Genomic DNA, 111,991 nt, shown 5'->3' on the forward strand with positions numbered 1-111,991 from the left:
CTCAGCGCGACCGAGGCTGCGATCGGGCTGCCCGCCTGCGCTCCGCCATTCACCCGGTCGAGTGCGCCGCTGCCGCGACTGCTGGCCGCGCAGGCATCGCCGGTCCGCCACGCCACGGTCCCGGGGCAACGCACGGTCCGGCAGGCCGGCTTCCGGTGGCGCACCAGCCGGACGCCGCGGGACCTGTGCGTCAACGCGGTCACCCTCCTGCTGCCGCCGGCCAGCACGGCCGCGATCGCCGAGCGGGATCCCGTAAAGGCGATCGCCCTCGCCGCCCAGCGCCGCGTGCGCGAGGTCGCGTGGAAGCTGTCCGGGTGGAGGACCGAGGTGCCGTGATCAGCCGTCTCAAGGACCACCTCCGGGCCATCACCGACGCGTGCGGCCGGTGGGCCGTGCTGCGTCTCCAGGCACTGCAGCTGCTGTCGGCCGTGCTCGAGGCGGCGATGCTCGGCCTGCTCGTGCCGTTCGTCGAGATCCTGGCCGGCGCCGACGACGTCGGCCTGCCGCTGGTCGGGACTGAGGTCGACGCACCAGCGCTCTACACGGCGGTCGCCGTCGTCGTGCTCCTCCGTGCCGCGACCGGTTGGCTGATCGCCATCCTCGCCAGCGACCTCCGGGTCCGGACGACGGACGCCCTCCGGCTCCAGGCCCTGCAAGGGATCCTCGACGCGAAGTGGTCCTACGTCGTCCGCCAGCGCCGCAGTGACGTCGTCCAGGCCACCACCACCGAGATCGAGCGCGCCGAGGGAGCGGTGGCGATGCTGGCCGAGAGCGGCGTGCAGGCCGCGATCCTCCTCGCGACGGCCGCTGTCGCAGTCGCCATCTCCCCGGTCGTCGGAGGGCTCGCCGTCCTCTCGCTGGTGCTGGTCGCAGCCGTCGGACGCATCAGTGTCCGCCGCAGCATCACCCTCGGCGTGGAGTGGAGCGAACGCAACGCGCTCTTCGGGGCCACGGTCACCGACTCTCTCGCCTCGCTGCGCCTGATCCGCGCCCACGACGCCGCCGCGGAGTGGACCGGTCTGTTGCGGACCAGCGCCGCCAAGGGCCGGGCCGCCCAGCACCGGTTCGTCGAGATCACCGCCGGGCTGTCGGCCGTGCTGAGCGCGCTGAGCGTCGCGGCGGCCGTGGTGCTCGTCGTCATCGGCCGGGAGATCGGCCTCGGGATCGCGGAGGTCATCGCGCTGGCGGTGGTCGCGACCCGGCTCTCGGGCTCGGCCCGGTCGCTCCTCGAGACGCTGCAGCACTTCGCCCACTACTCACCAGCGCTCGACGAGGTGCAGCGACTGGTGGCCGAGACGGCGGCGCACCGCGAGTCCGAGGCCGCTGCTGTCGGCCGGACGCCGGAGCCGCCCGGGCAGCCGGTGGCCGGCGCGCCGGTGCTCGAGCTGCGCGGGATCACGGTGGCGTACGACGAGACCCCCGTTCTCAGCGACCTCTGGTTGACGGTCGGCTCCTCCGACCTGGTCGCCGTCACCGGCCCGAGCGGCGCCGGGAAGTCCACGCTGCTCGACGTGGTGCTGGGGCTGCTCGAGCCCGCGGCCGGTGTCGTCCTCGTTGACGGCCGGCCGCGGAGCGAGCTGGCCGGGTGGCGGGCACGGGTCGGCTACGTGCCGCAGGAGACGATCCTGATCCCGGGCTCGGTGCGCACCAACCTGACCTGGTCGGCCAACCGGCCGACGACCGACGAGGAGCTGTGGAGCGCCCTCGAGACCGCGTGCGTCGCCGACGTCGTCCGCCGGCTACCGGACGGCCTCGAGACGCCGCTGGGCGACTTCACCCGACTGTCCGGGGGCGAGCAGCAGCGGCTGTGCCTGGCGCGTGCCCTCGTCCGCGCCCCGGCGGTGCTGGTGCTGGACGAGGCGACCAGCGCCCTCGACGCCGCCACGGAAGCACAGGTCGTGGACCGGCTGGTCGCCCGCGGTGGCGCGATCGTGCTGGCCACCCACCGACCCGCGCTCGTCGAGCGCGCGAACATCGAGGTCGCCCTCGAGAACGCTACGAAAGCCTGACCAGCTTGTGCTCGACGAGCGCCTCGACGTACCGGGTGACGTCGCGGGTGCAGTCGGCCTCGCTGACGTCGTAGTCCTCGACCAGCTCCGCGACCAGCGACGCCAGCGTCCGCGGCGACTCGATCAGGTCCCAGATCTGCTGCCCCACCTCGTTGAGGCCGAGGTAGGCGAGGTCCTCGTTGAGGACGACGCGGGTCTCGTCGAACTGCGCCTCGACCACTCCGTCGTTGCGTGCGACCGTGCTCCCCGGATCAATCATGCGGTCGATGTTAGGTCGAACGCCCGAACTGGCTCACCGGGACGTACTGGTCCATCATCTCGCCGCCGACGACGACCCGCCCCGAGGTGCCGACCAGCCAGGCATGAGGAGCCGCGGCCGGATCGGTCCGGTCGAGCCCGATCACGACCACCCCGCGCCGGCGACGTAGGCGGAGCATCACGCTGGCCGCGAACGCCTGCTCCAGGCAGTTCCCGCCGCCCCGGCGCGCCGCGGACGCGACCGCAGTGGCGACGGCCGCCTCCGCACCGTCCGGCAGGTCGGGTCGCGCGGTCGCGGTGGGCGGCAGGGTCGGCCCCAGCACCCGCGACCACCTCTTCATCGGCACCCAGCGCCGGAGGGCGCGGCCCACCAGGAGCAGCGCCAGCGCCTCGACGACGCGCAGCCGACGCCGAAGGGTCCTCATCCGAACAGTCTGGCCTAGGCGCACTAGGCGCGGCGCACCCGTGCGCCGAGCAGGTAGAGCTCGCAGCCGAGGCAGAACGCGAAGACGGCGTTGAGCAGGGCGGCAGCGAGCGCGAGGCCGACCGCGATCTGGGCGACCAGCACCGCGCCGGTGAGGTAGCCGATCAGCGCGACCGCGGCGAAGGCGAGACCGACGCCCTGCGCGAACCGCGGCGGGCCCGGGTCCTCGAGCTCGGCCGGTGGCGTGAGCCGGGGACGGATCAGGCTGCGGAACACCAGCCCGGTCGGGGTGCGCTGGACACCGAGGGCGACGCCGAGCGCGAAGAGCACCGCTTGCACCGCGATCAGGGTGGCCGCGACCGGATCGGGCACGACCAGCGCCACCGCGAGGAGCACGGCGGTCACGGATGCCGTGAAGCGCGGACCGCGGGGATCGATCCCAATGAATGGAGCGGTCTTCGTGGTCTGGGTCATCGGGTCAGCCAATCTGCGCGATCGCCGCGAGCACCTGGCGCTTCTGCGGCGCACCGGCGGCGCGGAGCACCTCGTGCCCGCCCGGGTCGAGGATCAGGGTGGTCGGCGTGCGTCGTACGTCGAGGGTCCGGACCAGGTCGAGGTGCTGCTCGGCGTCGATCTCGACGTGGTGGACGCCGTCCTCGTGGGCGGCCACGTCGCTGAGCACCACCCGCGCGGTGCGGCACGGTGCGCAGAACGCCGACGAGAACTGCACGAGCGTCGCGCGCTCGCCCCGGGCCGTGCCCGACGCGGCCGCGGCCACGTGGTCCCACGCGGTGGGCGTCGCGTCGGCATGCGCGACGAACCGGCCGTCGACGTGGCGGCGGTAGAGACCGAAGGCGACCGCCACGACAGCAGCCGCGGCGAGGATCGCGAGTCCGGTCATGTCGGTCCAACCACGACGGCGGCCCCCGGCATTCCAGGAGCCGCCGTCAGGATGGTCATGTCATCAGACCGCGATGTCGACCTCGGCGATGCTGCCTACGGCAGCCTGCACCGTGCGGTCGACGGGGTCGACGCCCGGAACCAGGGTGCGGAGGGTCCAGTCGCCGTCGCCGGCGAAGAACCGGAAGTGACCGGTGGCGGACACCGGCACCTCCGCGGTGAACTCGCCGGTCCGGTCGAGCAGCCGGACGTAGCCGGTGCTGACGGGCTCGCCGCCCTTGGTCACCTGACCCTGGACGATCGCCTCGGTCTTGGTGTTGATCCCGTCGAGCGACAGGCCACCCTCAGTTGCTCCGCACATCGGTTCAGGCCTCCCCGGGCTCGTCGCCGAGGGCGATCGGGACGCCGACCAGCGAGCCGTACTCGGTCCAGGAGCCGTCGTAGTTCTTGACGTTGTCCTGGCCGAGGATCTCCTTGAGCACGAACCAGGTGTGGCTCGAGCGCTCGCCGATCCGGCAGTAGGCGATCGTGTCCTTGGACCAGTCGACGCCGGCCTCGGTGTAGATCTCCTTCAGCTCGTCGTCGGAGCGGAAGGTGCCGTCGTCGTTGGCTGCCTTGCTCCACGGGACGTTGGCCGCGGTGGGGATGTGGCCCGCGCGCTGCGCCTGCTCCTGAGGGAGGTGGGCGGGAGCGAGGAGGCGACCGGCGAACTCGTCGGGCGACCGGACGTCGACCAGGTTCTGGGTGCCGATGGCGGCCACGGTCTCGTCGCGGAACGCCCGGATCGAGAGGTCCTGCTCCTGAGCGGTGTAGGACGTCGGCTCCCGGCTCGGGAGCTCGCTGACCAGCTCGCGGGAGTCGAGCTCCCACTTCTTCCGGCCGCCGTCGAGCAGCTTGACGTCCTGGTGGCCGTAGAGCTTGAAGTACCAGTAGGCGTAGGCCGCGAACCAGTTGTTGTTGCCGCCGTAGAGGACGACGGTGTCGTCATTGGCGACCCCGCGCTCGGACAGCAGCGCCTCGAACTGTTGCTTGTTGACGAAGTCGCGGCGCACCTGGTCCTGCAGGTCGGTGGTCCAGTCGAGCTTGATGGCGCCCTTGATGTGGCCCTTGTCGTAGGCGGTGGTGTCCTCGTCGACCTCGATCAGCACCACCTTGGGGTTGTCGAGGTTCTCCTCCACCCAGGCGGCGGAGACGAGGGAGTTCTCGCGGCTCATGTGATGTGCTTCCTTCTCGATCGGTTCTTCGGGGAGACAAAGCGAAAGGGCTGACCCAGCACGACGCGGGAAGTCGCGGGCGCACGCGGCAACCGAGCTGGGGCTGGGTGCCAGAGACGTACGCCGGGTGTCAGCCATGACGGGAGGAGCCCGTCGGGATCAGACCCCGCTCAGCGCATTCGACACAGCGCCGAGCTGACGCGGCAGTTGTCCACTGCGCGCCGCTTGGTGAGCCAGGTCGTCGACATGCCCGCAACAGTACGGCGGCAGCCGCGCCGGATCCGAGGGGCGTCCCGGTGGTCGAGACGGCTGTCCGGATACCGAGACGCGATCAGCAGGCGCTCTGCAGACGGGTCGCCGACGACCCGGGGAAGGCGCCGGGGGTCACGTCGAGCTCCACCGGTCCGGTCTGCCCGTCGCCCGTGCTCATCACGAACTCGATCTCCTGCGTGGTTCCGGGATCGATGACGGTCACGACCTGAGCCACCGGCCGGCCGGCGTACTCCTGCGTTGCGATCGGTTGGAACGGGCGCTGGTCGAGGGACAGCTCGTCGATGCTGCCCCCGCGGGGCCCGATCACGAAGATCGCCACCCGCTGCTGTCCCGGCTCGACCACTTCGTAGAAGCGCGCCTCCGGCACGATCCCCGAGACCGTCGGGGGGAGGTCGAGGTCGTCGGACGCGGTGTTCGCGAGGTGGATCGATCCCGCCACCTGCTGGTGGTAGCCGGTGCACGACCTCGTCACGGCGTTCACACGGTGGTCGAGGTAGTAGGTCATCTTCGACTCCAGTGCGTCGTTGACGTAGACCCCGATCCGGCTGTCGTCGCCCGTCACCAGCTCGCCGGCGATCTCGGTGCCGGTGATCTCCTGCTGCTCCTCCTCGACGAAGCTGTGCATCCGCACCCGTCCCTCGGAGACTCCCGTCGCGAGCGTCCGGATCACCTCGACGGGGTCACCGCGACCGTCGGCGAACGCGTTGAAGACCGCCTTCGCGACGGCGTTCTGGAAGTCCTCCTGCGCGTCGCGGTCGGGTTCGTCGAGGTAGATCAGGTTCTCGACCTTCGCCACGACGTCCGCCGAGCTCACCGTGCCGTACCCGGGCACGGCGACCGGACCGGTCGCCGTCAGCAGGTACGAGACCGCGACCGGGTCGACGAAGAACACCGCGTCCACGCCACCGCCGACCTCGTCCTGCCAGCGGGTCCCGGCCAGCACCGAGGCCCGCGGCACGTCCGGACTCATGGTGGCGTTGATCAGCCACTGGCCGAGGGTGGGGCCGAAGACGTCATCCTCGCCGCGGGTCAGCGGGACCGGCGGGCGGTCGACGGCGCCGTACTTGGAGGTGCCCTCCTGGCGGACGATGTGGACCTCACCTCTGTCCGCGCTGATGAGGGACATCGAACCGGCCAGGCCTCCGAGGCTCCTCAGCTCGGCGTTGTTCTGGAACACCAGCAGGAGCTCCCGCTCGCCGTCCGCCCCGAGGAGGCTCGGCATCAGCTCGGCAGCCCGATAGGCAGAGCCGAGTGTGGAACGGGCGCTCACGACGATCCGGCGCAGCTCCTGGAACCGAGTGCCGACCGGCCCTTCCAGCTCGTCGGTGTCGATCCCCTCGAGCGTGTTCGCCGCCTTGTCGAACGCGCGCTCGCTGCTACGCGCGGTCTCGCCGACCGACTCGATGGTGCCGAGCGGGAACCGGTGGTTCGTCGGGTTGAAGGACCGCGCGGTCACGAGCGCGGCCGCGTCGACCAGCTCGGGGATGCCGGTCTCCCCCAGGTCCTCCAGCACGGTCGCCGCAGTCGCCACTGCCGCCGCGTCGTTCCCGAGGACGGGCAGCCTCTCGAGGGCCCACCAGGTCGGACCGTGGGTCCGGTCGTGGGCAGAGCTCGCCGCATCCTGGTAGCGCGCCAGTGCCCGCTCCGCGCCGGCCGCATCACCGTCCTCCAGCTCCTGGCGGAGCAGCAGGGCGCTGCGCTCGACATCCTTGAGGTCCTGGGCTGCGGTCCAGGCCGTCCACCCCGCCCAGAGCGCCCACAAGACGGCCACCCCGACCAGGCCCAGCAGGACCGCCCGGACGGGGTGGTCGCGGGCCCAGGCGCGCGGATCCCGCCAGTTGCGCCGACGTCGACGACGGCGCACAACGGGGGACACGCGGCACAGCATGCCACGCGTCGAGCGTCGCGCGGCTGGCCGAAGGATCGGGTCGTAGGATGCGCTGCGCGGGAGGTTCCCATGACCGATGCATGGTGACTGCGTACTCTCCTGCGTAGCCAAACCGCCCGTACCAGGTTATGAGGTTCCGTGGATTTCAAGCAGTTCCTGCTGGTCCTCCGACGTCGGTGGCGCAGCGCGGTCGCAGTGTTCCTCTTGGCAGTCGGGATCAGCACGGGCATCTCGTTGGCGATCACGCCGCAGTACGAATCGACGGCGAAGGTCTTCCTCGCCGTCGACGTGCGCAACGCTACCGACGCCTATGCGGCGACACTCTTCCTCAGCACCCGGGCGGAGTCGTACGCCGACCTGGCCGGCAGCTCCGAGCTGGCCGAACGGGTCATCGACGTCCTCGATCTGGACATGACGGCGGCCGAGCTGTCGGGACGGATCTCCTCGGAGGTGATCGAGGAGACGTCGCTGATCACCATCACGGTGACGGACCCTGATGCACGTCAGGCGCAGAAGATCGCCGATGTCGTGACCAGCGAGTTCCAGACCTACACCGAGGAGCTCGAGACACCGGGCGACGGCGGGGAGTCGCAGATCGACGTGCGCCTCACCGACGCACCCGAGTACAACCCTGACCCGGTCAAGCCCAACCTCGTCCTCAACATCGTCGCCGGCGCGCTGATCGGACTCCTGCTCGGCATCGCCCTGGCAGTCGCGCGTGAGGTGCTCGACCGGACCGTCCGCACTGCCGAGAACATTGCCGAGGTCACCGACGCGCCGGTCCTCGCCAGCGTGGGGTTCGACAACCAGATCAAGTCCTCGCCGTTGCTGACGGACCTCGGCACGTTCGCCGCCCGCACAGAGGCCTTCCGGCTGCTTCGCACCAACCTGCAGTTCATCGACCTCGACCAGAAGGCCCGGGTCCTGGTGGTGACCAGTGCCGTCCCCGGCGAGGGCAAGACGATGACCGCGACCAACCTCGCGATCGCGCTCGCCCAGACCGGTCGCACGGTGCTCATCGTCGACGCCGACCTCCGCCGCCCGCGGGTGGCGTCGGCCCTGGGCGTCGACCCCGCGGTCGGTCTCACCACCGCACTGGTGGGCAAGACCCAGATCGAGGACGCGATCCAGGTGCACGAGGCCAGCGGTCTGCACGTGCTGGCGAGCGGCGCCAAGCCGCCGAACCCGACGGAGATCCTCCAGTCGCGCGTGACGCACGACCTGATCCGTCGCCTGCGCCAGTCCTACGACATGATCATCATCGACGCTCCGCCGTTGCTGCCGGTGGCGGACGCGTCGGTGCTCTCCACGCTCGCCGATGGCGCCATCCTCGTGGTCCGGCACGGGCAGACCACCCGCGACCAGGTCGTCGACGCGGTCAACCGGGTGACGCAGGTCGGCGGACGCCTCTACGGGGTGGTCGTCAACATGGTGGCCAAGCGCGCGATCGGCTCGTACTACTACTACTACTACGAGGAGACGAAGCCGGTCGAGCAACAGCGTCGTCAGGGCTCACGGAAGAAGTGAGCGCCCGCTCGACACTGCTCGGCCTCGTCGTCACGGCGGCCCTCGCCGGCTGCTCCGCCGACGAGCCGGCGGCCGAGCCCCGCGACGACCCGACGACGGAGCGTCCGTCGGCGACGGCCGTCGTCCGGGCTGGGGACGAGTACGTCGCGCTCGGCGACTCCTACACGGCGGCACCCGGGATCGGCGAGAGCGACGGCCGCGACGGCTGCGTCCGGTCGCGCAACAACTACCCGCACCTGGTCGCCGAGCAGCTCGACCTCGAGCTGACCGACGTGAGCTGCGGCGGCGCCTCCACGACGTCGCTGACCGGCTCCCAGCGGACGCTCACGGGCGAGGAGGTCGACCCACAATTCGACGCCCTGGGCCCTGCGACGGACCTGGTGACGATCCGGATCGGCGGCAACGACTTCGCGCTCTACCAGCTGATCTCGCGGATCTGCCCGGCGCTGGCCGCCCGCGACCCGGAGGGTCACCCGTGCCGGGACGAGGCAGACAAGGCGGAGCAGGACCTCGACGACCTGCTGGACGAGCTCGAGGACCGCGTGGTCAGCGCGGTGCGCACGGTCGTCCGCATGGCGCCGGACGCGACCGTCCTGGTGGTCGGCTATCCGTCCGTCGTACCCGAGGACGGGACGTGCTCGGAGCTGCCGCTCGCGGACGGCGACTACCCGTTCGCCCTGCAGGTCAATCGTGGTCTCAACGCGGCGCTGAAGACCGCCGCCCGGTCGGCTGACGTCCGCTACGTCGACCTGTACGAGGCCACCCGCGGGCACGACATCTGCGGCGAGGACCCGTGGGTCGCGGGTCGGACGACCATCGGGGGCAAGGGGGTCGCGTGGCATCCCTTCGCCAGCGAGCAGAAGGCGACGGCGGCGGCGATCGTCGCGGCGCTCCAGGGCCCTTGATCTGTCCGCTGCTCACCCCAGCAGTTCGTCGACCGCGCGCAGGACTCTGTCGGGTGGGATGGAGACGTCGTCGGAGATCCCCGCGTTGTGCCGACCCGGGCGCGCCGGACGCGTCGCGACGAGGTAGCGGTAGTCGGCGCCGATCGCCTGACAGATCGCCCACAGCCCGCGGTGCACGTAGGTGGAAGGGAACAGCTCCAGCACCCGTACGCCGGACGGGCTGAACGTCACGTTCGTCAGCCCGGCGCCGTGCGGCGCCACGACCACCTCGGCGGCGTGGAAGGTGTCGATCTGCTGCTGAACGCTCAGCGTGCCCGGGTCGAGCCGGACGAAGCCGCGGCGCTCCAGCTCGGGCATGAGCTCCTCCTCCTCGAGGTAGCGCCGGGTCTGCGGCGCGCTGCCCCGCGTGAGGTAGAGCCGCTGTGGAGTGGTCGGCGGCTCCTTGGCCGGGAGCCGGTCCCGCAGCCACGAGACGGTCGACGGCGGTGCCTGGAGGGCCCAGTTGGGGTTGCTCGGCACGAGCAGCCGATCGGCCCGGACGGTCCGGTCGGCCTGCGGCTGGATGTAGGGACCGGGGATGCCAGCGAGCTCGAGGAGCTCGCGCTGGTACCGCGTGCCGTGCGGTACGACGACGGCGTCGACCTGCTCCCCCGGCATCGACTCCTCGAAGACGCCGTAGCGGGCAATGGCGTCGTAGAGGAAGTGGTAGTAGTTCCCGGACGCGCCGCGGGCCGCGAGGCTCAGCACCGAGCCCTCGACCCGCTCGATCCGGCCGAGGGTCGGGCGCAGGTAGAGCGGGTGCTCCCGCCAGTCGAAGACCCCGAAGTAGGTGCTCGTCTCGTGGTCCAGGATGCCGCCGGGCGTGATCGTGGCGCCGAAGTCGCCGGCCAGCCTGCCGTTCGTCACCTCGAGCGTGAACGTCGCGGGGACGACCGCCGTACGTTCCTCCTCGAAGACCGGGTGCCCGGCCGGGTCCCCCGGCGTGGGACGGCGCGGCACGGCGACGGGCGGTCCCCCGGCGTGCAGCGCGACCGTGCCGGGCTCGCGGGCAACGGTGTCGATCGATCGCCCGGTCGCGGTCCGCGCGACACCCCGGCTGCCCAGCACCGGCGCGACCGTGCGGAACAGGGTGCCGCTCATCAGCGTCAGGAACCGGTGCACGCGCTTGAGCTGGGGCCACCAGCGGCGGACTGCAGGCGGGAGAGTCACGGCAGGGACGTTACAGTCTGTCCTCGTGGCTGCGATGACGACCAAGACCCTGATCGCCCGGGCGAAGCGGGCGAACCCCGAGCTGGTACGGCACTGGCTCCTGCGACGGGCCCGGATGGGTGCCGCGCGAGCCGGGATCATGGTCTCCCGGATCGACGAGGAGAGCCGTCGCTACGTCGACGTCACGCACAACGACGCGGTGCCGCTGCCCCCGGGCGCGGACGACTACCTGCGCGCGGACAACCCGGCGTTGACCGAGCTCGAGGCGGCGTACGACGCGCTCGACATCCCGGCCGCCGCCCACACCCAGTGGCAGCAGGGCTTCCTCAAGAAGAACCTCTCGATGGCCTGGTTCCGCGGCGACAACGCCTACGTGTGGCAGTTCCGCCAGCTCGGCAAGGCAGCGCGGATCCGGATGTACCTCGCGATGCTCGACGTCGAGTCGCGCGACGACCTCGGCCTGTTCGACAAGGTCGACGAGGACGGCCTCTTCGGCGCGTGGACGTTCGAGTTCGGCGACCGCCCGCCGATCAGCCGCGACCTCCTGGACAGCATCAACGAGATCAACTACCTCGACGACCAGATGGGCCTGACCGGCGTCGAGGAGCTGAAGGTCCTCGACATCGGCGCCGGCTACGGGCGCCTCGCGCACCGGATGTCGGCGGCGCTGCCCAACCTCGCGGCCTACGACTGCATCGACGGGGTCGCCACCTCGACGTTCCTGTGCGACTACTACACCAGGTTCCGGGGGTGCCCCGACTCGGTGCGCGTCGTCCGCCTCGACGAGCACCAGAAGCTGCAGGACTCCTACGACGTCGCGGTCAACATCCACAGCTTCTCGGAGTGCTCGCTCGACGCGATCCGCTGGTGGCTCGACCGGATCGCCGAGCGCGACATCGAGTGGCTGCTGATCGTGCCCAACACGCCCGACGAGCTGCGGAGCACCGAGCTCGACGGCAGCATGCAGCCGTTCCGGCAGGACGTGCTCGACCGAGGCTACGAGCTCGTCGACAGCCGGCCGATCCACGACAACGACGAGCTGCTGCCGCTCATCGACCTCCACGACCGCTTCTACCTTTTCAGGCGGACGACCGCGAGCTCCTAGGCTCTCCTGGGCTCTCCTAGGCGTCGCGCCGCATCTCCTGTGGCGTGGCCATCCACGGGTGCAGCGTCGCGAGATCCTTGCGGATAGTCGCGGCGAAGATGTTGCCCTGCCGCGACGCCACCTTGTTGAGCGCGCGCTGGCCGTTGGTGAAGACCCGGTTGGCGGTCTCGTCGCTGAGCCGCAGCTTCCGCTTGAGGACCTCCGACGCGACCCGGCCGGTGCCGAGGTTCCACTCGGTGTGCACCTCGATCGGGATGTCGTAGGCGGGGTCGAACGCGGCGACCGCCTTGTAGAGGTCGCGCCGCGTCCAGCGGTAGACGAAGTTGGGCACGCCCGTGCCGTCGACACCGCCGGTGTCGTAGCCGTCCGCGACCACGGCCGCCAGCTCGTACCACCCGACGACACCCGCCTTGGTGGCTGCCCGCATGAACGCGGAGTCCTGGTTCTCGACGAACAGCACCGTGTTGCGGGCGATCCGGTACATCTCGTGGAGCGCCTCGTGCGGCCGCGAGCAGTGGTGGAGGCCGGAGTGGCCCATCACGTGGTCGAAGCTGGCCGTCTCGTAGGGCATGTGATGGGCGTCGATCACCTGACCGCCCAGCTCGCTGCTCGGACTGTCCGGCGCGATGTTGTTGAACGTGACGTTGGTGAGCCCGACCTCCTTGCACACGAGCTCGTCGAAGGTCCCCGCGAACTGCACGAGCACCGAGTCGCCGGGACGGACCACTCCCCGGTCCAGGTGGCCCTTCAGCAGTCGCGCGAAGGTGGTCGCGCCGGGCTCGGTCATCGGGTTCTCCATGGGGTCACGGTTGTGGATCGTAGCGACCTCTATCCTTTCTCCCGCCATGACCACACTGTCCCGGAGCTCCGTCGAGCCGGACCTGCTGACCGTGCAGTGCGACGTCTGCTTCCCGCAGCACATCGCCACCACGACGCTCGAGGTCTTCGCGGAGCGCCGATGGCTGCTGCGCGAGCGCGGCGACGACGTCGACATGTGCCACCACTGCCGGTTCGAGCCGCAGCAGGGACAGACTCCCCGCGTCGAACGCGCCCGCGGCGTCGAGAGCACCGGGTCCCTCCCGAACTTCTTCATCATCGGCGCGGCCAAGGCCGGCACGACCAGCCTGCACTTCTACCTCGACCAGCACCCCGACGTGTTCATGGCCGAGGCCAAGGAGCTCCACTACTTCTGCGATCCCGACTGTGCCGACTGGCTGGCGTTGTACCGCGAGCAGTTCCCCGCCGACGCGAAGATCCGTGGCGAGGCGTCCACGCTCTACACCCGCTCACCGGCGATCCCCGGGGTGCCTGCTCGGATGGCGGCGCTCGTGCCGGACGCGCGACTCGTCTACCTCGTCCGCGATCCGGTCGAGCGGGCGATGGCGTCGTGGCGCGAGGAGCGCTTCCACGTCACCGAGCGCCGACCGGCCGAGGAGGCGTTTCGCCATCCCGAGGACCCGCACAACCCCTACGTCGCCGCCAGCCGCTACGCGCAGCAGTTGGAGGGCTTCCTGGAGCACTACCCGGCCGAGCGGGTCCTGGTGCTCGACCAGCGCGAGCTCGCGACGGCGACGGGAGAGGTGGTCGAGCAGGTCGTCGGGTTCCTCGGCCTGCCCCAGCACCCCATCGACACAGAAACCCGCCACAACGAGGGCGGCACCAAGCTCGAGTACAGCAGCCTCGGGCACCGGCTCCGGTTCAGCGCGCCCGCGCGGGCGGTCCGCCGGATGCCGCTGCCGGCGCGCCGCGCGCTGACCGCGCCGGCGCGGCGGCTGCTGCGCCGTCCGATCGAGGCGCCGGAGCTGCCCGCCGACCTGATGACCCGGCTCCGGGAGACGCTGGCACCCGACGCTGCGCGGCTCCGGGAGCTGACCGGGCTCCCGCTCAGCCATTGGACCGTCTGAGCCTGGGTCCGGGCTGCGGGTCGCTCAGCCGGCCTCGGCGCCGGCCGGGGTGCGCCGGAGGTGCCAGAGGAACCCGGTCCACCAGCAGCCAGAGGTGATGACCTGGCCGACGAACAGCGCCCATACGGCGCCCTCGGGACCGCCGACGATCGCACCGACCACCACGCTGCCGACGCTGAGCACCCCGCCGATGATCTGGACGATCATCGCGATGTGGAACTCGTGCCTCCCGACCAGTGCTGAGGCGACGCCGCTCTGGGACGCGGCGGCGATCAGCCACAGCGAGATCGGCAGGATCAGCGGATCCAGCACCGGCCACACGTTGCCGAGGACCGCGCGGCCGACCGAGTCGGGGACGACCGAGAGCACGACCAGGTTCACCAGGGCCACGACGGCGGCGACCGTCATCGTCCGACGCTGGTAACGCAGGAGCCCGCGGTTGTCGGGCTGGTCCCGGGCGATGTCGGCCGCCGCCGACGACGCGACAGCCATCTGCACCGCGGTGGTCGGCCGCCCGAGCAGGATCGAGCCGCGGACCGCGGCGACCGCGAGCGGGCTGCTCACGAACGCGATGAGGACGCCGCCGACGAGCGCGCTCCCGGAAGCAGTCACGTTGCCCACCAGCAGGCGCCAGGACCCCTCCCAGTGCTTGCGCAGCCAGCCCAGGGAGATCTCCTTGGGGCGGAACATCCCGTAGGTGATCGGGACCCAGAGCGCAGCGAGCGCACCCGAGCACGTCCACGCCAAGGTCAGGGTCACAAGGCCGGCCTGGTCCGACAGCTCGAGCGCCAGCAACGACGCCGCGAGCACGGCCAGCCAGGTGCCGTCCAGGACGACCGCACCGACCGGCTTGCTCCGGGCGATCGCGACCCAGCGTCCGACGTCGTGCACGGTCATCGCGGGGAGGGTGAGCCCGAGCACGAGGATCGCCGGTCCGATCGACCAGCCGGCGAGCATCTGCAGCGCACCGACGACGGCGCAGACGAGGCCGCTGCCGAGGCCCAGCACCAGCGCGCTCCCGAGCACCTCGCGCGGCCGGTCGTCCGCGTCCTCGGGGGCGACGACGACCCGCATGCTGATGAGCGCGTGCACCGCGCCCACCACGAACGTGTAGACGAGGATCAACAGGGCGAAGGAGCCGAAGTCCACCGCCGACACGGCGTGGGCGACCCAGAGGACCGCGAGCAGGTTGGTGATGCTCGACAGCCCCTGGTCGATGGTGACCAGGGTCGCGCGGCCGCCGGCAGTACCGCGAGGTGTGGCGGCTGCGGCGTCGTCGGTCTCGCTCCGCGCCGGCTCGGTCACCGGGTCTGCGCCCGCGGCACCAGTCGGTCGAGCACGCCGCGGGCCCGGTCGTCGTCCTCGTGCGCGAGGGCGACGTCCCAGTAGGACCGGCTGCCCGGCCGCTTGGCGGGGAAGTCGTCCAGCTCGGGCGAGCGCTCCGCGAGCTCGGCGGTGGTCATCTGCCCGACCGGGAGCCCCGCGTGGTTCCACACCGCGGCCTCGCGGTAACCGAGCTCCTCGAGCCGCGGCCACACCGAGAGCGGGTCGTATCCGGCGATCCGGGTCAGGTAGGGGTCGTACTCGAAGAACAGGACCGGCCGGGAGTCGGCCCAGGCCTCCGCGACCGCCGGCACGAGGGCGACGTCGTAGCCGTCGGTGTCGGACTTGACCAGTCGCAGCTCGCTGAAGTCGGGCTCGGCGGCGCGGAGCGCGCCGGGCGCGATCGACGGCATCGCGTCGGGGTCCTCGCCCTTGACGAAGCGCGTCGTGCCGCCGGTGCGCACCGCTGTCGTCGCCGCGGCGGCGTCGTCCACCGCCAGCAGCGACTCGACGACGGTGATCCGGTCGTCGGCGTCGACGTTGCGGTGCAGGAAGTCGAGGTAGAACGTGTCCGCCTCGACGCAGAGCACCCGGCCGTCGGTGGCGTTGAGGATCTGCAGCGCGGAGTCGCCGACATTGGCGCCGACGTCGAGCACGGTCAGTGGGGGCGCGGCCTCGGCGAGCGCGTGCGCCAGCTCCACGAGGTTCTGCCCGTACGGCGAGCCGGGGCCCGCGTAGTCGGGAAGGCGGTGCGACCAGGGGAGCACCAGGCGGACGCCCTGGACGTCGCGCACCACCTTGCGGTTGGGGAAGCGGTCGCGCACGAGCCAGCTCAGGCGCCGCCGAGCGGTGCTGACGATCTCTCCGAGAGGAGTCACGCCCCGGATGCTAGTCGTCGGCGATCCGGCATCCGGGGTCATGCGGGGACGGAAGTCCCCGACTGGTCACCCGACACGTAGAAGCTCACGATCTCCCCCACCGTGTCCGGAATCCGCCCCTCACTGAACGGATCCGTCCCGAACTCATCCTCCAACATCGCCGACAGCTCAGCTGTCTGCAACGAGTCCAGGCCAAGGCCCTCGTCACCATGCAACGCCACGTCCAACGTGACGTCGACATCACCCTTGTTCGCGGCCGCGAGCAGGGACTCGACGATCCTCACGATCGAGCCTTGTACATCGTTCACAGAAAAGCCTCCATCTCAGACTGCGCCGGACACTATCAGCGCTCTAGCCGGTGTATCGCCGTAAGTCGTAGACCCGTTCCGCGATCTTCAGCGGCGAGAGACGACGCGCCGGGACGCCGCCGTGCAGGCTCCCCGCCGCGAGCTCCTGCCGGGTCCACGCCGTGGACCCTGCCGCGAGCAGCGCGCCCTCGCCCAGGACGGAGCCGGGCAGCATCGTGCAGGATGTCGCGACGAGCGAGCCCTTCTCGAGCGTGATCGGCTCGACGATGATCGCGCCGTCCTGGGGATCGAAGGCGTGCGTGAGCACCGTGCTCCGGACGCCGGTGATCCAGCAGTCGTCGGCGATCACCAGACCGCCGCTGCAGTCCAGGACGTGGAGCGTGACGATGTGTGCGTTGTCGCCCATCTGGAGCCTCTTGTAGTACTCGCCCCGCTCCTCACCGGGCCCCACTGTGTAGCCCGCCATGAAGTAGTTGAGCAGGAGGATGCGCGACCCGCGGCCGAGTCGGATCTCGTCGAGGCCGTCGAAGACGTTGAAGTGTCCGATCTGTGCGCCCTCGGCCAACTCGAACCGAGCGACGTTGCGGACCAGGCAGATCCCGACGAAAGCGGTCGGGTGGATGTCATGGCCGAGCCGGTTGAGCAGGCGGATCTTCAGGCTCCGGAACGGCAGCAGGAACGCGAACGTCGTCAGGAGGCTTCGCACCGCCGGAGACTATCAACCACCGATCACACGCCGAGGGCGGCCAGTGCTTTCGCCATCTCGTCGGCGACCTTCACCCGGCCGCTGTAGGAGTAGTGCTCGATGCCGTTGCGGTGGTCCTGGAAGTCCGCGTCCTCGAGGACCGGCTTGAGCAGCCCGTCGAGCCGGGTCGACCCCTGGCACAGCGCCTGCTCGACGAGGCCGAGGTCGTGCTCGATCGCAGTCTCGAACTCACCGGGGAACAGCCGCTCGCCGTGAGCCACCGGGACCTGCGACCAGCACACGACCGCCGGCACGCCGTACTCGTCCAGCCGACGCCCGAACGCCGTCAGGTCGGCCAGTCCCGGGTTGTCGTCATGGACCGGCTGGCCGTGGAAGTAGTCGAAACGCATCTGCTCGACCTCCGTCGGCCAGGGCGGCGGACCCAGGCCCTCGACCTTGGCGAGGCGCTCCCCGAGGGTCGCCGTCCCGCCCCAACGGGTCGTGACGGTGCGCGCCCGGAACTCCGCGACCTCGCGTTTCGGCGCCGCGCTGCCGCCGTTGGCGAAGGCCCGCACCCTGCGCAGCGGGGGCGAGATCCTCGCGAGCGCCGCCCGGGTGCGCCCGTGCCCGTGCAGCGGATGCTCCCGGACGTGGGTCGCGGTGTTGGGGCGGATGGCGAGGCAGGCCAGCACGGCGCGCGGACGGTTGTCGGCCATGCCGAGCACGCGGAGGAGGGCGTCGTGCATGCGCGCGTCGTAACCGCCGCCGGCGACCGTGACGATCGATGCCCCGGTCCGCTCGGCGAGCAGCTCGGGGATCAGCGTGCGGTCGGTGTCCGCGTGGGCCCAGTAGAGGCATGAGCTGTCCCCGAGAAGCAGGATGTCGCCTTCGCCCTGCTCCAGCTGGCGCCGCGCCTGCTCGAGGTGCAGCAGGGTCTGGTCGATCCACCGATTGCGCACCTGGCGCATGCGGTCGCGTACTGCAGGCATGCGGCGGATCGTAACGTCTCGCTGCGTCACTCGCGCGGGTTCGGCCCAGCTGCTGACACCTCGATCGTCGCCGGAAACCCCGCTCGCGACGCCGCCGAATAAGGAGACGCGCCCTAGTCGCCGGTGGCCGCCTCGATGCCGCGGAGGGTCTTTCCCTGCTTCGTGGCGAGCTCCTCGACCACCCTGACGCTCTTCGGCTGCCACGGCCGCGGAAGGTCGGCGCACGCGGCCCGGACCGCGGCTTTCAGGTCCTGCTCGTCGACCTCTCCGTCGGGGACGACGTCGACCGCGACCACGGCACCGACCAGCGCGTTCGGTCGCCCGTAGACACGGGCCGCGAACACGCCGGCGACGGTCGCCACCCGTTCCTCGACCGGGAGGGGGTGCACCTTGACCCCGCCGACGTTGATGACGTCGGACTTGCGGCCTTGGAACTCGATCCGGTCACCGACGACCTCGACCAGGTCGCCGGTCGGCCACCAGTCGGCCTCGGGCCGGTCGTCCTCGCCGTAGTAGCCGAGCATCGCGGCGGTGGACCGCACCCACAGCTCGCCGTCGACGATCCTCAGGTCCACCTCGCCGTCCTCGCCGCGCTCGAGCAGCGACGCCGGCAGGCCGTCGCGGCGGTCGCTGACCGAGCCGGTCGAGCCGAACTCCGAGCCGGCGTAGATGTGCGAGATCCGGGCGTCGGGGAAGGTTGCGGTCAGCTCGTCGAGCAAGGAAGCGGGTGCCGCCTCGCCGCCGAGGGTGATCTGCCGGAGCACGGGGACCGGCCGCGTGTCGGCGCGGAGCTCCGCGAGGAGGAACCGCCAGAAGGTCGGCGTCGCGGAGATGTGGTCCACGCGCTCGCGATGGATCCAGTCCATGACGGCCTGCGGCCGCCGTACGGGCGGGGCGACCAGGGTGGCGCCGGTGCCGAGTACGTGGATGAGCACCTGGAGCCCGGCGAACTGCTGCGGGCCGTAGGCGAGCAGCCAGCGCTGACCGGCGCCGTCGCGCGCGGCGCCGGTGCGGGAGAGCTGGCGCGTCCAGTCGTGGCGCACACCGCGGGGCTTGCCGGTGGTGCCGGTGGTCAGCACCAGGAGGGGACGACGCGCGGGAAGCTCACCCGGTTCGCCGTCCTCGGCGCGGTCGGCCCGCAGTCGCGCGGGCGGCACCAGGTCGGACGGCGGCTCGCCCAGGTCGTGGCGGTCGGTGACGATCACCTTGTGGTCGAACGCGGCCGCCTGACGGGCGAGCTCCTCCGGCGCGATGTCGGGCGCGTAGACGCATGCCTCGGCGCCGACGAGCGACGACGCCGCCAGGAGCGCGACGATGAGCGGCATGTCGTTGGAGACGATCGCGAGCCGTTCGATGCCCGCGGCGCGAAGGCCGGCGGCGAGGAGATCGGCCTCGTCGGCCAGCTGGCCGTAGCTCCACTCGCCGTCCACGGCGACCACGGCGAGGCGGTCGGCGTCGGACGCGGCGACCCTGCGGAGCAGCTCGATCACGGGTGGTCCTCTCAGGTCGGCTTGGACGCCGCGGCCATGCCGTAGCCGAACGTGCCCTCGCGCCACAGCGACTCCAAGATGTCGCAGGACCGCACGAACTCCTCCAGGCTGGACTCCCCTATCAGGTCGATCACCTGGTCGCGGTGCTGCTCGGCGTTGGTCCGCCACGCCTCGAACGTGGGCAGCGTCGCCTCGGTGAGGTCCTCGGCCACCTCAACGGTCAGACCGGCGTCCTCGAACCAGGACACGTAGCTGGCCAACGGTTCCATCCGCGCATCACCGAACGCGGCCCGCAGCGTCGCGAACTCCTCACGCCTGTCCCGCAGCTCCAGGAACGGGATCTCGCGGTGCCGCACGATGTCACACCACACCACGCGACCCCCCGGCGCCAGCACCCGCGCCGCCTCCGACACCAACCGGTCACGGTGCGGCATCAGGTGCGAGGACTCCAGAATCCAGACCCGGTCGAAGCTCGCGTCGGGGAACTCGTTGTCCGTTCCGTCACGCACCTCGAAGCCCACCCGGTCATCCAGTCCCGCTTCCGCGGTGCGCTCGCGGGCAATGTCGACGCCCACGCTGCTCGTGGTGATGCCGGTGACCCGCACCCCCTGTTCGGTCGCGAGGTAGCGCGCCTGCGCACCGGTGCCGCAGCCGACGTCGAGCACCCGCAGGTCCGGCTCGAACCGGGCCGCCGCGGCCATCCGCTCGGTCAGTCGGTGGGTCGCCTCGTCGAGCGGCTCGTCGGCACCCTCGAAGACCCCGTAGTGCAGCTCGGCGCCCAGCAACAAACCCCACGCCCGGGTGACCCGGTCGTAATGGTCGGCCGGCTGGTAAGAGTGCTCGGTCATGGGGCCACCTCGCGGTCGTTGCTTGTGGGTGCGGTCAGCACGTGAGCCCGCCGTCGACCACGAGGACCTGCCCGGTGATCCAGTCGTTGCGCTCGTCGACGAGGAACTGCACGGCGCGGGCGATGTCGTCGGGCTCACCGAGCCTGCCGGCGGGGGTGCGCCGGACGATCTGGTTGAGCTGGCCGTCGTCGAGCCCGTGGCTCATCTCGGTCCTCAGGTAGCCCGAGGCGATGCTGTTGACCGTGATGTTGCGCGACCCGACCTCGCGGGCCAGTCCCCGGGTGAAGCCGTCGAGCGCGGCCTTGGTCGCGCCGTAGACCGTCAGCCCGCGGTAGCCGGTCTGCCCGGTGATCGAGGAGATGTTGACGATCCGCCCGCCATCGCGGGCGAGCATGTTGCGCACGATCTGGCGGGTGAGGTGGATAGTCGCCTTCAGGTTCAGATCGATGACGGTGTCGGAGTCCTCGTCGGAGAACAGCGCGAGGATCCCGTCGCGGGCGACGCCCGCGTTGTTCACCAGAACGTCGACCGAGCCCCACTGGTCGAGGGTCGCCTTGGCGAAGAGGGTCGACTGCTCCCGATCAGCAAGATCAGCCTCCACGAAGAGGAACCGGTCGGCGTACTGAGCGCGCCACTCGCGTACGGCATCGGTCTCCGAGCGCGAGCAGGTGGCGACGCGATCGCCGGAGTCCAGGAAGGACTGGACGATCCCGGCGCCGAGGCCCCGGCTGCCGCCGGTGACGATCACGGTCCGCGGCTGCCCCGTCATGCGGGGGCCGTCGAACGCGACGCGTAGAAGCCCGCGATCTCCCCCACCGTGTCGGGGACGACGCCCTCGCTGAACGGGTCGGTTCCGAACTCGTCCTCCAGGATCGCCGACAGCTCGGCGGTCTGCAGCGAGTCGAGGCCCAGGCCTTCGTCACCGTGCAGCGGCGCGTCCAGCGTGACGACCACGTCACCCCGGTTCGCGGACTCGAGCAGGGACTCGACGATCTTCACGACCGAGTCTTGTACATCGTTCACAGCGGAAGCCTCCATCTCGGACTGGGCGCACGGACCTTATCAGCGCACCGGCCGACGGGAGGGCTGTATCCAACCGGTCGTCCGCAGAGCTCGGCCAGGCGGGCGTCTGCCATCGAGCGAGGTCAGCGCGCGACCAGCTTCCTGGCCACCTTCCAGACCGGCGGGAACGTCACGATCCTGCGCACGACCTTGCGGAGCCACAGCGGCCGGATGATCCGCTTGGCGAGCCTCGAGACCCGGCCGTCGATCCGCAGCAGGACCAGCTCCAGCTCGAGCTCGACCTCGCGGTCGAGCGCCACCTCGGGCGGGTGGACCAGGGGGAGCTGCATCTGCTGGGCCGGCCGCGGTGTGCGGGAGGCGCGGGTGTGGGTCGCGTCCGGCCCGAAGCCGTCGTTCTCGACGAGGTAGAGCGACGGGGTGGCGCACAACCCGCCCTCCGAGATGATCGTGACCCAGAAGTGGTGGTCCCACCCGTAGTGGTCGCCGTTGGTGGTTTGCGAGACGTTGAGGAAGTGCCGTTGCCCGGCAGGCGTCGCCAGTGCGCCGTCCGCCGGCGGTGCCGGCTTGACGCGTACGGCGTCGGCGGTGCGGGGTGTGGCGTGGGCCCGCTCGGACGCGCCTTCGTGCGTCCGCGGGAAGAGCTCGCGGTGGCGGCGCCAGCGGTCGCCCCAGGTCGCCCACCCCCAGACGCTCGCCCAGCTGCTGAAGGCGTAGCTGCGGCCGTGGAAGCGGGACTGCGGGACGCCCTTCTTGTCGCCGGAGATCAACCAGACCCGCTCGTCGTCCTGGTAGCGGTCGAGGAGCTCGGTGCAGAAGTCGAAGAACGACGGGTCGGGGATGCAGTCGTCCTCGAACACGATGGCGCGGTCCACCTGGTCGAAGACCCAGTCCAGTCCGAGCTCGACGTTCGCCTCGAGACCGAGGTTGGTGTCGGCATACCGCTTGTGGACCTTGCAGTCCCAGTCGATCTGGTCGATGAGCGCCCGGACCGCGGCGCAGGTCTCCTCGTCGGTGGCGTGGCCGGGGCGCGGACCGTCCGCGACGACGAAGACCTGGGAGGGCTCGACGCTGCGCAGAGCTCGGATCACGCGCTCGGTGACCCTTGGGCGGTTGAAGGCGATGAGGACGATCGGGACGTCAACGGCCACGTGCGGCTCCGGTTCGGCGGTCGGTGAGGCGGGAGATCACGCGCGACGCGGTCGCGGCCGCCCGGCTGTGGAGAGCCGATCGACCGATCCTGCGAAGTTGGGGGTTGGTCACGATGCCGCGCGCCCGCTGGGCCATCCCGCCACCGACCCGGCTGAGGAGCAGCTCGAGCTCGCGCTCGACCTCGACGTCCAGGGCCACCCGCTGGGGGTGGCGCAGCGGCATCGCCATCGGTGCCGGAGGCTCCAACCGGTGCTCGTAGACACCGTGGGTGGCGCCGGCGCCGAACCCGATGTTCTCGACCATGTTGACGGCGGGGGTGGCCGCGAGGCCACCCTCGTGCAGCATCGAGAGCCACCACTGCTTGTCCCAGCCGTGCCGGACCACGTCGCCGGACGTCGCTGCCTCGGCGAAGTGCCGTCGACCACCGCGGGTGACGAGCAGGTCCTCCCGCGGTACGACGGGCGCGGTCCGGACCGGCGCGAGTCCGTCCGGGCCCGCGTGGGACCTCGGGAAGAGCGCGCGGTGGCGGTGCCACCGATCGGCCCACGTCGCCCATCCCCAGACGCTCGCCCATGCGGCGAACCGGTAGCTGTCGCTGTCGAACAGGCGGGACGGCACCAGGAGGGAGTTCCCGGCGATCTGCCACACCCGGGTGTCGTCGCGGTAGCGGTCGAGGAGCTGGGTGGCGTACTCGAAGAAAGTGGGATCGGCGACGCAGTCGTCCTCGAGGACGATCGCTTCGGAGACCTGGCTGAAGACCCAGTCGAGGCCGGTCTCGACAGTGCCCTCGCACCCGACGTTCCGCTCGCTGTAGCGGCGGTGCACCTCGCACGGCCAGTCGACGCCATCCATCACCTGCCTCACCTCGGCACACAAGGCGGCGTCCGCGGGGTGGTCGTCGCGCGGCCCGTCGGCGATGAGGAAGAGAGTCTCGGGCCGGCTCGCCCGGACGGCCTCGAGGGTGCGCCGGGTCAGCTGAGGGCGGTTGAAGCCCACCAGTGCGACAGAGGTCATGGGAGGTCGTCCTTCAGTCGCCAGGCCGGGTCAGGTCGCTCTGGGCGATCAGGTCGAGCTCCTCCTCGGTCAGCTTCCGCACGACTCGCGCGGGTGAGCCCATGGCGACGCAGCGCGGCGGGACATCCTTCACGACGAACGACTGGGCACCGATGAACGCTTCGTCGCCGATCGTGAGTGCCCCCAGGACGATGCTGTCCAGCGCGATCGTGACGTTGTTGCCGATGGTCGGCCAGCCCGCCATGGAGAGTGGGCCGCCGCGGCCGGTGTCGCCGCCGATGCTGACGCCATGGCTGATCCGGGCGTTCCGACCGATCCGGACTCCCTCGGCGATGAGGATCTTCTGGCTGTGGACGAGACACAGGCCGGGCCCGATCTCGGCGGCGGGGTGGATCTCGGTGCCGCCCCACACGACGGCCGCGCTGCGCAGGAGGAACGAGAACGGCCGCGTCAGCCGGTTCCGGTAGAGCACGTGGCTGATCCGGTACATGACCACGACCTGCACGGCCGGGGAGGCGAGCGCCTTGCCGATCACCTTGGCCCAGTAGCTCAGCTTCGGCTGCCGAGGGTCGACGTGCACACGCATGTCAGCGAGCATCAAGCTCAGCACCGGGCACTTCCTTTCTCGTTGCGACGGGGTCGCCGCCTGTCGTCGGACTGGCCCGTCGTTGGCGCGCCACCGTCACTGCCGGGAGGATCGCCAGCGCCATCGGCACCACGATGGTGCGGTCGGTGAGGCCCGGCACCGCCGGGCCGATGACGATGAGGACCCACGCGATGTAGGAGAGCCGGCGCAGCGGATGGGTGCCGAGCACGGGACGCGCGAACACGAACAGGACGGCGAGGTAGGCGACCAGGCCGAACACCCCGACGCCCACCGCGACCTCGAGGAAGAGGTTGTGGACCAGGCCCACGTTGGCGTCGAAGCCCGTGCCGAAGAGCGGGTTCTGCGCGAAGCGCTCGAGGCCGTAGTCGAGGCCCTCGGACCGTTCACTGTCAGCGCTGCGCGCTGTCGCGTCGCCGACCAGACGGGTCAGCGAGCTGCCCTCGCCGGTGGCACTCACGGCGTACGGCAGGAAGGCGACGCTGACGCAGGCGGCCACGGCGAGGCCGACCGCCGCGAGCGCGGACCGCTCGACGACCGGCACCAGCAGGATGATCGCGGCCACGACGACGGTCGCCGCACGGCTGCCGCTCATGATCACCGCAGCGATGCCGCCCAGAGCGATGACGACCAGCACCGCGCGCACCCGCCAGTCCCGGTAGTGCGGCAGGAGATAGAGGATGATCGCCACCGCGACCACGCCGCCCATGCCGAACGCGTTGGCGTGGTGGGCGAGACCGTCGTAGCGGTCGTTGACGAGCGGGCCCTCGGCCAGCGCCTTGAGGAGACTCGCCGTCTGACCGGCCAGGTAGCACCAGAGCAGGAAGTCGATCGTGGCGCGGGCCGGCTGCCACCACGCGATGAAGATCGGGAAGAACCCGAGGTAGAAGATCAGGACGGCCATGAAGAGCAGGGCCCCGATCGGCTCCACGTTCACGACGGCGCTCCGCAGACCGAAGACCGCGAGGGCACCGAGGCCGACCAGGTAGAGCATCGGCACCCGGAGCTCGTGCGTGAGGACCGAGGGCAGGAGGAGCAGCACACCGAGGAGGACCAGCAGGTCGGTGGGGTTGGCGCCCTGGGTGTCGATGATCCCGCGATACATCGGCGCGGTCGCGAAGGCCCCGCCGAGCACGAGGACCGCCGTGCGCTCCCTGCCCAGGATCGCGAACAGGAACGCCATGACGGCGACGGCCAGCCCGAGGGCCGCATACCGGAGGCCGAGGGTCGCGCCGGCCGCGAGCGCACCCGCCAGCAGCACCAGTACGGCGGTGACCACCCGACTGTCCATGGTCGTCACCTCCCGAGGAGTCGACTCATCTGCTCGATGTCGGCGTCGACCATGAGCCGGGCGAGTCCCTCGGCCTCGGTCTCCGGCTTCCAGCCGAGCACCTCGCGGGCCTTGCTGGCGTCGCCGACCAGGGCGTCGACCTCGGTGGGTCGCTCGTAGGCCTGGTTGTGGCGGACGTGGTCCTGCCAGTCCAGTCCGGCGTGCGAGAACGCGTAGTCGAGGAACTCCCGCACGGTGGTGCCGATCCCGGTCGCGAGCACGTAGTCCTGCGGCTGGTCGTGCTGCAGCATCCGCCACATGCCCTCGACGTACTCCTTGGCATAGCCCCAGTCGCGGACCGCGTCGAGGTTGCCGAGGGTCAGGTGGTCGGTGACGCCGAGCTTGATCGCCGCCACACCCAGGGTGATCTTGCGCGTCACGAAGCTCTCACCGCGCCGCGGCGACTCGTGGTTGAAGAGGATGCCGGAGACGGCGAAGAGGTCGTAGGCCTCGCGGTAGTTGACCGTCACCCAGTGCGCGTAGAGCTTGGCCGCACCGTACGGCGAACGCGGGTAGAAGGTCGTGTTCTCGTGCTGGGGCGGCGGCGTCCCGCCGAACATCTCCGACGTCGAGGCCTGGTAGAAGCGGCAGTCGATCTTCGCCGCGCGGATCGCCTCGAGCAGCCGCAGGGTGCCGGTCGCGTCGGTCGAGGCGGTGTACTCCGGCATCTCGAACGAGACCTTCACGTGGCTCTGCGCACCCAGGTTGTAGACCTCGTGCGGCGTGATCTCGCGGATCAGGTTGACCAGGCTGACGCCGTCGGTCAGGTCGCCGTAGTGGAGGTGGAGCATCGACTCCTCGTGGAGGTGGTCGATCCGGCTGCGGTTGAGCGTCGACGCGCGCCGCACCAGTCCGTGCACCTCGTAGCCCTTGCCGAGCAGGAGCTCGGCGAGGTAGGAGCCGTCCTGGCCGGTGATCCCGGTGATCAGCGCGCGCTTCGTCACGCGGGTCACCGTATACGGCGGATAAGGTGCACGCGCTTCGAGTCCGCAACAAAGGAGGGTCCGCCCGCATGCACCTGGTCGTGGACGCGGTCGCCGTCCGTCCCGGCAGCGCCGCGATCGTGATCGAGCACCTGCTCCGCGGGTGGCGGGAGGCGGCCCCCGACGACCGGGTGACGGTCCTTGCCGACGGGGCCGGCCCGGCGTTCGCCGTGCCCGACCCCTACGACGTCGTCACGGTGCGCTCCCCCGCCGTCGGCCCGGTCGGCGCGGCGTGGCTGCGCTCCTGGGGCGTACGACGCGCGGCCCGTGCGCTGCGGCCGGACGCCGTCCTGTCGGCGGTGCCGGCCACCGGCCTGGCGGGGTACGGGGCCCGGCGCGGACTCATCCTCTACGACTTGCGGCACGAGCTGCGACCGCACCAGTTCTCGTGGCGTACCCGGCTCTCGCGCCGGTTGTCGTGGGGCTGGACGATGAGCCGGTCCGACGGCATCTACACGATCTCCGAGCGCACCCTGACCGACCTCCGGGACCGTCACCCACGGCTCGCGCGGCTCGGAGTCGCCGCACAGCTGGGCGCGGACCACGTCGATGACTGGCCGACGGTCGCGACGGTCCAGGAGGCGCCGTACGCACTGGCATTCGGGCACTTCGCGAACAAGAACGTCGACGCCGTGATCGAGGGGTGGGCGCAGTACTGCCGGACCGCCGACCCTTCTCCAGGCTCAGGGCGAGCCTGGCGGCTCCGCCTTGTGGGCATGGGGTCGGCCGACCGCGCCGCCGCCCGTGAGCGGGTGGCCGCGCTCGGCGTGGCCGACCGGGTCGAGCTGATGCCGTGGCTCGACGACGCCGCATTCCAGGAGTGCTTCGCCGGCGCCGGGCTGGTGATCTTCCCGTCCGACTTCGAGGGGTTCGGCCTCCCCGCCATCGAGGCGATGCGACTCGGCATCCCGGTCGTCGTGTCCGACGACCCGGCGCTGGCGGAGGTCACCGGTGGACATGCTGCCGTCGCCCGGTCGACCGCGCCCGCGGACCTCGCGGCGGCGGTCACCACGGCGCTGCAGCACACCCCGGAGCAGCTCGATGCCGGCCGCCGGTTCACCGACGGCTTCTCCTGGCGCCGCACGGCGGGCGTCGTGCGTGCGTCACTCCTGGAGGGCTGACGCCTCCAGGTACCTCGCGTCGTGGTCGACGCCGGTGCGGACGCGCTCGCGGTCGACCGCGACCATGTGGCGCACCAGGTCCGCGAACGTCGTCGTCGCCCGCCAGCCGAGCGCGGCAGCCGCGGGCTCCGGGTCGGCCACGAGGACGGCGGTGTCGGCCGGACGGAGCAGGTCGGGGTCGGAGACGACGAAGCGCGCCGGGTCGTCGACACCGGCTGCCTCGAACGCGGTGGCGAGCAGGTCGGCGAGCCGGTGCGCCCGGCCGGTGCCGATGGGCAGGTCCTGGGGCTCGTCCGCCGCGACCATCCGGTGCATGGCCTCGACGTAGTCGCCGGCGAAGCCCCAGTCGCGGCTGACGTCGAGGTTGCCGAGCCGCAGCTCGGAGCGCACGCCGGCCGCGATCTCCGCGACCGCCCTGGTGATCTTGCCGGTGACGAACGCCGTCGTCCGCAACGGGCTCTCGTGGTTGTAGAGGCGTGCCGAGCTCGCGTGGAGGCCCTTCCGCTCCCGCGCCTCCCGGACCACGTCCTCGGCCGCGGCCTTGGCCCGCGCATAGGGGCTGTGCGCGGCCGAGCCCAGGACCTCGGCCGACGACGCCTGGAAGAACCTCGACTCGTGTCCGGTGTCGGCGCGCAGCGAGACCAGCGCGTCCACCAGGGTCTCGACCGCTTCGTGGTTGACCGCTCGGGTGATCTCCGGCTCGTCCCAGCTGCGCGCCACCGAGCTCACGGCAGCGAGGTTGTAGACCTCGTCCGGCCGGGTGGCGGTGACCAGGCTGCGCACCCCCTCGCGATCACAGATGTCCAGCGTCGCCAGCTCCACGTCGGCGAGGTAGGCGGAGCAGAGTTCGGGGAGCGCCGCTCCCGCCGGCGCGACACCGACCACACGGGCGCCGCGGCGCCGGAGGAGGCGGGCCAGGTAGATCCCGTCCTGGCCGGTCACTCCGGTGATGAGGACGGTCGGCCCCGGCTGGTCGCGCACGGGCGGCAGCCTAGTGACACGGTCCGAGCGGGACTCACAATGTGTCGTTTTGTCACATCGGCCAGAGCCAGATGACAGAGTTGGGCCCGATTCTTGGGGGCCGGACGATGAGAGTGGGTTTATCTAGATGTCTAGTCGATCTGTCGACGTTGTCGTAGCCGGTGGTGGCGGGTTCATCGGCGGCCACCTGGTGGCCAACCTGCTGGCGCAGGGCAAGTCCGTCCGCTCGGTGGACGTCAAGCCGAGCGCCGAGTGGTACCAGGTGCACCCCGACGCCGACAACGTCCAGAGCGACCTGTCGCTGCGCGAGAACGCCTTCGCGGCGACCGAGGGCGCGGGCGAGGTCTACATGCTCGCGGCCGACATGGGCGGCATGGGCTTCATCGAGAACAACAAGGCCCTCTGCATGCTCTCGGTGCTGACCAGCACCCACATGCTGCAGGCCGCGCAGGAGCACGACGTCGAGCGGTTCTTCTACTCCTCGTCCGCGTGCGTCTACGCCGCCGACAAGCAGACCGACACGGACGTCACCGCGCTCAGCGAGGCGGACGCCTACCCCGCCATGCCCGAGGACGGGTACGGCTGGGAGAAGCTGTTCACCGAGCGGATGTGTCGGCACTTCCGCGAGGACTTCGGGCTCGAGACCCGCGTGGCCCGCTACCACAACGTCTACGGCCCGGAGGGCACGTGGACCGGTGGCCGCGAGAAGGCGCCGGCCGCGGTGTGCCGCAAGATCGCCACGGCTGCCCTCACCGGCGACCACAGCATCGAGATCTGGGGCGACGGCGAGCAGACCCGCAGCTTCATGTACATCGACGACTGCCTGCGCGGCTCCCAGATGATCCTCGCCTCCGACCACCTCGAGCCGATCAACCTCGGCAGCTCCGAGCTGGTCTCGATCAACCAGCTCGTCGACATCGTCGAGGGCATCGCGGGCATCAGGTGCGAGCGCAACTACAAGCTCGACGCACCCCAGGGCGTGCGCGGCCGCAACTCCGACAACACGGTGATCAACGAGGTCTTCGGCTGGGAGCCGTCGATCAGCCTGGCCGACGGCCTTGCCCGGACCTACGCGTGGGTCTACGACCAGGTCAAGCGCGACTTGGGTTGAGCGCCCGTCGCACGGCCTCACGGCCGGCGTCGTTGGTGTGGCAGCCGTCGTCGGTGAGGTCGCTGCGCAGCTGACCGTCGGTGCCGGCGAGTTGAGCGGTCAGGTCGGTGACGCGCATCCCGGGCCGGGCTGCGGTGACCTCCTGGTGGAGGGCGTCGCAGATCGCGCGGTGCGCGACCAGCCGCTCCTCGATCGTGCCGACCACCGGGAAGGCGACGTGATCGGTGACGTCCACGCTCGGCGGGACCGGCGTGACGACGACTGCGGTCTCCGCGCCGGCGCGCTTGCGGAGCTCGTCGATCCGGTCGACGTAGGTCGCGACGAACCCGGTGTCGAGCCTCCCGTCGACCAGCCGGTTCGCCAGGTGGCACCGCACGTCGATCTCCCCGAAGCTGAACGTCAGGACGCCAGGGGGGTTCGGCAGCCGGCCGAGGACCGCCGTCACCACGCGAACGGAGGTCGGCCACCCACCCCGGGCGATCGAGAACATCAGTCGCGGACCGAGGTGCCACACGAACCGGTTGGCACCGATCCGTCCGAGGCGGTCGAACGCGAACGAGGGGGCGTTGAGGAGAACGGCGTGCGAGTCGCCGATCCACAGCTCGTCGACGCGCCCCCGGGCCGCCGCGCCGCACAGCCGGACGGTGCCGACCAGCTGCTGCAACCACGCGCGGAACGCCCACAGCCGCAGTCCGATCCGCTTCACCAAACGCTGCACGATCCGTGCGTCCTCTCTCGCGCGTGAACCACTTCCCGCTGCTCGACGGCACAACCTAACCGACCGTCAGGCGGTGCGGCGGATACTTCGCGGAGCCGGCCGGTCAGCCACCCGCGAACGGCGGCAGGAACTCGACCGTCGAGCCCGGCGGCACGACGACCACCGCGGGATCGCGGCTCCCGACCGGCTGGTCGCCGACCAGCACCGAGCAGACCGCGATCACGTCGGCGAACCGGGAGGCGGGGTGGCGTCGTACGACGTCGGAGGTCAGGTCGGCCAACGTCACCGGTCCCGATACGGACACGGCGTCCTCGGCGGTGCCGGCGGCCGATCGTGCTGCCGCCCAGTACCGCACCCGGATGACCTGCGTCTCACTCACCGTCGCTTCCCTTCCGCGTGACGCCGTGGTTTCTGTATCGTCCCCCACAAGAAAACCGGCCGAGGCTCAGTGTTGCGTTTCGGTCTCTCTACGGCACTCCGTGCCAGCCAGGAGACCCCGGCATGAGCACTCTTCTCCTTCTGACCAGCGCCTTGCAGCCCTCGGCCGAGGTGCTGCCCGGCCTCGCGCTCCTCGGCCACCAGGTCAAGATCCTGCCTGCCGAGGGCAGCGCTCTGCTCGAGGCGCCCGAGTCCGACCTGGTGCTCGTCGACGGTCGCCAGGACCTGGCCGGGTCCCGTGACCTGTGCCGGCTCATCCGCACCACCGGCACCGACGTGCCGGTGATCCTGGTGGCCACCGAGGGCGGACTCGCCGTCGTGTCCCACGACTGGGGCATGGACGACGTCGTCCTCCACACCTGCGGCCCTGCCGAGCTCGAGGCGCGGATCAAGCTCGCGATCGGCCGGCTCGCAGCCGCGCGCGAGGCCGCCGACCCCGAGGCCCACGTCATCCGGTCCGGTGAGGTCGTGGTCGATGACGCGACCTACACGGCCAAGGTGGGCGGCCGGGTGCTCGACCTGACGTTCAAGGAGTTCGAGCTGCTCAAGTTCCTGGCGCAGCACCCCGGTCGCGTGTTCTCCCGCCAGCAGCTGCTCCAGGAGGTGTGGGGCTACGACTACTTCGGCGGCACCCGCACCGTCGACGTCCACGTACGGCGGCTCCGGGCCAAGCTCGGTCCCGAGAACGAGACCCTCATCGGCACCGTCCGCAACGTCGGCTACCGCTTCGTGCTGCCGACCAAGGACGGCCAGAAGGACAACCAGAGCGACCGGGCCACCGCCGACCGGGCCGACACCGCCAGCGTCGACGCCTGACCCTGCCCTGTCCCGGCACGTCCGCTGCGTGTCCTCGTCTCGTCTAGGGTCGCTGAGGTGACCGTCCCGGACCCGCTCGCGGCCATCGTCGAGGTACGACGCGCCTGCCTGGCGGTCGACGGGCACGACCCGGTCGACGAGTCGGTGCACCTACGGCTCAAGCACCACGGGCTCGCGGACACCTCTGCCTGGGTCGAGGACGGGGCGTTCGCGCTACGGCACCAGCGCGCTCTCGACCTGGCCGTCGCGCCGGCCGGCCGCGGGCAGGGACGAGGCGGCCGACTGGCGGCGCTGGCGGCAGCCGAGCCCGGCGAGCTGACCGCGTGGTCGCACGGCGACCATCCGGCGGCCCGGGCGATCGCCGAGCGGCTCGGGTTCGTCCCGGCCCGTGAGCTGTGGGTGATGCGGCGGCCGTCCGCCATACCCCTGCCGCCGGAGGCGCCGCCGGCCGGGGTCACGATCCGCGACTTCGGGGTCGCGACCGACGCCGAGGCGGTGCTCGCCGTCAACGCCGCTGCGTTCGCAGCCCACCCCGAGCAGGGTGGGATGTCGGCGGCCGACCTCGCCGAGCGGATGGCCGAGCCGTGGTTCGACCCGGCGGGGCTGCTGCTCGCGTTCGGACCCGACGGTGAGCTGCTCGGGTTCCACTGGACCAAGCGGCACGACGCGGACCACGGGGAGGTCTACGTCATCGGGGTCTCTCCTGAGGCGCACGGCCGCGGACTGGGCCGGGTGCTCACCGTGGCCGGCCTCCGCCACCTCGCCGACCGTGGCGTCTCCGAGGTGCACCTCTACGTCGAGTCCGACAACACGCCGGCGCTGCGGCTCTACTCCGGGCTCGGTTTCACCCACGCGCCGACCGACACCCATGTGCAGTTCCAGCGGCCGTCCCAAGGCTCGCCACTGCGACACGAAACCCCTTCGTCCGGATAGCATCGGCCCCTATGAGTTCCGTCTCCGACGACGGGCTTGCGCCGGACGACGAGCGCGAGCTCGAGAGCGCCCGCCGCGGGCGCGGCCGGAGGCTGCCCTGGCGGAGACGCGACGACGACGAGCCCGAGGTCGCTGAGCTGGATGCCGAGGACGTCGAGGAGTTCATCCGACGCAGTGCCGCGGCCGCGGACAGCACCGACGAGGACGAGCTCCCCGCCAGCGACGGCGCGCACGCGTCGACCGACCCCCTCGAGGGGGAGCTCGACGAGGAGTCGGTGGGCATCGCCGGACGCGTCTCCAGTCGTCCGCGGGCGGAGCCCCAGGAGTACGACGAGTTCGCGCCCGAGGGTGACGACGACGTCGACTGGGGCGGGCTCGTGGAGCCGGCGCCGACGGCCACCCGGACCGCCCGGGGCCGCACGCCGTCCCCCGCGCCCGACCGCGATGTCCCGACGCCCGAGGCCGCCGTCGCCCGGCCTGCGACCGATCGGCCGACCGCCGAGGCCGAGGCACCGTTCACACCCGACGTCGACGCGGCGCGGAAGGTCATCGCCGACGCGCTCGACATCGGGTTCGCCGAGCCGCTCCCCGACGCTCCCCCGCAGCGCAAGCTCTGGCCCCGCCGCCGCGGCGACGTCGTGGTGCCGCGTGTCTCGGGGGACGGCCAGGCAACGCTCGCCGAGGAGCAAGCGCCGGTCGACGCCGCCCACACGGAGGCGGTCGCGGCCCTCGCCGCCCAGCTGCGCCGCGACGCCGAGATGGCCGCGGCCGAGCAGGCAGCGGAGCGGATCGCGGCGGAGGAGGCCGCCCAGCGCGCCGCGAGGGCCCGCGAGGAGGCGGACCGGCTCGCCCAGGAGCAGGCCGCACTCGCCGCGCAGGCGAGCGAGGCGCGCGCCGAGGCGGAGGAGATCGCCCGCCATGCTGCGGCCGCGCGCGAGGAGGCCGAGGCAGCGGCGCGCGAGCGGGCCGAGCTCGCCGGAGCCGAGTCCGAGAAGCGGGAGGCAGCCGAGCGCAACGCTCAGGAGCAGGCGGAGCGCGCCGCGGCGGCCCACAACGAGCGGCTCGAGGCGGAGGCGTTCGCCCGCGAGCAGGCACAGCTCGCTGCGCAGGCGGCCACCGCACGGCAGGAGGCCGAGACCGCCGCCGAGGAGTTCGCCAACTTCGCCCGTCGCGCCCACGAGGAGCGCGCCGCTGCCGAGGAACGCGCCCGCGCCGTGGCGGAGGCAGCAGCGGCCGCCGCTGCCGAGCACGCCGAGTTCGCCCGCCGGATCCTCGAGGAGCGGGAGGCGGCCGAGCGCAGCTCGGCCGAGATCGCGGTCGCGCGGGCGGCGGCCGAGGAGTCCGCCCGCCAGCAGGCGGCCCTGGCTGAACAGGCGTTCCAGGCCGCCGAGGCCGCGGAGCTGCGGGCCCGGCAGCTTGCCGAGGAGGCCGCGTCCAGCACCGCCGAGCACGGCGCACTCGCACGTGAGGCGGTCGATCAGCGGGCAGCGGCCGAGGCCGCCGCTGCCGAGCACGCCCAGCTCGCCCGCGAAGCGCACGTGGCCCGCCAGGCGGCCGAGGAAGCTGCCCGTGAGCAGGCCGACCTGGCACGGATCGCGCTGGAGACCGCCGAGGCCGCCGAGGTCCGCGCCCAGGATGCTTCCGCCCGTGCCGAGGCCCAGGTCTCGGCCCGGCTCGCGGCCGACGAGTCAGCAGCGCAGCAGGCCCGCGCCGCAGCCGAGGCACACGAGGCCCGCCGGCTCGCCGAGGAGGCCGCCCGCGAGCAGGTCGAGCTGGCCCGCGAGGCCCAGGCGGCCGCGGCCGCGGCTCACCAGTCCGCGGCGTCGCTCGCCGACGAGAAGATGGCTGTCACGATGGCCCTCGCCGAGGCCGAGCGGCTCGCCGAGGACGCGAGCCGCGCCCGGATGGACGCCGAGAACCGCGCCCGCGAGGCTCTGGCCGAGCTCGAACGCTCGGCGGTCGCCCAGCAGACCGCGCTCGCGAGCGTCCAGGCCGACCTGTTGCGTGCCGAGCAGCAGGCGCTCGAGCATGCTCAGGCGAGGGCCGCGGCGGAGCAGGTCGCGGCCGAGCAGGCGCAGGCCAGGGCCGACGCCGAGCAGGTTGCGGCGGAGCAGGCCCGGGCCAGGGCGGACGCCGAGACCCGGGCAGCGGCGCTCACCCTCGAGATCCAGGAGGCGCGCGCGCAGGCCGCCGCGATCGAGGCATCCGCCGCCGAGGCCCAGGCCCACGCCGAGGAGCAGATGCGCATCGCCGCGGAGGCGCGACGGGCGGTCGACGAGCAGGCGGCTGCGGCCGCCGAAGCGTCCGTTGCGGCTGCTGCCGCCGCCGAGGAGCGGGCCGCGGCCCAGGCGGCCCTTGCCGCCGCGACGGCCGCCGCTGAGGAGCGCGCTGCTGTCGAAGCAGCCGCCGCTGCCGCCGCCGATGAACAGGCCGCCGCCGAAGCTGCCGCTTCCGCGGCCGCGGAAGCGGAGGAGCAGGCTGCCGCCGACGCAGCCGCCGCCGCTGCCGCCGAGGAACAGGCCGCCGAAGCCGCGGCCGCTGCGTCGGCCGACACGCCCGCGGCGAGCCTCCTCGACCGGTGGGCCGCCATCAAGGAGTCGGAGGGCTGGGAGCCCTCCCAGCCGGCAACGGCGGCTGCCGGCGCGACCATCGACGGGGTCGCCGCCGGACCCACCGGACCCTCGGAGCCCGAGAGCCTGCTCGACAAGTGGACGGCGCTGACGGCTCCGGTCGAGCCGCCCGCCGGCGCTCGCCGTCGGGACGAGGTCGCCGGGGACGCCGAAGAACCCGTCGCCGAGGACACCGTCGACGAGACGGGGCCGCCGAAGACGCTGTTCGACCGTTGGGTCGCGCTCAAGGCAGGCGATGGCACCGCCGGCGGCGCGGTAGCAGCAGACGAGACCGCCGAGACCGCGCCGGAGGCCGAGTCCACCGCAGACGCCGCGACCCAGGCCGCTGAGCCGGAGGAGCTCCTCGACCGCTGGTCGGGATCCTGGCCCGGGGCCAGGCCGTACCCGACGCCCAGCGACGCTCCCGACCAGGAGCCCGCCGCGGTCGACGAGACAGAGGAACCCGCCGCGGCCGTCGCGGAGCCCGCTGCCGACGAGGACTTCGACCCGCTGACCAGTCCCGTCTTCGCCGTGCCGCCGGTCGACGAGGTCGACGAGGTCGAGGTGGTCGACGAGGTCACGGCGGCAGAGCCGGTCGAGGACGAGCCGGTCGAGGACGAAACGGTCGAGGACGAGCTCGACGACTTCGACGAGGACCTCGCCGCCGACGAGGACGAGGTGGACGTCGTCGCTCCGGCCGATGAGGAGCCCGAACCCGAGCCCGCGCCAGCGCAGGAGCCGGAGCCCGAGCCCGCCCTGGTGACGACCGGGAAGCACCAGGCGTACCACTCCAAGCGCGGGAGCGGCGTGATGCCGGTCCTCGCGATCATGGCCGCGCTCGCGTGTGCCGTCGCGGTCGGCAAGTACGCCATCGAAGGCACGCTGCGCGACGACATCCAGCTGAGCGCCTCCCTGAGCGTGGCCACCGCTGTGCTGCTCCTCTACGCCCTCCGGGCGATCGGCAGCACCCGCGCCGTGCACATCGACGATCGCGGCTTGCTCAAGGTCGTGATCGGCGACTACGCCAGCACGTTCGACCTCACCAGCCCGAGCACCCAGATCGAGCAGATCGGCCAGCCCGGCCAGCGCAACTGGCAGATCCGGATCCTGCGGCGCAGCATGTCGCCGGTCGAGATCGACAGCAAGGCCGTGGACCCCCGCACCTTCGTCGAGGCGTTGCGTCAATGGCGTCCGGACCTCTAGACGAGTCGCGGATGGAGTCGTTGCAGGCGGAGATCGACGCTCTGGCGGCACGTTGTGCCGAGCAGGAGCAGCAGGTGGCCGACCTGACCGCCCAGCTCGCCGCCGCGAACGCCCGGATCGCCGAGCTCGAGTCCATCGCCGAGTCGCCGATCTCCATCCTCGACGGCCGTGAGAGCGGGCTGGCGAGGGACGGCAGCGATCCACGGGTCCTGTCGGTGATCCTGGCAGCCACCGCGGTGGTCGCCGGGACCGTCGCGCTGCTGGCCTTCGTCAACGACAACCTCGACACCACGTTCGGGTACGCGATGGTCGTGACCGCCCTCGGCCTCGCGTACGCCTCTCACCGGACCCGCCTCCGGGCGAGCGAGATCACCGTGTCCAACGGCGTCGTGTACATCAAGAAGGGCGAGACGTCGTACCGCTTCGACCTCCGCCAGGCCAGCACCAGCATCGACATGGTCGGGCAGCCCGGCGACCCCTCGTGGCAGGTCTACTTCCACCGCAAGGGCATGGACGACTTCGTGGTCGACGCGCGGATGGTCAACGCCGACGAGTTCGTCCGCCGGCTGCGCGAGCACCGACCGGACCTGTAGGCGGCGCGGGATCAGGTCAGCGCGGCACGCAGCTTGTCGGCGATCCCCTCGACCGCGTGCCGCGACGTGCTACCGACTCCCACGATGTTGAGGAACCCGTGGATCTGGTCGGTGCACCGTTGGAGCTCGACGCTCACACCCGCGTCGGCCAGCTTGCGGGCGTAGCTCTCGGCCTCGTCGCGGAGCGGGTCGAACCCGGCCGTGACGATGTACGCCGGTGCCAGGCCGGGCGGGACGTTGGCACGGACCGTCGACATCCGCGGATCCCGACGGTGCTCCGGCAGCGGGAGATAGCTCTCGTCGGCGCGGTCCATGAACTGTGTCGTCAGGTAGAAGCCCTCTCCGAACAGGCGAAGGCTCTGCGTGTCGCGCTCGGCGTCCATGCACGGGTAGATGAGCAGCTGCCAGGCGAGGGGTACGCCGTCGCGCGCCGCTGCCAGCGCGACCGATGCCGCCAGGTTGCCGCCCGCCGAGTCACCGCCGACCGCTATCCGCTTCGGGTCGGCGCCGAGCTCGGCCGCGTGGTCGACGACCCAGCGGTAGCCCTCGTCGGCGTCGTCGTGAGCGGCCGGGAAGACGTGCTCCGGACCCCGCCGGTAGGTCAGCGCCAGGACCGGCACCCCGGATCGCTCGGCGAGCACTCGGCACGCGGCGTCGTGGGTGTCGAGGTCGCCCTCGATGAAGCCGCCGCCGTGCAAGAACACCAGCAGTGGACCGGGGTCCGGGGATGCGGGCGCCGTCGGGAGGAAGTGCCGAGCCGGCCGGCCGGCGACCGTCAGGTCCCGCACCTCGCCGATGGCCTGGACGCCGCCGACCAGTGCCGTCTCCTTGACCATGTTCGTGCGCATCGTGGCGATCGGGACCTCCTCGTCGCGCGGGCGGGCGATCGCCTGCAACCGCAGCATCACCTGGAGGTCGGGAGCCAGGGTCTGTCCGTCGAGCATCACCGGCCGGCCTGCGATCACGCGACGGATTCGAGCGGGCGCGGACATCGCCGTCTTGAGTGCCTTCGCCTCGACGGCGTCGCGGATCTTCACGAGGAGCGACCCTAGACGAGCTCCACCTGGCGGACGACACCATCCGTTCACCCGGTGGTGACACACTCATTTCCATGGCCCAGGAGCTCGTCCCGCACACGGCTGAGACCGCGCCGCAGAACGGTGCGGGCGCTGTCGACGTCGGTGCGCTCTCGTACGTCCCGGAGCAGGCCGACCTCGACGCGATCTCCGACGAACCCGACCGGTTCCTCGACCGGGAGCTCTCGTGGCTCCGCTTCAACCAGCGGGTCCTCGAGCTCGCCGAGGACCCCGACCTGCCGCTCCTCGAGCGGGCTCGCTTCCTGGCGATCTTCGCCAGCAACCTCGACGAGTTCTTCATGGTGCGGGTGGCCGGCCTGAAGCGCCGGATCGCGACCGGTCTCGCCGTCCGCGCCCTGTCGGGGAAGATGCCGCGCGAGATCCTCGAGATGATCTGGGAGCAGGCCAGCGCGCTCTCCCAGCGGCACGCGGAGGTGTTTCGAGACCAGGTCGCACCGGCGCTGACGGCCGAAGGCATCGAGCTGATCCGCTGGGCCGACCTCGACCGCGACGAGCAGCGTGCCTGCAAGCGGCTCTTCAAGGAGCGGGTCTTCCCGGTGCTGACGCCACTGGCCGTCGACCCGGCACATCCGTTCCCCTACATCTCGGGCCTGTCCCTCAACCTGGCGGTCGTCGTGCGGAACCCGCGCACCGACAAGCAGCACTTCGCACGGGTGAAGGTGCCGTCGAACTTCGACCGGTTCGTGCCGCTCGGCAACGACCGGTTCGTGCCCCTCGAGGACGTCATCGGTGCTCACCTCGCGCGGCTGTTCCCGGGCATGGAGGTGCTGGAGGCGCACACGTTCCGGGTCACCCGCAACGAGGACGTCGAGGTCGAGGAGGACGACGCCGAGAACCTCCTGGCAGCGCTGGAGAAGGAGCTGCTGCGCCGCAAGTTCGGTCCGCCGGTGCGGCTCGAGGTGGAGGAGTCCATCGCGCCGTCGGTGCTCGAGCTGCTGGTGTCCGAGCTCGACATCCACATGGCGGAGGTGGTCCGGCTCCCCGGCCCGCTCGACCTGCGCGGGCTGCACAGCATCGCCGACCTCGGCCGGGAGGACCTGAAGTACCCCGCGTTCGTGCCGAGCAGCCACCCCCTGCTCGCCGAGGTCGAGTCCGCCGCACCCGTCGACGTGTTCAAGGCGCTCCGCCGGCACGACGTACTGCTGCACCACCCGTACGACTCGTTCGCCACCTCGGTCCAGCGGTTCATCGAGCAGGCGGCGGCCGACCCGCACGTGCTGGCCATCAAGCAGACCGTCTACCGGACCTCCGGCGACTCCCCCATCATCGACGCGCTCATCGACGCTGCCGACGCCGGCAAGCAGGTCCTGGCGCTGGTCGAGATCAAGGCGCGCTTCGACGAGCAGGCCAACATCCGCTGGGCACGCAAGCTCGAGCAGGCCGGCTGCCACGTCGTCTACGGCCTGGTCGGCCTCAAGACCCACTGCAAGCTGGCGATGGTGGTCCGCGACGAACCGGACGGCATCCGCCGCTACACCCACATCGGCACCGGCAACTACAACGGCAAGACCGCCCGGATGTACGAGGACCTCGGGCTTCTCACCACCAACCAGGCGATCGGCGACGACGTCGCGCACCTCTTCAACAACCTGAGCGGGTGGTCCCGCAAGGCACGGTACGACGAGCTCCTGGTCGCGCCCGACTCGGTGCGTTCCGGGCTGATCGAGCAGATCCAGGCAGAGATCTCGCACCACCGGGCCGGGCGGCCGGCCGCGATCCGGTTCAAGGTCAACTCGTTGGTGGACGAGCAGGTCATCGACGCCCTCTACCTGGCCTCGCGCGAGGGCGTGCAGGTCGAGCTGCTGATCCGCGGAACCTGTGCGCTGCGGCCCGGCGTACCTGGGCTGTCGGAGAACATCACCGTCCGCTCGATCCTCGGCCGCTTCCTCGAGCACAGCCGGATCTTCTGGTTCGGCAACGGTGGCGACCCGGTCGCGTGGATCGGCTCCGCCGACATGATGCACCGCAACCTGGACCGCCGGGTCGAGGTGCTCGTCCGCATGCCCACGACCGACAGTGTGGCCGAGATCGGTGCGCTGCTCGACCAGGCGTTCGCACCCGAGACCGATGCGTGGGTCCTCCGCCCCGACGGCGAATGGGATCGCCACCGTGGCACCGTCCAGCTTCAAGAAGCCCTGATCGAGACTCATCGGAAGCGCCGCCACGGGTGAGCACGTCGTCGATCTTGTGACCTGGCGGACGCCCCGCGCTGCCGACGTGCGGCAGGCCACAGCCCGTTGGGCGGACCGCGGTTGCGCGGAGGCGTTCTTCACCCCCTAGCATGAGGCCGTTCGCCTCCGTCTCACCGGGAGTTTCTGTGCGTCTGCGTCTGCGTCCGGTCGATACCTCCTTCTACGAACTCTTCACCAAGTCGGCACAGCACCTCGTCCTCGGAGCCGAGCTGCTGGCCGAGATGCTGTCGGACTCGGCGGACAGGGCCGACGTCGCCGAGCGCATGCGCGCCGCGGAGCACGCCGCCGACGAGACGACCCACGAGATCGTCAAGAAGGTCAACAGCACGTTCGTGACGCCGTTCGACCGCGAGGACATCTACGCGCTCGGCTCCGGCCTCGACGACGTCATGGACATGATGGACGAGGCCGTCGATCTGATCCTCCTCTACGAGGTCACCTTCCTCCCTCCGGAGCTGTCCGAGCAGGTCAGCGTCCTCCAGCGCTGTGCGGAGCTCACCGCCGAGGCGATGCCGCGGCTGCAGTCGATGAAGGAGCTCGAGGACTATTGGATCGAGATCAACCGGCTCGAGAACACCGGTGACAAGGTGCACCGCAAGATGCTGGCCAACCTCTTCTCCGGCGAGTACAAGACCATCGACGTGCTCAAGCTCAAGGACGTAGAGGAATCCCTCGAGGGCGCGATCGATGCCTTCGAGAAGGTCGCCAACATCGTCGAGCAGATCGCCGTCAAGGAAAGCTGACCGAGGTTCCCCACTCGTGACCGTCACCCTCGCGATCGTGATCGCGGTCGTCGTCGTCGCGCTCGTCTTCGACTACACCAACGGCTTCCACGACGCTGCCAACGCGATCGCCACGTCAGTTTCGACGCGCGCCCTGACGCCGCGGATCGCCCTCGCGCTCGCGGCGATCATGAACTTCGTCGGCGCGTTCCTGGGTCAGAAGGTGGCACACACGGTCAGCGACGTGATCTCCCCCCCACAGAACAACCACGGCCTGATCATCGTGATGGCCGGCCTGGTCGGCGCCATCGCCTGGAACCTGATCACGTGGTACTTCGGACTGCCATCGTCGTCCTCGCACGCTCTCATCGGAGGACTGGTCGGAGCGGCGATCGCCGGCGGCGTCACGGTGTCGTGGGACACGGTGGTCGAGAAGGTCGTCATCCCGATGTTCCTGTCGCCGCTCTTCGCGTTCGCCGCGGGCTTCGCCGTGATGCTGCTCGTGTTCTGGATCTTCCGGAAGGCGAACCCGCACAAGGCCAACCGCGGCTTCCGGATCTCTCAGACGATCTCCGCCGCGGCGATGGCGCTCGGCCACGGACTCCAGGACGCCCAGAAGACGATGGGCGTGATCTTCCTGGCGCTCGTGACCGGCGGCTACGTCCTGCCCGAGTCCGAGGGCGGCGAGCTGCCGATCTGGGTCATCTTCGCCGCCGCTGCCGCGATCTCCCTCGGCACCTGGGCCGGCGGCTGGCGGATCATGCGCACCCTCGGCCGCCGGATCATCCACCTGGACCCGCCGCAGGGCTTCGCCGCGGAGACTGTCGCCGCGTCGGTTCTCTACACGACGGCCTACGTCTACGAGGCGCCGATCTCGACCACCCACACGATCACCTCGGCAGTGATGGGTGTCGGCGCCACCAAGCGCCTCTCCGCCGTGCGATGGGGCGTCGCCCGCACGATCCTCACCGCCTGGGTCCTCACCTTCCCCATGGCCGCCTCCGCCGCCGCCGTGACCTACTGGATCCTGCACCTGATCACGCGACTCTGAGCCGGGCTGGACCCGTCAGTCAGCCGCGAAGATGAGGATCATCGCGAGGATCACGGTGACACTCACTCCGACGGCGGTGACCGACGGCTGCCAGGGGCGCGAGATGGCGGCGCCCGTCCGCATCGCCTGATCCACGTCGCGCCACCGTCGGTGGCTGGTGCCGGCCAGCATCAGCGCCAGGGACGCGAGGAGCAGCCCGGCAGCTAGCCGCAGGGGCTTCGGGCCGAGGTCGGGGAGCAGCTGCACGACCGCGACTCCGGCGGCGAGCAGGCCCAACGCCGTGCGGATCCAGGCCAGGAACGTTCGCTCGTTGGCCAGGGTGAATCGGTAGTCCGGCTCGGGATCCGCCATGTCGCCCAGGCTAGTGCGCGGTCGAGCGCTCCACCGTGAGGGAGTAGCCGCGGCCGCGGATCCGGCGTACGTCGGCGGCGGAGCCGAGGCGGTGACGCAAGCGGGTGACGTGCATGGCGATGGTGTTGCCGCTCGGGCGGACACCTTCGGAGCCCCACAGCGCGTCCCGGAGCTCGTCGTCGGTGACGACACCGGGCGCGCGCAGCATCAGTGCACGCAGGAGCTCGAACTCCTTGAGGGGCAGGTCCGCGATCCGTTCGCCGCCGATGAGCACCCGGTAGGCCGCGGCGTCGAGGTCGATCGGCCCGACGACCAGGCGGGCATGGTTCTCGAGCGACCGTGGCGAGTGGCTGAGCAGCTCCCACAGGTGCTCGGCCGAGTAGGGACGCGCCACCACTGCACTGGCGCCGGCCAGCATCAACCCGCCGATCTCGGCCGCGTCGTCGTGGTCGAGCGCCGCGACGACGTACGGCGAGCCGTGCCGCCGGATCGCGGTGACGAACTCCGCCGCGGGCACCCCGGGGGCCTCCGGTGACACCACCACGGTGTGCGGGTCCAGCCGGCCGAACTCGACCAGGCCGTCGATCGTCGACGGCACCCAGGTGACGTGTACCCCGCGGCCGGCCATGCCGTCCGTCAGACCGCCCTCGTCCTGGCCGGGGTCCACTACCAGCAGCTGGGCACCGGCGGTTTCCGCCCACCGGTGCAGATAGCTGCGGACGGTCAGCTCCCGTGACGAGACCTCGGCGACCAGGCCGGCGGCTTTGCGGGAGAGGCGCCGCCCGGAACGTGCGCCCATCCGCCGCTCAGCCGAAGCGACCCGAGATGTAGTCCTCGGTGCGCTTGTCCTCAGGATTGGAGAAGAGCCGCTTCGTGCGGTCGAACTCGACGAGCAACCCGGTGCGGTTGCCGGTCGTCTCGTCCGGCTTGGCGGTGAAGAACGCAGTCCGGTCCGACACCCGGGCCGCCTGCTGCATGTTGTGGGTCACGATGATGATCGTGTAGTCCTCACGCATCTGCAGCATGAGGTCCTCGATCTTCGAGGTCGCGATCGGGTCCAGGGCCGAGCACGGCTCGTCCATGAGGATGACGTCCGGCTTCGTGGCGATGGTGCGGGCGATGCAGAGCCGTTGCTGCTGACCGCCGGAGAGGCCGTACGCCGACTGCTTCAGCTTGTCCTTGACCTCGTCCCACAGCGCGGCCCCGCGGAGCGCCTCCTCGACCAGGTCGTCCATGTTGTCGACCTTCATGCCGATGACCCGCGGGCCGTAGGCGATGTTGTCGTAAATGGACTTGGGGAACGGGTTCGGCTTCTGAAAGACCATGCCGATGTGCTGCCGTACCGCGATCGGGTCGACGCCCTTCGCATAGATGTTCTGGCCGTGGTAGTTGATCGCGCCTTCCACGCGGGCGCCGGCCACCAGGTCGTTCATCCGGTTCAGGCAGCGCAGCACTGTCGACTTGCCGCAGCCCGACGGCCCGATGAGGGCCGTGATCTCGTGCTTGCCGAAGGTCAGGTTGACGTCGTGGACCGCATGGAAGTCGCCGTAGTAGACGTTGAGGTGGAACGTCTCCATGATCGACTCGGCGGGCACCTCGCCGATGACGCTGCGCTTGGCCTCCTCATCGACAGACAGCGAGATGCCCCTCGACTCCTCGGGGGTCGTGGTTGCCGTTGCGGGGTGGTTTGACATGTCCGGCTCCTACCAGGATCGCTGGAACTTGTTGCGGATGATGATGGCGAGCGCGTTCATGCCGAGGATCATGACCAGCAGCACGATGATCGCTGCAGATGCCGCGGTCACGAACTCCTCGCGTGACTGCGAGGACAGATTGTAGATCTGGTTGGGCAGCGACGTGCCGCTGCTGGTCAGACCTTCGGGGCCGAGCTCGGGGGTGAACAGAACATTGACACCGAAGCCGACGACGATCAGTGGGGCCGCCTCGCCGATCGCCCGCGAGAGTCCCAGGATCGTCCCCGTCGCGATGCCGGGAATGGCGGACGGGAGGGTCTGGCGCCAGGTGGTCTGCCACACCGTCGCCCCCAATGCGAGCGAGCCCTGCCTGATGTCCTGCGGTACGGCGCGGACCGACTCCCGAGTCGTGATGATGATGACCGGAAGGATCAGAAGAGCGAGCGCGATGGCACCGCCGAGCACGACACCTTCGTCATCGAACCCGATGACCGCCATCACGGCGAGCGCGAGCAGACCGTAGACGATCGAAGGGACTGCGGCCAGATTCTGCAGGTTGACTTCGATCAGGCGGTTCCACCAGCGGTTGGTGTCGGCGAACTCCTCCAGGTAGAGCGCGGCCGAGATCCCCAGCGGCACCGCCAGGATCGCGGTGCAGATCATCAACCAGATGCTCCCGACGATGCCGGCCTTGAAGCCGGTCTCCTCGGGCTTGAAGAGCGACGAGTAGTTCGTGAGCAGCTCGGCGTCGAAGCGCGGCGCTCCCTTGATCGCGGTGTCGACGATGAGGGCGACCAACACCAGGACACCGAAGAACAGGGAGAACCACAGCAGGCCGAGGAACACGAGCGAGCCGACGTTGCGGTCCTTGCTCCTGCCGCTCGTGACCAGATTGGTGACGGATGCGGCCGTCGCGGATGCAGCGCTCATCAGTACACGTTCCTGAATCTACGGACGAAGATCATGCTCACGATGTTGAGGATCAGCGTCATCACGAAGAGGGTCATGGCGACGGCGAACGCCATGTTGTACGGCGTCGAGCCCACCGGGTTCTCCCCGCCGAAGGTCTGGGCGATGTAGCCGGTCATGGCCTGGTGCCCGCTGAAGGGATCGACGTCGAACCGCTTCTGCGCACCGGCGGCGAGAGCGACGATCATCGTTTCTCCGACGGCTCGGGACATCCCGAGCACGACGGCAGCGGCGATGCCGGAGAGCGCGGCCGGGAAGACCACGCGGAGTGTCGTCTGCATCCTGTTGGCGCCCATCGCGAGCGATCCCTGCCGCATCGAGTGCGGCACGGCCGACATGGCGTCCTCAGAGAGCGAGGCGATGGTCGGGATCACCATCACGCCGAGCACCAGGCCAGCCGCCAGCGAGTTCGTGAAGCCGACCTCGAGTGCCAGGATGTCCTGGAGCAGCGTCGGCGTGACGAACTTGAGTGCGAAGAACCCGTAGACCACGGAGGGCACACCGGCGAGCAGCTCGACCGTGGGCTTCAGCCACTTCCGGGCGCGCGGCGAGGCGTACTCCGAGAGATAGGCAGCGGCTCCGAGGCCCAGCGGCACCGCGACCAGCAGCGCGATCACGGTCACCATCAGCGTGCCGACGATCAGCGGGAGCACGGCGTAGGTGCCCTCGGTTGCGAAGAAGTCGCCGAAGGCGACCCTCTTGCCGTCATCGCCCGCGGCCATCCCCGGCCAGTCGAAGAAGTCGATCACCGGCCGGATGAGGGTGACGACGATGCCGATGGTGATGGCGACGGACAGCACGGCACAGGTGAGCAGCACCGCCTTGATCACGGCTTCGCCGGGGCGGAGCTTGTGGCTCAGATCGACTGGGGCCCGCAGGCCCGCCCGGTCGGGCGGGCCTGCGGGGAGGAGCGTGTCACTCATGAGGGTGGGATGTACCTCAGAGATCCGGGTTGACCACGATGGTCAGCGCGTCGGTGGCAACCTGGAGCTCCACGTACTCGACGCCCTCGGCCTCGCACGCTGCGATCTCCTCTTCGTCGATCGGACGAGACGCGTCGGAGACGTCGGTCTCGCCGGCGCAGAAGAGCTCGAACCCGCCACCCGTTCCGGCTTCACCGACGGTGACCTTGACGTCGGGGTTGACCTCCGCCAGTCCCTCCTGGGCGAGGACGCTCATCGGGTAGACGGTGGAGGAACCATCGACCTTGACGTCGCCCGAGGAGCCCTCGGCTCCGGAGCCACCCAGCTCCTCGAGCGCGCTCTGGGTCTCGGCGTACAGCTCCTCGCTGAGCGGGACGAACTGCCCGGCCTCGGCAATGTCGGCGAGGTTGTTGATGTAGAAGTCCACGTACTCCTGGACAGCCTCGTTGTCGGTGTAGTTGGCCTTGTTCACGTAGATGAACAGCGGTCGGGCCAGTGGCGTGTAGGTGCCGTCCTGGGCGGTCTCGGCCGACGGGGCGACACATCCGTCGCCGCTGTCGATGCTGACGGCCGCGAGCCGGTCCTTGTTCTGCTCGTAGTAGGTGTAGCCGAAGTAACCGGTCGCACCCTCGGTGCCGGCAACGCCGTCGACCAGGACGTTGTCGTCCTCGGACGCCTCGTAGTCGTCGCGGGTGGCGGGCTCCTCGGCGTCGGGGTCGACGATCTCCGAGGCCATGTAGTCGTAGGTGCCCGAGTCGGTGCCCGGCCCGAAGAGGTTGATCTCCTGGTCAGGGAAGCTGTCGTCGAGCTGGCTCCAGTTCGTGATCTCCGAACCCGGCTTCCAGAGCTCGACCACCTGCTCGACCGTCAGGCAGTCGACGGACGCTGTGGCGGCTTCGGTGTCGTCACCGCCGTCGTCGTCGTCGGAGCCACAAGCGGCGAGGGTTGCGGCAAGCGCAAGGGTCACGACCGACGGCACCAGGCCGCGGCGCAAGGAAAAGCTCTTCACTTCGTTGCTCCTGAAGGTCTCAGAAAGACGGACAGTCAGGATCTTGGCGAGAGGAGGTGTCCGATTTTCCTGCGATGGGTGAACGGACGATGAATGGGGTCTGCCTACTTCGCCGACCCCAGCAGATGCTGTGACGAGGGCTACATCGAGGGGCTGTCAGACGACGGATCTAGCCGATCCGGTGGCGCTCGACCGCGACGATCTTGCTCTTGCGCACGTGGACCACGAGCATCTCGGCGGGATCGAGCTCGTCCCCGACCTGGCGCGCGCGCAGGCCGAGGGCGCCGTAGATCTTCGGCAGCACCGGACGATGGGAGCAGAGCACCGCGCCCTGGTCGTCCTCGAGCAGCTCGGCGACGACCTTCTCGATCCCTTTGGTGGTGGCGTGCTCCTCGGCGAGCCTGCGCCGGGTCTCGATCTCCCAGCCAGTCGTCTCGGCGTACGGCACGACCGTCTGCAAGCAGCGGATGGCGGGCGAGGAGACCACACGGGTGACGTCGTAGGCAGCCAGCAGGGGTACGACGCGCTCGGACTCGTGGGCGCCGGCCTTGAGCAGTGGCCGCAGCTGGTCGTCCGTCTTCCAGGCGTTCCGCGACCGTGCTCGCGCGTGCCGGAGCACGACGATCGCGTGGGTGCGGCGTCGCACCTTCACTGCCTCGTCGAGGGTCTCGCGGTCGTAGCGGTAGGTGAGCATCGCCTCCGCCTTGTCGATGCGCACCCAGGCGACCTGGTCGATCTCCTGGTTGGGCCGGTAGAGGCTCACGTCGTCGTCGCCGACCGCCCGGCCGGTCCAGTAGTCGACGGTCTTCATCCGTCGCCCGGTGGTCGGATAGCGCTGCGAGCTCAGTGGCGGACCGAGCCGGACGTGGACGCCCGTCTCCTCGGCCACCTCGCGGACCGCAGCGGATGTCGGGTGCTCCCAACGCTCCAGCTTGCCCTTGGGGAACGACCAGTCGTCGTACTTCGGCCGGTGCACCAGCAGCACCTCGCGGCCCGGACGAAAGGTCACGACTCCGGCCGCGCGGACGTCCGGGGGCGACGCGAGCTTGCTCGTGGTCACGGCGTTAGTGTCACACCTGACCGTCCCGAAGAGGAGACCGCATTTCATGTCGATGTCGCGCCGTCGCCTGATCGTGCTCGGCGCCGTGCTCCTCCTCGTGGTGGTAGGCGTCGTCGCCTGGGTCGTCACCTCGCGCGACGACGAGGACGGCGTCAGCCGGGTGGAGGCCGCCGTGGCGATGGCGCCGGGCAACACGGCGCGGTTCGGCTGGACGGACTGGAGCGGGGTCCGCGAGGAGCTCGACGCCGACCTGGCGGCCGGCTCGTCGACCGCTGACGTCGAGAGGTTCCTGGGCAAGGGCTTCAACGCCGACCTGACCTCGACGTCCGCCCTGGTCTCGTCGGCTCCGATCCTCCAGGAGCGATACGGCTTCTCCCCCGCGACCATCGACTGGGAGCTCTTCGCGCAGAGCGAGACCGGCGCCGTCGTGCTCGTCGGGCTGCCGGACTCGCTCGACCTCGACCAGCTCGAGGAGGCCCTCGCCGAGATCGGCTACGAGGAGCCGACCGAGGACGGCGGGGTCTGGGTGGGAGGGCCGGACCTGCTCGCGCCGCTCGGCACGGTGAGCCAGGAGCTTGCCTACCTCACGATCGACGAGGACGAGCAGGTGCTCGCGGCGAGCGACCAGGCCGCCACCCTCGAGACCTGGCGCGACGAGCAGCGTGGCGACGACCTGGACGACAGCATTTCCGACGTCACGACGGAGATGGAGAACGCTCTCTCTGCGTCGCTCTACACCGGCGACTACGCGTGCGTGGCGCTGGCGATGACCCAGGCCGCGGACGCCGACCGGACGCGGGCGGCCGGGCTGATCAGCGAGGCCGGCGAGGTCAGCCCGCTCCGGGCGTACGCCATCGCCACCCTGCCCGGCGGGGACGTCAGGGTGGCGATGGGTTTCGAGAGCGAGGAGCAGGCCCGCACCAACGCCGACAGCCGCGCGCGGCTCGCGGCAGGCCCGGCACCCGGCCAGGGCGGTGCCTTCCCGGACCGGTTCGCCCTCGGCGAGGTGACCGCCGACGGTGCCGTCGTGACGATGGAGCTCGATCCGGTCCGGGCGTCGTACGTCCAGTCCGACCTGGCCACCGGGCCGGTGTTGTTCGCGACCTGCTGAGTCGGGCCGGTCGTCACCGCTCCGGGCGGAACCGCCGCAGCCGGAGGCTGTTGGTCACCACGAAGATGCTGGAGGCGGCCATGGCGGCGCCGGCGAGCATCGGGTTGAGGAGCGCGGCGGCGGCCAGGGGCAGGGCGGCGACGTTGTAGGCGAACGCCCAGAACAGGTTGCCGCGGATGATGGCGAGGGTCCGCCTCGAGAGCCGTACGGCGTCCGCGGCCACCCTGAGGTCACCGGACACGATGGTGAGGTCGCTGGCCTCCCGGGCGACGTCGGTGCCGGTGCCCATCGCGATCCCGAGGTCGGCCTGCGCCAACGCGGCGGCGTCATTGACGCCGTCGCCCACCATGGCCACCACCCGGCCCCGCTCCTGGAGCCCGCGGACGAACGCGACCTTGTCGGCGGGCAGCACGCCGGCCCGCACGTCCGCGATCCCGACCTCGCTCGCGACGGCGCGCGCCGTGCGCTCGTTGTCGCCGGTCAGCAGCACCGGGCTCAGGCCGAGCGCGCGCAGCCGGCGGACGGCCTCGGCGGAGGACTCCTTCACGGTGTCGGCGACGACGAGCACGCCGTGGGCGCGGCCGGACCAGCCGACGACGACCGGCGTTGCACCGCGTGCCTCGGCCGCGGACACGGCGTCGGCCAGCGTGTCCGAGATCGTCAGGCCGCGGGCGGTGAGGAACGCCGGCCGGCCGATGACGGCGCCCTGTCCGTCGACGGCTCCCGTGACGCCCAGGCCGGGCTCGTTCGCGAACTCGGTGAGGGTGCCCGTCGGGGTCCCGGCGGCGATCGCGCGCGCGATCGGGTGCTCGGAGGCCGACTCGAGCGTGGCGGCGACCCGTCGTACGTCGTCCTCCGAGGCGCCGTCGGCGACGACCTCCGCGAGACGCATGTCGCCGGTCGTGACGGTGCCGGTCTTGTCGAGCACCACGATGTCGACGGCGCGGGTCGCCTCGAGCACCTCGGGGCCGCGGATCAGGATCCCGAGCTGCGCACCGCGGCCGGTGCCGACCATCAGCGCGGTTGGTGTGGCCAGGCCGAGGGCGCACGGGCAGGCGATGATCAGGACGGCGACGGCAGCGGTGAGCGCGATCTCACGGCCGGCGCCGGCGCCCAGCCAGAACCCGAGGGTGCCGACCGCGAGGGCGATCACGGCCGGGACGAAGAACCCCGAGATGCGATCGGCGAGCCGTTGCGCCTTGGCCTTGCCGGCCTGGGCGTCCTCGACCAGCCGGGCGAGCTGGGCGAGGTGGGTGTCGGCGCCGACCCTGGTCGCGCGCACGACCAGCCGGCCCGCGCTGTTGACGGTCGCCCCGACCACCTCGTCACCCGGACCGACCTCGACCGGCACCGACTCGCCGGTGAGCATCGACGCGTCGACCGCGGAGTGGCCGGAGACCACCTCACCGTCGGTCGCGACCTTCTCGCCCGGGCGGACGACGAACAGGTCGCCGGGCACGAGCCGGGCGATCGGGACCAGCGTCTCCGGACCGTCCGGTCCGTGGGGCAGTACGGCGACCTCGTGCGCGCCGAGGTCCGCGAGCGCGCGCAGCGCGTCGCCGGCCCGGCGCTTCGACCGCTTCTCGAAGTAGCGACCGGCGAGCAGGAAGGTGGTCACCCCGGCTGCCGTCTCGAGGTAGATGTCGCCCAGACCCGATGCCGGTCCGTCACCGCGGTCGGGGATCGGGTCGAACGGGTGGGTCATGCCGGGCACGCCGGCGGTGCCCCAGAAGAGCGCGACGAGCGACCAGCCGAACGCCGCCAGCACGCCGAGCGAGACCAGCGTGTCCATGGTCGACGTCCCGTGCCGGAGGTTGGTCCACGCCGCCCGGTGGAACGGCCAGGCGCCCCAGGTCGCGACGGGAGCGGCCAGGGTGAGGGAGGCCCACTGCCAGTACTCGAACTGCAGCGCCGGCACCATCGCGACCGCGATCACCGGCACCGTCAGGATCACCGCCCAGACCAGTCGGTCCCGCAGTGCCCTGAGCTCGGGGTCGGGGGCCGATCGGCCGTCTCCGGCGTCGCTCTCCGACTCGGCGGTGCCGGCGGGCCGTCGTACGGTCGCGTTGTAGCCGGCCGCCGCCACGGTGCCGAGCAGGATGTCGTGGTCGACCGTGACCGGCGCGGTGACCGTCGCCCGCTCGGTGGCGTAGTTGACCGTCGCACTCACGCCGTCGAGCTTGTTGAGCTTGCGCTCGATCCGGTTGGCGCACGACGCGCAGGTCATGCCGGTGATGTCGAGCTCGATCATCGGGCCGGGTCGGGTCGTGTCAGTGGTCATGACCGCCGCCCTCCTCGCCGTGCTCCTCCTGCTCGCTGTCCGCGGCGTCGGCGCTGATCGTGAAGTCGGCGGTGTGCACGCGACCGCCATGCTTGAAGTCGAGGAACAGCCGGTAGCGCCCGCTCTCCGCGAACTCGGCGTGGAAGCCGACCTCCGGTCCGGCGGGACCTTCCTCGGGGTGCACGTGCAGGTAGGCCAGGTCTTCCGCGCGGATCGCCACCAGATGACCGTAGGAACCGAGATAAGGCTGCAGGTCGGTCACCTCGGCTCCCTCCCTGGTGACGTGGAACGTCACCATCGAGCCGGCGTCGTCACGCTCGAGGTGCACCTCGTAGCCGTCGACCCGCGCCGTGGTCGTGTCCGGGCCGAGCTCCGCGGGGGCGAACCGCCCCGCGACCATCAGCTCCGCCTCCGCCACGACGGGTTCCGCGCCGGTCGGAGCGAAGTCGGCGTACAGGCGCCAGGAGCCGGCGCCGAGCGCGATCGGCACCGTCCAGCGGCCGGTGGCTGCGTCGAGCCGCGGGTGCACGTGACGGTACTCCGCGAGGTCGCGGCGCACTGCGATCAGGTGCAGCCGCTTCTCGTGCTCGACGTCGTACGACGTCACCGGCTCACCGGCCTCGTCGAGGATGCGGAACGCGACCGTGACCCGGCCGCTGTCGACCACGTCGGCGTCGAGCGCGAGCTCATAGGCGGTGTCGTGGGCGTCCCCGCGGCCGCCCCCGTGGCCGCCCTCGCCCTCGACCGGATCGAGGTGCACGCGCTCGTCGTCGTGGCCGGCGTCGTGCGCCTCGTCGTCGGTGTCGATGGGTCCTGCCAGCAGGCCGATCCCGACCGCCACACCGAAGACGGCGGCGAGCGCGACCACGAACACCAGGACCTTCTGCCAGGTCTGCATCAGACGAGGGTGTAGCCGGCCTCGGCGACAGCCGCGTCGACCGCGGCGCGTTCGAGGGGGGCGGCGCTGGTCACGACGACCGAGCCGCTCTCGACGGTGACGTCGACGTCCTCGACGCCGGGGATCTCACTGATCTCCTCGGCGACCGACGCCGCGCAGTGGGCGCAGGTCATGCCGGTGACCTGCCAGGTGCTCTGCTCGCTCACTTCTGTTCTCCTCGTCGACGGGTCCGCTCTCAGGACCGGACCAACCGGCTGATGGCCGCCACCGCCTCGGTGACCTTCTCCCGCGCCTCGGCATCGCCCGCGCGCGCGGCGTCGACCACGCAGTGGTTCATGTGCTCCTCGAGGAGCTGGATCGAGAAGGAGTGCAGCGCACTCGTCATCGCCGACACCTGGGTCAGGATGTCGATGCAGTACTTCTCCTCCTCGACCATCCGCTGCAGACCGCGGGCCTGGCCCTCGATCCTGCGCAGCCGCTTGAGGTGGTCGTCCTTGTGCCCGAGATAACCGTGCTCGTGTTCGTTGTCCACACCTGACACCATACCCCCCTATGGTATGAAGTCAAGTATCAGAGAACGGTGACCGCAGCTGTCGGCAGGTCAGGCGACGTCGTCGGGGATGACGCCCAGGATCCGGTCGATCTCCTCGACCGGGAGCGGACCGTCGGATGCCGTGGCGGCGATGATGAGGTTGGTCGTCATCTCGACCTCGACGAGCAGGTCGGAGTCCTCGAGCGCCACGTCGAACGGGTCCGCCACGACTACTTCCGCCTCCCGAGTATTGAACGAATGTCGTCCCGCACTCTCACGCGTCCGGGCACAACAACAGGTGCCATCCAAACCATTGTGCCCGGCCACCCCAGGATAAAACCGGAAGGCGCGAAAATTTTGACGAGGCCCCGCCGGTTGCCCGACGAGGCCTCGCCTGAAGACTTGATGTCTCCCGAGATGCCCGGGGCGGTCAGGCCCCGAGACTGTTGTTTCGAATCAGAGAGCGCGAACGTTCTCCGCCTGGGGGCCCTTCGGACCCTGGGTGACGTCGAACTCGACCTTCTGGTTGTCCTCGAGGGACTTGTAGCCAGAGGTCTGGATCGCCGAGTAGTGAACGAAGACGTCGTCGCCGCCGCCCTCCTGCTCGATGAATCCGAAGCCCTTCTCTGCGCTGAACCACTTCACGGTGCCCTGAGCCATTGTGCTCGTAACTCCTATTGTCGGGGCGAGAGCCGCCACCTCGGCGACCCACAGCGGATGCGTTGGTACGTCGCTCCGACCCGTGATTGGTACACCACAAACCAGATACGCCGTCGGCCACAGTCTCCGCAGGCGTCAAACCTTTGAGGATCTGCATCCGCTGCACCGATGACACTATCAACCCCGACCCCCGTCCGAAGCGAGGAGCACGCAGGGATCTCAGCAAACGGTGTGAAGGTTCCGCTACACACGCGTGACGACGCGGGAAACGACGACGGGCACGCCTACACTCCGCGGATGCCGTCCCGTGCTCCTCTACTCGCCGTCGCCGCCGCCGTCCTGGTGCTGTCGACCGGCGTGGCCGGCTGCTCCGACGACGGCGACTCCGAGCCCGCCCCTGCGGTCCACACCGCAGCCAACGGCGACGTCTACAACGATGCGGACGCCGACTTCGCGACCGACCTGGTGCAGCACCACGCGCTCGCGCTGGTGCTCGTCGACCTGAGCCGCGCAGCGCAGGTCTCCCCCGACCTCACCGCGGTCGCAGCCGAGGTCCTCGACGCCGGGTCGGTCGAGATCCAGACGGCGACCGGCTGGCTCGCCGAGTGGGACCTGCCCGTCCCGGAGACGATCAGGGACCACGCCAACGCCCACGCTGCCGAACGCGGCGAGGAGGTGGACATCCCCGGCGGCGAGCTCCCCGGCATGCCCGACCACGCCGACCTGGCCGAGCTCGAGGAGCTGACGGGACCGGACTTCGAGCAACGCTGGCTGGAGCTGATGGTCGCCCACCACGAGGGCGCGATCGTCATCGCCGAGGAGGAGGCGGGCAACGGGGAGTTCGCGCCCGCCGTCGAGCTCGCCGAGTCGGTCGCCGCCACCCAGGAGGACCAGATCGAGCAGATGCGGGCGCTGCTCGGCGAGTGAGCCGGCAAGCGATACGTCAGTTCGGCCACCAGCCACACGTCCGCTCGTCGGCGGCGAGCCGCCTCGTCGTCGAGCCACAGCAGCCGTGCACCCGGCTGCGGCACCACAGCGGTGACCAGATGCTCGTCGCGGTGGGGCACCCGGTTCTCGACGCTTGGTGTCAGGGGACCGCTGACGCCACCGTCTCGCACCGGGCCGTGTCGCGGCCGAGTCCGCCACCGCACCAGTCGTCGCCGGCCCCGCCGAGAAGCCGGTCGGCGTCGCGCGCGCCGTGCACGCGGTCGTCGCCGGCCCCGCCGCGGATGACGTCGGCGCCGCGCCCGCCGTACACGCCGTCGTTGCCGGCCCCGCCGCGGATGACGTCGGCGCCGAGCCCGCCACAGATGAGGTCGTTGCCGTCGCGCCCCATGATCTGGTCGTCACCGCCGCGCCCGACGATGACGTCGCGTCCCGGGGTGCCACCGAGGACGTCTGGGCCGGGCGTGCCCACCAGGGTGGCCACCGCGCCGCGGCAGGGTGCGGGTGGCGCGGTGGCCGTGCCGGTCAGGACCACGGGAGGGGTCGGCTCCGGCACGTCGATGGTGAACTCCAGGTGGGCGGTCTTCTCACCGGTGGCTGTCGGCGAGAAGGCGACCGTGACCTGGCAGCTGTCCTGGGGAGCGAGGGTCTGGTACCTGCAGGTTTCGGCCGTCACCTGGAACTCACCCGGTTCACCCCAACCGCCGTTGAAGAGCACGTGGTGGATCGGGAGATCGCCGGTGCCGGTGTTCGTGACGGTGACGGTCTGACCCGGTGAGCTGGTTCCGACAGTCTGAGGCGCGTAGTCGAGGGCGAGGGGATCGATGGTGAACGGCTGATACGGCGGGGCCGGCACGCCGAGCGCGACGGTGACACCGAATCCGCCCGTTCCTGCCCACGCTCCCGGGGCGCTGACCGCGACCAGGGATGCCGCGAGCAGTACTGCCAGCAGAGACCGGAGAGCGCTGGATGTAAGTGGGACAGCACGCGGCGTGGACATGAGGACCCCTCGGTCGGACGATCAGTTCACCCGGCTGAGTGAGTCTTCTCGTACCCAAGCACGGATCGGCGCGCCTTGTCCCCGATCGGGCCATTTCCGGGCGGGAGCGCACCGTCACGGGAGCCGACCAACGCCGTCAGCCGTGCCCCTAGGCTGACCGAATGGCCCTGCCCACCGCCGCCCCGTCGACCTCGCTCCCGCGCACCATGGCCCGTTGGATGGATTGGAAGCTTGTGGACCCAGTGCAGAATCGGACCCCGCGCGGCTGCACGGCATACTGAGCCGAGATCACGCTGGATGCCGGGCCGAACTGCACGGATGCTCTCCTGAGGGTTCTCCCGACTAGCGTCCTGATCCCCCGGGCCCCTAGCTCAATTGGCAGAGCTGAGGACTTTTAATCCTTAGGTTGTGGGTTCGAGTCCCACGGGGCCCACTGACCTACGCTTCGAGGATGCGCGGGTGGCTGGCTGCTGTCGCGGTGGCGGCGTCGATGGCGGTCGCGGGTCCGGCAGCGGCCGCGCCCGGACCGCTCTTCGACCCGGGCCAAGACGTCGACTACCAGCTCGGCGGGGTGCGCGACGACCTGCCGGACGACGTCGGGATCGTGGTCCGCGACCGGAAGGCCGCGCCGCTCGCCGGGCGCTACAACGTCTGCTACGTCAACGGCTTCCAGACCCAGCCCGACGAGCGGCGGTTCTGGCGTGAGCACCACTGGCGGCTCGTGCTCAAGGACGACGGCCGACCGGTGGTCGACTCGGCGTGGGGCGAGTGGGTCCTCGACATCCGCACCCGCGAGAAGCGGAGGGCACTGGCTCGCATCGTCGGCGGGTGGACCGACAGGTGCGCCGACGACGGCTTCGACGCGGTCGAGTACGACAACCTCGACTCGTTCAGCCGCAGCCACCGCCTGGTCACCCGCCGCCACGCCAAGGCCTTCGCCCGGCTGCTGGTCGGCCGCGCGCACGACGCCGGGCTGCCGGTCGGGCAGAAGAACTGGGCGGAGTGGGACGGCTCCACGATCGGCTTCGACTTCGCCGTGGCCGAGGAGTGCGGCCGGTGGCGCGAGTGCCGACGCTACGCGGCGTCGTACGGCGACCACGTGCTGGCGATCGAGTACCGGCGCCGCGACTTCCGTCGCACCTGCACCGGGTACGGCGAACGGTGGCCGGTCGTCCTCCGCGACCTGGCGCTCACGCCGCGCGGAGTGCACCGATGGTGCTGAGCGGCTTCAGGCGCGGCACGCGGCGCAGATGCCGAACAGCTCGAGGCTGTGGCTGACCTCGGCGAAGTCGTGCTCGCGGGCGACCGCGTCGGCCCACTTCTCGACCGCGGGGCCCGTCACCTCGACGGTGCGCCCGCACGACCGGCAGACCAGGTGATGGTGGTGGTGGGTGCTGCAGCGGCGGTAGACGGACTCCCCGCCCGCCCCCTGCAGCACGTCGACCTCACCGGCCTCTGCCATCGCCTGGAGAGTGCGGTAGACCGTGGCCAGGCCGACCTTGTCGCCCGCGTGCCGCAGCGTGTCGTGGATGTCCTGCGCGCTCTGGAAGTCGTCCGCGTCCGTCAGCGCATCGGTGATCGCGCGCCGCTGACGCGTCGGCCTCAGCGCCGATGTCTCGGGCATCCGCCGCTCCTTCCCAAATGAGACTCACTCTCAATCTACCGCCGAGCCGGTCGGAACCGGTCACCTGGCCCCGCGAACAGGCGTAGATTTCGAGCTGGAGGAAGGGAGGCCTCGTCATGGGGGGACTTGACGAGATGGATTTCGGCGCGGACACCGACGCGATCCGCCGGTGGCTGGCCAAGCGGGCGACGTACGCCGACGACGTCGCCGAATCGGCGCACGGCGGCAAGCACCGCGTCGACCTGCCCGGCACGGTCGACCCACAGCGCATGAGCGTGCCCAACAACCGCGACGCGGGGCAGCACGTGCTCGACGCGCTGGTGACTCCCGAACCTCCGGTCGCGAAACGGTGGCCGCCTTCCTACCAGCCCGCCACCGCGCCGGACGACGCGAGCGCGACCGCCGCCAGCACCGACCCCGCGGCCAAGGGCCACCCGACACCGCCGCCGCGGACCGGGACGACGCCGGGCCACGGGTCGCCGTACGCCTCGACGCCGGAGCACGAGGAGGCGGTGACGGCGAGCCGCTCGACCAACGCGGTCTTCAAGCCGCTGGTCGCCGCGCGGCACGCGACCACGGTGACGTTCCTCGCGATCGTCGCGCTCACCGTGGGTGCCGCCTACCGGGCCTACCAGGAGCCCACGGTCGTCAACCAGGGCCTGGCCGTGCTCCTGGTGCTGCTCGCGCTCGTCGTCTGGGGCGTGTGGGCGAGCACCAGCGTCACCGAGCTGGCGGTGATCCGCGGCCAGCTCGAGATCATCCGCAACGGCAAGTTCGAGGTGATCGACCTGGCCAGCATCTACACACCGGTCGCGGTCGAGGGGAAGCCCGGCCACCGCGGGTGGCGAGTCCTCATCGAGCGGCACGACCAGCCGCTCCTGGTGATCGACGGGAGCATGGTCGACCCGCGCGCGTTCACCGCGGTCCTCTTCCGGGTGCGTCCGGACCTCAAGGCCTGAGCGGTTACGCCGGTGCCGCGATCCAGTAGCGGCGCTTGCCGTTGCGGACGTCCTCGAACACGCCGCCGCCGGCCTCGATCGTGCGTGCCGACGGCAGGTTGTCGGTGTCGCAGGTGACGAGCACCCGCTCGATGCCGAGCTCGCCCGCACGTCGTACGCCAAGTGCGAGCGCACGCGTCGCGTGTCCCAGCCGCCGTCGCTCCGGCCGGATCGAGTAGCCGATGTGGCCGCCCTCCTCCAGCAGCCAGGCGTTGAGGTCGTGCCGGAGGTTGAGGAAGCCGATCACCTCGTCGTCCGGGTCGCCGTCACCCGCCGTGATCCAGTAGTACGTCGACGCGACCCGCCCGGCCGCGGGGTCGGCCACGGACCGCTCGACGAGGACGTCGACGAGCTCCTTGCAGCACGCCTCGGTGGGTCCCAGCGGGTGGTCGAGGTTCCAAGCGCCCGAGCCGTGCATCACCTCGTCGCCGAAGTCCGTCACGGTCGCGGCCCAGCTCGGGAACCACCGGAGGTCGGGCGCGACGAGTGCGGTCATGAGGCGATTCCATCAAGGCGTGACGCTGGTCGCATCGGGTTTTCGGCGCGCCGCCTCGACAAGAACGTGTTCTAGTGTGCCTCCATGAGTCGGTTCGAGGTCGAGCACGCCACTGAGGAGGAGATCGCCCGCGAAGCGGCGCTGTTCGGACCGCTCACCGACGCGGTCCGGGCCCTGGTGGACGCGACGATCCGGACCGAGGTCGAGGACGAGGAGGTCCGCGCCGCCCAGGCGGAGGTCGAGGCCATCGTCGAGCGACTCCGGAAGAAGCAGATGGACGGGGCCTACGGCGTCCGGTTCCGTCCCGACGGCAAACGGGGACGCAACTGGGGCAACGCGGTGATGGGCCTGCGCAACGCCATCGCTCCGCCTCTCGACATCCGCAGCGACGGCTCCGGCAGCGCCTGGAGCGACTTCCACCTCGGCGCGGCCTACGAGGGGCCGCCCGGGTTGGTCCACGGCGGCGTCATCTCGCTGATGCTCGACCAGGTGCTCGGGCACGCGGTGAGCACCAGCGGCCGGCCGGGCATGACCGGCACGCTGACCATCGTCTACCGCCGGGGCACGCCGCTCGGCGACCTGCGCTGCGAGGCCTGGGTCGACCACCGGGAGGGGATCAAGACCTGGGGCAAGGGCCGGATCCTCGACGCCGACGGCGAGGTGACCGCCGAGGCCGAAGGCGTGTTCATCCTGCCCAAGTGGGCGCGGAAGCTCGACCGCTTCCGCGCCGCCGCCGAGGCTACGGAGTCCGGTATCGAGCTCGAGTAGGCCGCAGGCGCCCGGGCGGCTAGACCGAAGTGCCCACCGTCGTCGGCTTGACGCCGCGGGCCTGCTCGTCGGTCAGCCGGACCTCTTCGAGAGCCTGGCGCTCCAGCTCCTCGCGACGCTGGCGCTCGGCCTCGGCGTCGTACTCCCCCGGCTGGGACACCAGGTCGGCGGCGCCGCCCTGGAGGCGCTGGAGAGCAACCCGCGCGAAGATCTGCTGCTCGGTCGACGTCCGCTCGGAGCGGCCGCGGCCGAGGAATGAGACCAGCCAGTGCAGCACGGCGGTGATCCGGTTCTTGAAGCCGGTGATGTAGACGAGGTGGACCCCTAGCCACATCAGCCAGGCGAGAAAGCCGGTCAGCCGGAGCTTGCCGACCACCGCGACGGCGCGGAACCGGCTGATGATGGCCATCGAACCCTTGTCGAAATACTTGAACGGCTTCTGCGGGGCCTTGCCCTTGAGTCGGCCGTCGATCTCCTTGGCGGCGTACTTCGCGCCCTGGATCGCGACCTGGGCGACGCCCGGCAGGTTGTCGAGGGCAATCATGTCGCCGACGACGAACACCTCCGGATAGCCGGGGAGCGTGAGGTCGGGGTTGACCGCGATCCGGCCGGATCGGTCGAGCGGCGCGCCGGTCTGCTCCGAGAGCGTCTTGCCGAGCGGGCTGGCCTGGACGCCGGCGGCCCACACCTTGGTGACGGCGCTGATCCGCTCCTCGGTGCCGTCCTTGTACCGCACCACGAGCCCCCGCTCGTCGACCTCCGAGACGAGGGCGCCGAGCATGACCTCGACGCCGAGGTCCTCGAGCTTCTTCTTCGTCCAGGTGCCGAGCCGCGCGCCAAACGGCGGCAGCACCTGCGGCGCCGCGTCGACCAGGATCACCCGGGCGTGGTGGCTGCTGATCGCACGGAAGTCACGGGTGAGGGTGCGGTGGGCGAGCTCGGCGATCTGGCCGGCCATCTCGACGCCGGTCGGGCCGGCGCCGACGACCACGAAGGTCAGCAGGTGGTCGACGTTCTCGCCGCGGGCGGCGCCGAGCTCGGCCATCTCGAACGCGCCGAAGATGCGGCCCCGCAGCTCGAGGGCGTCGTCGATGCTCTTCATGCCGGGCGCGAACTCGGCGAAGTGGTCGTTGCCGAAGTAGGACTGACCGGCACCGGCCGCGACGATCAGCGAGTCGTACGGCGTCGTCAGCTCGCGGCCCAGGACCTGAGAGGTGACCGTCCTGGCCGCGAGGTCGATGTCGACGACCTCGCCGAGCAGGACCTGCGCGTTCTTCTGCCGCCTCAGCACCTCGCGCGCCGGCGGGGCGATCTCGCCCTCGGAGAGGATGCCGGTCGCCACCTGGTAGAGGAGCGGCTGGAACAGGTGGTGGGTCGTCTTGGCGATCATGGTCACGTCGACGTCGGCACGCTTCAGGGCCTGCGTGCCGAACAGGCCTCCGAACCCGGACCCGATGACGACGACCTGGTGCCGGGACGAGCGCGGGACGAGCGCGCGTTCGGGAGTCGGGGTCTCTTCGGTCATCGTGAGCCTCCTGGGTGAACGGCGTCGTCGTACCTGTTCCTATCCTCCCGCCTTCGCCGGTCGGGCCCCAAAAGGTCGACCCCGGTGACCGCTGTCTGGTCGGTCACAAGACAGCGGGCACGACGACACGTCCGGTTCCGCCAGTCGGATGAGACCCCATTCCGACGAGGATCGCGCGAGAATCCGCACTAGGTGAATGTTTGACCGCTGGGTGAGCGGGTAGATGCCCCTGGATTCCTGGGAACATCCACCCGCTACCCCATCGAGCACGGGACCATCATCGGAAGGGGTTCATGGTGCCGCACCGGCAGGTCCTCACCCTGACCTCTGGTTCTCGGAGCGTGCAGGAAGCGCGCCGGTGGGCGGTCCGTACCTGCCAGGCGATCGAGCGCAGCGACCTCGTCGAGTGCGCCGAGCTCGGAGTCTCCGAGCTCGTGACCAACGCGCTCCTCCACGGCGAGCCGCCCATCCGGCTCCAGCTGCGCGGCACCACGGAGCACCCACGGATCGAGGTCTCCGACGCCTCCGTGGTCGCACCCCAGCCGGGATCACGAGGCGGCGGCATCGACCTCGACGCCTTCGACCTCGACGCCTTCGACTCCGGCGCCCCCAACGACATCGACATCACCTCCCTGGGCGGCTTCGGCCGAGGCCTCGACATCGTCTCCCGGGCCAGCGTCGCCTGGGGGGCGGTCATCGAGGAGGACGGCAAGACGGTGTGGTTCGAGCCGGCCGCCGAGTTCTCCGACGCAGCGGGCGCCGAGTTCCAGCTGATGGCACCGCCCGACACCGGCGAGCCCCGCACCCGGATGGGTGAGGTTGCGATCCAGGTCAAGAGCGTGCCGGTGCACGCCTTCTCGCGGTTCCAGCGTCACTACCGCGACCTGCGGCGCGAGATCCGGCTGCTCGCGCTCGCCCACGAGGACGACTACCCGTTGGCCAAGGTGCTCTCCGAGCACTTCAACGCGCTCGAGCGCCCGCTGCGGACCAACATGGGTCGCGAGCAGGTCGACGACGCTCTCGAGGCGGGTCGCGAGTCGATCGACCTGCGGCTGCGGATGCCGCCCCACGACGCGCGCCAGATCGGCGAGCTGATCGACCTCCTCGACGCCGCCGACGACTTCAGCCGCGCCGAGCGGCTGCTGACCGCCCCGCGCTCGCCCGAGCAGCGCGCGTTCCAGATCTGGTTCCTCAGCGAGTTCCGCCGCCAGGCCGCCGGCGCCGCGCCGCAGGCGTGGTCGGGCAGCCCCACGCCGAGTCCCAGCACGTAAGTCGTGGCCTCGTCGTCACGGGTGCTGCTCGCGGTCGCGGTCGGCGGGGCCGCCGGCGCCGTGCTCCGCTTCCTGCTCGGGGAGGTCGCACCCGACGGAGCCGGCTTCCCGTGGACGACGTTCGCGATCAACGTCGTCGGCTGCGCCCTGCTCGCCGGACTCGAGCTGCTCCCGCTCGCCCGGCGGTCGGAGACCTGGGCCGCGGGGATCGGGCCCGGCCTGCTCGGCGGGTTCACGACGTTCTCCGCGACCAGCGAGCAGGGACGCTCGTTGCTCGCCGCCGGCGACACGCTGCTCGCCGGCGGCTACCTCCTCGGCACCCTGGCCGCCTGTCTGGTCGCCGTCGGCGTGGTCGGGCGGATCGCACCCCCGCTGCCGCGCGAGGACGAGATGTGAGCGACGCACTCTGGGTCGCGCTGGGCGCGTCCGTCGGCGCTCCGCTGCGCTTCTGGCTCGGCCGCAGGCTCGACGGCGCCCTGCCGTGGGGCACGCTCGCCGTCAACGTCGCCGCCTCGCTGGTGTTGGGGCTGTGCGTCGGCTGGTCGGTCGACGGCGCTGCCCTGGCCCTGGTCGGCGCCGGCTTCTGCGGCGGCATGTCGACGTACTCCTCGTTCGCCGTGCAGACCCGGGACCTCGGCCGCGGCCGCGGTACGACGTACGCCGTGCTCACGCTCGGTCTCGGCCTCGGCGCGGCTGCTCTCGGGTACTGGCTCGCGGGATAGTCGCCCAAAGCACCCCTCGGCGCTCAGGCGTAGCCCAGCTCGTGGAGCCGGTCGTCGTCGATCCCGAAGTGGTGGGCGACCTCGTGCACCACGGTGATCCGGATCTCGTCGACCAGGTCGGCCTCGTCGTCGCACATGTCGAGCAACGGACCGCGGAACAGGAAGATCCGGTCGGGCAGCTCGGGCAGCCAGGAGCTGTCGCGCTCGGTGAGCGCCACCCCGTCGTACAGGCCGAGCAGGTCGCCGGGCTCGTCGTCCGGAGGCTCCTCCTCGACGAGGACGACCACATTGCGGACCAGCGTCGCGATCTCGTCGGGGATGGCGTCGAGCGCTTCGCTGACGAGGGCGTCGAAGCGTTCGGGATCCATCGCGACCGGCACGACGACCATTGTGCCGCCCGGAAAAAGCCAGAAGCCCGGATCGACGATCCGGGCTTGCCAGCGACCCCGACGGGACTCGAACCCGCGGCCTCCGCCGTGACAGGGCGGCGCGCTAACCAACTGCGCTACGGGGCCTTGTGAAGCGGTGGAACTCTAACCCATCGTGCCCGGGCCGACCCAATCGAGGGCCTTCGCCGGACCACCACCGCGGTACCGCACACCTTTACGAATTGCGTTCGAAGCTTGATCATTCTTGAGCACCCGGCACGACCTGCGGAAACACCTGAATCAGGGGTCGCCACGAGCGTTCGCTGACAAGGATTCTTAGCCCTGAGCAGGTGGCGGAGGTCGTCAGGCAGACGAAGCTGGCGCCTCAGTCAAGCAACCCCCCGCCCGCGGCGGGGAAGCGCCGGGTGCGGAGACCACGGCTCCAACCTATGGCGTGGTCCCAGCGCACCCGCGGCTCTATTCTCGCTGAGGAGGGGGTGGTGCGCGTGGCTGGAGCCCTGATCGGGCGCGCACGCGAGCTTGCCACCCTTACCGAGGCGCTGGCGGCGGCTGGCCGGGCCAAGGGTCGCGTGGTGCTGGTTCGCGGTGAGGCCGGCATCGGCAAGACCCGGCTGGTCGAGGAGCTGGGTGAGCGGGCGCCGAGCCACGTCGTGCTGACCGGCCGCGCGGTACCGGGCGGCGGGGCCTACCGCCCGGTCGCCGAGGCGCTGGTCGGGCTGCTCCGCAGCGGGACCGCCGTGGCGCCTGAGGCGCTCGGCCCCTACCGGGTGCCGCTGGGACGGCTGTTGCCCGACTGGAGCGAGCCGGGTGACCGGCTCGGTGGGCAGGACGCGGACCCGGCCCTGGTCCTCGGTGAGGCGGTGGCGCGGTTCCTGGCCGAGGTCGGCCGGGAACGCCCCTGCCTGGTCGTGCTCGAGGATCTCCAGTGGGCGGACGCGGACACCGTCGCGGTCATCGTCCACCTGGCCGCCGCGGTGCGCGGGCTCCCGGTCCTCGTTGTCGTCACGGCTCGCGACGACGAGCCGGGCGCGTACATCACGAGCATGCTTGCGAAGGCACCGGACGTGCTGCACCTCGTCCTGGGCCGGCTCCCGGACGAGGCGGTGGCCGAGCTGGCGGCCGAGCTCGGCGTCTCCATCGACCCGGCCACGCTCGGCCGCGTCACCGACCAGGTTGACGGGCTACCGCTGCTCATCGAGGAGCTGTTGGCCGACCCGAATGCGGTCGCCGGACCCGTGCCGCCGACGTTCGCGGCGCTCGTCGGCTCCCGGCTCGGGGGCCTACCGGAGTCGCAGCGACGGGTGGTGACGGCGGCGGCGGTGCTGGGGCTGGCCCCGGACTGGTCCCTGCTGGGCCGCGTCATCGGCGTCGCGGAGGACGATGTGCTCGCGGCCCTGCGTGCCGCCGACGAGGCCCATCTCCTGGATGCCCGCGATGCCGCGTTGCGCTGGCGGCATGCGCTCACTCGAGACGCAGTCCTCGCCTCGTTGCTGCCGCCGGAGCGCGCGGTCGTGGCCCGACGGGCCGCGCAGGCGCTGCGGGACCGCGGACGGCCGGACGACGACGTGGCCGCCGCCGGGATCCTCGCCGACGCGGGAGCTGGTCTCGAGGCCGCGGAGCTGCTGCTGGACGTCGCCCGCAAGGACATCTCCCGGGGGGCGCTCCACACCGCCGCCGACCTGCTGGACCGGGCCGAGGCGGCCGGGGCGGCACCGGCTGCGGTCGCCGCCGAGCGGGTGGTTCAGCTCTGCGCCACCGGCCGCGCGGCGGAGGCACTCGGCGTGGGGACTCTGGTCCTGGACAGGGCAACTGGCGAGCGGCATGCCGAGCTGGCCCTGCGGCTGGCACGGGCCGCGGTGCTCGCCGGCCGGTGGGACGACACGACTGCATACGTCGAGCGCGCGGGCCGGCCCGACGACCCCCGCTCCCCTGCCCTGCTCGCTGACGCAGCGCACGGCGCCGGGCAGGTCGAGGACGCCGCGGCGTACGCCGCAGCTGCCGTGGCTCTCGCCGACCGGAGCGGCACGCCTGCCGACCGGTGCCAGGCCCTGGTGGTCCAGGCGCGGGTGGCCAGGCTCCACAACGTGGCCGCCTCCGCCGAGGGCTTCCGCACGGCGGCGCAGCTCGCGGCCGAGCATGGCCTCGCGGCGTTACGGGTGGATGCGCTGCTCGGGCTCGGCAGCCTCGAGGCGCTGGAGAGCGAGACGACCACGACCCTCGAGGTGGCCCGCGCGGTCGCGGCCGACGTGGGTCTGCTCGGCCAGGTCACCGGGCTGGACATGATGCTCGGGGAGCACCGGCTGCTGGTCGACGGCCCGCAGGCCGTGCGTGAGCTGGCGGAGGATCTCGTCGAGCGAGGCTCAGCACTGCGGCTGCCGGCGGCCGAGGTCGCCGGCCGGTACGTCCTCGCCCTGGCACCCGCCGTGGCCGGCCGGCGAGACGATCTAGAACACCACCTCAACGGCTGGGCGACCGCGACCGCCGGACCCGAGGCCCCGTTCCTCTCCGCCTCTGCACGTGCCTTCGCCGCCCTCGCCGTCCACGACCTGGGCGAAGCCTGCGCGATCCTCGACCAGGCCATCACCCCATTGGCACGGCACCGCTCGGCCGCCCCCTTGCACCAGTTCGGGCTCTGGGCCCTGCTGCGCACCGTCGTCGACGACCGGGGGGCCGAGGCGCGGGAGACCCTGCGCCGGCTGCCGGCGGGGGTCCGCCGGGCAAACCGCGCAGCCCTGGCCTACGCCGGGGGCGTCGCGGCCGGCCGGGCGGGGCAGGTCCAGGCGGCGGCAGCGCTGGTCGCCGACGCCGAGGAGGCGCTGACGCCGCTGCCCTGGCTGCGCCGAACGCTGCGCCTCGTCGCCCTCGAGAGCGCGGTCACCGAGGGCTGGGGTGACCCGGTGCCGCTGCTGCGTGCCGGCCTGGCCGAGCACGAGGCGCACGCCGAGGAGCCGGCCGCCCGCACGGCTCGCGACCTGCTGCGCCGTGCCGGCGCGCCTACTCGGCGCGGCCGCGGCGCTTCCGCCGTACCCCCGCGACTGGCCGCCCTCGGCGTGACCCGCCGCGAGCTCGATGTGCTCAGCCTCGTGGCCGAGGGCGCGACCAACGCGCGGATCGCCGAGCGGCTCTTCCTCTCCAAGCGCACCGTGGAGACCCATGTCTCCAACCTGCTGCTCAAGACCGGCACCGACCGCCGGGACGAGCTCGCGAGGTTCTCCGAGTAGTCCATCGGTGGTCCAGGTAGCGCATCGCTAACTCCGTGCGGCACACGGATCCGGTGCGGGCCGCTGGCGGCGAGCCTTGTCGGTATGACCACTCAGACCGAATCCATCTCGTACGACGTCCTCGTCATCGGCGCCGGCCCGTCCGGCCTGGCCACCGCCATCGCAGCGACCCGCGCGGGCGCGCGGGTGCTGGTCCTCGAGCGGCACCAGGGCACGTCGACGTTCCCGAAGGCGACCGGCGTCCGCCCTCGCACCATGGAGATCCTGCGCTCGTGGGGGCTCGAGCAGGAGGTGCAAGCCGGAGGCGCCGACCTTCGGCTGGCAGCCGCGCTGTCCGCGACGCTCGCAGACCGGCAACAGCAGGACTTCTCCCTCGGCATCCCGCAGCCGGAGACGCTGGCCGCGCTGAGCCCCAGCGTCACCGCGATCAGCCCGCAGGACCACCTCGAGCCGGTGCTCCTGGCGCACCTGCGGTCGCTCGGCGGTGCCGTGCGGTTCCACACCGAGCTGGTCGAGCTCGACCAGCACGACGGAGGGGTGTCGGTCCGGGTCCGGGCCGTCGATGACGGCGCCGAGGAGCGGATCGAGGCCCGTTATGTGGTCGGTGCCGACGGTGGCGGTAGCACGGTGCGCCGCGCGACCGGCATCAACGAGCACCAGCTCGGCTCCGAGGGTGAGCACCTCGCGGTGCTGTTCCACGGTGCGGTCGAGGAGCGGATCCGCGGTCACCGCTACGGCCTGCACATCGTCACCACGCCCGAGTCGGGAGTGTTCGTGCCCTCGGGCACACCCGGCCGGTGGGTCTACGACCGCGAGTGGTCGGCGGACCGCGACGCGCAAGGTGTCCCTACCGTCGAGGACCACCAGGCCGCGATCCGGATGGCCGCCGGTATGCCCGATCTCGACCCTGAGATCGTGGGCGTGTTCCGCTGGACCTTCGGGGCCGCCGTCGCCGAGCGGATGCAGAACGGGCGGGTCTTCCTCGTCGGCGACGCCGCCCACCGGACGACGCCACGCGGAGCGACCGGGATGAACACCGGCATCGCTGACGGGCACAACCTCGGCTGGAAGCTCGGGTGGGTGGTTCGAGGCTGGGCCGACGAAGCGTTGCTCGACAGCTACGGTCCCGAGCGGCACCCGGTCGGGCTGCGCAACGCCCTGAGCTCGTTGGAGGCATCCGACGGCGGCAAGCCCGAGGACCTGGCCCACGACTTCGGCGTGGTCTACCCCGTGCCCAGCGGCGATGCTCCAGCAGCCCAGGAGTACGCGCTCCCGGGCGCCGTGACGGGGGCGCGGGCGCCGCACGCCTGGGTGGAGCGCGACGGGCGACGAGTCTCCCTGCTCGACCTGTACGGCAACCGGCTGGTGCTGGTCACCGGGCGGGGCGGCGACGCCTGGCGACGGGCCGCAGACGAGCTCGCCGGCCACGGCTTCCCGGTCGCGGCAGCTCAGCTGGGCCACGACCTCGCCGACCCGAGGGGAACGGCGGCGGGCGCCTACGACCTGGGCGACGGCTCCGCCGTCCTGGTGCGGCCGGACGGCCACATCGCCTGGCGCGCCGACGCCCTGCCCACCCTCCCCCTGACCGACCTGGCCGCCGCGGTCCACGCGGCGCTCGGCTGGGTGCCCTCGAACGCGCCGCTCGGCGCGTCCCGCTGAACCTCACCACCGGAAGGAACCACTCCCATGACCATCACCGTCACTCGCGCAACCCGAGGGCTCACCGCACTCGTGTCCGACCTCGACCGCGCGGTCCGTGAGGCGGCGCCGGGGCGGGACACGGTGGACGCGGTGTCCGCCACGCTCGAGCCGGCCCTCTGCGACGAGACCCTGCTCCGCCCCGACCAGCGCGTGGGCGACCCCGGGGCGTACCGGCAGCATCTGTTACACGTCGCCGAGGACGGCGCCTTCTCGCTCGTCGCCTTGGTCTGGCTGCCCGGCCAGGCCACACCGATCCACGACCACCTCTCATGGTGCGTGGTCGGCGTGCACGAGGGCGCGGAGTACGAGACCCGCTACGCCCGGACCAACGAGGGTCTCCTGGTCGAGACGGTCTCGGGCGTCGCCTACGGCGGGGACGTGGACGGACTGTTGCCGCCGGGCGACATCCACCGGGTGACCAACGCGGGCACGGACCTGGCCATCTCACTGCACGTCTACGGCGCGGACCTGAGCCGGGTCGGCTCCAGCATTCGCCGCCGCTACGACGACGGCCTGGTGGCGCGACCCGCCGGCATTGGGCGGTGATCACATCGGCCGGCCGCGATGACGCCTCCGGCCGTTTGATGTCCGGCGGCGAGCGATCGAGCCCGTTCGGACGACGTGCTCGCCACCAACCCACCGTGACCGTCGTCGACCTCGCTCCCTGAGGCCGTTTGGCCCGCGAGGCGCCCACAAGGCGAGGCGATACCCAGTCTCTGCGCGACCGATGCACCCCCGACCGGATTCGAACCGGCGCTACCGCCGTGAAAGGGCGGGGTCCTGGGCCGCTAGACGACGGGGGCCCACTGCGCCGGACGAGGCCGGTGCAGCGCGGACAGCATAGTCGCGGGGGTACGGCGGAGACCTAACCGCCGTCGCCGCTTTCGTACGTCGCGCGGCCCTCCGGTATGGTGTGCCACTGCTCGGGCAGGTAGCTCAGTTGGTACGAGCGTCCGCCTGAAAAGTGGAAGGTCGGCGGTTCGACCCCGCCCCTGCCCACCGAGCTCGACGCCCTCGCCGGTCCCCGGCGGGGGTGTCGCAATTCCGCCCTTCGACCGCTCTTCCTCGGCATCATGGACGGGTGCGTTCGCCGTCGAGAAGACAATGCGCAGGAGCCGCGGCCCTGGCGGCCGCGCTGACGTTCGCGGCCGGGTGCTCCGGCGAGCCCGACGAGGACCCCGAGACGGTCGTCCAAGCCGTCGTCGACGCCCGCACCAGCGGCGACTGCGACGACTACGCGGACCACTTCGTCGACGGCGACGTCGTCGGCGGCTGCACCGAGGGCGACGCGGACCCGGTGGTCGGTGACGGTCCCGAGGTCGGCGAGGCAACCGTGGACGGCGACGAGGCAGAGGTCGAGGTCGTCGACCACTACGACTGCTCGACCTGGGACGAGCCCGACGTGGAGAGCGTCGACGTCTACTTCCTCGTCGTCGACGACGGCGAGTGGTTGGTCGACGACATCGACTTCGCCGAGACCACGAGCGACGACTGCTTCACCTGAGCCGCGCCGTCCGCGGTCCGCCGAGTCCGCCGTTCCCGGCCTCAGTCGCCCGTCTCCGGGAGGTCGCCCTCCATCTCGTCGCTCGAGGGCCCCTCCTCGGCCGTCTCGGGCGGCCCCTCGGTGTCGGCCTCCTGCTCGTCGGTCGCCGCCATGATGTCGGCGATCTGCTTGCAGTCGGCCGCGGACGGGAAGCCCCAGGTGGGTTCGTAGCCGTAGATGTGCTCGAGCTCGCGACCGTCGGTGAGCGCGTCGACGACCTCGACCGATCGCGGTCCGATGAGGCTCGGGTGCGGGACCCCACAGGTCTCCGCGACCTTCAGCAGGTCCCGCCGGAGTGTCCGCACGTAGTTGGCCACCCGCGCGCCCTTCGCGACCGGGTCCAGGCCACGGGTCAGCCAGGGGTTCTGGGTGGCGACGCCGGTGGGACAGCCACCGGTGTGGCACCGCTGGGCCTGGATGCAGCCGGCCGCGAGCATCGCCTCACGGCCCACGTTGACCAGGTCGACGCCGAGCGCGAAGGCGACGACCGCGTTGTCGGGGAGCCCGAGCTTGCCGGCGCCGATGAACGTCACGTCCTCGTGCAGACCGCGGCGCGCGAACTCGCCGTACGCCCGGGCGAACCCCAGGCGGAACGGCAGCGACACGGCGTCGGTGAAGATCAACGGCGAGGCACCGGTGCCGCCCTCGCCGCCGTCGATGGTGACGAAGTCGACGCCGCGGTCGTCGCGGGTCATCAGGTCGGTCAGCGTCTGCCAGAAGGCCAGGTCGCCGACCGCGGACTTGATCCCGACCGGCAGCCCGGTCTCCTCGGCGAGCGTCTCGACGAAGTCGAGCATCGAGTCGACGTCCCCGAACGCCGCGTGCCGCGACGGGCTGAGGCAGTCCTGGTCCATCGGCACGCCCCGAGTCTCGGAGATCTCCCGCGAGACCTTCGCCGCCGGCAGCACCCCGCCGAGCCCCGGCTTCGCGCCCTGGCTGAGCTTGATCTCCAGCGCCCGGATCGGTGCGCTGTCGACCAGCTCCTTGAGCCGCGGCAGGCTGAACCGGCCCTTCTCGTCACGGCAGCCGAAGTACGCCGTACCGATCTGGAAGACCAGCTCGCCACCCTGGCGGTGGTACGGCGACACCGCGCCCTCGCCGGTGTTGTGCAGGCAGCCGGCGTCGGCGGCGCCGCGGTTGAGCGCCTCGATCGCCCGCCCGGAGAGCGACCCGAAGCTCATCGCCGAGATGTTGACCACCGATTCCGGGCGGAACCGGTGGCGGCGGCCGCGCGGGCCGCCGAGCACCTTCGCCGAGGGCAGCCGGGCCTCCTGGCCGACGGTGCCGTGGGTCGGGTACTCCTCGCCGAACGTCCGGTGGTGGACGATGACGTTGCCCGCGGAGCGTTCGAAGTCGTTGTCCGTGCCGAACCCGAAGTAGTTGTTCTGCAGCTTCGCGGATGCGTAGACCCAGCGTCGCTGGTCGCGGCTGAACGGGCGCTCCTCGTCGTTCCCGGCGACGATGTACTGCCGCAGCTCCGGACCGACCGCCTCCAACAGGAAGCGGGCGTGTCCGACGACGGGGAAGTTGCGCAGGATCGCGTGGTCCCGCTGGATCAGGTCGCGGGCTGCGACCGCACCGAGAGCTGCCAGCGGAGCGAACACCAAGGACTTCCTCATGTCCCACCGGTACCCAGCCCGCGGCTGCCTACCGCACGACGGCGGGTGAGCGGTGCCGGAGTCAGACGTGGCCGGAGAGCTGGGCCATCCGGGCCTCGAGCGCCGCGAGGTAGCCGTCGCGCTGCTTCGGCGTGACGGGACTGCCCTCGGCGAGGTGGCTGCAGGCGGGCAGGACGTCGACGGAGAGCTTGGCCCCGCCGGCGAGCGCCCGGAGCTCGTCGAGCCGGTCGCCGAACGGCGTGCCGCTCCCGGGAGAGTACGAGCGCACCACCTCTTCGATGTCGTCCGGGTAGAGGTCGACCTTGGTCACGACCACGATCAGCCAGGTCGGGTGGTTGCGGCGTACGGCCATCGAGGCGATCCGGTGGGAGGTGACCGTCCAGTCCTCGAGCTCGCGCTGGACCTGGTCCTCCCGGATCGCCTCGACGCTGCCGGTGGTGCCGGCGGGTCGTCGGCCGGTGGCGAAGCCGTTCGCCACGACGTGCAGCACCCCGTCGACCGGATCGTCGTGGAAGACCTCGTCCAGCGCCCCGAGCCGGGTCGCGGCGTTCTCACCGGGAACCACCCGGAACCGGAACCCCCGCAACCTGCGATCACGACGCACGCGCCGCTCCATCACCGCGGACCCCGACTCCGGCACGCCGCCGGGCCGCGGGCGGCCGCTGAGGTGGTCGATCAGCTCGGTCTTGCCGACGCCGGTCATGCCGGTGACGGCCACCGTCGGGTAGCGGTACTGGAACACGCCGCTCACCCGGTCCCGGCCCCTCCCGATCGCCTCCGGCAGGCTGCGCAGGACGGATCGCCGTGATCGCATGTCGCTCATCCACGCTCCCGGTGTCGGCGGTCGGCTGCTGCGCCCGAAGGTACCCGACGAAACCTCGACCGTGCCCCCGGAGCGGACCGCTCGTTAGCATCAGAGAACCGTGAGGACGACGCGGAGGAGACGACGATGGCCGATTCGGCACTGGTGCTCTACACCGGTCTGTTGATGGCGGTCTCGGTGGGCATGTCGGCGTGGCGTCTCGCTGTCCCGCGGGGGTCGTTCGGGAGCCAGGTCGACGGCCTGCTCGGCGCCTGTCTGGTCGTCTCGGGCGCGCTCTTCGTGAGTGCGCTGCTCCCCGGCGCCCAGCTCCCCTGACGCCTCGACGGGGGCGCCGCGGGTGACGCATAGTGTCTGGATGCGCACGGCAATCCGCTCGGCCCTTGCCCTCGCCGCCGCAGTGGCGCTCACCCTCGTGGGACCCCAGCCCGGCACCTCGGTGGCCACTCCCGCCGGACCCGGCGACCGGGCCGCGGCCGACGTACGGGCGGCCGGCAAGGCGATCGTCCGTCCGGCGACCCTGAGACGGGTCGAGGGTGGCTACTACTTCGGGGCGTGGGGGCAGAACAGCCGCGTCGTCGTGACGTTGGTCGACGGCAAGCTGCGGTTCAGCGATCCACGGACCGCACGGTGGCAGGGGCTGGCCAGGTCGTGCGAGAGGAAGCGGGTGGCCCGCGGCGTCGCTGCCGTCTGCCGGGTCCCCAACGGCGTGACTCCCGCCAACCCGTTGACGATCAACTTCGAGATGCGCTTGGGAGACGACCACGTCGACACCTCGACCCTGCCTGCCCAGTTCCGGACCTCCGCGCTCCTCGACGCCGGCGTCGACGTGGCGCGGACCGGCGCGGGCAAGGACTTCGTCAACGGCGCGTTCGACCGCGACCTGATCATCAGCGGAGCCGGGAACGACTGGGTCCGCTCCGGCGAGTCCGGCGACCGGGTGTTCGGCGGAGACGGCAGGGACCGAGTGGTCGGTGGCGAGCTCGGGGACCGGCTCCGCGGCGGTGACGGCATCGACCTCGTCGAGGGCGGACCCGGCAATGACGAGGTCTACGGCGACGCGGGTGCCGACCGGCTCAAGTGCGGCGACGGCAGCGACGCCGGTGAGGTCGACCCGGCCGACACGCAGCGCCTGTCGTGCGAGCGCTCGCTCGGCTGACAGTCAGGTCATCACCCCGACGTTCTCCGGCGTGAAGCCGGGGAACAGCTGGGCGCGGCTGCCGCTGATGGCCGGGAACCGGTGCGACATGACCTCCCACAGCACGCTGCGGAAGTCCTGCCGCATGGCGAGGTCGCCGTCCTCGAGGTCGGCGTCCGCCAGTCCCGGCCACTGGCCGTGCACCGCACCGCCGTCGACGCCGGCACCCAGCAGCAGCATCGCGTTGCCGTACCCGTGGTCGAGGCCGCCGTCGCCGTTCTCCTCGAGGCGGCGGCCGAACTCGCTGATCGTGACGACCGTGACCCGGGAGGCGGAGGCTCCCAGGTCGGCGAAGAACGCCTTCAGGGCACCGGCGAAGTGCCGGAGGTGGTCGTACATCCAGCCGCCGTCGACCAGGCCCACGCCCTCGTGCATGTCCCAGTCGCCGTAGTCGACGGCGACCACGCGGGTGCCGACGTCGGCGCGGATCAGCGCCGCCGTGTTGGCCAGCACCTCGGCGAGCGGACCCTCGGGATAGGCGTCCACGTGCACGGTGTCGGGGGCGCTGTTGACCAGGGGCGCGAGCGTCGACGTCGCCTCGAGGGCGAGGCGGACGCCGGACCCGAGCACCGACTGGTCGGGTGACCACATGGTGCGCAGCGAGCTGCGCCGCGCGCCGGCCGTCGTACCGACGTCAGCCAGCGAGAGGTCGGCGACCCGGTAGGCGCCGAGGGCAGGGGCCGGCCCGATCATCGCGGTCGGCAGCAGCGTCGATCCCAGCGACACCGCGTCCTGCGGTGCGGCTGCGGGATCGAGCCCGATCAGCCGGTTGATCCAGCCGACACGGGCAGTCGACCCCGGGTCGGCGTCCTCGACCTCCTCCATCGCCTCGAAGTGGCTGCGGTTGGGTATCGGGAGGCCGACGGCGTGCACGGCGCCGAACGAGCCGGCGCTCCACATCGGCATCAGGTCGGCGAGAGCCGGGTGCAGCCCGAAACGCGGGTCGGCACCGAGGAGCGTGCTCTCGGGGACGAAGATCGTGGGGCGGTAGTCGGCGAGGTGGTCGTGGTCGACGCCGCGCGGCACCACCATGGAGAGGCCGTCGGCTCCCCCGCGCAGACTCAACACGACCACGACGTTGCCGCCCGGTTCGCCGCCGTACGCCACCTCCAGGAAGGCGTCGCCGACCATCTGCGCGCCCACCAGAGCGCCGGCGCCGGCGGTCGCGGTGCCCAGCAGTCGGCGCCGGGAGATGCGGGTCCGCGTGAAGTCGGGACAACCACATGGTCTGATGGGGCGCCGCGGGGTGTCGTTGCTGGACATTCGGTGGCTCCCTTCCTTGTCGATCGGGCTAGCGGTGCAGGTGCATCGGCGAGTCGAGCAGGGACGAGAGGATGCCGCGCAGCGTCCAGTAGGCGAGGGCGTCGTCCTTGGTGAGCCGGGTTGTCAGCGGCATGCCCAGCAGCTGCGCGATGCCGGTGCGGACGGCGTCACTGGGCTTGTGACCGAACATCCGCAGGGCCTGGTGGTCGATCACCTGCGCGAGCGTGGCCGGCATCGGCGGCAGCATCGAGGCGTACGACGGGAACCGCGCCTGCTCGGTGGGCCACCACCGGGCGGCCAGGTCGCGATGGATCGTGAAGCTGGTGAGCACGCGGCCGGCACTGGCCCAGGCGCCGTCCACCTCGGGGTAGCCGTTCGGCGCGGGCCATTCGTACGGCGGCTGTCCCGCCTCGCCGTACTGCCACAGCATCGCGTTGGCGAACGACTCGTCGGTGGTGGGCGCCTGGGGCCGGATGCCGAGGGCGCGGACGGCGGCGACGTAGTCCTCGGTGGGCGTGCGCACCTTCTTGCCCGCGCCGGCGGCGAAGTCCGGGTGGTCGACGAGTGCCCGCAGTGTCGGCTTGATGGCGGTGCCGCTGGCGCGGTAGGCCCGGGCCACGGCGTTCACGATCGCCCGCGTCGGCTGGTCGGAGACGAACTTGACGCACAGCCGGTGGGCCAGCCGCTGCGCCGTCGCGGGGTGCTTGGCGAGGTACGAGAGGTAGGCGAGCGTGGCTGCGCGCCCGTCGGCCGACCGGTTGGCGTGGGTGAACCCCATCACCTGCACCGGCTGGGTGTCGTGCCAGCTGGTGTCGTAGAAGGCGCGGAACGACGGCCACCACAGATCGACCCGGTAGCCGGTGAGCATCCGCGCCGACGCCTTCACGTCGTCCTCGGTGTAGCCGGCGTCGACCCCCACCGTGTGGAGCTCGAGCAGCTCGCGGCCGAGGTTCTCGTTCGGCGACTCCTTCGACGAGTACGCATTGTCGAGGTAGAGCCCCATCGCCGGATGCGTGATCGTGGCGCGGAGCAGCGCCTCGAAGGTCGTGAGCGCGTGCTTCCGGATCACCCGGTCGTAGTCCATCCGCCAGAAGACCGCGTCGTCGTGGAAGAGCGAGACGTTGAGCAGGTTCGACCAGAAGTCGACCATCACCTCGTGCAGCTGCCGGTTGCTGGCGATCCGCCGCCCGACCGTCCAGCGGCTGAGGTCGGCTGCCACCTCCCACGAGCCCTGCACCTCGTCCTCCTGGTTCTGGAAGATCTGCCGAGGACCGAGACGCATGCTCGGGAACCAGGTGTTGACGGCGGCGCCCGGTGCGTCGGCGACGTTCGCCGGCTGCAGCTGCTTCGCGAACCAGGCCCGGCCACCGCCGGCCGCCCTCACCTGGGCGGCCAGCGCGGGCGTCAGCCCCCAGCTGAAGCGCTTGACCAGGTGCCGGTCGGCGGCCGGGAGCACGGACGGCCCCTGCCGCTCGTCGTAGGTCACGACCGGCTTGCCCCGACGGCGGATCGGGGCCGGACGGGTGGGCACGAGGGTCACGAGAGGCTCCTGGGGCCGGGACACAGGGGATCGCCCAACGTAGGCACCGCACGCACGCCGGCGGCACCGCCACGCGGTCGTCAGCACTGATCCGAAGTGACTAGGGTGGCGAGCGTGTCCCTGCGACTCGCCGGCGTGACGCCGTCCCCGCTGCTCGACCAGCCCGCCTTCGCCGCCGACGGATCGTCTGCACGGCTGCGGACCTACAGCGGCGACATCACGATCGCTCAGGACTCGGGCGTGATCATCTACCGATCCGGACAGGTCGATGTCGCACCGATGAGCTTCGTCCCGCCGGACGCCGAGGCGATCGCGACCGGGGCCGAGCCCGCGCTGACAGCGGAGGTCACGATCGGCCAGATCCTGACGACGGGCAGCGTCGAGCACTTCAGCGGCGCCGGTGCTGCCGGCGTGACCGTCGCACTGCAGCCCGACCAGAACGACACTGCGTGGTGCTGGCCGCACCTGGCCTTCCAGGCGCTCGGCACCCGTCCGATGGTGCTGCGCTACCGGCTGACGGTGCTGACCGTGCTCCCCGGGACGTCGGACGAGGTGCCGTGAATCACCTGACCGAATCGGTAAACCGCAGGTGAACCGGAGCTGGACCGCGTAAATTTCGACTGTGTTGTCGATCCCCCTGCTCCGCTGGTTGTGGGGTGCCGCCGCCGTCCTGGTGGTCGGTCACCTCCTGACCCTCTACCTCGAGCACGAGCACGGCGTCAGCCGCGCGCACAGCGTGCCCCGGCAGTTCGACCTGAACGGTGAGGGCAACCTCGCCGCCTGGTTCCAGTCGTCCCTGCTCCTCACCTGCGCCCTGCTCACCCTCGCGCTGGCGTCCCACTACCGGGGTCAGGGGGCGCCGCTCGCGCACCGGTGGGTCGCCTTGTCCGGGCTTTTCGGGCTGATGGCGATCGACGAGACCGCCCAGCTCCACGACATGTTCACCGGACCGCTGCGCCGCGGGCTCGAGATCGACTTCGGGATCTTCTACTTCGCCTGGCTGCTCCCGGCGGTGGGATTCCTCGCCATCTGTGCGTGGTACTTCGCCCCGGTGGCGTTCTCGTTGCCGGCCGCCATCTACCGGCGCCTCTTCCTCGCCTTCGCCGTGTACTTCGGCGGGGCCGTCCTGGTCGAGATGATCAGCGGGTTCGCCGCGGAGAACGGGCGCCAGTCCACGCCGTACCACCTGGTCCTGACCGTCGAAGAGAGCTGCGAGATCGCCGGCATCCTGCTCGTCGTCACGGCGCTCCTCACGATGGTGCGGATGGTGCAGCCGCAGACCACGGTCTCGCTGCTCGACGGCGGCACGGTCAGGATCGCCCCGGCTGCCTCCGTATCCTCCGAGGCCAGGGCCGAGCGGCTTCCCTGACGTAGAACGAGAACACGTTCTACACTTCATCCATGGCCGCAGACCGGGACCGCATCCTCGACACCATCGAGCGCTACGTCGACCTGGTCGGCAAGGGCACCGCGGACGAGATCCTCGCGCTCTACGCCGACGGCGCGACCGTGGAAGACCCGGTCGGCAGCGAGGTGCGGACCACCCGCGAGTCGATCCGTGAGTTCTACGCCGCGATCGAGCCCCTGGAGCAGGAGAGCCGCCTGGTCTCCGCCCGCGTCGCCGAGGGGCAGGCGGCGTTCCTCTTCGAGCTGGTGACCCGGGTGGGCGACCAGACCTACACCCTCGCGCCGATCGATGTGATGACGTTCGACGACGACGGTCGGATCACCACCATGCGAGCGTTCTGGAGCAATGCCGACATGGAGATCAGCTGACCGTCTGAACTCCCGTCACTCCTGACGGCGCTCGCGCACGGCACCGAGGACGAGCGCGACGACGATCAGTGCGCCCGAAGCGCCGGCCACCAGCATCAGCATGTCCTTACGACGCGCGAGGGGTGCCGTTCGGTTGCCTCCGCGCCCCGAAACGTGGGCGTTCCCGCCCGGAGGTCCTATCGTTGGACACACCGGCGAGCACCACCCCCGCCCGCCGGTGACCATCAACGCCACACCACCCCCGTGGCTGACCCAGAAAGCGGCATTCCCCATGTCCGAGCGCAGCAACACCCCGCCCGTGCCCGACGTACCCGCCACCGACGTCCTCGAGCACGACCTCGAGCACGAGCAGGTCGTCTTCGCCAACGACCCCGCCAGCGGCCTCCGCGCGATCATCGCGATCCACTCCACGGCCCTCGGCCCCTCGCTCGGCGGCACTCGCTTCCACCCCTACGCCTCGACGGCAGCGGCGCTCGCCGACGTCCTGGCGCTCTCGCGTGGCATGTCCTACAAGGCCGCGGTCACCGGGCTCGACCTGGGCGGCGGCAAGGCGGTCATCATCGGCGACCCGGCGACGCAGAAGACCGAGCCGCTGCTGCGTGCCTACGGACGCTTCGTCGAGTCGCTCGCCGGTCGCTACATCACCGCATGCGACGTCGGCACCTTCAGCCCGGACATGGACATCGTCGCGCGGGAGTCCACGCACGTCACCGGACGCACCGAGGCGCACGGTGGCGCCGGCGACAGCAGCGTGCTGACGGCGTACGGCGTCTTCTGCGGCCTGCGGGCGGCAGCCGAGTCGGTCTGGGGTGACGCCGATCCCGCGGCGGTCCTCTCCGGCCGTACCGTCGGCGTGGCCGGCGTGGGCAAGGTCGGACGGCACCTCGTGGGTCACCTGGTCGACGCCGGCGCCGACGTCGTGGTGACCGACGTCTTCCCCGACGCCCTTGACCGCATCCGTGACGAGCACCCGGAGGTCCGGGTGGCGGAGTCGACCGAGGCGATGGTCGCCTCCCAGCTCGACGTCTACGCCCCCTGCGCCCTCGGCGGAGCCCTGACCGACACGGTCGTCCGCGAGCTCTCCGCGCGGATCGTCTGCGGCGCCGCCAACAACCAGCTCGCTCACCCCGGCGTCGAGAAGCTGGTCGAGGACCGGGGCATCGTCTACGCGCCCGACTACGTCGTCAACGCCGGCGGGCTGGTCCAGGTCGCCGACGAGCTCGAGGGGTTCAGCTTCGAGCGCGCCCGGCAGCGGGCCGCGCAGATCTACGACACGACCCGCACGGTGCTCGAACGCGCCAAGTCCGATGGCGTGCCGACCGCCACCGCCGCCGACCGGATGGCCGAGCAGCGGATGCTCGAGGTCGGCCGGATGCGCGGCATCTGGCTGCGCTAGGACACGGACGGACCAGAGGACGGCCTGGCCATATCGGCCGGGTCGTCCTCACCCGTTGACGGGAACGATCAGTCTCGCTGGGGGCCGGAGTAGTCCGACCACTTCTCAAGCTCTTCGACCGGCACCGCGTCGGACTCGCCCTCGTCGCCATGGAGCTCTCGCGCCAGGGCAGTGAGGTCGGTCTCGTGAGTGCGGTACTTCAGGTCGCGCGCGACCTTCGTCTGCTTCGCTTTAGCTCGGCCGCGGCCCATAGGGTCCAGCCCCCTCGCACACTTGGCCGGGGCGACCAAGCACCCCGGACTACTGATACATAGTCTCGTGGGGCCAACGCTACCTGTTCGGTGGGTGTTCCCGCACACCGGAATGCCGATAGCGGCAGAAATCACCAACCAGCGTGCTGGCCGACGAGCCGGACGGTCCCCTTCAGGTCCGGATCGACGTCGACCTCTCCCGCCACCCAGGCGTCGATCCCGAGGTCGGCCAGCCGGGCGAGCGCCGCGTCGACCGAGTCGGGGTGGGTCAGGGCGACCATCCCGACGCCGCAGTTGAGGGTGGCCTCGAGGTCGGGCTGGGGGACGTCGCCCAGCGTGCGGACCACGTCGAACACCGCACCCGGCTGCCAGGTCGCCCGGTCGAGGGTCGCGCGGAGCTCGACCGGCATCACCCGCGCCAGGTTGTTGGCCAGGCCGCCGCCGGTGACGTGGGCCATCGCGTGGGTGCGGGTCTCCCGGGCGAGCGCGAGGCCGGCCTTGGTGTAGATCCGGGTTGGCTCGAGCAGCTCCTCGCCGAGCGTCCGGCCGAGCTCGTCGACGTGACGGTCGACGGACCAGCCGGCCGAGGTGAAGAACACGTGGCGCGCCAGCGAGTAGCCGTTGGAGTGCAGGCCGCTGGACGCCATCGCGATCACCACGTCACCGGGTCGCACCCGTCCCGGGCCGAGTAGGGCGTCGGCCTCGACCACCCCGGTCGTGGCTCCGGCCACGTCGTACTCGTCGGGCGCGAGCAGGCCGGGGTGCTCGGCGGTCTCGCCGCCGACCAACGCGCAGCCCGCCTCGACGCACGCTTCGGCGATGCCCTTTACGATCGCCGCGATCCGCTCCGGCACGACCTTGCCGGTGGCGATGTAGTCGGTCATGAAGAGCGGTTCGGCGCCGCACACGACGAGGTCGTCGACGACCATGCCGACCAGGTCGAAGCCGATGGTGTCGTGCTTGTCCATCATCTGCGCCACGGCGACCTTGGTGCCGACGCCGTCGGTGGAGGTCGCCAGCAGCGGCCGCTTGTACGACGTCAGCGCGCTCGCGTCGAACAGGCCGGCGAACCCGCCGAGCCCGCCCACCACCTCGGGGCGCCGCGCCTTCTCGACCCAGACCTTCATCAGGTCGACCGCCTTGTCGGCGGCGTGGATGTCGACGCCGGCGAGGGCGTACGCGCCGGGGCCGGGCTCGTCGCCGGAGTCGCCGGCAGTGGCTGCGTCGTCGGACAAGGCGATCCTTAGGGGTTGTTGAAGACGGGGAGCGCCTCGCCGTGGATGGGCGAGGTGAGCGTCGCCTCCAGGAGGTGCTTGCCGAGCAGGCTCTCGTCGGGCAGCGGGATCGGGTACTCGCCCGTGAAGCAGGCGGTGCACAGGTTGTCCTGGGGCTGGCCGGTCGCCTCGACCATCCCGTCGAGCGAGATGTAGCCGAGCGTGTCGGCACCCACGCTCGAGGCGATCTCGTCGACGTCGAGGCCGTTGGCGATCAGCTCGGCACGGGTCGCGAAGTCGATGCCGTAGAAGCAGGGCCACTTCACCGGCGGGCTCGAGATCCGCACGTGGACCTCGGTCGCGCCCGCCTCGCGGAGCATCCGGATCTGGGCCCGCTGGGTGTTGCCGCGCACGATCGAGTCGTCGACCACGACGATCCGCTTGCCGCGGATCATGTGGTCGAGCGCGTTCAGCTTGAGCCGGATGCCGAGCTGGCGGAGGGTCTGGCTGGGCTGGATGAAGGTGCGTCCGACGTAGGCGTTCTTGACGAAGCCCTGACCGAACGGGATGCCGCTCTCGAGCGCGTAGCCGGAGGCCGCCGGGGTGCCGGACTCGGGCACCGGGATCACCAGGTCTGCCTCGACCGGGAACTGCCGGGCCAGCTCACGACCCATCTCGACCCGGGCCTCGTGGACGCTGCGGCCGGCGATGTGGGCGTCGGGACGGGCCAGGTAGACGTACTCGAACACGCAGCCCTTGCGCCTCGGCTCGGCGAACTTGTGGGAGCGCAGCCCGCCCTCGTCGATGACGATCAGCTCACCGGGCTCGACCTCGCGGACCACGCTGGCGCCGATGGTGGCGAGCGCGGCGCTCTCGCTCGCGACCACCCAGCCGCGGTCGAGGCGGCCGAGGACGAGCGGGCGGAGACCTTCGGGGTCGCGCGCGGCGTACAGCGAGTCCTCGTTCATGAAGACGAAGCAGAACGCGCCCTTGACGTTGGGCAGCAGCTCGACGGCGCGGGCCTCGAGGGACTGGTCGGGGTGGTGCGCGAGGAGCGCCGTCACCAGACCGGTGTCGTTGGTCGACGCCTCGAGGTCGCGGGCGTGGATGTCGAGCTCGTCCTCGTCGCTCGGCAGGTCGTGGACCATCTGCGCGAGGTCGGCGGTGTTGATCAGGTTGCCGTTGTGTCCCAGCGCGATCGAGCCGTGGGCGGTCGGGCGGAACGTCGGCTGGGCGTTCTGCCACGTGCTCGCGCCGGTGGTCGAGTAGCGGCAGTGCCCGACGGCGAGGTGGCCCTGGAACGAGTCGAGGGTGGTCTCGTCGAACACCTGCGAGACCAGGCCCATGTCCTTGTAGACGAGGATCTGGCGCCCGTTGCTGACCGAGATGCCCGCCGACTCCTGGCCGCGGTGCTGGAGCGCGTAGAGCCCGAAGTAGGTGAGCTTCGCGACGTCCTCACCGGGGGCCCAGACGCCGAATACGCCGCACACGTGGGCCACTGTATCGGCCGGTCGCCCTCAATCCCGTTTCGGCGCGGGCGTGGGACGGATCACTGACCCGCGAAGTGTCGATGCTGGTCGCGCGAAGTGTCGATGTCGGCCCCGCGAGGTGTCGGCGTTTGCCGGGCGAGGTGGCGACGTTTGCCGGGCGAGGTGGCGGCTACAGGGTGCCGGCCGCGGACTCGGCGCCCAGGTTGCGCAGCAGCAGGGCCTCGGCGACGAGGACCCTCTCGAACTCGGCGAGGTGGAGGCCCTCGTTGGCGCCGTGCGCGCGGGTGTCGGGGTCCTCGACGCCCGTGACCAGGACGCTGGCGTCCGGCATCGCGTCGAGGAACTCGGCGATGAACGGGATCGAGCCCCCGACGCCCATGTCGACCGGTTCGGTGCCGTCCCATGCCTCGGCGAACGCGGAGCGGGCGGCGTCGTAGGCCGGTCCGGTGACGTCGAGGGCGATCGGCTCGCCGGTGTCGACGACCTCGATCGACAGCTGGGCGCCCCACGGGACGTGCTTCTCGAGGTGCTGGCGCAGGCAGGCGAGAGCGTTCTCCGAGGTCTCACCCGGAGCGGTGCGGAGCGCGAGCCGGGCCCGGGCGGCGGGGATGAGGGTGTTGGACGACCCGTCGACCTTGGGGGCGTCGAGGCCGATCACGGAGAGGGCGGGCTGGGTCCAGAGCCGCTCCACCTTCGGGCCGGAGCCGATCCAGTCCACGCCGGGGGCCACGCCCGACTCGGCGCGCAGCCGCTCCTCCGGGTAGTCGACGTCGGCGGCGCGACCGGTCACCAGGCCTTCGACCCGGAGGTTGCCGTCGTCGTCGTGGAGCGAGGCGATCAGCCGCGACAGGGTGATCAGGGAGTCGGGGACCAGGCCGCCCCACATGCCCTGGTGGACGGCGTGGGTCAGGGTGCGCACCTCGACGTTGACCCGGACCAGGCCGCGAAGGCTGGTGGTCAGGGCCGGGACGCCGATGTCCCAGTTGCCCGAGTCGGCGATGACGATGACGTCGGCCCGGAGGTCGTCGAGATTCTGCTCGAGCAGCTGCGGGAGGGTCGCGCTGGCGACCTCCTCCTCCCCCTCGACGAAGAGGCGGACCGTGACGGGGAGCTCGTCGCCGAGCACCCGCAGGGCGGCGACGTGCGCCATGATCCCCGCCTTGTCGTCGGCCGCGCCGCGCCCATAGAGACGGGGGCCGTCGCGCCCCTCACGAACCGTCGGCTCCCACGGCGGGCTGTCCCAGTCGGCGGGGTCGTTCTCGGGCTGGACGTCGTGGTGGGCGTAGAGGAGCACGACGGGCGCACCCTCCGGGCCGCGCTTCTCCCCGATCACCGCAGGGGGCGCACCGTCGTACGCCCGGACGATGCGGGCGTCGACACCCTCGGCACGGAACAGGGCCGCGGTCGCCTCGGCGGACCGTTCGACCTCGGTGAGCCGCCCGGGATCGGCGCTCACCGACTGGATGCGGACCAGGTCCTCGAGATCCTTGCGCACGCCCGGCAGCACGCTGGCGACCCGGGCGCGGATGTCGTCACTCACCATCGTCATGGCGCCACCGTAACCGGCGCCCCCATCAGGCCAGTGGGAGGTACGACGACAGGTCGGTGCGCTCGCCGCTGGCCAGGGCCCGGCCGCTCTCGAGGGCGTCCGCCCAGGCGAGACCACCGGTCGCGAGGGCGACCCAGGTCTCCGGGTCGGTCTCGATCACCGCCGGCGGCGTGCCACGGGTGTGCCGAACTCCCTCGATCACCTGCACGGCCGCGAACGGCGGCACCCGGACCTCGACCGACCGGCCCGGCGCCCGCGCCTCGAGGACGGCGAGGAAGTGCTTGGTCAGGAGGCGCAGATCGGCCCGGTCGGCCGTCCCCCGGGAGACACGAGCGACTGCCGCTTCGACCGCTCCGGGGTCGGCGGGACGCAGTCGGGAGGGCACGGGCGCGAGCCTACAAAGTGCGGTCCGACACAATGAACCCCATGCGGGCGCGTGCTGTGATCGGTTCCATCGTCCTCGTGCTGTCCGCGGCGCTGGCTGCGTGCGGCGAGGAGCAGGACACCATCAAGGCCGGCGACCTCATCCAGGCGAGCGCGGACGACCAGTTCAAGGACGGCAAGGAGGCGACCGTCACGCTCCCGACCGGGCGGCTGCTGATCCACACCGCCGAGCCGGTCGACAGCGCGACGGGCGACGACACCCGCACCCGGCAGGCGGTCGACGCCCCGAGCGGTGCGGTGCTGGTGCCGATCAGCTGGCAGTACGACCCCTGGGACCAGGGCCGCCTCGAGCGGATCGTCGACAGCTCCGACACCCCCATCGTCGACCTGGTGACCGACGAGGAGCGCTACCGGTTGCCGCCGCCGGAGCTCGGCGACGAGGGCGGCGAGTCGTTCTACGTCGTCGTCGACGGCGAGGCCGAGGACCGCTCGCTGGAGATCGAGTTCGACGGCGTCACGCAATCGGTGAACCTCGCGAACGGCCGTACCGACGCGGGCGACGCCGCCGCGCTCTACGACATCCGGGACGACGCGCTGCAGAAGGCGTCCTGCGACGACGACGAGCGCTGGTTCGACAGCGTCACGGTCTCCGCCGAGTTCACCTGCGACCGGTTCGGGCCGGTGCTCACGCCCTACGCCGCTGGCGAGTGGGCACCCGAGGGCAGTCTGTGGCTGGCGCTGACGGTGCAGACCGAGATGCGCATCTACGCCGAGGCCAACCTGCTCGGCGGCGGCGCGCGCTTCGTCGCCACGGACGTCACGGTGAAGCCTGACATCGACGGCGACGAACCCACGTTCGTGATCTCGGCCGACAACGACGACGACACCTGCCCGAGTCCGTTGACGACCGCCTGCGGATGGAGCAAGACCCTGATCTTCGAGGTGCCGGCGGACGACGCCGAGCAGGGACCGCTCGACCTCGACGTGGCCTACCGGATGAAGGTCGCCATCGCATGGGGCGGTCACATCCCGCCGAAGCGGATGAAGGTCGAGGCGTCCGAGGAGATCAAGCTCTGGGACGACTGAGCAGCTCGGCCACGACGGAGAGCCCGGCCGCGACCTCGGCGAACGAGGTGCTCAGCGGCGAAAGGCCGATCCGCAGGCCGTGCGGCGGCCGGAAGTCCGGGATCACGCCCCGCTCCCACAGCTCGGCAGTCACCTGTCGCAAGTCCGGATGGTCGAGCGTGACGTGGCTGCCGCGGACGGACGGGTCCCGGGGTGAGGCGAGCCGGACGTCGTACGGCGCCAGCAGCGCGTCGGCGATCTCGACCGCGAAGGCGGTCAGGGCGACCGACTTCCGGCGTACGGCGGACATGCCGACCTCGTCGATCAGCGCAAGCATGTCCCGCATGGGCAGCATCCCGACGATCGGCGGGGTGCCGCTGATCAGCTGCCGGACACCGGCGGCCGGCTGGTAGCGCTCCGCCATCGCGAACACGTCTGCCGCACCCATCCAGCCCTGGATCGGCTGGCGGACGCGGTCGTGGTGGCGGCCGGCGAGGTAGGCGAACGCGGGAGCGCCGGGTCCTCCGTTGAGGTACTTGTAGGTGCAGCCGACGGCGAGGTCCACCCGGTGCTCGTCGAGTGCGAGCTCGACCGAGCCGACCGAGTGGCAGAGGTCCCAGAGCACGAGCGCGCCGGCGTCGTGAGCGATCTCCGTGATCGCCGGCAGGTCGGCGATCTGCCCGGAGCGGTAGGCGACGTGGCTGAGCAGCACCAGCGCCGTCCGGTCCGAGACGGCGGCCCGGACCTGGTCGGGCGTGACGGTGGCGTGGGGCTCGGGAGTGATCCAGCTCAGCTCGAGGCCGCGCTCGGCGGCGACCCCCTCGACCACGAACCGGTCGGTCGGGAAGTTGTCGGTGTCGACGACGATCTCGATCCGGGCCGGCTGCGCGTCGACGGCTGCCCGCACCAGCTTGTAGAGCAGCACCGTCGTGGAGTCCGCGACCACGGTCTGCCCCGGGGCGGCGCCGAGGCAGACCCGGGCGACGGTGTCGCCGAGCTCGGTCGGGGCGGCCATCCACTCCTCGTCCCAGGCCCGGATCAGACGGTCGCCCCACGGCCCGTCGACGAACCCGCTGAGCCGGTCGCGGGTGGCGCGGAGCGGCCGCCCGAGCGAGTTGCCGTCGAGGTAGGCGACCACCCCGTCCGAGCTGATGAAGGCGTCCCGGTACGGCGCGAGCGGGTCGGCGGCATCGAGCTCGGCGGCGCGGGCTGCCCAACCGGCGACGTCGTGGGTCACGACTTCCCGATCTCGGTCCGCACCGTGATCAGCTCAGGGAAGAAGGTGAGGTCGAGTGCGCGGCGGAGGAACGCGACACCCGACGAGCCGCCGGTGCCGCGCTTGAACCCGATGGTCCGCTGCACGGTCCGCAGGTGCCGGAACCGCCAGAGCTGGAAGGCGTCCTCGACGTCGACCAGGTCCTCGGAGGTCTCGTAGAGGTCCCAGTGGCGGGTGGTGTCCTCGTAGACCTCGCGGAACACCGAGACCAGCTCGGGCTGCTCGACCCAGGGCAGGCTGACGTCACGCTCGAGCACCACCGTCGGCACGGGCAGCCCTCGGCGTGCGACGAGCCGGAGGAAGGCGTCGTAGACGGTGTGGCTCGACAGCGCCGACGCGAGGAAGGCGTGCACGGGCGGGTTGCCCTCGAAAACCTTGAGCATCTGGGCGTTCTTGTTGCCGAGCAGGAACTCCACCGCGCGGTACTGCACGGATTGGAACCCCGAGGCGGGCCCCAGGACGTCGCGGAACTCGGCGTACTCGCTCGGCGTCAACGTCGCGAGCACGGACCACTGCTCGGTGACGGTGCGCAGGATGTGCTTGACCCGGGCCAGGCTCTTGCGGGCGCGCGAGAGGTCGTCGGCGTCCAGGTAGCCGCGGGCACCGACCAGCTCGTGCACCATCAGCTTCAGCCACAGCTCGGTGGTCTGGTGCTGGATGACGAAGAGGAGCTCGTCGGGGTGCGGGGGGTCGCTCCTCACGTGCTGCGCCGAGAGAAGGGTGTCGAGGTCGAGGTAGCCGGCGTAGTCCAGCTCCGCCGAGAAGTCCGTGTGCACACCGGGCTCCAGCGGTCGGTATCCGTCCTCGATCACCACCCGGTCACCGTATCCCCGACCGCCGCGACGCTCAGCGCAGGCCGTCGATCACGGAGCGGATCCGGACCCAGGCCTGGCTGCCGACCTCGATCACTCCGAAGTGCCCGCCGGTGACCTCCACCAGCTCCGCCGTCGCACCGGCAGCGGTGGCGCGGTCGACGTAGCCGCGCGACTGCGAGATCGGGACGATGTCGTCGTCCGGCGCGTGCACGCACCACACCGGTACGTCGAGCGGCAGCTGCTGCGCCGGGTCGGCGGCGGCGTCGGCCGGACCGGGGGCGTGGCCGAGGAACGCCTCTACCGCGCCGCCTCCGAGGCCGTCGCGCGCGGCGGCAACCAGGTCGAGCACTCCCGCCTGTGACACGACGTGGGTCACCGGCACCCGTGGCGCCTCACGCCCCGCCGCCCACGTCGCGAGGTGTCCTCCGGCGGAGTGACCGAGGGTGACGACCCGGTCGAGGCTGTCCTCCGGCAGCAGCCCGTCGTCCGCGAGGGACGCGAGGTGGTCGATGCCCGCAGCGACGTCGTCGAGGGTCGCCGGCACACCTCCCCCGTTGCCGACCCGGCGGTACTCGAGGTTCCAGGTCACCCAGCCCCGCCCGGTCAGGTCCTGCGCCAGCGGCGTGCCCAGCGAGAGGTCGTAGGCCGCCTTCCAGAAGCCGCCGTGGATCACCACGACCACTCCGCGCGGCTCGCCGTCGGGCACGAGCAGCTCGCCGAACTGGCTGGGGTCCTCGCCGTAGTCGGTGCCCACGTCGCCTCCGGTTGTCGGACGGGCCTTCTCCTGCTCGTTCCCGCAAGCGGCTGCGGTCAGTGCGACCGCCGCCGCGAGAACGGTACGACGCCGCGGGCCTCCGGCGGCGTCCACCGAGCTACGCGCCGAGAGCGGCCGGCAGGGTCGACGTCCACGCGGTCCGCAGCTCGTCGAGCGGTACGTCGAACGCGCCCTCCACGACCAGCGCGCCGCCGCCGGTCGTCCCGATCTCGGTCATCGGCACGTCGTGGCGGGCGCAGAGCGCTCCGAGCTCGTCGATCCCCTCGGCCGGGACGGTGACGATCGCCCGCCCGGCGGACTCGGAGAACAGGCCGACGAAGGCTGAGTCGGAGACGCCGTCGAGGGTGACCGTCGCGCCGACGCCGTCGACCAGGCAACCTTCGGCCAGCGCCTGGGCGAGTCCGCCCTCGGAGAGGTCGTGGGCGCTGGTGGCGACCCCGACCAGGTCGGCGAGCAGTCGCGCCAGGCTGCGCTCGGCGACCAGGTCGACCCGCGGCGGCGTGCCCCCGAGATGGTCGTGGACGACGTGCGCCCACTCGCTGCCCGACAGCTCCTCCCGGGTCTCGCCCAGCAGCACGATCCGCTCACCCGCCGCCTGGAACGACGAAGGCGTGCGGCGTCGTACGTCGTCGATCACGCCGAGCACCGCGACCACCGGCGTCGGCAGGATCGCGGTCTCGCCGGTCTGGTTGTAGAGGCTGACGTTGCCGCCGGTGACCGGGATCCCGAGCTCGACGCACGCGTCCTTGAGCCCGCGGCAGGCCTCGGCGAACTGCCACATCACGCCGGTGTCCTCGGGCGAGCCGAAGTTGAGGCAGTCACTGACCGCGAGCGGCCGGGCGCCGCCGGTGGCGACGTTGCGGTAGGCCTCGGCGAGCGCGAGCTGCGCGCCGGCGTAGGGGTCGAGCTTGGCGAACCGGCCGTTGCAGTCGGTGGCCACGGAGACGCCGAGGTGGGTGTCCTCGTCGACCCGGACCATGCCGCTGTCGGCCGGCTGGGCGAGCACGGTGTTGCCCTGGACGTAGCGGTCGTACTGGTCGGTGATCCACGACTTGTCGCAGAGGTTCGGGCTGGCGACGAGCCGGAGCAGCGTCGCGCGCAGCTCGTCGCCGGTGGCCGGCCGCGGCAGCGCCTCGGCTCCGTCGGCCTGCAGTGCGTCCTGCCAGTCGGGACGGGCGAACGGCCGTTCGTAGACCGGTCCGTCGTGGGCCACGGTCCGTGGAGGTACGTCGACGACGAGCTCTCCGTGCCAGGTGATCTCGAGCCGGCCGCTGTCGGTGACCTCGCCGATCACGACCGCCTCGACGTCCCACTTGGCGCAGATACGGAGAAAGTCCGCGACGTCGTCGGGCTCGACGACCGCCATCATCCGCTCCTGGCTCTCGCTCATGAGGATCTCCTCGGGAGCGAGCGTGGAGTCGCGCAGCGGGACGCGGTCGAGCTCGACGGTCATGCCGCCGTCGCCGGCGGACGCGAGCTCGGAGGTGGCGCACGAGAGACCCGCGCCGCCGAGGTCCTGGATGCCCGCCACCACGCCCGCCTGGAACAGCTCGAGCGTGCACTCGATGAGCAGCTTCTCCATGAACGGGTCGCCGACCTGGACGCTGGGTCGCTTGGCGGGACCGTCGGCGTCGAACGTCTCACTGGCGAGCACGGAGACTCCACCGATGCCGTCGCCTCCGGTGCGGGCGCCGTACAGGACCACCTTGTTGCCGGTGCCGGACGCCTTCGCCAGGTGCAGGTCCTCGTGGCGCAGCACGCCGACGCAGAGCGCGTTGACCAGCGGGTTGCCGAGGTACGTCGGGTCGAACACCGCCTCGCCGCCGATGTTGGGAAGGCCCAGGCAGTTGCCGTAGCCACCGACGCCGGCCACGATCCCGGGCAGTACCCGGTGCGTGTCCTCGGCGTCGAGCGGGCCGAACCGCAGCGGATCCATGACCGCGACCGGCCGGGCGCCCATGGCGAGGATGTCGCGGACGATGCCGCCGACGCCGGTCGCGGCGCCCTGGTAGGGCTCGACGTACGACGGATGGTTGTGCGACTCGACCTTGAACGTGACCGCGTAGCCCTGACCGATGTCGATCACGCCGGCGTTCTCCCCGATGCCGGCCAGCATCTTGCCGACCGGGGTCTCCTGGGGAATCTCACTGAACTGCTTGAGGTGCACCTTCGACGACTTGTACGAGCAGTGCTCGCTCCACATGACGGAGTACATCGCCAGCTCCGAGCTGGTCGGGCGCCGGCCGAGGATCTCGCGGACGCGCTGGTACTCGTCCTCCTTGAGTCCGAGGTCGGCCCAGGGCTGCTCGCGGTCAGGGTCGGACGCGGCGACGGAGACGGTGTCCAGCACGGCCTCAATCTATCGGCCGGGTCGGGCCCGCGTTCAGCGTGGGCTGCCGTCCGGTCAGACCTCCTCCTCGATCTCCTCGATGATCTCGTCGATCAGGTCGTCGCTCAGGTTGTCGACTGCCTGCGCGGCGTACTCCACCCAGGTCGCTGCCGGGTCGAGCTGGTAGCCGTCGTCGACCTCGGACACCACGAAGAAGAACTCGTCCAGGCCGACGTCCTCGGTGACCTCCTCGTCACCGAGGCAACCGCCGTCGGTGTCGCGTTCGTCCTCGGTGACCTGGAAGCACTCACCGTCCAGCTCGATCGTCCCGGACTCCGTGTCGTACCCGTCCTCGAACGCGCTGGCCGAGAAGGTGCCGCCCTCGATGACGACCTTGACCTTGCCGTCGTCGAGCTCCTCCGTCGACAGGTCCAGCCCCTCGGCGGAGACCTCGAGCCCGATCTCACCCTCGGCCCAGCCGCCCTCGTCCATCAGGTCCTCGACCACGGGGATGTACGGACGGAGCGGCTTAACCAGGTCCTCGGGCAGGTTGGCGAGGAGCTCTTCGACATCACCGGCATTGATGGCGTCCACGAGGTTCTCGATGACCTCCTCGGGGTTCTCGCCGGTGATCGGGTCGACCTCCTCGGCGGCGAGATCCCAGTCCGGCTCCGGGAGGTCGTAGTCGCTGTCCTCAGCCGCCTCCTCACCGTCCAGATAGGCGTACTCGGCGACGGTGCCGAGCAGGGTGACATACCAGCGACCGTCGATCTCCACGGTCATCACCGACGGCTCCTCGCCGTCGAAGACTTCCGCGAGATCCCCTGACTCCGACTCCGCCTCACTCTCCTCAGCGAGGAAATCGAGACGTTCGGGGAGCTTCTCGGGGTCCCAGCTGACGTCGTACTCACCGTCGACGAGAGTGACCAGCGCGAGGTCGTCGTCGCGCTCGTCGACCTCGAACTCCAGGTCGGAGAGCTCGATGTCGATCGCGTCGGTGATGCCGTCGCCCTCGACGAGCTCCTCGTCCGCGGCGCGCTCGCGGAGCTCGTCGTAGACGTCGTCGAGTCCCTCGGTCTCCCCCGGGCTCACCATGTCGAGTACGCCGACCGGGTCCTGATCGGCCGCGGCCAGCATCAGCTGCTCGACCGCCTCCCGCGGCGAGTCCGCGCCGCCGCGCGGCCAGAAGAAGCGCCAGCCGAGGTAGCCCGCCGCGATCAGGGCGATGACGACGCCTACGACCGCGACGATCTTGCCGGTCGAGCCTTGGGGACCGGCGGCCACGCCGTACGACGGCGGCGGATACGCGAAGGGTGCGGGCGACGCCTGGGGAGGTGCATCGGTGATGGCGCGGGTCGCCGGCGGCGGCGGTGACGGCGGTGGCGGGGGTGGCGGCGGTGGCGTGGGAGGCGGCGCGGCCTGCGGCGGATTCGCCGACGCCCGGCGCGGCGCCAGATCGAGGACGACCTGCTCGGGGACGCGACCGATCGCGAAGCCCAGGACGGCGCAGGCCCACGCGGCCGCACGCGGGTCTGCTCCTCCGCGCAGTCGGGCGAAGCCGGCTCCCGCAGTCCCCACCGCCCGCGTCGCGTCCGCGTCCGAGTCGAGCAGCCGGATCAGCTGCCCGACCGTGTCGAACCGGACCGCGTCGACCAGGAGGTTGACCTCGCCGACATCGGCGGCGTCCTCGTCGAACACGTCGTCGAGCACCGCGCGGAACTGGTCGGGGTCCCGGAGCACGGCACGGCCGACCTGGTCGACGATGTCGCGCACAGCGAGATGGATCTCCACCAGGTCACGCTAGCGGTGCCTGCGGGCGAGGCGTCGCGGAACGGCTCAGTCTCTTTCGGACGCGGAAGTTAGGTTGGGCCCATGCCACACCCGCCGACGCCCGCGAGTTCTCGCGCGTCGGCCGCGACGTTCGCACTGGTGGCGCTGGTAGGCGCGATCGCCGTCGGCGGCCTCTGGTGGGTGCAGCAGGACGACGCCTCGCCGTCGGACGCGAGCGAGAGCTCCTCGGCGGACCCGTCCGACAGCACCACCGACGTCGCCGGATCGACCGCGAACGACGGTGGTCGTGGCGACGGTTCGGACGCGGACCCCGGACTGGGGGACGACGCCGAGGAGATCGCAGCGCAAGGCTTCCCGGACGACCCGAGGGTCGTGGTGATCTCCGTCGACAGCCTCGGGTCCCTCTACGTCAGCAGGACGACGACGCCGACCATCGCCGACCTCCTGGCACAGGGCGCGGGGACCCTCAACGCCCGCACCGAGGTGGAGAAGACGGTCACCCTGCCCAACCACACCGGCATGGTCACCGGTGACCGCGTCAACAGGTTCCTCGGCGGTCACGGCGTCACCTGGAACGACACCTCGAGGCGGTCGGTGGCGCGCAGGACCGAGTCGGTGTTCTCCACGATCGACGAGGCCGGGGGGACCAGCGCGGTCTTCGTCGGCAAGGAGAAGTTCGAGATGTGGGAGCGGGCCTGGCCGGGCACCATCGACGACCTCGTCTTCAACCAGGACCAGCCCGCGCTGGTGGACGCCGCGATCGCGGACCTGCGCGAGGACGACCACGACCTGGTCTTCGTCCACCTGGCCGGTCCGGACAACGCGGGCCACAAGTCGGGCTGGGGCAGTGATCCCTACCTCGACGCCGTGACCCTTGCCGATGCCGACATCGACCGGATCGTGTCCGCAATCGTCGCCGACCCTGAGCTGTCCGAGGAGGTGGTCGTGATCGTGACCGCCGACCACGGCGGCGTGCCCGAGATGACCTCGCACTCCGATCGTCGCCGGCCCGAGAACTACACGATCCCGTTCGTCGTCTGGGGTCCCGGCATCACCCCGGGCGACCTCTACGCGCTCAATCCTGACTACCAGGACCCAGGCAACGGCCGGCCCAGGTACGTCGGGCCGCAGCCGGTCCGCAACGGCAACGTCGCGAACCTCGTGACCGACCTGCTCGGCCTCGACCCCGTGCCGCGGAGCCTGTTCGGCGACGAGCACGACCTCGACGTCGACTGACGACTGAGGGCGCGCGGCCAGACGTCACTCCCGCTCGCCGCGCAGCTGTGGGAACGGGCGCATCGCGAGCTGGTCGACCGCGGCCAGGTACTCCGCTTCGTCGGCCGCGTAGATCGTCACCGACCACGGCGCAGACGGATCGGTGTAGTAGATCGCGACCTTGTAGCCCACCGACGAGTCGCGGGACTCCACCTGCAGGGCGACCAGGTCGCCGCGACCGTCCGGTGCCGCGATGACGGCGACGGTGTTGCTGGCGTAGTAGGTCTCGAGCGCCGCGCGGGACCGCCACTCGCTGTAGTGGAAGCGGACCGTGGCGCCGCCGACCACGGGGGCGCACCCTGCCTCCGACGCGCGCTGGGCGCCGGCCTCGGTCGAGCAGCTGGCGCCGGTCGACGAGGGGAACACCCAGGCCAGTCCGGCCGCACCGGTCGGCGCCGCGCAGTCGGCGAGCCGGGTCACGGCCGCACCGCCGTCCCAGCACTGGAACGTCGGCGGCTCCTTGGTCGCGGTCTCAGTCGCGGTCGGCGTCTCGCTGGCCTGGGCCGAGGGCGCGGCATCGGTCGTCGCGTCCCGGTCGCCGGTGTCGTTGGCACGATCCTCCGCCGACGTGTCGGAGGGCGAGTCGTCGTCGCCCCCGAACAGCAGCACCACACCGCCGGCGCCGATCGCAGCGGCGAACAGGGCGGCGACGGCCATGAGTACGACCGGCGTACGACGACGCCCGTTCCGTCCGGCCTCGTACGCGATAGGTGGCGGCCCGGTCGGTGGCGGCCCGGTCGGTGGCGGCACGGGCGGTGGCGGAACGGGCGGGTAGCCCGGCGGGGGCGTCGCCGGCACCGCGAACGTGGGTGGTGCTGCCGGAGGCGGCGGCAGGTCGTCGGCGAACAGCGGCCCGGTGATCCGGGTCCCCTGGCCGTAGGCCGTCGGCGGCTCGGCCGGCGCGAGGTTGGTGCCGCACTTCGCACAGAATCGCTGGTCGGGGCGGTCCGGCGGCGTGCCGCAGGTGGGGCAGTCCATCGACCTCGGACCTCCTCCCCGATCATGCCGACGAGGACTGACCCGCCCCCGTCGCGTAGATCGCGAAGCCTAGTGCCTGAGCGGCGAAGAGTACGCCGACCAGAGCAACCCATGCGCCTGGACCGGCCGCGCCCGGGTCGGTGCCGCTGAGCCTGAGCACGAGCGCGATCGAGCCGATCGACCCGACGGCGAGAGCCCCCACGCGGACCGCCGTCGCCGCACGTCCGGAGAAGCCGACCACCCCGATCACCACGATCCCGGCCAGTGCCGGGACCAGCAGCACGACGGCCGCTCCCGAGGGGACGACCGCGTCGACGGCACCCCGTCGGACCAGCTCAACGGCGTCCAGCAGCGACGTCGCGGAGAGCGTGCCGTGAGCGGTCCACGGGAGGAACAGCGCGATCAGCCAGCACACGCCGGCCGCCGCCGAGCCGAGGAGCCCACCCACCCTGACCATGAATTACAACCCTGTAGTTCTGTGTGACCACTGTTACTGCTGTGATTGATGAGGCTATCGTGATTGACCGCGCCTTCCCCACCCGACTCACTGGAGCCCAAGATGTCTGCCCGGTCCGCCGCCGCTGTCGCCGTACTGGCGGTCGCGATGGTCCTCGCCCCGTTCCGCCCGGCCGCGGCCGAGCCCAACCCGGCGACCCCCGGCGACTTCCGCGGCTACGGCTTCGACCAGTGCCTGGCGCCGACACAGCGGGCGATGGACGCGTGGCTCAACCACTCGCCGTTCCTCGCCGTCGGCATCTACATCTCCGGCAACTCCCGCGCCTGCCGCAGCCAGCCGAACCTGACGCCGAGGTGGATCGGCACCCAGCTCCGCAAGGGCTGGCGACTGCTCCCGATCACGTTGGGGCCGCAGGCGTCGTGCAGCGACCGGTTCCCGCGGTACCACGACGACCCGGTGATCGTCGGCCGCCCGGGCCGCCACGACAACTACCCGGCTGCCCGCCGTCAGGGTCGCGCCGAGGCCGAGAAGGCGGTCGCTGCGGCCGGGGCGCTCGGCATCGTGCCGCGCAGCACGCTCTGGTACGACCTCGAGGCGTTCGACCACACCAACCGGCACTGTCGCGAGTCGGCGCTGGCCTTCCTCAGCGCGTGGACCAACAAGCTGCACGACCTGCGGTACGTCTCCGGCGTCTACTCGAGTGCCGGGTCCGGGATCAAGATCCTCGACGACGTGCGGGTCCAACGGCCGGGCGCCTACACGCTCCCCGACCGGATCTGGATCGCACGCTGGGACGGCGTCGCCAACACCTCGACGTCGTACATCCGCGACGACGGCTGGCGGCCGGGCGGCCGGGTGAAGCAGTACCTGGGCGGCCACGACGAGACCTGGGGCGGCGTCACGATCAACATCGACCGCAACTACCTCGACCTCGGCCGCGGCAGCTTCGCGCCCCCCGAGGAGCACTGTGGAGGGGTCAACCTCGACTTCAGGCGGTTCCCGGCACTGCGCGAGCCGAGCGGTGGCCACGCGCCGCCGGCCAACAAGGTGCGGGCCCTGCAGTGCCTGCTCCAGGAGCGCGGGCACTACGACGGCAAGCTCACCGGCACCTACGGGCCGGCGACGATCGCCGCGGTCCAGGAGTGGCAGGAGCGCCGCGGCTTCCCCGTCAGCACCACCTGGAGCCCGGCCAACTGGGTCGCGGCGTTCGCCCAGGGCAGGGACTACGCCCAGAAGATCGGGTCGGCCGGCCTGCACGTGCGCCGGGTCCAGCGGGCGCTCAACGCCGCCGACCCCACCCTGCAGCGCGTCGTCAACGGCATCTTCCGCCGGACGACGGCCCAGGACGTGCGCGCCTACCAGCGCCGGGTCGGCCTCCGCGCCACCGGCATCGTGAACGAGCGCACTTGGGAGAAGCTGCGGGGCGGGCGGGGCTGACTCAGCCGACCGGCGGGCCGACGACCAGCGCGATGCCGGTGAGGGCGGCGACCGCCACGACGAAGCCGACGATCGCCTGGCGGTGGTGGCGGAGCAGCCAGCAGACGGCCCGCTGCGCGGCGGTGTCGCTGTCGTGACGCGAGTGCCAGTGGTCGTCGAGCCCGCCGCGCTTCTCGACGTGCCGGTCGAACCACACCGTCATCAGCGGCGGGACCGACGACGCGAGCCCGAGCAGCAGCCGGCCGCGTGACCACTGCTGGTCGACCCCCACGACGACGGTCACCAGGCAGTAGGCGATGAACGCGACGCCGTGCACGGGACCGGCGACCTGGACGCCGACCTCGGACGTGCCGACGACGTACTTCACGAACATCCCGGCCAGCAGGCAGGCCCAGGTGATCGCCTCGGTGACGGCGAGGGCGCGGAAGACGTTGCGCGGGGTCATCGGGCGGTGGTCACGACAGCACGGCGGCGGCGAGGCTGGTGAAGAAGCCGAGCCCGTCGGTGCCGGAGCCGGTCAGCTCCTCGACGGCGTGCTCGGGGTGCGGCATCAGGCCGACCACGTTGCCGCGCTCGTTGGTGATGCCGGCGATGTCGTTGAGGGATCCGTTCGGGTTGACCTCGAGGTAGCGCGCGACGACCTGCCCCTCCCCCTCGATCCGGGCCAGCGTGTCGGCGTCGGCGACGAACCCGCCTTCGCCGTTCTTGAGCGCGATCGTGATCTCGGCACCCTCGGCGTACGACGACGTCCAGGCGGTGCGGTTGTTCTCGATCCGCAGCCTCTGGTCCCGGCACACGAACCTGCGGTGGTCGTTGCGGATCAGCGCACCGGGCAGCAGGTGGGACTCGCAGAGGATCTGGAAGCCGTTGCAGATGCCGAGCACGGGCAGCCCGTTGCCGGCGGCCCGCACCACCTCCGACATCACCGGCGAGAAGCGCGAGATCGCGCCACAGCGCAGGTAGTCGCCGTACGAGAACCCGCCGGGAAGGACCACCGCGTCGACACTCTTCAGGTCGGCGTCGGCGTGCCAGAGGGCGACCGCCTCGTTGCCGCCGATCCGGACCGCACGCCGCGCGTCTACGTCGTCGAGGGAGCCGGGGAAGGTGACGACCCCGACCCTCACTGGTCGGCCTGCTCGACCTGCTCGACGCTCACGACGTAGTTCTCGATGACCGGGTTGGAGAGCAGCGTCTCCGCCATCTTCTCGACCTCGGCGAGCACGTCGGGCGTGACGTCCCCCTCGACCTCGAGCTCGAACCGCTTGCCCTGGCGGACGTCGGTCACGCCGCCGAAGCCGAGTCGCGGCAGCGCCCCGAGCACCGCCTTCCCCTGCGGGTCGAGGATCTCGGGCTTCGGCATGACGGCTACGACGACTCTTGCCACGCGCCAGAGTCTAGAAGGTCTCCCCGGTCAGCAGCTCATAGGCCTCGACGTACCGGCTGCGGGTCCGCTCGATGACCTCGGGCGGCAGCGGCGGCGGAGCCTCGCCGGACGCCTTGTCCCAGCCGGACTCGGGCGATAGTGCCCAGTTGCGCACGATCTGCTTGTCGTACGACGGCTGCGCGCGGCCGGGCTGCCACTCGGCCGCGGGCCAGTACCGGGAGGAGTCGGGAGTGAGCACCTCGTCGGCGAGCACGATCTCCTTCGTGGTGGTCGAGCCTGTCGAGACCCCGAACTCGAGCTTGGTGTCGGCCAGGATGATGCCGCGTTCCCGGGCGATCGCCTCGGCCCTGCGGTAGACCGCGAGGGTCAGGTCGCGCAGCTCGGCGGCGGTCTCGGCGCCGACCGTGGCCACGACGGCGTCGTACGAGACGTTCTCGTCGTGGTCGCCGAGATCGGCCTTCGTGGCCGGGGTGAAGATCGGCTCCGGCAGCCGGCTGCCGTCGACCAGGCCTGGCGGCAGCGGGATCCCGCACACGGCGTGATCGGGGTCGCTTGCGTTGTAGTCGAGCAGGCCGGTCCCGGTCAGGTAGCCCCGCGCGACGCACTCGACGGGATACATCGCGAGGTTGTCGCAGATGACGGCGCGCCCGGCGACCTCGTCGGGTACGCCGGTGCTGACGATGTGGTTGGGCACCACGTCGGCGAGCTGGTCGAACCACCACAGCGACGTCCGGGTGAGGATCTCCCCCTTGTCGGGGATGGTCGTCTCGAGCACGTAGTCGAAGATCGACAGCCGGTCGCTCGCCACCATCAGCAGCTTGCCGACGTGCGGGCCGTCGGTCAGCTCATAGAGGTCGCGCACCTTCCCGGAGTGGAGGTGGCGGGCGCCGGGCAGCACGGGCGCGGTCGGGATGTTGGCGAGCGTCACGGGCAACAGCCTACGAGCGCGCAGCCGGCGAACCCGGTCAGCCCACCGCAGCGCGCACGACGGCTTCGTACTCCTCCAGGTCCACCCATTCCAGCGACCCGACCAGCGCGCGGAACTCCGCCGCCCCGAGCGTGCTGGTCTCGAGCAGCAGCCCCGGGCCGCCGTCGTCGACGGGGGACGTGAGCAGAACCTGGTACTCCTGGCCCTCCTGCACGAAACCGGTGAGCCGGCCGGTCACACCGAGGACGTCGATCCGGTCGCCGGCCCGGTCGTAGCGGTCGTAGGCGAACGGGTCCGCCGAATCCGTCTGCACCCAGGTCAGGTGCACCTCACGGCCCCCGGGGCCGACCCAGTCGAGGTCCATGTTGTAGACGCCTTCCACCCGCCAGCCTTCGGCGGTGAGCAGCACGGGCTTCGGCGGCCGCTGGTACCGCTCCTGCTGGACGAGGTCACCGGGCTGCTGCTCCTGGAGGATCACCTCGTCGCAGTGCGCGAACTCGGGGCCGTCCGTCGCCGGCGTCGGGCCGCCTCCGTAGCTGAGGATGCAGGCGTTCTCGGCTGTCTCCGTGGCGGTGTCGGCGCTCGGGCTCTCGGCGCTCGGGCTCTCGGCGCTGGGGCTCTCGGTGCTGGGGCTCTCGGCGCTGGGGTTCTCCGCCGGAGAGGAGGGACCGGACCCGAAGCCCGGGCTACGCGGCGAGGTGTCCGGCCCCTCACCGGCCGACAGCGCCCAGGCGCTGCCGGCGACGGCGACGACGGCCGCTGCGGCCGCGAGCGGCACCAGCAGCCCACGGTAGGAACGGTCCGTGCTCGTGCTGCTCTGCATGATCTCCTCCAGAAGCTCGGCGCGCCCCTCGGCGATGGGCAGACCGGCGACGCCCTGGTCGGTGATCCTCTGACGTGCGCTCATGCCGGTCCCTCCTTCGGGGCCACGGTTCGGGGTCTTCTGGGGAGATGTCCGGCCCGGGCCGGATCGTTGCCGAGCTGCGCCCGCAACCTCGCCTTGGCCCGCGACAGCCGAGGCCGTACGACGGCGCCCGGCAGCCCGAGCACCTCGGCGATCTCCCGCGACTCGAGGCCTTCCCAGAGGTGCAGCTGGAGGACCTCCTCGTCGCGCGCACTCAGCCGCGCCATCGCCGTCGTCACGTCCGTCCGGTGCACCACCTCGGCCGACAGGTCGGCCATCGCGAGCGACAGCTGCTGTCGCAGCCGGTCGCCGAGCGCGACGCGGCGGCCCTCGCCGCGCCGGTGGTTCGCGAGCACCCGCCGGGCGACGCCGTACAGCCATGGGCGGGCCGCGTCGCCGTCCGGGACGTGCGGCCCCCTGCGCCACGCGACCAGGAACGTCTCGGCCGTGACGTCCGCGGCATCCTCGGGCCGGTCGGTGCGTCGCAGGGCAAAGCCGAGCACGGCATCGAAGTGCAGCTGATAGAGCCGTCGGAAAGCGACGTCCCGAGAGTCGGGCTGATCCATACCTCTCCCATGTCCGGGTGCCGGCCGATCGTTGCAGGGGGTGGTCGTTTCTGTCCCGAACCCGTGCTGGCACAGTGTCGCCATGCCGGAGTCTGCCGAAGAGGTCTATCAGCGGATCGTTGCCAGCACGGGCGACGGAGGTCGCCTCCCGATGCCGCCGTCGGGAGGGTGGGACATCTTCCCCTGGGACGTCGTCGACGGCGCACTCGCGCCGAAGGTGGTCCAGCCGCCGGGTGCCGAGCCCGGGCGGTACGGCGAGGACCCCGCGAAGGCCTGCCCCGAGTGCACCGGGATCGACCCCGACCGGATCGTGTGGGAGGACGAGCGCTGGCTCCTCACCCACCCGGGCCAGCCCGCCGGCCTCCCGCTGGTGCTGATGCTGCACACGCGTGAGCACGAGGACTTCGGCCAGCTCGACGACGAGCTGGCGTCGCAGTACGGACGGATCAGCAACCGGCTGGTGCGGATCATCGAGAACCTCCCCAACATCGGCCGGGTGCACGTCAGCCGCTGGGGTGACGGCGGCGCCCACTTCCACGTCTGGTTCTTCGCGCGGACCAAGGGCCTGATGCCGGTCCTCGGCTCACCCGCCGCCGAGTGGAACGACATCATCCCTCCCGGCGACGAGGGCGTCTGGCGCAAGGACCTGCACACCGTCGCCACCAAGCTCTCCAACTGGGGCGGCGACGCCCGCGCGTAGCCCGGGGCGGGGGGCGACGTTGGTCCGACCGTGAACCGCGGATCGCGCTGCCTCGTCCTGCTCGCGGCACTGGCCGCCGCCGCAACCCTGACGTCGGGAGCGACGACAGCCTCGGCCGAACCGGACCCGACGCCGGCGCCGGCGTCGTACGACGTCGCGGCCGACCTCGCGAACATGCGCGCCGCCTACGGCCGGATCATCGGGCCGGGCGGGCAGCTCCAGAACCCGGCCTACCTTCCTGCGCTGGTCCGCGAGAGCACGCTCGTCGGCGTCTCCCAGCTGATGCAGCAGCTCGCCACCCCCGACCGACTCGCGCTGACGCCGGCGATGGTCGTTCCCGGGTGGAACGTGGGCAACCCGCTACGCGCCACCTGGGAGGGGAGCCGCGGCCGCTCGCAGCAGGTCGCTTTCACCAACCGGTTCGGCGCACTGCTGCGCGGCACCGTCTACGCCCCGCTGCCCGGCGCGACGGACCCCTACACCGGTGCCGCGCTGCGGGCGCCGTATCCGGGCGTCGTCATCACGCCGGGTTCCGTCGGCGGCTCGCAGGGGATGTACGAGTGGCTGGCGCAGGACCTGGCCGAGCGCGGTTACCTCGTCCTTCTCTACGACGTCCAGGGCCAGGGCACCAGTGAGACCCTCCCGCACGACGGCGACCCGGTCTTCCCGTTCTGCAACCCGTTCGGCGCGATCGAGGGCGATCCCGCCCTCGGCACCGAGCAGATGACACCGTGCCCGGGAGTGCCGTTCCAGCAGCTCTCCAACTTCACCACCGGCACCGTCGACGCGCTCGACTTCTTCGTCTCGAGGCCGTCGGCGCCGTACGCGAACCCCGCGGCAGGCACGACCGAGGTCGACCGATTCAACCCGTGGTGGCGCGAGTGGGACCGGTCACCGATCCGCAACCCGCGCACGCCCGGACGGACGACCCGGCTGGCGATCGTCGGCCACTCGATGGGCGGAGCGGCGGTGTCCTACGTCCAGGGGTACGACGAGCGCGTCGCCGCTGTCGTCGCGTTGGACAAGCTGTGGTCCGAGGGGCCGGCGCCGTTCGGGCAGCGCCCCGTGCGACCCGTCGTACCGTCGCTCGGGATCCAGGCGGAGTACGGCTTCACGCCGAGCCCGTGGCACCTGTCCGCCGGGTCGTCGCTGGTCCCGGCTCTGTCGCCGCAGGGTCCGGACCCGCGGCGGGAGAAGGCCACCGGCTTCGATCGCTGGAGCGCGCGTGGCCTGGAGACGATGGTCGTCGTACCACGCGCCAGCACCCACCTCGAGTTCGCCGACGTACCGCTCGTGCTGCCGGCCAGCCGCTACGGTCAGGCCCTCAGCAGCGTCTACACCCAGGCGTGGCTCGGTCACTACCTGAAGGGTGACACCGGCGCGGGTGCGCTGCTGGCGCCGCGGTTCCGCTACCTCGAGCCGGTCGGACGGGGCCGATGGGCACCGGTGCGGCTGGTTCGCGACGAGCTCTTGAGCGAGCGGTACTGCTCGGCGTACCGGCTCCGTGTGAACGGCGCGATCCGCGCCGACGGCGACATCAACGGCGTCGGCTGCTGACCCGGCCGCCGGGCTGTCGCCCTAGGCACGCGCATAGGCTCACGGCATGTCCGTCGTGAAGATCAACGCCATCCACGTGCCCGAAGGCGCCGGGGCTCACCTCGAGGAGCGGTTCGCCGCCCGGGCGGGCGCCGTCGAGGGCTCGCCGGGCTTCCTCGGCTTCCAGCTGCTGCGGCCGGTCGCCGGCGACGACCGCTACTTCGTCGTGACCCACTGGGAGGACCAGGCATCCTTCGACGCCTGGCGCGAGGGCGCGGGCATGGCAGCACACGCCACCAAGCCCGGCGACGAGCAGAAGAAGCCGGTGTCGACCGGCGCCGACCTGCTGGAGTTCGAGGTCGTCCTGGACGTCAAGCCGGCCTGACCGCTCTGGTCAGCGCGACCTGCGTTCCTTCGGACCGACCTGGAGTACATGGCACCGGTGATCGCGGGCGACGAAGCGAACGTCCTGGTCAGCGAGACGGACCACGTAGCGGGCGCCGCCCTTGCGCCGCGAGGCGCGGAGCCGCAGGGCCTCGACCTCCTCGGCGTCCAGGTGATCGAGCACGCGGAGACACTTGTTCAGGCTCGCGACGCGGCCGATCTCGACGCCGTTGAGGCGGACCTCGGGCTGTTTGTCGCGTCGCCGGTCCTTCGTCGGCTCCGACGTGGGCGTCGTGGCCTCGGTCGTGGGCTCGGTCGTGGGCTCGCTTGCCGTCCGCTCCTCAGACGTTGCGGCGACGACCTGGTCGTCCTCGCCGCCGCTGTCGTCACCGCTAACGGCGAACCACGCGCCGCCGACGACGAGGGCGATCGCCGCCGCGATCCCGACCGGGATCAGGACACGTCGGGCGGCCGGGGCAGCAGTGCTTCCGGCACCGGGTTGGGACACGATCTCCTCCAGGAGAGCCTGGCGCGCGTCGTGGAGTGGCCAGAGGTCGATCTGCTCCCGCGGGTGCGGGTCCCTCCCGGCCAGCGGGTCGGTGCCCGGGTCCGGGTCGTGGTCGATCATCGGCTCTCCCCGGTCACGTGCTCGAACGGGACTGCCTGGACATGTCCGGACGTCGACGGAGCGTCACACCCGGGCTCGAGGAGGTCCCGGAAGCGGCGGCGGGCGCGGGCCAGCCGCATCCGGGCGGTGCCCGGCGCGATGCCGACGACGGCCGCCGCCTCGGTCGGGCTCAACCCGTCCCAGCCGACCAGCATGAGCAGCTCGCGGTCGTCGGGTCGCAGCCGCAGCAGCACCCGCCGAATCCGGTCCCACTCGGCGACACCGACCGCCGGATCGGGCGTGACGTCACGCGCCAGCGTGTCGCGGAGCAGACCGCCCAGCCGCTGCCGGCGACGCTGGCCGCGGTGGTAGTTGGCGAGCGTGTGCCGCGCGATCCCGAAGAGCCAGGGTCGTCCGTCGCCGGGTGGCGCCTCGTCGAGGCGGCGCCAGGCGACCAGGAAGACCTCGCTGACCACGTCCGCCGCGTCGGCCGGCTGGTCGACCCGGCGCAGCAGGTAGCCGAGGACGGCGGCGAAGTTGCCGTCGTACAGCGCCCGGAACTGCTGCTCCGGGTCGTGCTCGTCCGTGGCGGGACCGAGGGTCATGTCCTTCCATGTCCGCCTCGGCATCGAGCGTCACACGTCGCTACAGGATGGCGCCGGGTGAGTACGCTGCCGCGGCCGGATGCCGTTCGACGACCGCGGCCACCTGCCGGCAGACCGCCTGGGTCTGCGCGACCGCGGCACCGGTGAACGTGATCGGGTCGGCCACCAGCGTGGTCAGCTGGTCCGCGGTCAGGCCGAGCCGCTCGTCGGCGGCGAGCTTGGCGAACACGTCGTTGGCGGCCTGGCCCTGGCGCATCGCGAGCGCCGTGCCGACGGCCGCCTCCTTGATCGCTTCGTGCGCGGCTTCTCGACCGACACCGTTGCGCACCGCGGCCATCAGCACCTTGGTGGTCGCGAGGAACGGCAGGTAGCGGTCGAGCTCGCGTTGGATGACCGCGGGGAAGGCACCGAACTCGTCGAGCACGGTGAGGAACGTCTGGAACAGGCCGTCGACGGCGAAGAACGCGTCCGGCAGGGCGACCCGTCGTACGACGGAGCACGACACGTCGCCCTCGTTCCACTGGTCGCCCGCTAGCTCGCCGACCATCGACAGGTAGCCGCGCGTGACCACGGCGAGGCCGTTGACCCGCTCGCAGGAGCGGGTGTTCATCTTGTGCGGCATCGCGGACGAGCCGACCTGGCCCTCCTGGAAGCCCTCGGTGACCAGCTCGTTGCCGGCCATCAGCCGGATCGTGGTCGCGAGGTTGGACGGCGCGGCGGTCAGCTGGACCAGTGCGGAGAGCACGTCGAAGTCGAGACTGCGCGGGTAGACCTGGCCGACGCTCGTGAGCACCCGCTCGAAGCCCAGGTGAGCGGCGACCCGCTGCTCGAGGTCGGCCAGCCTGTCCTCGTCACCGCCGAGCAGGTCGAGCATGTCCTGTGCGGTGCCCATCGGACCCTTGATGCCACGCAGCGGGTAGCGGGCGATCAGCTCATCGACCCGGTCGAGTGCGATGAGCAGCTCGTCGGCGACCGTGGCGAACCGCTTGCCGAGGGTGGTCGCCTGCGCGGCGACGTTGTGGGAACGGCCGGCCATCACCGTCAGCTCGTGCTCGGCCGCGAGCCGGGCGAGCCGGGCGAGGGTCGCGACGGTGCGGTCGCGGAGCAGCTCGAGGGACTGCTTGACCTGCAGCTGCTCGACGTTCTCGGTCAGGTCGCGCGACGTCATGCCCTTGTGGATGTGCTCGTGCCCGGCGAGCGCGGAGAACTCCTCGATCCGCGCCTTCACGTCGTGCCGGGTGACCCGCTCCCGCGCGGCGATCGACGCCAGGTCGACCTTCTCGACGACGTCCTCGTAGGCCTCGACCACGCCGTCGGGCACGTCGACGCCCAGGTCGCGCTGCGCCCTGAGCACGGCGATCCACAGCCGGCGCTCGAGCACGATCTTGTGCTCGGGCGACCAGATCTCGGCGAGGTCGGCACCCGCGTACCGGGTGGCGAGGACGTTCGGGACGGTCACGTGCCTCATTCTCCCATGGCCTCGAATCGACAGGTTTGCATCGTCGAATCGACAAGATTGGTCCTTCGAGTTGACTCAGATGGTCAGGCGCCACGCCGAGCCTGTCGATTCGACGCACCATGAGTGTCGATTCGACGCACCATGAGTGTCGATTCGACCTAATCCTTGAGGGAGGCGCCCTCGACGACGCCGAGCGGCTCGGCGGCGATGTCCGTGCGGAGCTGCCGACCGTCGAACGAGATCATCCCTGCGGCGTCGTACGCCCGGGCCCGCGCCTCGGCCAAGTCCGCGCCGACGGCGCGGACCGCGAGCACCCGGCCCCCCGCGGTGACCAGCTCGCCGTCGCGGACCGCGGTGCCGGCGTGGATGACGTCGACGTGGGCCAGCTGCGCGGCGGCGACGACGCCGGCGATGACGTCGCCCTTGGACGACGTCTCCGGGTAGCCGGCGGAGGCGAGCACGACCGAGACTGCGGCGGCGTCGCGGAACCGCGGGGCCGGCAGGGAGCCGAGGCGGCCTTCGGCGGCCGCGTGGAGCAGCACACCCAGCGGCGACTCGAGGACGGCCAGCACCGGCTGGATGTCGGGGTCCCCGAAACGGCAGTTGAACTCGATCACCCGTGGGCCGGCGGCGGTCAGGGCGAGGCCGACGTAGAGGCAACCGACGAACGGCGCGCCGCGACGTGACATCTCCGCGAGGGTGGGCTGCACCACGGCGTCGATGACGACCTGCGCCAGGTCCGGCTGTGTCCAGGTGAGCGGCGTGTAGGAGCCCATGCCGCCGGTGTTGGGCCCGCGGCCGCCGTCGAAGATCCGCTTGAAGTCCTGCGCCGGCTGGAGGGGGTACGCCGTGCTCCCGTCGCAGATCGCGAACAGCGACACCTCCGGCCCATCGAGGAATTCCTCGACCACCACCCGGCCGCAGGCCTTCGCGTGGGTGAGCGCCTCGGCGCGGTCGCGGGTGACGACCACGCCCTTGCCCGCGGCGAGCGCGTCGTCCTTGACGACGTACGGAGACCCGAGCTCATCCAACGCATCGGCAGCTTCGCTGGTGGAGGTGCAAACGCGCGAGGCCGCTGTCGGTACGCCGGCGGCGGTCATGACCTCCTTGGAGAACGCCTTGGAGCCCTCGAGCTGCGCCGCGGCCTCGGACGGGCCGAACACCGCGATCCCGCGAGCGCGCACGGCGTCGGCGACGCCGGCGACCAGCGGCGCCTCCGGCCCGACCACGACCAGTCCCGCGCCGATCCGCTCGGCGAGGTCCGCGACCGCCGTACCGGACATAGGGTCGACCTCATGCACGGTCGCGACGGCCGCCATGCCGGGATTGCCGGGCGCCGCATGCAGCGCCACGACCGCGGGATCCTGCGCCAGGGCGAGCACCAGGGCGTGCTCGCGTCCGCCCGTGCCGACGACGAGGACGCTCAGTTCGCTGGACACGAGCGCCGATCCTACGTGGCCTGGATTCTCGTGCTGGCGCTCGCCGCTGCGGTGGTCGGCGGGCTCGTCGGCGGCTTCACGGACCTGCACGTCTACCGCTACGCCGGACGGGCGGTGCTCGACGGCGCGCAGGTGTACGACGCGGACGACCCGGTCACCGGTCTGCCGTTCACCTATCCGCCGTTCGCCGCGGTCGTGATGGTGCCGCTGGCACTCGTGCCCGGCTGGCTCGCAGCGGCGCTCTGGACCGGGGCGAGTGCCGCCTGTGTCGCCGCAGCGGTCGTGTTGGTGCGCCACGCGGACGGCCTGCCGGCACCCGGTTGGCTGGTCGCTCTCGTCGCCACCGCCTCGATCGCGCTGGAGCCGGTCTGGCAGAACCTCGCCTTCGGCCAGGTCAACGCGGTGCTGATGCTCGCCGTCCTGGTCGACCTCCTGCGCCCGGAGCGCCGGCTGTCCGGCGTCCTGGTGGGGATCGTGGCGGGCCTCAAGCTCACCCCGTTGGTGTTCGTGGTGCTGCTCCTCCTGGTCGGCCGGCGATCGTCGGCCGGTCGCGCCGCGCTGGCCTTCGCGGCCACCGTCGCCATCGGGTTCGCGGCCATGCCGGCAGCGTCGTCGTCGTACTGGACCGACGGCCTGCTCGACGCCCGCCGCGTCGGCCCGCCGCAGCTGGCCCACAACCAGTCGGTGTCCGGAGCGCTGGCCCGCCTGCTCGACGGTCCGCCGTCGACCGTGCTGTGGCTGTGCGTCGCCGGGCCGCTCGCCCTCGCGCTGCTCGGCGTCGGCGTGGTCCGCTGGCGACGCGGGGACCCGGCGCTCGGGGCGTGTCTCGCGGCGATGGCGATGCTCGTCGCCTCGCCGGTCTCCTGGTCGCACCACTGGGTGTGGGCGGTGCCGGTGGCGGTGGTCCTGTGGGAGCGGAGCCGGTGGGCGGCGGTCGCCTGGACCGCCGTGTTCGTGGCCCGGCCGATGCTCTGGCCGCCGTGGGGCGAGGAACGGGAGTACGACTGGAACGCCGCCGACCACCTGGTCGGCAACGCCTACCTGCTCGCCGCGCTCGCGCTCGCCGCGGGCGTGGCGGTCACGACCCTCAGGCTCCGTCGAACCCGTTGAGCAGCAGGAAGAACAGCGCGACCCCGACGAGGGCGGCACCGATGCCGAGGAGGGCTCCGACGATCACCCGCCGCCCGGTCGCGGCCCCGTCACCGACCAGCGCCGGCGTGGCGAGACCGACGAGCGCGCCGACCGCCGCCATGCCGCCCAGCTGGACGGGCAGGATCCAGTCCTCCGAGCCCTCGCCGTCGAAGAACGCGGCGGCGACGGGCAGGCTCAGGACCCCGGCAACGAGCAGGACGAGGTAGGCAAGGATGCGTGGCACGACGCCGAGCGTAGGGCCTCAGCGCAGCGGGTGCAGGACAACTGCCTGTTCGCGCTCGGGCCCCACCCCGACGACCGACATCCGGGCCCCGGAGATCTCCTCCAGCGCCTGCACGTAGGCCTGCGCGTTGGCCGGCAGGTCCCCGAGGGAGCGGGCGCCGCTGATGTCCTCGGACCATCCCGGGAAGTACTCGTAGACCGGCACCGCGTGGTGGAACGCGCTCTGGTTCGCCGGCATCTCGTCGTACCGCACGCCGTCGACGTCGTAGGCCACGCACACCGGGATCTGCTCGAGACCGGTGAGGACGTCGAGCTTGGTGAGCACGAAGTCGGTGACGCCGTTGACACGGGCGGCGTAGCGGGCGATGACGGCGTCGTACCAGCCGCAGCGCCGCGGCCGACCCGTCGTCGTGCCGAACTCGGCGCCGGTGTTGCGCAGGAAGTCGCCGGACTCGTCTTGCAGCTCGGTCGGGAACGGGCCCTCGCCGACGCGGGTCGTGTAGGCCTTCACGATCGCGATGACCTGGTCGATCCGGGTCGGCGGGATCCCGGAGCCGGTGCACGCGCCGCCGGCGGTGGCGCTGCTGGAGGTCACGAACGGGTAGGTGCCGTGGTCGACGTCGAGCAGCGTCGCCTGGCCCGCCTCGAGCAGCACGGTCTCGCCACGGTCGAGCGCTTCGCCGAGGAGCAGCGTGGTGTCGCAGACGTACGGCGCCAGCCGGTCGGCGTGCGCCAGCAGCTCCTCGACGGTCTGGTCGACCGAGGGCGCGCGGCGGTTGTAGACCTTGGTGAGGATCTGGCTCTTGAGCTCGAGCGCGCCCTCGACCTTCTGGGCCAGGATCTTCTCGTCGAAGAGGTCCTGGACCCGGATGCCGATCCGGTTCATCTTGTCGGCGTACGTCGGTCCGATGCCGCGACCGGTGGTGCCGATCTTGCGGCTCCCGAGGAACCGCTCGGCGACCTTGTCGAGGGTGCGGTTGTAGTCGGCGATGACGTGGGCGTTGGAGCTGACCTTGAGCCGCCCGGTGTCCGTGCCGCGCGCCTCGAGACCGTCGATCTCATGGAAGAGGACGTCGAGGTCGACGACGACGCCGTTGCCGATGACCGGGGTGCAGCCCGGGGTGAGGATGCCGCTGGGGAGGAGGTGGAGGGCGTACTTCTCAACGGTGCCGTCTTCCTGGCGAATCACCACGGTGTGGCCGGCGTTGTTGCCGCCGTTGAACTTGACCACGTAGTCCACCCGGCTGCCCAGGTGGTCGGTCGCCTTGCCCTTGCCCTCGTCGCCCCACTGGGCGCCGACGATCACGATCGCTGGCATCTGTGTGCTCCTTCGCTACGGGAACGGAGTCCCTCCAGCCCGTTCGGGCCGGCTGCTCGACGCACCACTGCTTGTCCATCGGTTTCCCAATGCAAAAACCCCGGTGCAAGACCGGGGCTCTTGCGACGCAACATTACCAAAAACCGGGAGCCGTGCCCGATCGCAGGTGGTGGGCGATCTCCGCGGCGACGGCGCGCGCGAGGTCGGCGGGGGTGTCGTCGTCGTGCTCGGGGACGACGGCGTGCACCTCGCCGCCGGCCAGCAGGTCGAGCGCACGGACCCCCTGGCTGGTGGCCATCTCCGCGGCGCGGTCGACGGTGCCGTAGCGGATCACGCTCGCACCCTCGGGCGGCAGCGGTGAGAGCCAGGCGTGCTCGGTCGCGAGCACGGTCGCCGCCGGCAGCAGGGCGAGCGCGCCGCCACCGCACCCCTGGCCGAGGATCATCGACACGGTGGGCACGGTCATCGTCACCAGGGTCGCGATGCAGCGCGCGATCTCGCCGGCGATCGCCCCCTCCTCCGCCTCGGGCGAGAGTTCGGCGCCCGGAGTGTCGATCACGGTCACCAACGGCAGCCGCAGCTCCTCGGCGAGCCGCATCGCGCGCCGCGCCTCGCGCAGCGCGCCCGGTCCCATCGGCGTGGCCGCCGACTGCCGCGAGCGGTCCTGCCCGACCAGCACGCACGGGATCCCATCGAGCCGGGTGAGGGCGACGATCACGGTCTCGTCCCGCTCCCCCTCGTCGGTGCCGCGGAGCCGCAGCGTCCCCTCGGCGCCGTACTTGAGCAGCTCCCGGACGCCGGCCCGACCGTCGGCACGGGTGTGCTCGATGGACTCCCAGGCGGCGGCCGCGACCACGTCGGCGGCCACGGGGGTACGACGCTCCTGCGTGCCGGGGCCGGGCGGGTCGACCAGGACCGCCAGCGCCAGGTCGAAGAGCCAGCGCAGGTCCTCGCTCGAGACGACGGCGTCGATCACACCCTTGGCGGCGAGGTTCTCGGCGGTCTGGACGCCCTCGGGGAACGGGCGGCCGTTGAGCGCCGCGTAGACCTTGGGGCCGAGGAACCCGACGAGGGCGCCGGGCTCGGCCACGGTCACGTGCCCGAGCGAGCCCCACGAGGCGTAGACGCCGCCGGTGGTGGGGTGGCGCAGGTGCACGAGGTAGGGCAGGCCGGCGGCGCGGTGCTCCATCAGCGCGCGGGAGATCTCGATCATGTGGACGAAGGCGCGGGTGCCCTCCTGCATCCGGGTGCCGCCGGAGGCGGTGCTCGCGACGACCGGGATGCCCGCGGCGGCGGCGCGTCGTACGGCACTCGCGATCCGTTCGGCCGCGGCCACGCCGATCGATCCCGCGAGGAACTGGAACTCGTTGACGATGAACGCCACCGGGCGGCCGTTGACCGTGCCCCGACCGGTGAGGACGGACTCGTCCGTGCCGGCCTTCTCGGCCGCGGCACGCAGCTCGGCCTGGTACTCGTCGCTGTGGCCGCCGGCGTCGACCGGCTCGTCCCAGGACTCGTAGGAGCCTTCGTCGAGCACCAGATCGATCAGCCCACGTGCGGTCCAGCGCCTGCTCGTCCCCATGGCATGAAATCCAACCACCCCCCGACCCGTAAGGTGGGTCGGTGCCTGCTCCTGAGCCCCTCCTGGTGATCACGAACAGTGATGCGGGCACGGCCGACGACGCCGCGCTCGACTCGGCGCTCACCGTGCTCCGCGACTCGACGTCGGTCGAGGTGTGCCGCACCGCGGCACCCGGCGAGCTCGACGGTGCCCTGCACCGGGCGGGGTCCCGACGGGTCGTGGTCGCCGGCGGTGACGGCAGCCTGCACGCGGTCGTCTCCGCGCTCCACCGGCGTCACGAGCTCGGGGTCGACCGGGTGCTCGGACTGTTGCCGCTCGGCACGGGCAACGACTTCGCGCGCACCCTCGGCATCCCCCTCGACCCGATCGAGGCGGCGCAGGCGCTCGTCGACGGCGCCGTCCGGCCGATGGACCTGCTGGTCGACGAGGTCGGGCAGATCGTCGTCAACCAGGTGCACCTCGGCGCCGGCGCGGAGGCGGGCCGGAAGGCCAAGCCGTGGAAGGAGCGGCTCGGCCGGATCGGCGTGGGACCGGTCAACCTCGGCCGGCTCGGCTACCCGATCGGCGCCCTGCTGTCCTCGATCGACCCGCCCGTGCTGCGACTCCGGGTCGAGGTCGACGGCGAGGTCGTCACGGACGTCGACCGCCCCGTGCTGATGATCGCGCTCGGCAACGGCGCCACTGTGGGTGGCGGCCTGCAGCTCACCCCCGACGCCGACCCGGGCGACGGCCGGATCGACGTGATGATCGCGCGGCCCAAGGGCACCCTGGGCCGCCTTGCGTACGTCGGCCGGCTGGGGATCGGGACGCACGCCACCCACCAGGACGTCGTCACCATGCACGCCTCAACGGTCACGATCAGCGGCACCGAGTTCTGGTGCAGCGCAGACGGGGAGCTCTACGGACCGGAGCGGCACCGCAGCTGGCGGCTCGAGCCGGCGGCCTACTCGATGATCGTGCCCTAGGGGTCCTAGACCTCCGGCTTGACGTG

General features: G+C 71.3%; 116 protein-coding genes and 4 tRNA genes (2 of these 120 only partly in view). 43 read left to right on the plus strand and 77 right to left on the minus strand.

What is annotated here, in order from left to right; all coding sequences use genetic code 11:
• Both SHK19_RS18635 and SHK19_RS18640 read left to right on the plus strand, forming a co-directional pair.
• On the plus strand, positions 1-336 hold the end of the coding sequence (locus tag SHK19_RS18635) for a nucleotidyltransferase family protein (RefSeq protein ID WP_322937123.1). It extends 789 nt beyond the left edge of the window; the window shows 336 of its 1,125 coding nt (coding positions 790-1,125); the start codon falls outside the window, past its left edge; it ends in the stop codon at positions 334-336.
• Positions 315-2,009 carry an ABC transporter ATP-binding protein gene (locus SHK19_RS18640; protein WP_322937124.1) on the plus strand — a complete coding sequence of 565 codons (1,695 nt, stop codon included), beginning with the start codon at positions 315-317 and terminating at the stop codon, positions 2,007-2,009. Before SHK19_RS18635 ends, SHK19_RS18640 begins: the two co-directional genes overlap by 22 nt.
• On the opposite strand, the gene SHK19_RS18645 is transcribed toward SHK19_RS18640, so the two are convergent.
• From SHK19_RS18645 to SHK19_RS18675, 7 genes are all read right to left on the minus strand, one after another.
• Positions 1,996-2,268: a PqqD family peptide modification chaperone gene (locus SHK19_RS18645; protein WP_322454903.1), complete on the minus strand. Its 273-nt coding sequence runs from the start codon at positions 2,266-2,268 to the stop codon at positions 1,996-1,998. The genes SHK19_RS18640 and SHK19_RS18645 overlap by 14 nt on opposite strands.
• Before the next feature lie 10 nt (positions 2,269-2,278).
• Complete coding sequence (locus SHK19_RS18650; RefSeq protein WP_322937125.1) at positions 2,279-2,692, minus strand: lasso peptide biosynthesis B2 protein; 414 nt, start codon at positions 2,690-2,692, stop codon at positions 2,279-2,281.
• 23 nt (positions 2,693-2,715) lie between these two features.
• The gene (locus SHK19_RS18655; protein ID WP_322454901.1) at positions 2,716-3,165 is read right to left on the minus strand and encodes a DUF4395 domain-containing protein; all 450 of its coding nucleotides are present in this window, start codon (positions 3,163-3,165) and stop codon (positions 2,716-2,718) included.
• Between the two features lie 4 nt (positions 3,166-3,169).
• Positions 3,170-3,592: a thioredoxin family protein gene (locus tag SHK19_RS18660; RefSeq protein WP_322454900.1), complete on the minus strand. Its 423-nt coding sequence runs from the start codon at positions 3,590-3,592 to the stop codon at positions 3,170-3,172.
• A 63-nt stretch (positions 3,593-3,655) separates the two neighbouring features.
• Positions 3,656-3,952 carry a DUF1416 domain-containing protein gene (locus SHK19_RS18665; RefSeq protein ID WP_322454899.1) on the minus strand — a complete coding sequence of 99 codons (297 nt, stop codon included), beginning with the start codon at positions 3,950-3,952 and terminating at the stop codon, positions 3,656-3,658.
• A 4-nt stretch (positions 3,953-3,956) separates the two neighbouring features.
• On the minus strand, positions 3,957-4,805 hold the full coding sequence (locus SHK19_RS18670) for a sulfurtransferase (protein ID WP_322454898.1): 849 nt from the start codon (positions 4,803-4,805) through the stop codon (positions 3,957-3,959).
• Positions 4,806-5,136: 331 nt separating this feature from the next.
• Positions 5,137-6,954 (minus strand): DUF4012 domain-containing protein, encoded by a 1,818-nt coding sequence (locus SHK19_RS18675; protein WP_322937126.1) that lies wholly within the window; start codon positions 6,952-6,954, stop codon positions 5,137-5,139.
• Between the two features lie 150 nt (positions 6,955-7,104).
• On the opposite strand from SHK19_RS18675, the gene SHK19_RS18680 reads away from it, so the two are divergent.
• Positions 7,105-8,493, plus strand: a complete 1,389-nt coding sequence (locus SHK19_RS18680; RefSeq protein WP_322454896.1) for a polysaccharide biosynthesis tyrosine autokinase — start codon at positions 7,105-7,107, stop codon at positions 8,491-8,493.
• Positions 8,490-9,398 carry an SGNH/GDSL hydrolase family protein gene (locus tag SHK19_RS18685; protein WP_322937127.1) on the plus strand — a complete coding sequence of 303 codons (909 nt, stop codon included), beginning with the start codon at positions 8,490-8,492 and terminating at the stop codon, positions 9,396-9,398. Before SHK19_RS18680 ends, SHK19_RS18685 begins: the two co-directional genes overlap by 4 nt.
• Positions 9,399-9,410: 12 nt before the next feature.
• Here SHK19_RS18685 and SHK19_RS18690 read toward each other — a convergent pair whose 3' ends face one another.
• Positions 9,411-10,607: a glycosyltransferase family 61 protein gene (locus tag SHK19_RS18690; RefSeq protein WP_322937128.1), complete on the minus strand. Its 1,197-nt coding sequence runs from the start codon at positions 10,605-10,607 to the stop codon at positions 9,411-9,413.
• 25 nt (positions 10,608-10,632) lie between these two features.
• On the opposite strand from SHK19_RS18690, the gene SHK19_RS18695 reads away from it, so the two are divergent.
• Positions 10,633-11,712 (plus strand): class I SAM-dependent methyltransferase, encoded by a 1,080-nt coding sequence (locus SHK19_RS18695; protein ID WP_322937129.1) that lies wholly within the window; start codon positions 10,633-10,635, stop codon positions 11,710-11,712.
• Between the two features lie 16 nt (positions 11,713-11,728).
• On the opposite strand, the gene SHK19_RS18700 is transcribed toward SHK19_RS18695, so the two are convergent.
• Positions 11,729-12,511 carry a methyltransferase domain-containing protein gene (locus SHK19_RS18700; RefSeq protein WP_322454892.1) on the minus strand — a complete coding sequence of 261 codons (783 nt, stop codon included), beginning with the start codon at positions 12,509-12,511 and terminating at the stop codon, positions 11,729-11,731.
• A gap of 46 nt (positions 12,512-12,557) precedes the next feature.
• Here SHK19_RS18700 and SHK19_RS18705 point away from each other — a divergent pair, with 46 nt between their 5' ends.
• Positions 12,558-13,616, plus strand: a complete 1,059-nt coding sequence (locus SHK19_RS18705; protein ID WP_322937130.1) for a sulfotransferase family protein — start codon at positions 12,558-12,560, stop codon at positions 13,614-13,616.
• A 24-nt stretch (positions 13,617-13,640) separates the two neighbouring features.
• Here the strand turns inward: SHK19_RS18705 and SHK19_RS18710 are convergent, their stop codons facing one another.
• The 14 genes from SHK19_RS18710 to gmd all read right to left on the minus strand — a co-directional run bounded on the left by SHK19_RS18710 (position 13,641) and on the right by gmd (position 26,201).
• Positions 13,641-14,921 (minus strand): MATE family efflux transporter, encoded by a 1,281-nt coding sequence (locus SHK19_RS18710; protein WP_322937131.1) that lies wholly within the window; start codon positions 14,919-14,921, stop codon positions 13,641-13,643.
• Positions 14,918-15,817 carry a class I SAM-dependent methyltransferase gene (locus SHK19_RS18715; RefSeq protein WP_322937132.1) on the minus strand — a complete coding sequence of 300 codons (900 nt, stop codon included), beginning with the start codon at positions 15,815-15,817 and terminating at the stop codon, positions 14,918-14,920. The genes SHK19_RS18710 and SHK19_RS18715 overlap by 4 nt, the downstream gene beginning before the upstream one ends.
• Positions 15,818-15,855: 38 nt before the next feature.
• On the minus strand, positions 15,856-16,101 hold the full coding sequence (locus SHK19_RS18720; RefSeq protein WP_322454888.1) for a phosphopantetheine-binding protein: 246 nt from the start codon (positions 16,099-16,101) through the stop codon (positions 15,856-15,858).
• Positions 16,102-16,168: 67 nt separating this feature from the next.
• Positions 16,169-16,831 (minus strand): acyltransferase, encoded by a 663-nt coding sequence (locus tag SHK19_RS18725; protein ID WP_322454887.1) that lies wholly within the window; start codon positions 16,829-16,831, stop codon positions 16,169-16,171.
• A 23-nt stretch (positions 16,832-16,854) separates the two neighbouring features.
• On the minus strand, positions 16,855-17,799 hold the full coding sequence (locus SHK19_RS18730; protein WP_322937133.1) for a hypothetical protein: 945 nt from the start codon (positions 17,797-17,799) through the stop codon (positions 16,855-16,857).
• 113 nt (positions 17,800-17,912) lie between these two features.
• Positions 17,913-19,289 carry a class I adenylate-forming enzyme family protein gene (locus tag SHK19_RS18735; protein WP_322937134.1) on the minus strand — a complete coding sequence of 459 codons (1,377 nt, stop codon included), beginning with the start codon at positions 19,287-19,289 and terminating at the stop codon, positions 17,913-17,915.
• An 11-nt stretch (positions 19,290-19,300) separates the two neighbouring features.
• Complete coding sequence (locus SHK19_RS18740; RefSeq protein ID WP_322937135.1) at positions 19,301-20,137, minus strand: SAM-dependent methyltransferase; 837 nt, start codon at positions 20,135-20,137, stop codon at positions 19,301-19,303.
• Positions 20,138-20,171: 34 nt separating this feature from the next.
• Positions 20,172-20,906: a 3-oxoacyl-ACP reductase family protein gene (locus SHK19_RS18745; protein WP_322454883.1), complete on the minus strand. Its 735-nt coding sequence runs from the start codon at positions 20,904-20,906 to the stop codon at positions 20,172-20,174.
• A complete protein-coding gene (locus SHK19_RS18750) occupies positions 20,903-21,160 on the minus strand; it encodes a phosphopantetheine-binding protein (RefSeq protein WP_322937136.1) in 258 nt (85 codons plus the stop codon). Before SHK19_RS18750 ends, SHK19_RS18745 begins: the two co-directional genes overlap by 4 nt.
• Positions 21,161-21,282: 122 nt before the next feature.
• Positions 21,283-22,308, minus strand: a complete 1,026-nt coding sequence (locus tag SHK19_RS18755) for a hypothetical protein (protein WP_322937137.1) — start codon at positions 22,306-22,308, stop codon at positions 21,283-21,285.
• Positions 22,298-23,323: a glycosyltransferase family protein gene (locus SHK19_RS18760; RefSeq protein ID WP_322937138.1), complete on the minus strand. Its 1,026-nt coding sequence runs from the start codon at positions 23,321-23,323 to the stop codon at positions 22,298-22,300. Before SHK19_RS18760 ends, SHK19_RS18755 begins: the two co-directional genes overlap by 11 nt.
• Before the next feature lie 13 nt (positions 23,324-23,336).
• Positions 23,337-23,909 (minus strand): serine O-acetyltransferase, encoded by a 573-nt coding sequence (locus SHK19_RS18765; RefSeq protein ID WP_322937139.1) that lies wholly within the window; start codon positions 23,907-23,909, stop codon positions 23,337-23,339.
• Position 23,910: 1 nt separating this feature from the next.
• Complete coding sequence (locus SHK19_RS18770; protein ID WP_322454878.1) at positions 23,911-25,218, minus strand: O-antigen ligase family protein; 1,308 nt, start codon at positions 25,216-25,218, stop codon at positions 23,911-23,913.
• Positions 25,219-25,223: 5 nt separating this feature from the next.
• Complete coding sequence (gene gmd, locus SHK19_RS18775) at positions 25,224-26,201, minus strand: GDP-mannose 4,6-dehydratase (RefSeq protein ID WP_322937140.1); 978 nt, start codon at positions 26,199-26,201, stop codon at positions 25,224-25,226.
• Between the two features lie 68 nt (positions 26,202-26,269).
• On the opposite strand from gmd, the gene SHK19_RS18780 reads away from it, so the two are divergent.
• Complete coding sequence (locus tag SHK19_RS18780; RefSeq protein ID WP_322937141.1) at positions 26,270-27,361, plus strand: glycosyltransferase family 4 protein; 1,092 nt, start codon at positions 26,270-26,272, stop codon at positions 27,359-27,361.
• On the opposite strand, the gene SHK19_RS18785 is transcribed toward SHK19_RS18780, so the two are convergent.
• Positions 27,344-28,342 carry a GDP-mannose 4,6-dehydratase gene (locus tag SHK19_RS18785; protein ID WP_322937142.1) on the minus strand — a complete coding sequence of 333 codons (999 nt, stop codon included), beginning with the start codon at positions 28,340-28,342 and terminating at the stop codon, positions 27,344-27,346. The genes SHK19_RS18780 and SHK19_RS18785 overlap by 18 nt on opposite strands.
• Before the next feature lie 127 nt (positions 28,343-28,469).
• On the opposite strand from SHK19_RS18785, the gene SHK19_RS18790 reads away from it, so the two are divergent.
• Complete coding sequence (locus SHK19_RS18790) at positions 28,470-29,453, plus strand: NAD-dependent epimerase/dehydratase family protein (protein WP_322454874.1); 984 nt, start codon at positions 28,470-28,472, stop codon at positions 29,451-29,453.
• Here SHK19_RS18790 and SHK19_RS18795 read toward each other — a convergent pair.
• Positions 29,434-30,171, minus strand: a complete 738-nt coding sequence (locus SHK19_RS18795) for an SGNH/GDSL hydrolase family protein (RefSeq protein ID WP_322937143.1) — start codon at positions 30,169-30,171, stop codon at positions 29,434-29,436. The two genes, SHK19_RS18790 and SHK19_RS18795, sit on opposite strands and share 20 nt — an antisense overlap.
• 103 nt (positions 30,172-30,274) lie before the next feature.
• Positions 30,275-30,550, minus strand: coding sequence for a MoaD/ThiS family protein (locus SHK19_RS18800; RefSeq protein ID WP_322454872.1), 276 nt, complete (start codon positions 30,548-30,550; stop codon positions 30,275-30,277).
• Positions 30,551-30,672: 122 nt separating this feature from the next.
• Here SHK19_RS18800 and SHK19_RS18805 point away from each other — a divergent pair, with 122 nt between their 5' ends.
• The 4 genes from SHK19_RS18805 to SHK19_RS18820 are packed head-to-tail and all read left to right on the plus strand — an operon-like array spanning position 30,673 to position 36,763.
• On the plus strand, positions 30,673-31,425 hold the full coding sequence (locus tag SHK19_RS18805; RefSeq protein ID WP_322937144.1) for a response regulator transcription factor: 753 nt from the start codon (positions 30,673-30,675) through the stop codon (positions 31,423-31,425).
• A gap of 57 nt (positions 31,426-31,482) precedes the next feature.
• A complete protein-coding gene (mshD, locus tag SHK19_RS18810) occupies positions 31,483-32,358 on the plus strand; it encodes a mycothiol synthase (RefSeq protein ID WP_322937145.1) in 876 nt (291 codons plus the stop codon).
• Positions 32,359-32,369: 11 nt separating this feature from the next.
• Complete coding sequence (locus SHK19_RS18815) at positions 32,370-36,170, plus strand: hypothetical protein (protein WP_322937146.1); 3,801 nt, start codon at positions 32,370-32,372, stop codon at positions 36,168-36,170.
• Between the two features lie 11 nt (positions 36,171-36,181).
• Positions 36,182-36,763, plus strand: coding sequence for a hypothetical protein (locus tag SHK19_RS18820; protein WP_322937147.1), 582 nt, complete (start codon positions 36,182-36,184; stop codon positions 36,761-36,763).
• An 11-nt stretch (positions 36,764-36,774) separates the two neighbouring features.
• On the opposite strand, the gene SHK19_RS18825 is transcribed toward SHK19_RS18820, so the two are convergent.
• Complete coding sequence (locus SHK19_RS18825) at positions 36,775-37,800, minus strand: alpha/beta hydrolase (RefSeq protein ID WP_322937148.1); 1,026 nt, start codon at positions 37,798-37,800, stop codon at positions 36,775-36,777.
• A 74-nt stretch (positions 37,801-37,874) separates the two neighbouring features.
• Between SHK19_RS18825 and SHK19_RS18830 the strand changes: the two genes are divergently transcribed.
• The 3 genes from SHK19_RS18830 (at position 37,875) to SHK19_RS18840 (ending at position 41,825) form a co-directional block, all read left to right on the plus strand.
• A complete protein-coding gene (locus SHK19_RS18830) occupies positions 37,875-40,031 on the plus strand; it encodes an RNA degradosome polyphosphate kinase (RefSeq protein WP_322454866.1) in 2,157 nt (718 codons plus the stop codon).
• A gap of 146 nt (positions 40,032-40,177) precedes the next feature.
• Complete coding sequence (locus tag SHK19_RS18835) at positions 40,178-40,795, plus strand: DUF47 domain-containing protein (RefSeq protein WP_322454865.1); 618 nt, start codon at positions 40,178-40,180, stop codon at positions 40,793-40,795.
• Between the two features lie 16 nt (positions 40,796-40,811).
• Positions 40,812-41,825 (plus strand): inorganic phosphate transporter, encoded by a 1,014-nt coding sequence (locus tag SHK19_RS18840; protein ID WP_322454864.1) that lies wholly within the window; start codon positions 40,812-40,814, stop codon positions 41,823-41,825.
• A gap of 15 nt (positions 41,826-41,840) precedes the next feature.
• Here the strand turns inward: SHK19_RS18840 and SHK19_RS18845 are convergent, their stop codons facing one another.
• The 7 genes from SHK19_RS18845 to SHK19_RS18875 form a co-directional block, all read right to left on the minus strand.
• Positions 41,841-42,176, minus strand: coding sequence for a YidH family protein (locus SHK19_RS18845; RefSeq protein WP_322937150.1), 336 nt, complete (start codon positions 42,174-42,176; stop codon positions 41,841-41,843).
• 10 nt (positions 42,177-42,186) lie between these two features.
• A complete protein-coding gene (locus SHK19_RS18850) occupies positions 42,187-42,975 on the minus strand; it encodes a winged helix-turn-helix transcriptional regulator (protein WP_322454862.1) in 789 nt (262 codons plus the stop codon).
• Positions 42,976-42,982: 7 nt separating this feature from the next.
• On the minus strand, positions 42,983-43,753 hold the full coding sequence (gene pstB, locus SHK19_RS18855; RefSeq protein ID WP_322454964.1) for a phosphate ABC transporter ATP-binding protein PstB: 771 nt from the start codon (positions 43,751-43,753) through the stop codon (positions 42,983-42,985).
• 126 nt (positions 43,754-43,879) lie between these two features.
• The gene (pstA, locus tag SHK19_RS18860) at positions 43,880-44,800 is read right to left on the minus strand and encodes a phosphate ABC transporter permease PstA (RefSeq protein ID WP_322454861.1); all 921 of its coding nucleotides are present in this window, start codon (positions 44,798-44,800) and stop codon (positions 43,880-43,882) included.
• Positions 44,800-45,762 carry a phosphate ABC transporter permease subunit PstC gene (pstC, locus tag SHK19_RS18865; protein ID WP_322454860.1) on the minus strand — a complete coding sequence of 321 codons (963 nt, stop codon included), beginning with the start codon at positions 45,760-45,762 and terminating at the stop codon, positions 44,800-44,802. Before pstC ends, pstA begins: the two co-directional genes overlap by 1 nt.
• A 16-nt stretch (positions 45,763-45,778) precedes the next feature.
• A complete protein-coding gene (locus tag SHK19_RS18870) occupies positions 45,779-46,771 on the minus strand; it encodes a substrate-binding domain-containing protein (RefSeq protein WP_322454859.1) in 993 nt (330 codons plus the stop codon).
• Between the two features lie 169 nt (positions 46,772-46,940).
• The gene (locus SHK19_RS18875) at positions 46,941-47,831 is read right to left on the minus strand and encodes an NUDIX hydrolase (RefSeq protein ID WP_322454858.1); all 891 of its coding nucleotides are present in this window, start codon (positions 47,829-47,831) and stop codon (positions 46,941-46,943) included.
• A 46-nt stretch (positions 47,832-47,877) separates the two neighbouring features.
• Between SHK19_RS18875 and SHK19_RS18880 the strand changes: the two genes are divergently transcribed.
• Positions 47,878-48,942: a hypothetical protein gene (locus SHK19_RS18880; RefSeq protein ID WP_322454857.1), complete on the plus strand. Its 1,065-nt coding sequence runs from the start codon at positions 47,878-47,880 to the stop codon at positions 48,940-48,942.
• Positions 48,943-48,955: 13 nt separating this feature from the next.
• Here the strand turns inward: SHK19_RS18880 and SHK19_RS18885 are convergent, their stop codons facing one another.
• From SHK19_RS18885 to SHK19_RS18910, 6 genes are all read right to left on the minus strand, one after another.
• Entirely contained in the window at positions 48,956-51,223 is a 2,268-nt protein-coding gene (locus SHK19_RS18885; protein ID WP_322937151.1) for a heavy metal translocating P-type ATPase, read from the minus strand.
• A complete protein-coding gene (locus SHK19_RS18890; RefSeq protein ID WP_322454855.1) occupies positions 51,213-52,121 on the minus strand; it encodes a hypothetical protein in 909 nt (302 codons plus the stop codon). The genes SHK19_RS18885 and SHK19_RS18890 overlap by 11 nt, the downstream gene beginning before the upstream one ends.
• Complete coding sequence (locus SHK19_RS18895; RefSeq protein WP_322454854.1) at positions 52,121-52,327, minus strand: heavy-metal-associated domain-containing protein; 207 nt, start codon at positions 52,325-52,327, stop codon at positions 52,121-52,123. The genes SHK19_RS18890 and SHK19_RS18895 overlap by 1 nt, the downstream gene beginning before the upstream one ends.
• 29 nt (positions 52,328-52,356) lie before the next feature.
• The gene (locus SHK19_RS18900) at positions 52,357-52,665 is read right to left on the minus strand and encodes a metal-sensitive transcriptional regulator (RefSeq protein ID WP_322454853.1); all 309 of its coding nucleotides are present in this window, start codon (positions 52,663-52,665) and stop codon (positions 52,357-52,359) included.
• A 57-nt stretch (positions 52,666-52,722) separates the two neighbouring features.
• Positions 52,723-52,881 (minus strand): hypothetical protein, encoded by a 159-nt coding sequence (locus SHK19_RS18905; protein WP_322454852.1) that lies wholly within the window; start codon positions 52,879-52,881, stop codon positions 52,723-52,725.
• Between the two features lie 228 nt (positions 52,882-53,109).
• Positions 53,110-53,313 (minus strand): cold-shock protein, encoded by a 204-nt coding sequence (locus tag SHK19_RS18910; protein ID WP_118928839.1) that lies wholly within the window; start codon positions 53,311-53,313, stop codon positions 53,110-53,112.
• 297 nt (positions 53,314-53,610) lie between these two features.
• Between SHK19_RS18910 and SHK19_RS18915 the strand changes: the two genes are divergently transcribed.
• Positions 53,611-54,240: a DUF305 domain-containing protein gene (locus tag SHK19_RS18915; protein WP_322937153.1), complete on the plus strand. Its 630-nt coding sequence runs from the start codon at positions 53,611-53,613 to the stop codon at positions 54,238-54,240.
• A 160-nt stretch (positions 54,241-54,400) separates the two neighbouring features.
• Here the strand turns inward: SHK19_RS18915 and SHK19_RS18920 are convergent, their stop codons facing one another.
• Positions 54,401-55,258, minus strand: coding sequence for a calcium-binding protein (locus SHK19_RS18920; protein ID WP_322454850.1), 858 nt, complete (start codon positions 55,256-55,258; stop codon positions 54,401-54,403).
• Between the two features lie 360 nt (positions 55,259-55,618).
• Between SHK19_RS18920 and SHK19_RS18925 the strand changes: the two genes are divergently transcribed.
• Both SHK19_RS18925 and SHK19_RS18930 read left to right on the plus strand, forming a co-directional pair.
• Positions 55,619-55,691: transfer RNA gene (locus tag SHK19_RS18925), tRNA-Lys, on the plus strand.
• A gap of 18 nt (positions 55,692-55,709) precedes the next feature.
• Positions 55,710-56,480, plus strand: coding sequence for an endo alpha-1,4 polygalactosaminidase (locus SHK19_RS18930; RefSeq protein WP_322454849.1), 771 nt, complete (start codon positions 55,710-55,712; stop codon positions 56,478-56,480).
• Positions 56,481-56,486: 6 nt separating this feature from the next.
• Here SHK19_RS18930 and SHK19_RS18935 read toward each other — a convergent pair whose 3' ends face one another.
• Complete coding sequence (locus SHK19_RS18935; protein ID WP_322454848.1) at positions 56,487-56,882, minus strand: Fur family transcriptional regulator; 396 nt, start codon at positions 56,880-56,882, stop codon at positions 56,487-56,489.
• A 116-nt stretch (positions 56,883-56,998) separates the two neighbouring features.
• On the opposite strand from SHK19_RS18935, the gene SHK19_RS18940 reads away from it, so the two are divergent.
• On the plus strand, positions 56,999-57,841 hold the full coding sequence (locus SHK19_RS18940) for a hypothetical protein (protein WP_322454847.1): 843 nt from the start codon (positions 56,999-57,001) through the stop codon (positions 57,839-57,841).
• A 4-nt stretch (positions 57,842-57,845) separates the two neighbouring features.
• Here SHK19_RS18940 and SHK19_RS18945 read toward each other — a convergent pair whose 3' ends face one another.
• Positions 57,846-58,376, minus strand: coding sequence for a GNAT family N-acetyltransferase (locus tag SHK19_RS18945; protein ID WP_322937154.1), 531 nt, complete (start codon positions 58,374-58,376; stop codon positions 57,846-57,848).
• A gap of 84 nt (positions 58,377-58,460) precedes the next feature.
• Between SHK19_RS18945 and SHK19_RS18950 the strand changes: the two genes are divergently transcribed.
• Positions 58,461-59,144, plus strand: a complete 684-nt coding sequence (locus SHK19_RS18950; RefSeq protein ID WP_322937155.1) for a PaaI family thioesterase — start codon at positions 58,461-58,463, stop codon at positions 59,142-59,144.
• A 19-nt stretch (positions 59,145-59,163) separates the two neighbouring features.
• Here the strand turns inward: SHK19_RS18950 and SHK19_RS18955 are convergent, their stop codons facing one another.
• The gene (locus SHK19_RS18955) at positions 59,164-60,669 is read right to left on the minus strand and encodes an NAD(P)/FAD-dependent oxidoreductase (protein WP_322937156.1); all 1,506 of its coding nucleotides are present in this window, start codon (positions 60,667-60,669) and stop codon (positions 59,164-59,166) included.
• A gap of 296 nt (positions 60,670-60,965) precedes the next feature.
• Between SHK19_RS18955 and SHK19_RS18960 the strand changes: the two genes are divergently transcribed.
• Genes SHK19_RS18960 through SHK19_RS18970 form a run of 3 tightly spaced genes read left to right on the plus strand, consistent with a single transcriptional unit; the run spans position 60,966 to position 62,662 of the window.
• Positions 60,966-61,940, plus strand: a complete 975-nt coding sequence (locus SHK19_RS18960; RefSeq protein WP_322454843.1) for an ATP-binding protein — start codon at positions 60,966-60,968, stop codon at positions 61,938-61,940.
• A gap of 3 nt (positions 61,941-61,943) precedes the next feature.
• Positions 61,944-62,336, plus strand: coding sequence for a fluoride efflux transporter FluC (locus SHK19_RS18965; protein WP_322454842.1), 393 nt, complete (start codon positions 61,944-61,946; stop codon positions 62,334-62,336).
• Complete coding sequence (locus SHK19_RS18970) at positions 62,333-62,662, plus strand: fluoride efflux transporter FluC (protein ID WP_322454841.1); 330 nt, start codon at positions 62,333-62,335, stop codon at positions 62,660-62,662. The genes SHK19_RS18965 and SHK19_RS18970 overlap by 4 nt, the downstream gene beginning before the upstream one ends.
• Positions 62,663-62,685: 23 nt before the next feature.
• Here the strand turns inward: SHK19_RS18970 and SHK19_RS18975 are convergent, their stop codons facing one another.
• Both SHK19_RS18975 and SHK19_RS18980 read right to left on the minus strand, forming a co-directional pair.
• Positions 62,686-63,042, minus strand: coding sequence for a metallopeptidase family protein (locus tag SHK19_RS18975; RefSeq protein ID WP_322454840.1), 357 nt, complete (start codon positions 63,040-63,042; stop codon positions 62,686-62,688).
• A 61-nt stretch (positions 63,043-63,103) separates the two neighbouring features.
• A tRNA-Asp gene (locus SHK19_RS18980) sits at positions 63,104-63,177 on the minus strand.
• 353 nt (positions 63,178-63,530) lie between these two features.
• On the opposite strand from SHK19_RS18980, the gene SHK19_RS18985 reads away from it, so the two are divergent.
• From SHK19_RS18985 to SHK19_RS18995, 3 genes are all read left to right on the plus strand, one after another.
• Positions 63,531-66,272 carry an ATP-binding protein gene (locus tag SHK19_RS18985; protein ID WP_322937157.1) on the plus strand — a complete coding sequence of 914 codons (2,742 nt, stop codon included), beginning with the start codon at positions 63,531-63,533 and terminating at the stop codon, positions 66,270-66,272.
• 84 nt (positions 66,273-66,356) lie between these two features.
• Positions 66,357-67,931 (plus strand): FAD-dependent oxidoreductase, encoded by a 1,575-nt coding sequence (locus SHK19_RS18990; protein ID WP_322937158.1) that lies wholly within the window; start codon positions 66,357-66,359, stop codon positions 67,929-67,931.
• A gap of 27 nt (positions 67,932-67,958) precedes the next feature.
• Complete coding sequence (locus tag SHK19_RS18995) at positions 67,959-68,519, plus strand: cysteine dioxygenase family protein (RefSeq protein WP_322454837.1); 561 nt, start codon at positions 67,959-67,961, stop codon at positions 68,517-68,519.
• A gap of 184 nt (positions 68,520-68,703) precedes the next feature.
• On the opposite strand, the gene SHK19_RS19000 is transcribed toward SHK19_RS18995, so the two are convergent.
• Positions 68,704-68,776, minus strand: a tRNA-Glu gene (locus SHK19_RS19000).
• A gap of 122 nt (positions 68,777-68,898) precedes the next feature.
• Here SHK19_RS19000 and SHK19_RS19005 point away from each other — a divergent pair.
• Together SHK19_RS19005 and SHK19_RS19010 are read left to right on the plus strand one after the other, a co-directional pair.
• A tRNA-Phe gene (locus SHK19_RS19005) sits at positions 68,899-68,972 on the plus strand.
• 82 nt (positions 68,973-69,054) lie between these two features.
• Positions 69,055-69,477: a hypothetical protein gene (locus tag SHK19_RS19010; protein WP_322937159.1), complete on the plus strand. Its 423-nt coding sequence runs from the start codon at positions 69,055-69,057 to the stop codon at positions 69,475-69,477.
• A 41-nt stretch (positions 69,478-69,518) separates the two neighbouring features.
• Here the strand turns inward: SHK19_RS19010 and SHK19_RS19015 are convergent, their stop codons facing one another.
• Positions 69,519-71,135, minus strand: coding sequence for an FMN-binding glutamate synthase family protein (locus SHK19_RS19015; protein WP_322454835.1), 1,617 nt, complete (start codon positions 71,133-71,135; stop codon positions 69,519-69,521).
• Between the two features lie 61 nt (positions 71,136-71,196).
• A complete protein-coding gene (locus SHK19_RS19020) occupies positions 71,197-71,949 on the minus strand; it encodes a GTPase domain-containing protein (protein WP_322454834.1) in 753 nt (250 codons plus the stop codon).
• A 135-nt stretch (positions 71,950-72,084) separates the two neighbouring features.
• Between SHK19_RS19020 and SHK19_RS19025 the strand changes: the two genes are divergently transcribed.
• Together SHK19_RS19025 and SHK19_RS19030 are read left to right on the plus strand one after the other, a co-directional pair.
• Positions 72,085-72,273, plus strand: coding sequence for a hypothetical protein (locus SHK19_RS19025; RefSeq protein WP_322454833.1), 189 nt, complete (start codon positions 72,085-72,087; stop codon positions 72,271-72,273).
• Between the two features lie 40 nt (positions 72,274-72,313).
• Positions 72,314-73,114: a calcium-binding protein gene (locus tag SHK19_RS19030; RefSeq protein WP_322937160.1), complete on the plus strand. Its 801-nt coding sequence runs from the start codon at positions 72,314-72,316 to the stop codon at positions 73,112-73,114.
• A 3-nt stretch (positions 73,115-73,117) separates the two neighbouring features.
• Here the strand turns inward: SHK19_RS19030 and SHK19_RS19035 are convergent, their stop codons facing one another.
• Both SHK19_RS19035 and SHK19_RS19040 read right to left on the minus strand, forming a co-directional pair.
• Positions 73,118-74,416 carry a DUF1501 domain-containing protein gene (locus SHK19_RS19035; protein WP_322937161.1) on the minus strand — a complete coding sequence of 433 codons (1,299 nt, stop codon included), beginning with the start codon at positions 74,414-74,416 and terminating at the stop codon, positions 73,118-73,120.
• 28 nt (positions 74,417-74,444) lie between these two features.
• The gene (locus tag SHK19_RS19040) at positions 74,445-75,956 is read right to left on the minus strand and encodes a DUF1800 domain-containing protein (protein ID WP_322937162.1); all 1,512 of its coding nucleotides are present in this window, start codon (positions 75,954-75,956) and stop codon (positions 74,445-74,447) included.
• A gap of 114 nt (positions 75,957-76,070) precedes the next feature.
• On the opposite strand from SHK19_RS19040, the gene SHK19_RS19045 reads away from it, so the two are divergent.
• The 4 genes from SHK19_RS19045 to SHK19_RS19060 all read left to right on the plus strand — a co-directional run bounded on the left by SHK19_RS19045 (position 76,071) and on the right by SHK19_RS19060 (position 79,128).
• Positions 76,071-76,517, plus strand: coding sequence for a hypothetical protein (locus tag SHK19_RS19045; protein WP_322937163.1), 447 nt, complete (start codon positions 76,071-76,073; stop codon positions 76,515-76,517).
• Positions 76,518-76,578: 61 nt separating this feature from the next.
• Positions 76,579-77,325, plus strand: coding sequence for a hypothetical protein (locus tag SHK19_RS19050; RefSeq protein WP_322454828.1), 747 nt, complete (start codon positions 76,579-76,581; stop codon positions 77,323-77,325).
• Between the two features lie 32 nt (positions 77,326-77,357).
• Positions 77,358-77,732, plus strand: a complete 375-nt coding sequence (locus SHK19_RS19055) for a nuclear transport factor 2 family protein (protein WP_322454827.1) — start codon at positions 77,358-77,360, stop codon at positions 77,730-77,732.
• 271 nt (positions 77,733-78,003) lie between these two features.
• Positions 78,004-79,128 (plus strand): Glu/Leu/Phe/Val family dehydrogenase, encoded by a 1,125-nt coding sequence (locus tag SHK19_RS19060; RefSeq protein ID WP_322454826.1) that lies wholly within the window; start codon positions 78,004-78,006, stop codon positions 79,126-79,128.
• Between the two features lie 68 nt (positions 79,129-79,196).
• Here the strand turns inward: SHK19_RS19060 and SHK19_RS19065 are convergent, their stop codons facing one another.
• From SHK19_RS19065 to SHK19_RS19085, 5 genes are all read right to left on the minus strand, one after another.
• Positions 79,197-79,379, minus strand: coding sequence for a DUF3073 domain-containing protein (locus SHK19_RS19065; protein WP_322454825.1), 183 nt, complete (start codon positions 79,377-79,379; stop codon positions 79,197-79,199).
• Between the two features lie 131 nt (positions 79,380-79,510).
• Positions 79,511-80,614 carry a phosphoribosylformylglycinamidine cyclo-ligase gene (purM, locus tag SHK19_RS19070; RefSeq protein WP_322454824.1) on the minus strand — a complete coding sequence of 368 codons (1,104 nt, stop codon included), beginning with the start codon at positions 80,612-80,614 and terminating at the stop codon, positions 79,511-79,513.
• Between the two features lie 8 nt (positions 80,615-80,622).
• On the minus strand, positions 80,623-82,092 hold the full coding sequence (gene purF / locus SHK19_RS19075; protein ID WP_405030438.1) for an amidophosphoribosyltransferase: 1,470 nt from the start codon (positions 82,090-82,092) through the stop codon (positions 80,623-80,625).
• A 160-nt stretch (positions 82,093-82,252) separates the two neighbouring features.
• Positions 82,253-83,632, minus strand: coding sequence for a dipeptidase (locus SHK19_RS19080; protein ID WP_322454823.1), 1,380 nt, complete (start codon positions 83,630-83,632; stop codon positions 82,253-82,255).
• A 25-nt stretch (positions 83,633-83,657) separates the two neighbouring features.
• The gene (locus SHK19_RS19085; protein ID WP_322937164.1) at positions 83,658-84,017 is read right to left on the minus strand and encodes a sterol carrier family protein; all 360 of its coding nucleotides are present in this window, start codon (positions 84,015-84,017) and stop codon (positions 83,658-83,660) included.
• A 41-nt stretch (positions 84,018-84,058) separates the two neighbouring features.
• Between SHK19_RS19085 and SHK19_RS19090 the strand changes: the two genes are divergently transcribed.
• A complete protein-coding gene (locus tag SHK19_RS19090; RefSeq protein WP_322937165.1) occupies positions 84,059-85,102 on the plus strand; it encodes a hypothetical protein in 1,044 nt (347 codons plus the stop codon).
• Here SHK19_RS19090 and kynU read toward each other — a convergent pair.
• From kynU to SHK19_RS19115, 5 genes are read right to left on the minus strand one after another with little or no spacing between them, the layout of a single operon-like run.
• Entirely contained in the window at positions 85,083-86,318 is a 1,236-nt protein-coding gene (kynU, locus tag SHK19_RS19095) for a kynureninase (protein ID WP_322937166.1), read from the minus strand. The genes SHK19_RS19090 and kynU overlap by 20 nt on opposite strands.
• A complete protein-coding gene (locus tag SHK19_RS19100; protein ID WP_322937167.1) occupies positions 86,315-87,172 on the minus strand; it encodes a tryptophan 2,3-dioxygenase in 858 nt (285 codons plus the stop codon). Before SHK19_RS19100 ends, kynU begins: the two co-directional genes overlap by 4 nt.
• Positions 87,173-87,203: 31 nt before the next feature.
• On the minus strand, positions 87,204-88,040 hold the full coding sequence (locus SHK19_RS19105; protein ID WP_322937168.1) for an alpha/beta hydrolase: 837 nt from the start codon (positions 88,038-88,040) through the stop codon (positions 87,204-87,206).
• Positions 88,041-88,044: 4 nt separating this feature from the next.
• Positions 88,045-90,297: a phosphoribosylformylglycinamidine synthase subunit PurL gene (gene purL / locus SHK19_RS19110; RefSeq protein WP_322937169.1), complete on the minus strand. Its 2,253-nt coding sequence runs from the start codon at positions 90,295-90,297 to the stop codon at positions 88,045-88,047.
• Between the two features lie 54 nt (positions 90,298-90,351).
• On the minus strand, positions 90,352-92,067 hold the full coding sequence (locus SHK19_RS19115; protein ID WP_322937170.1) for a hypothetical protein: 1,716 nt from the start codon (positions 92,065-92,067) through the stop codon (positions 90,352-90,354).
• An 81-nt stretch (positions 92,068-92,148) separates the two neighbouring features.
• Here SHK19_RS19115 and SHK19_RS19120 point away from each other — a divergent pair, with 81 nt between their 5' ends.
• Positions 92,149-93,303: an alkaline phosphatase family protein gene (locus SHK19_RS19120; protein WP_322454815.1), complete on the plus strand. Its 1,155-nt coding sequence runs from the start codon at positions 92,149-92,151 to the stop codon at positions 93,301-93,303.
• Positions 93,304-93,327: 24 nt separating this feature from the next.
• Here SHK19_RS19120 and SHK19_RS19125 read toward each other — a convergent pair whose 3' ends face one another.
• Complete coding sequence (locus SHK19_RS19125) at positions 93,328-94,320, minus strand: zinc ribbon domain-containing protein (RefSeq protein ID WP_322937171.1); 993 nt, start codon at positions 94,318-94,320, stop codon at positions 93,328-93,330.
• Between the two features lie 22 nt (positions 94,321-94,342).
• A complete protein-coding gene (locus tag SHK19_RS19130; protein ID WP_322454813.1) occupies positions 94,343-94,777 on the minus strand; it encodes a hypothetical protein in 435 nt (144 codons plus the stop codon).
• A gap of 102 nt (positions 94,778-94,879) precedes the next feature.
• Between SHK19_RS19130 and SHK19_RS19135 the strand changes: the two genes are divergently transcribed.
• Positions 94,880-96,214, plus strand: coding sequence for a glycoside hydrolase domain-containing protein (locus SHK19_RS19135; protein WP_322937172.1), 1,335 nt, complete (start codon positions 94,880-94,882; stop codon positions 96,212-96,214).
• Between the two features lies 1 nt (position 96,215).
• Here the strand turns inward: SHK19_RS19135 and SHK19_RS19140 are convergent, their stop codons facing one another.
• The 6 genes from SHK19_RS19140 to SHK19_RS19165 are packed head-to-tail and all read right to left on the minus strand — an operon-like array spanning position 96,216 to position 99,996.
• The gene (locus tag SHK19_RS19140; RefSeq protein ID WP_322937173.1) at positions 96,216-96,659 is read right to left on the minus strand and encodes a DUF3817 domain-containing protein; all 444 of its coding nucleotides are present in this window, start codon (positions 96,657-96,659) and stop codon (positions 96,216-96,218) included.
• Positions 96,660-96,669: 10 nt separating this feature from the next.
• Positions 96,670-97,338 (minus strand): phosphoribosylformylglycinamidine synthase subunit PurQ, encoded by a 669-nt coding sequence (gene purQ, locus SHK19_RS19145; RefSeq protein ID WP_322937174.1) that lies wholly within the window; start codon positions 97,336-97,338, stop codon positions 96,670-96,672.
• Positions 97,335-97,598 (minus strand): phosphoribosylformylglycinamidine synthase subunit PurS, encoded by a 264-nt coding sequence (gene purS / locus SHK19_RS19150; RefSeq protein WP_322937175.1) that lies wholly within the window; start codon positions 97,596-97,598, stop codon positions 97,335-97,337. The genes purQ and purS overlap by 4 nt, the downstream gene beginning before the upstream one ends.
• 10 nt (positions 97,599-97,608) lie before the next feature.
• Entirely contained in the window at positions 97,609-98,526 is a 918-nt protein-coding gene (locus tag SHK19_RS19155) for a phosphoribosylaminoimidazolesuccinocarboxamide synthase (protein WP_322937176.1), read from the minus strand.
• A 37-nt stretch (positions 98,527-98,563) separates the two neighbouring features.
• Positions 98,564-99,433 carry a hypothetical protein gene (locus SHK19_RS19160; protein ID WP_322454807.1) on the minus strand — a complete coding sequence of 290 codons (870 nt, stop codon included), beginning with the start codon at positions 99,431-99,433 and terminating at the stop codon, positions 98,564-98,566.
• Positions 99,430-99,996, minus strand: a complete 567-nt coding sequence (locus tag SHK19_RS19165) for an RNA polymerase sigma factor (protein ID WP_322454806.1) — start codon at positions 99,994-99,996, stop codon at positions 99,430-99,432. The genes SHK19_RS19160 and SHK19_RS19165 overlap by 4 nt, the downstream gene beginning before the upstream one ends.
• Positions 99,997-100,078: 82 nt before the next feature.
• On the opposite strand from SHK19_RS19165, the gene SHK19_RS19170 reads away from it, so the two are divergent.
• Genes SHK19_RS19170 through SHK19_RS19180 form a run of 3 tightly spaced genes read left to right on the plus strand, consistent with a single transcriptional unit; the run spans position 100,079 to position 102,617 of the window.
• A complete protein-coding gene (locus tag SHK19_RS19170) occupies positions 100,079-100,696 on the plus strand; it encodes a hypothetical protein (protein WP_322454805.1) in 618 nt (205 codons plus the stop codon).
• Positions 100,697-100,726: 30 nt separating this feature from the next.
• Positions 100,727-102,253, plus strand: coding sequence for an alpha/beta fold hydrolase (locus SHK19_RS19175; protein WP_322937177.1), 1,527 nt, complete (start codon positions 100,727-100,729; stop codon positions 102,251-102,253).
• Between the two features lie 46 nt (positions 102,254-102,299).
• Complete coding sequence (locus SHK19_RS19180; RefSeq protein WP_322454803.1) at positions 102,300-102,617, plus strand: antibiotic biosynthesis monooxygenase family protein; 318 nt, start codon at positions 102,300-102,302, stop codon at positions 102,615-102,617.
• Between the two features lie 9 nt (positions 102,618-102,626).
• On the opposite strand, the gene SHK19_RS19185 is transcribed toward SHK19_RS19180, so the two are convergent.
• The 4 genes from SHK19_RS19185 to purD all read right to left on the minus strand — a co-directional run bounded on the left by SHK19_RS19185 (position 102,627) and on the right by purD (position 106,714).
• The gene (locus tag SHK19_RS19185; protein ID WP_322454802.1) at positions 102,627-103,244 is read right to left on the minus strand and encodes a hypothetical protein; all 618 of its coding nucleotides are present in this window, start codon (positions 103,242-103,244) and stop codon (positions 102,627-102,629) included.
• Positions 103,241-103,828, minus strand: a complete 588-nt coding sequence (locus tag SHK19_RS19190; RefSeq protein ID WP_322454801.1) for an RNA polymerase sigma factor — start codon at positions 103,826-103,828, stop codon at positions 103,241-103,243. The genes SHK19_RS19185 and SHK19_RS19190 overlap by 4 nt, the downstream gene beginning before the upstream one ends.
• A 40-nt stretch (positions 103,829-103,868) precedes the next feature.
• Positions 103,869-105,287 carry an adenylosuccinate lyase gene (gene purB / locus SHK19_RS19195; RefSeq protein ID WP_405030439.1) on the minus strand — a complete coding sequence of 473 codons (1,419 nt, stop codon included), beginning with the start codon at positions 105,285-105,287 and terminating at the stop codon, positions 103,869-103,871.
• A 158-nt stretch (positions 105,288-105,445) separates the two neighbouring features.
• The gene (gene purD, locus SHK19_RS19200; RefSeq protein ID WP_322454963.1) at positions 105,446-106,714 is read right to left on the minus strand and encodes a phosphoribosylamine--glycine ligase; all 1,269 of its coding nucleotides are present in this window, start codon (positions 106,712-106,714) and stop codon (positions 105,446-105,448) included.
• Between the two features lie 27 nt (positions 106,715-106,741).
• Between purD and SHK19_RS19205 the strand changes: the two genes are divergently transcribed.
• Positions 106,742-107,836: a glycosyltransferase 87 family protein gene (locus SHK19_RS19205; RefSeq protein WP_322454799.1), complete on the plus strand. Its 1,095-nt coding sequence runs from the start codon at positions 106,742-106,744 to the stop codon at positions 107,834-107,836.
• On the opposite strand, the gene SHK19_RS19210 is transcribed toward SHK19_RS19205, so the two are convergent.
• The 3 genes from SHK19_RS19210 to SHK19_RS19220 form a co-directional block, all read right to left on the minus strand.
• Positions 107,814-108,101 carry a hypothetical protein gene (locus tag SHK19_RS19210; protein ID WP_322454798.1) on the minus strand — a complete coding sequence of 96 codons (288 nt, stop codon included), beginning with the start codon at positions 108,099-108,101 and terminating at the stop codon, positions 107,814-107,816. The two genes, SHK19_RS19205 and SHK19_RS19210, sit on opposite strands and share 23 nt — an antisense overlap.
• Positions 108,102-108,119: 18 nt before the next feature.
• A complete protein-coding gene (locus SHK19_RS19215; protein ID WP_322937178.1) occupies positions 108,120-109,418 on the minus strand; it encodes an adenylosuccinate synthase in 1,299 nt (432 codons plus the stop codon).
• Positions 109,419-109,551: 133 nt separating this feature from the next.
• Positions 109,552-111,000 carry a carboxyl transferase domain-containing protein gene (locus tag SHK19_RS19220; RefSeq protein ID WP_322937179.1) on the minus strand — a complete coding sequence of 483 codons (1,449 nt, stop codon included), beginning with the start codon at positions 110,998-111,000 and terminating at the stop codon, positions 109,552-109,554.
• Positions 111,001-111,041: 41 nt separating this feature from the next.
• Between SHK19_RS19220 and SHK19_RS19225 the strand changes: the two genes are divergently transcribed.
• On the plus strand, positions 111,042-111,965 hold the full coding sequence (locus SHK19_RS19225) for a diacylglycerol/lipid kinase family protein (protein WP_322937180.1): 924 nt from the start codon (positions 111,042-111,044) through the stop codon (positions 111,963-111,965).
• A 5-nt stretch (positions 111,966-111,970) separates the two neighbouring features.
• On the opposite strand, the gene lysS is transcribed toward SHK19_RS19225, so the two are convergent.
• Positions 111,971-111,991: the 3' end of a lysine--tRNA ligase gene (lysS, locus tag SHK19_RS19230; protein ID WP_405030513.1), read on the minus strand. Its footprint extends 1,431 nt past the window's final position; only the last 21 of its 1,452 coding nucleotides appear in the window; its start codon lies beyond the right edge, outside the window — the gene reads right to left on this strand; the stop codon is at positions 111,971-111,973.

The sequence above is a fragment of the Nocardioides bizhenqiangii genome, assembly GCF_034661235.1.
Classification (GTDB): Bacteria; Actinomycetota; Actinomycetes; order Propionibacteriales; family Nocardioidaceae; genus Nocardioides; species Nocardioides bizhenqiangii.

Coding starts and splice junctions, on each gene's coding strand:
- SHK19_RS18645 (WP_322454903.1), bottom strand. CDS start 2,268: ATGATTGATCCGGGGAGCACGGTCGCACGCAACGACGGAGTGGTCGAG.
- SHK19_RS18650 (WP_322937125.1), bottom strand. CDS start 2,692: ATGAGGACCCTTCGGCGTCGGCTGCGCGTCGTCGAGGCGCTGGCGCTG.
- SHK19_RS18655 (WP_322454901.1), bottom strand. CDS start 3,165: ATGACCCAGACCACGAAGACCGCTCCATTCATTGGGATCGATCCCCGC.
- SHK19_RS18660 (WP_322454900.1), bottom strand. CDS start 3,592: ATGACCGGACTCGCGATCCTCGCCGCGGCTGCTGTCGTGGCGGTCGCC.
- SHK19_RS18665 (WP_322454899.1), bottom strand. CDS start 3,952: ATGTGCGGAGCAACTGAGGGTGGCCTGTCGCTCGACGGGATCAACACC.
- SHK19_RS18670 (WP_322454898.1), bottom strand. CDS start 4,805: ATGAGCCGCGAGAACTCCCTCGTCTCCGCCGCCTGGGTGGAGGAGAAC.
- SHK19_RS18700 (WP_322454892.1), bottom strand. CDS start 12,511: ATGGAGAACCCGATGACCGAGCCCGGCGCGACCACCTTCGCGCGACTG.
- SHK19_RS18705 (WP_322937130.1), top strand. CDS start 12,558: ATGACCACACTGTCCCGGAGCTCCGTCGAGCCGGACCTGCTGACCGTG.
- SHK19_RS18730 (WP_322937133.1), bottom strand. CDS start 17,799: ATGCCTGCAGTACGCGACCGCATGCGCCAGGTGCGCAATCGGTGGATC.
- SHK19_RS18740 (WP_322937135.1), bottom strand. CDS start 20,137: ATGACCGAGCACTCTTACCAGCCGGCCGACCATTACGACCGGGTCACC.
- SHK19_RS18745 (WP_322454883.1), bottom strand. CDS start 20,906: ATGACGGGGCAGCCGCGGACCGTGATCGTCACCGGCGGCAGCCGGGGC.
- SHK19_RS18760 (WP_322937138.1), bottom strand. CDS start 23,323: ATGACCTCTGTCGCACTGGTGGGCTTCAACCGCCCTCAGCTGACCCGG.
- SHK19_RS18765 (WP_322937139.1), bottom strand. CDS start 23,909: ATGCGTGTGCACGTCGACCCTCGGCAGCCGAAGCTGAGCTACTGGGCC.
- SHK19_RS18770 (WP_322454878.1), bottom strand. CDS start 25,218: ATGGACAGTCGGGTGGTCACCGCCGTACTGGTGCTGCTGGCGGGTGCG.
- SHK19_RS18780 (WP_322937141.1), top strand. CDS start 26,270: ATGCACCTGGTCGTGGACGCGGTCGCCGTCCGTCCCGGCAGCGCCGCG.
- SHK19_RS18790 (WP_322454874.1), top strand. CDS start 28,470: ATGTCTAGTCGATCTGTCGACGTTGTCGTAGCCGGTGGTGGCGGGTTC.
- SHK19_RS18805 (WP_322937144.1), top strand. CDS start 30,673: ATGAGCACTCTTCTCCTTCTGACCAGCGCCTTGCAGCCCTCGGCCGAG.
- SHK19_RS18815 (WP_322937146.1), top strand. CDS start 32,370: ATGAGTTCCGTCTCCGACGACGGGCTTGCGCCGGACGACGAGCGCGAG.
- SHK19_RS18820 (WP_322937147.1), top strand. CDS start 36,182: ATGGAGTCGTTGCAGGCGGAGATCGACGCTCTGGCGGCACGTTGTGCC.
- SHK19_RS18830 (WP_322454866.1), top strand. CDS start 37,875: ATGGCCCAGGAGCTCGTCCCGCACACGGCTGAGACCGCGCCGCAGAAC.
- SHK19_RS18845 (WP_322937150.1), bottom strand. CDS start 42,176: ATGGCGGATCCCGAGCCGGACTACCGATTCACCCTGGCCAACGAGCGA.
- SHK19_RS18850 (WP_322454862.1), bottom strand. CDS start 42,975: ATGGGCGCACGTTCCGGGCGGCGCCTCTCCCGCAAAGCCGCCGGCCTG.
- pstB (WP_322454964.1), bottom strand. CDS start 43,753: ATGGAGACGTTCCACCTCAACGTCTACTACGGCGACTTCCATGCGGTC.
- pstA (WP_322454861.1), bottom strand. CDS start 44,800: ATGAGCGCTGCATCCGCGACGGCCGCATCCGTCACCAATCTGGTCACG.
- pstC (WP_322454860.1), bottom strand. CDS start 45,762: ATGAGTGACACGCTCCTCCCCGCAGGCCCGCCCGACCGGGCGGGCCTG.
- SHK19_RS18880 (WP_322454857.1), top strand. CDS start 47,878: ATGTCGATGTCGCGCCGTCGCCTGATCGTGCTCGGCGCCGTGCTCCTC.
- SHK19_RS18885 (WP_322937151.1), bottom strand. CDS start 51,223: ATGACCACTGACACGACCCGACCCGGCCCGATGATCGAGCTCGACATC.
- SHK19_RS18890 (WP_322454855.1), bottom strand. CDS start 52,121: ATGCAGACCTGGCAGAAGGTCCTGGTGTTCGTGGTCGCGCTCGCCGCC.
- SHK19_RS18900 (WP_322454853.1), bottom strand. CDS start 52,665: ATGGTGTCAGGTGTGGACAACGAACACGAGCACGGTTATCTCGGGCAC.
- SHK19_RS18910 (WP_118928839.1), bottom strand. CDS start 53,313: ATGGCTCAGGGCACCGTGAAGTGGTTCAGCGCAGAGAAGGGCTTCGGA.
- SHK19_RS18915 (WP_322937153.1), top strand. CDS start 53,611: ATGCCGTCCCGTGCTCCTCTACTCGCCGTCGCCGCCGCCGTCCTGGTG.
- SHK19_RS18920 (WP_322454850.1), bottom strand. CDS start 55,258: ATGTCCACGCCGCGTGCTGTCCCACTTACATCCAGCGCTCTCCGGTCT.
- SHK19_RS18930 (WP_322454849.1), top strand. CDS start 55,710: ATGCGCGGGTGGCTGGCTGCTGTCGCGGTGGCGGCGTCGATGGCGGTC.
- SHK19_RS18935 (WP_322454848.1), bottom strand. CDS start 56,882: ATGCCCGAGACATCGGCGCTGAGGCCGACGCGTCAGCGGCGCGCGATC.
- SHK19_RS18940 (WP_322454847.1), top strand. CDS start 56,999: ATGGGGGGACTTGACGAGATGGATTTCGGCGCGGACACCGACGCGATC.
- SHK19_RS18945 (WP_322937154.1), bottom strand. CDS start 58,376: ATGACCGCACTCGTCGCGCCCGACCTCCGGTGGTTCCCGAGCTGGGCC.
- SHK19_RS18950 (WP_322937155.1), top strand. CDS start 58,461: ATGAGTCGGTTCGAGGTCGAGCACGCCACTGAGGAGGAGATCGCCCGC.
- SHK19_RS18955 (WP_322937156.1), bottom strand. CDS start 60,669: ATGACCGAAGAGACCCCGACTCCCGAACGCGCGCTCGTCCCGCGCTCG.
- SHK19_RS18990 (WP_322937158.1), top strand. CDS start 66,357: ATGACCACTCAGACCGAATCCATCTCGTACGACGTCCTCGTCATCGGC.
- SHK19_RS18995 (WP_322454837.1), top strand. CDS start 67,959: ATGACCATCACCGTCACTCGCGCAACCCGAGGGCTCACCGCACTCGTG.
- SHK19_RS19015 (WP_322454835.1), bottom strand. CDS start 71,135: ATGAGGAAGTCCTTGGTGTTCGCTCCGCTGGCAGCTCTCGGTGCGGTC.
- SHK19_RS19020 (WP_322454834.1), bottom strand. CDS start 71,949: ATGCGATCACGGCGATCCGTCCTGCGCAGCCTGCCGGAGGCGATCGGG.
- SHK19_RS19025 (WP_322454833.1), top strand. CDS start 72,085: ATGGCCGATTCGGCACTGGTGCTCTACACCGGTCTGTTGATGGCGGTC.
- SHK19_RS19030 (WP_322937160.1), top strand. CDS start 72,314: ATGCGCACGGCAATCCGCTCGGCCCTTGCCCTCGCCGCCGCAGTGGCG.
- SHK19_RS19035 (WP_322937161.1), bottom strand. CDS start 74,416: ATGTCCAGCAACGACACCCCGCGGCGCCCCATCAGACCATGTGGTTGT.
- SHK19_RS19055 (WP_322454827.1), top strand. CDS start 77,358: ATGGCCGCAGACCGGGACCGCATCCTCGACACCATCGAGCGCTACGTC.
- SHK19_RS19060 (WP_322454826.1), top strand. CDS start 78,004: ATGTCCGAGCGCAGCAACACCCCGCCCGTGCCCGACGTACCCGCCACC.
- SHK19_RS19065 (WP_322454825.1), bottom strand. CDS start 79,379: ATGGGCCGCGGCCGAGCTAAAGCGAAGCAGACGAAGGTCGCGCGCGAC.
- SHK19_RS19080 (WP_322454823.1), bottom strand. CDS start 83,632: ATGACGATGGTGAGTGACGACATCCGCGCCCGGGTCGCCAGCGTGCTG.
- SHK19_RS19090 (WP_322937165.1), top strand. CDS start 84,059: ATGCGGGCGCGTGCTGTGATCGGTTCCATCGTCCTCGTGCTGTCCGCG.
- SHK19_RS19120 (WP_322454815.1), top strand. CDS start 92,149: ATGCCACACCCGCCGACGCCCGCGAGTTCTCGCGCGTCGGCCGCGACG.
- SHK19_RS19125 (WP_322937171.1), bottom strand. CDS start 94,320: ATGGACTGCCCCACCTGCGGCACGCCGCCGGACCGCCCCGACCAGCGA.
- SHK19_RS19130 (WP_322454813.1), bottom strand. CDS start 94,777: ATGGTCAGGGTGGGTGGGCTCCTCGGCTCGGCGGCGGCCGGCGTGTGC.
- SHK19_RS19135 (WP_322937172.1), top strand. CDS start 94,880: ATGTCTGCCCGGTCCGCCGCCGCTGTCGCCGTACTGGCGGTCGCGATG.
- SHK19_RS19140 (WP_322937173.1), bottom strand. CDS start 96,659: ATGACCCCGCGCAACGTCTTCCGCGCCCTCGCCGTCACCGAGGCGATC.
- SHK19_RS19160 (WP_322454807.1), bottom strand. CDS start 99,433: ATGAGCGCACGTCAGAGGATCACCGACCAGGGCGTCGCCGGTCTGCCC.
- SHK19_RS19165 (WP_322454806.1), bottom strand. CDS start 99,996: ATGGATCAGCCCGACTCTCGGGACGTCGCTTTCCGACGGCTCTATCAG.
- SHK19_RS19170 (WP_322454805.1), top strand. CDS start 100,079: ATGCCGGAGTCTGCCGAAGAGGTCTATCAGCGGATCGTTGCCAGCACG.
- SHK19_RS19180 (WP_322454803.1), top strand. CDS start 102,300: ATGTCCGTCGTGAAGATCAACGCCATCCACGTGCCCGAAGGCGCCGGG.
- SHK19_RS19185 (WP_322454802.1), bottom strand. CDS start 103,244: ATGATCGACCACGACCCGGACCCGGGCACCGACCCGCTGGCCGGGAGG.
- SHK19_RS19190 (WP_322454801.1), bottom strand. CDS start 103,828: ATGACCCTCGGTCCCGCCACGGACGAGCACGACCCGGAGCAGCAGTTC.
- SHK19_RS19215 (WP_322937178.1), bottom strand. CDS start 109,418: ATGCCAGCGATCGTGATCGTCGGCGCCCAGTGGGGCGACGAGGGCAAG.
- SHK19_RS19220 (WP_322937179.1), bottom strand. CDS start 111,000: ATGGGGACGAGCAGGCGCTGGACCGCACGTGGGCTGATCGATCTGGTG.